The following is a 115343-nucleotide window of genomic DNA, read 5'->3' as shown; positions in this document are numbered from 1 at the left end:
ATTCATCTAATCATTTCTATCGACGTTTTGTTTACTAGGCGTTCCCGTACAAGAAGAATGTAATCAAACATAAGATCGCACCGACGATCCAACCAGTTGGGATGGATTTCTTCATGTACTCTCGAGACGTTACTTTTGTATACCCTAATCCCCAAGCGACCCAAGATTGTGTAATATCTAAATGCTGAGGGGCAATCGTTGTGATTGCAAACAATGGGAACAAAAAGGCTGGCGACATTGTTGGGTTTACAGCTAATACAACAGCTAAAATAGCTGATCCTGAACCGACTAGATTCATTGGACCGCGGAAAAATCCTAGTGGTGTCAATATAGCAAATACGATTGCCAAGACTAATGGTGATTGCGGTATCAAGTCTCCGAAAATAGCTGAAAAATAAGGAGAAGCGTACGCAGCTGAGTTATTGAACATCGCTAAGGTCATCAAGAAACCGACCATTGGTGCGACGTCGACTGCACCATCTGTAAATAATTTCGCAAATTGACGACAGATTTCTTTATAACCTCCGCGCAATTTTCCAGTAAACAACAATGCCCAAATACCTGCTAGAATAAAACCTAAGATGATTGGAAGATCTAACAAAACGACCCCTAAAACTGGTAATAATACGGCTAACCATGAGATCATTGGTGCGTCGCCACCTTCAGCCGGTACGTTTGCTGCCATTGCATAGCGTTTCTTTTTATTCATTGATATATTAGCCACCGTTAGTACAACAACTAAACTTACAACCATCCCAATCATACCGATTTGGAAATAGTCGTTATAAGTGTAACTTTCAGCTGCTGGGTTGAAACCAGCATAAATCGTTTGATACTGTTTGAAGTTGACGATATTAGCAAAGATTCCAGCCATGATCGAGCCCATAAATGAGAACAACGCAACTGGTACTGAGATTCCTAAAGACATCAAGATCGGCAAAACGATGACTGCGATAGAAATCACTGGTCCAATTCCTGTCATCGACATGAATATAACAGCGGTTACAACACACAGCAAACTCATCGTGATTCTTGGTTTGTCCCCTCCAAGTTCGACTACTTTACGAATCAATGTGGCTGCGATTCCGCTATCTACTAGAACACGACCGAAAAAGGCACCAAAGAAGACATTTACCAAGATCGATTTCGCGTACTCAGCAGGTCCAGTCGTATAGATATGCGTCAATACATCGATTACTCCTTGCCCTTCCATCGCCGGGTTCGGCGAAAACGTGTTTCCCACTAGTGCTAATCCCATCCATACAGTCGCCATGATGGCAAAACCGACCATCAAGTTGTAGCCCTTTACACAGTACCAGACCATGAAAAAGAATGAGATAACTAACAAAATACCAATAATAATATCACTCATGTTATTCCTCCGTCCATTTTATTTTTCTGATAAACAAACTAATATATCAGTTAAGTTCATTCTAGCTTATGTAGTTAGCGATTTCATTAGAGGATGACCATAAATGTTCGGATTTCAATTAAAAAACCTTAATTATGCTATTTTAGACTTATACGTTGTTATCCCGTTTTCTATGGTGAAGAATTGGAAACAAAAAAAGAGGAAAGAACATAACTTTTCGTTATCTTCTTTCCTCTTTATAATTGTTTAGCTTATTTAGCCAAAGCGTCTTTTGCTTGGTCAGCCAATGCAGTAAATGCTGCTGCATCGTTTACAGCCAAGTCAGCTAACATTTTACGGTTGATGTCGATTTCAGCAACTTTCAAACCGTGCATTAATTTTGAGTAGCTCAAGCCATTCATACGAGCTGCTGCGTTGATACGAGCAATCCACAATTTACGGAAGTCGCGTTTCTTTTGACGACGATCACGATATGCGTAGTTGTATGAATTCATTACTTGTTCTTTTGCTGTTTTAAATAAAGTGTGTTTTGAACCGTAGTAACCTTTTGCTAATTTTAGCACTCTTTTACGACGTTTACGAGTTACTGTTCCACCTTTAACACGTGCCATGTATAATTCCTCCTAATAAAAATAAATCTTCAGATTCTGTTATTTGTACTTCTTATTTCATTTTTGCTAGTTGTTGGCGAATACGCTTGAAGTCGCCACTAGAAACCATGCTTGCTTTACGCAATTGACGGCGTTGTTTTTTTGTTTTGCCGTGGAAACGGTGACTTGTAAACGCGCGGAAGCGTTTCAATCCGCCTTTACCAGTACGTTTGAAACGTTTTGCTGATCCGCGGTGTGTTTTTTGTTTTGGCATGACTATATTTCCTCCTCAAAATCTTTCGTTATCCGACTATCGGCTGTCCAACAGCCAGTTAGTCATTCAAATTACTTACTGTCGTTTTTCGGTGCCAGCGTCAAGAACATGCTGCGTCCGTCCATTTTCGCTTTTTGTTCCACTGTTGCAATATCAGCAGTTTCTTCAGCTAAGCGATTCAAGACTTTTTGACCAATTTCTTTATGGGTAATGGCACGGCCTTTGAAACGGATAGAAGCTTTCACTTTATCGCCCTTTTCCAAGAACTTACGTGCATTACGAAGTTTTGTATTGAAGTCATTCAAGTCGATCGTAGGACTTAAGCGAACTTCTTTTACATTGATCACTTTTTGTTTTTTACGCGCTTCGCGGTCTTTCTTTTGTTGTTCGAAACGGTATTTACCGTAGTCCATGATTCGCGCAACTGGTGGTTTCGCACCAGGGGCAACTAACACAAGATCCAAGTTTGCTTGTTCTGCAATATTCAATGCTTCTGCTTTTGTCTTAACTCCTAATTGCTCACCATCTGAACCGATCAATCGTAACTCTCGTGCACGAATGCCGTCGTTAACCATCATATCCTTTGCTATGGTCATTCACCTCCAAATATTATGAGAGAAAGAAAAGCTTACCGAATAAACGGCAATAAAAAAACGAGTTCTCTTACAGAACCCGCGCGTACTTCACCTAATAGAACCAGTGAAAACTATCTAGCCCAGTGACATTATCAACTAAGGCGAGAAGCGGGTGCTTCTGCTTTTATTTCTCAACCATCATAGTATAGCAAAAACCAATCCTTCTGTCAATGTTTTTCATACAGTTTTTCTTCCTTTTCTGAAAATAATTGGTCTAGCAGACTTTCTAGCAGTGACTCCCACTTCTTTGCTATACTAAAGAAAAACGAGGTGAACCCATATGAAAAAAATCGAACCTATCCCACCTTCTCTTCCTCCTCTGACAAAAGGAGATTTTTATTTAGAAGATGAAGAAATCCTCTCTGGTCTTCTGATCAATGGAGGTGATCAAAGCTATCTTGATGCTAAAAATATGGTATTAAGAGAGAGTCATGTCCAAAAACTGACCATGCAAAAAACAGTTTTACGTCATTTTGAATGCAGTAATGTCATTTTTGAAAAGTGTGATTTTTCTAATCTGGAGTGGATTGGTGGCAGTTTCCACCAAGTCGTGTTTCATCAATGTAAATTAACAGGTACGAATTTTGCCGAAAGTTATCTTAGAGACTGCACTTTCACTGACTGCATTGCTTCGATGTCTTCCTTTAGCAGCACAAACTTGAAAGCCGTATCCTTCGATCATTGCCAGTTAGAAGACAGCGAATTTTATGAGGTCACTTGGAAAAATCTTTTTTTGTCTGACAATCAGTTAACTGGTTCGAATTGGTTCCGAACTTCTCTGAAGGGATTAGACTTTACGACTAATTTCTTCACTACCATTGCTTTATCTCAAGATTATTTGGCAGGACTGATTGTCAACCAGGAGCAAGCACTTGTGATTGCTCAAGCTCTTGGTTTGCAGATCAAAGACTAGATCAACGAATCCGCCTCCATAGTGCAATGAGCATCCAAACAGATAAAACCAGACTGATGATCAAGGCGATTCCCCATCCGAAAACGGAATGGGTAAATGGTAGCTTAAGATTCATCCCGAAAAATCCTGTCACAATAGTCGGTACAGTCAAGATCAGCGACCAGACAGTCAAAAACTTCATCGTGTCATTCAAATTATTATTCAGCAAATTATTATAAGTGCCAGAAAGCTGATCTAAAATCTGCGAAGCTAAGTTCGTCATTTCAACTGCTTGTCGTGCTTCGATCAGTGCATCGTCCAACTCTTCCTTTTCCTTTTCTGACAACTTGCGATAAATGGCCAATGCCTTGATTTGTTCCAAAAGTACTACATTTTGTTTTGTTCCTGTAACTAAGTAAACCAAACCAATCTCTAAATCTGAAAGTTGCAGTAGATTCTTGTTTGTTGTTTTTTCCCTTAACTTTAGGTTGAGCCGTTGACGTTCGCTATTTACTTCCTCGATTAAAGGAAAAAAGGAATCAGAAATTAAAAATAATGTACGAAACAATAAACTGTATACACTCATGTCTGGCATTCGCTCCAAAAGTGATCGAATCAGTCGAATCACATACTCGGTATTCGGCGTGGTAAATGTAAACAAACCATCTTCTTTTAAAATAAAAGCGATAGGGCTAGTTTCGTAATGATTATCGACTTTTTGTTGGTGTGGGACATTTGATACAAGTAGTAACGCTTCATCAAAAGAGTCATATTCTACGCGCGCCCGCTCATTTTTATCTAGAGAATAAGTCAGCATCTCATCGCTGATGCCATATTCTTCTTTTAAATTTTTAACAGCTAGCACATCATCTTGCTGTATATTGATCCAAAAATTACGTTCTTGATTAAAATAGTGTTTTTCCCGCATACTCCATCCTCCTGATATTTGTTTCTAGTATAAAGAAAAAAGCTACTCAAATAAAGGAGCATCCTTTTTTTGAGTAGCTTTATATCAAATGGCTAATTCAGTTTGGCGGATTTCTGCTAATTTTTCTTCGATCATTTTCAAGACTTCTTCTTTTGCTTGAGAATCTTCCACAAAATTATAGCGATCTCCATCGATTTGGATTTTTGGACTTTCTTTGTATTCTTCATACCATTGATCATACCGTCTGTTCAATTCTTTGTAATAATCGTACAGACTTGGGTCAAAGGACAATTGTTCATATGAACGACCACGTTTCTCGATCCGTTCTAGCATCGTATCAAATGATACACGAATATGAACTAATAAATCCGGGTGTTTTTTATGGGCAGCATAGGGCAGCTCTTCCATCATGTTTTCCAGAAGTTCATCATACACACGAACTTCCGTTTCCGTCGCTCTTCCTAGATCTGCATTTAGATGGAAAAGCAGCGAATCTTCATAAATCGAACGGTCCAATACATTATTGTCATCTTTCATTGCTTGTTTGATGCTTGCAAAACGTTTATTCAAAAAATAAATTTGCAGCAAAAAAGCATACTGTTCAGGGTTTGCATAAAATAAGGGCAAGACTTCATTATCATCAATTGATTCATAAAATGCCTGACTATCAAAGTGTTCAGCCATCATTTCTGTCAAACTTGATTTTCCGGCACCAATTGTACCTGCTAAAACGATCACGCTCATTTACCTCCAGCTCACTTCATCACTAAATATTGTGTTTAACTCCAACCTTTTTAAATATACCCCCAATATCTAGTAGTGTCAATCGTATTTTTTTCTAGTCAAAAAAGTAAAAAGGTCAAAAAATTCTTAAGAAAAAAGGTTTTTTCCTTTAGAAAACGTATTCTTAGTTTTACTTCTGGGATGATTTTAGTAAAATAAAGAAGGAATGTTTTTTGAGACCCTTAGCGGACAAAAAATTTCGTGAAGCAGCGCAACTCGTTTTGGGCGCTTTATTTTTTGCTTAAAAATCACTTTTACGTGAGAAGGAGTTAGATTATGGCAAACTATGGCCAAGGAGAATCAAGCGGAAAGATTATCTTGATGGGCGAGCACGCGGTTGTTTATGGAGAACCGGCGATTGCCTTTCCTTTTTATGCAACAAAAGTCACCGCATTCCTTGAAGAGCTGGATGCAATGGACGATCAATTGGTTTCTTCCTACTATTCAGGAAATTTAGCCGAAGCTCCTCATACATTAAAAAATATCAAAAAATTATTCATCCATTTAAAAAAAGAGCATGATATCCATAAAAACTTGCAACTAACCATCGAAAGCACGATTCCTGCTGAACGTGGAATGGGATCAAGTGCTGCGGTCGCCACAGCAGTCACTCGTGCTTTTTATGATTACTTAGCACTCCCTTTGTCTCGTGAAATACTATTAGAGAATGTACAACTTTCGGAAAAAATCGCACATGGTAATCCTAGTGGGATCGATGCAGCCGCTACTAGCAGCTTGCAGCCAATTTATTTTACAAAAGGGCATCCTTTTGATTATTTTTCTTTGAATATTGATGCTTTTTTGATTGTCGCTGATACAGGAATCAAAGGACAAACAAGAGAAGCCGTCAAAGATGTCGCTCACCTGTTTGAAAGACAACCACATGAAACTGGACAAATGATTCAAAAATTAGGATACTTGACAAAGCAAGCGAAGCAAGCAATCATTGAAAATTCACCAGGAATGTTAGCTCAAACAATGGATGAATCACAATCACTTCTGGAAAAACTGACGATCAGCAACGATTTCCTTGATTTACTGATCCAAACAGCTAAAGATACCGGTGCATTAGGGGCTAAATTAACTGGCGGCGGACGCGGTGGCTGCATGATTGCATTAGCACAAACAAAAACAAAAGCCCAAGAAATCAGTCAAGCACTTGAAGATGTGGGTGCGGCTGAAACTTGGATACAAGGATTAGGAGTACATACCTATGTTTAAAGGCAAAGCACGCGCATATACCAACATTGCCCTAATCAAATATTGGGGTAAGAAAAATGAAGCACTCATCCTTCCGATGAACAACAGTCTTTCGTTGACATTGGATGCATTTTATACCGAAACAGAAGTTATCTTTTCTGATAGCTATATAGCAGATGAATTCTATCTAGATGACACCTTGCAAGACGAAAAAGCAACAAAAAAAGTTAGTCAGTTTCTTGACCTTTTTCGTAAAGAAGCCGGCATCTCACTAAAAGCTTCAGTAATCAGTCAGAATTTCGTTCCTACCGCAGCCGGATTAGCATCCTCTGCTAGCGGGCTAGCTGCTTTAGCAGGCGCTTGTAATACTGCCCTTAAGCTTGGATTAGACGATCTTTCTCTTTCAAGATTTGCTCGACGCGGGTCTGGTTCAGCTTGCCGAAGTATTTTTGGTGGTTTCGTCGAATGGGAAAAAGGTCATGATGACTTAAGCTCTTATGCCAAACCAGTCCCTTCTGATTCTTTCGAAGACGATCTAGCAATGGTTTTCATTTTGATCAACGATCAGAAAAAAGAAGTGTCTAGCAGAAATGGGATGCGTCGGACAGTCGAAACATCCAGTTTTTATCAAGGCTGGTTAGATTCCGTTGAAGGGGATCTATATCAATTGAAACAAGCAATCAAAACAAAAGATTTCCAACTTCTCGGAGAAACGATGGAAAGAAACGGACTAAAAATGCACGGAACGACTTTAGCTGCCCAACCACCTTTCACTTACTGGTCTCCTGACAGCTTAAAAGCGATGGATGCGGTGCGGCAATTGAGAAAGCAAGGCATTCCATGCTACTTTACGATGGATGCTGGCCCTAATGTCAAAGTTTTAGTGGAAAACAGCCATTTATCTGAGGTACAAGAAACATTTACTAAATTATTTAGCAAAGAACAAGTAATTACTGCCCACGCTGGTCCAGGAATTGCGATTATTGAATAAAGGGAGATTTTTATGATTGAAGTATCTGCACCAGGCAAACTCTATATTGCCGGAGAATATGCAGTTGTTGAAACAGGTCATCCGGCAGTTATCGCTGCAGTCGATCAATTCGTGACAGTCACTGTAGAGTCCGCACGAAAAGTCGGAAGTATCCAATCTGCACAATATAGCGGGATGCCTGTACGTTGGACAAGACGTAACGGGGAATTAGTTTTAGATATTCGGGAAAATCCTTTTCATTATATCCTTGCTGCTATTCGATTGACTGAAAAGTATGCACAAGAAAAAAACATTCTTTTATCCTTTTATGATCTGAAAGTAACAAGCGAGCTAGACAGTTCAAATGGTCGGAAATACGGATTAGGTTCTAGCGGCGCTGTTACTGTTGCAACGGTCAAAGCCTTGAATGTTTTTTACGCATTGAATTTATCTCAGCTAGAGATTTTCAAGATCGCAGCACTCGCTAATTTAGCAGTTCAAGATAATGGTTCTTGCGGCGATATCGCTGCTAGCTGTTATGGTGGCTGGATTGCCTTCTCGACCTTCGACCATCCTTGGCTCCAAGAACAAGAAACTCAGCATTCCATCAGTCAGTTACTTGCCATGGATTGGCCAGGTCTCTCAATTGAGCCATTGATTGCTCCTGAAGATCTACGTTTATTGATTGGTTGGACGGGTAGCCCTGCCTCTACCTCTGATTTGGTCGATCAAGTTCACCGTTCGAGAGAAGATAAAATGGTGGCTTATCAGCTTTTCTTAAAAAACAGTACAGAATGCGTCAACGAAATGATCAAAGGGTTTAAAGAAGATAATGTTACGTTGATCCAACAGATGATTCGAAAAAACCGACAATTACTGCATGATTTATCGGCTATCACCGGGGTTGTTATCGAAACGCCTGCTTTGAATAAATTATGTAATTTAGCTGAACAGTATGAAGGGGCTGCAAAGTCTTCCGGTGCAGGTGGTGGGGATTGCGGCATCGTGATCGTTGATCAGAAATCTGGCATCCTTCCTTTAATGAGTGCATGGGAAAAAGCAGAAATCACCCCCCTACCGTTACATGTCTATAGCGATCAAAGAAAGGAAAACCGATGAATCGAAAAGATGAACATGTTTCACTAGCTAAAGCCTTTCATGATAAGCAAAAAAATGAATTTGATTTCGTACGGGTCATTCATAACCCTTTGCCGCAAACAGCAGTTGCTGATGTCGATCTAAGTACACAAGCAGCTGGGTTTACACTAAGCAGCCCGTTTTATATCAATGCGATGACTGGCGGAAGCGAAAAAACAAAAAAAATCAATCAAGACCTTGCAATCATCGCAAGAGAAGCAGATTTGATGATTGCCACTGGTTCAGTCAGCGCTGCCTTGAAGGACCCTTCTTTAGCCGATACTTATACAATTATGCGACAAGAATATCCTCACGGGAAAATCATTGCCAACATCGGTGCAGGAACTTCTGTCGAAAGAGCCCAAGAAGCTATCCGATTGTTTCACGCAGATGCCTTACAGATTCATTTGAATGCACCTCAAGAGTTGGTCATGCCTGAGGGAGACCGTGATTTTACTAACTGGAAAGCACTTATCCAAGAGATTCAAACAGCCATTGACGTTCCCCTTATCGTAAAAGAAGTCGGGTTTGGCATGACAAGAGAAACAATCAATGATTTAGCTTCTTTAGGGGTTCATACAGTTGATATCAGCGGTCGAAGTGGGACAAGTTTCACCCAGATTGAAAACGCCCGTCGCTCCAAGCGAGAACTGAATTATCTAGCTGATTGGGGGCAATCGACAGTCGCCTCATTGCTTGAAGCAAATGAAGCAGACACTTCTATGGAAATCCTAGCCTCCGGAGGTATCCGCAATGCCTATGATATATTTAAAGCCCTTTGTCTCGGCGCAAAAGCAGTGGGCACTTCAGGAACTGTATTGACTCATCTGATGAATCATGGCGTGGAAGAAACCATTATGCTGATGAAACAATGGCAAGAGGAACTTCGTCTGCTTTATACCATGGTCGGCGCAACGAATACCGCGTCCCTCCACCAACAATCTCTCATCTTTTCCGGTCCAGTGAAGGATTGGTGTGAAGCAAGAGGGATCCACTTAGTGAAGTATGGAAGACGCACAGAAAAAGGAGTATGACTGATTTACGTCATACTCCTTTTTTTGGATAAATGATATTTAATCAGCTGTCCTTCGGTATTCGTTCAAGCTGCTGATTTCATAACCTCTCCACTAAATAGTGTACTAAACCTCGTTTAAGGTTGTTTTCCGATATAGGCAAGTATGCCGCCGTCTACATACAAGACATGACCGTTAACGAAATCCGATGCGCTAGAAGCCAAGAAGACAGATGGTCCAGCCAAATCGATTGGCTCGCCCCAACGTGCTGCTGGCGTACGTCCAACGATAAATTGATCGAATGGATGACGTTCACCGTTTTCTTGTGTTTCGCGTAATGGGGCAGTTTGTGGTGTAGCAATATAACCTGGTCCAATTCCATTACATTGGATATTGTATTGACCGTATTCAGAAGCGATGTTTTTCGTTAGCATTTTTAATCCGCCTTTTGCCGCAGCATAAGCACTGACCGTTTCGCGTCCTAATTCACTCATCATAGAACAGATATTGATGATTTTACCGCCGCCTTTTTCGATCATATCTGGAATAACTGCTTTTGAAACGATAAATGGAGCATTTAAATCCACGTCGATCACTTGACGGAAGTCAGCCGCATCCATTTCGATCATCGGTGTCCGTTTGATGATCCCTGCATTATTGACTAAAATATCAACTGAACCTACATCTTCTTTGATTTGCTGAACCATCGCTTGAACCGCTTCTTCATCAGTTACATCGCAGACATAACCTTTTGCATCGATGCCTGCTTCTTTATAATGCGCTATACCTTCATCAACTGATTCTTGATTCAAGTTATTAAATACGATTTTTGCCCCTGCTGTAGCTAAAGAGCGTGCAATCTCAAATCCAATACCATAGACGGCACCGGTGACTAATGCTACTTTTCCATCTAAACGAAACATATCCATATTAAATTCCATCATTTTCTCTCCCTTATGCTTATTTTAATTGATCCATTTGCACCATATCCATGTCTGTATAGGTGATGTTTTCTCCGCACATTGCCCAGATGAATGAGTAATTGCTTGTACCTACACCTGAATGGATCGACCAGCTTGGTGAAATAATAGCTTGTTCATTGTCTACGACTAAATGTTTTGTTTCATCTGGTTTGCCCATCATGTGGAACACACGTGTATCTTCATTGGCATAATCAAAGTAGACATAAGCTTCCATACGACGTTCATGTGTATGACAAGGCATCGTATTCCAAGCACTTCCTGGTTCTAAAATCGTATAACCCATTTGTAATTGACAGCTTTCGCATACATTTGGATGGATGTATTGATAGATTTTACGTTCATTCAATGTCAGACCTTCACCAGTTTCCATTGGTTTTACTTGGTCAATACTGATTTTTACATTTGGATATTTATGATGTGCTGGAACAGAACTAATATAGAATTTAGCTGGGTTTTCAGCATCTTGAGAAGAAAATACGACATGTCGTGTTTCTTTTCCGATATAATAGCCGTCTTGTTTTTTCATTTCTTCTTTTTGCCCATCGATTTCGATGAATCCTGGTCCACCGATATTGATCACACCTAGTTCGCGACGTTCTAAGAAGTAATCGACACCTAGTTCTTTGTCTAATGTGATTTCTAATTCTTTTTCAGTAGGTGTCACGCCACCAAAGATCATTCGATCGTTGTGTGTATAAGTCAAACTGATTTTTCCTGGTTCGAATACCTTTTCTACTAAAAACTCTTTTCTCAATTGTTCCGTTGAATAATGACGGATATCTTCTGGACTGTGTGTATAACGTGTTTCCATTTCTTGCATTTTCTTCTACTCCTTCTATCGAATGATTTTTCCAGAGCCGCATGCTAAAAATTGTGCGACTTCTTCTTGACTGAATTGGTTGCAGTCCCCATGGATCGTATGCTTCAAGGCAGAAGCTGCCGTAGCAAAATCAATGATTTCTTGCGGGGGCATATTGGATAAAATCCCATGGAGCACGCCACCTGCAAAAGCATCTCCGCCACCTACTCGATCCACGATTGGGGTGATTCTATGGACTTGGGATTCCACATATTCATGGTTCATCCACAATGTCCCCTTCAATTCATTTTCACTTGCTGAATGAACGGTACGTTTGGTCGAATAAAACACCTGAATATTCGGGAACTTTTCCTGCATTTTTTGATAATAATAAATCAGCGGTTGTTCTTCTGCTTCTGGTGCTTTCTCGATACCTAACAAATAAAGAGCATCCATTTTTCCAGCTGAACAGATATCTACTAAAGGTAAAAGCTGATGGATTACTTCTCTGGCTTCTTTCTGTGTCCATAATTTCCCGCGATAATTGATATCGAAGCTGATCAGGCAGCCAGCTTTTTTTGCAACTTCTATCACTTGTTTCGTCATTTTTTGCCATTTTTTAGACAAAGCTGGGGTGATCCCTGAAACATGAAATATATCTATTCCTTGGAATAACTCCTCTAGCGACCATTCCAAATGATCCATTTCAGCAAAGCTTGATCCGGCACGATCATAGATCACTGAGGCGGCGCGTTCGCCACTACCAGTTTCCATATAATAAGTACCTAGTCTTGGCCCGCCAGATAATACTTGTTTCGTATCTACTCCATAGCATTGCAAGTGCTTTTTGACTGCTTTTCCCAATGCGTTATCAGGTACTTTGGTAGCAAAAACCGCGTCATGTCCGTAATTAGCTAAAGAAATTGCTACGTTTGCTTCCCCTCCGCCATAATGGGCAGCGAATCGTTCACTTGAATCGATGCGGGTTCCCTGTTCTGTGGACAATCGCAACATGATTTCTCCGAGTGTCACTACTTTTCCCATAAGCAGCTACCTCTTGATTTCTTTCATTTTTGCTGCATACTGTTGCGCGACTTCCGTTACTTTGTCAAAATCTCCTGTAGCTGCAGGTGCTAAAAGGTTCCCACCTACTCCGACTGTTACGACACCCGCATCGAACCACTCTTTCATATTGTCCAGACTCACACCACCAGTTGGCATGATATTGACTTGAGGCATCGGTGCCTTGAAGGCAGAAATGATACTTGGTCCATAAGCGCTTCCAGGAAATAGTTTGACGATATCTACCCCGCTTTTCAGCGCTGTTTTGATTTCGGTAATCGTCATACATCCTGGTAAGTAAGGGATTTGATACAGATTGCACATCTCTGCTGTTTCTTGATCAAAGGAAGGGCTAACAATATACTCTGCGCCAGCTAAGATAGCCAAGCGAGCTGTGACAGCGTCTAATACTGTACCTGCGCCAATCACTATTTCTGGTTGATTTTTGTAGAATGACAAAAGTTCTTTGATTACTTGATCCGCTTGAGGGACTGTAAAAGTCAACTCAATACCAGTTAGACCACCTTTGATGATTGCGTGGCAAGCATTCAAAGCTTCTTCTTTACTTTTTCCGCGTACCACCGCAATCACTCCGGCGTTTTTCAATCGAGATAAAATATCAATTTTTTTCATCTTCTCCACCTATTTCCTATTTAGAAATTTTATTTTATAACTTGGAAATCTATACCCATATTATACGGCAGAAAAGAAAAAATGCAAACGCTTTTTTCGTTATTTTTGAATTCTTTGCTCGATTTCGCTTTTTGTTTGCTTGAGGGCACTGATTATTTGTTCTTTTGTCTCATCTGTTAAACGATATTTCGGCATACTTACACTAAATGCACCAATGATTTGTTCGTTTTTCACGATTGAAGCTCCTATACAAAAAATATCACGTTCGATTTCTTCATCGTCAAATGCGACGTGGGTTTCTTTTACCGTTTGGATTTCCTTTTTCAAACGCAAGGCATTGGTAATCGTGTACTCCGTGTAAGGAATCAACGGATGTTTTTCAAGATAATCAGTGTACTGCTCTTCACTGAATTCTGCTAATACGGCTTTACCCATCGCAGAATTGTATAATGGTCGGGTGATTCCGATTTTTGAAGACATACGGATCGTTTGATGTTTTGGATCTAGTTTGTTCACGTACAAAATCTCATTGTTGTCCAATACCCCTAAGTGGATAGTCTCATCGATCTTTTGCTGCAACTGTTCTAAAAATGGTAAAGTCAGTTCTACCAAATCGATTTGTTCAATGTTTTTATTCGCGTAGCGAATAAGCTTTGCACCTAAACGATAATTTTTCTCTGAATTTTTATTTACATAGCCGATCATCAGTAAAGTATCTAGTATTTTCAAGACTGTAGAAGAAGTCATTCCCACACCCTTTGCGATTGTCTGCAAAGAGATGTCTGGATTTTCTGCTAAATAGTCTAGTATTTTAGAAGCTTTGATCAATACAGTTCCATAAGGTTTTTTATTTTCCATATAATATTCTCCTATTTCTTTATAAGAAAAATTATAGCGGAAATATCATCAATTTAAAAGAGAGAACCGGATACAAACTGCTATTTCTCTTTATAGGCAACTCAAAGTTAAAGATCCGCTTCGTTTTTACATCAAGCTTTGATATAAGGCAATGATTTCTTCTACTGTCGTTTCTCTTGGATTTCCTGGTGTACATACATCTCGCAAAGCATCTTCTGCAATTGCTGGGATATCCGTTTCTTTTACACCTAACTCAGAAATGGTCGCTGGGATTCCAACCGCTTTGCTCAATCGATCGATCTCACCGCAAGCTGCATCTCTTACATCTTCTAAAGACATTTCAGCTGCTCCTTTGATCCCTAGCACAAGAGCGATTTCACGGTATTTTTCTCCAGTATATTCTTTGTTATATTTCATGACCGTTGGCAAGAGCGCTGCACACGCTACACCATGCGGGATGTTGTACCATGCACTTAACGGATGAGCCATCCCATGTACCAGTCCTAAACCTACATTTGAGAAGCCCATTCCTGCAATATATTGTCCTAATGCCATTTTTTCTCGTCCATTTTGATCACCCTCTACAGAAGCTTCCAAAGAATGACCAATGATTTCAATTGCTTTCAAATGCAGCATATCAGTCATTTCCCAAGCGCCTTTTGTGATCAACCCTTCGATAGCATGCGTCATAGCATCCATCCCTGTTGACGCAGCCAATTTTTTTGGCATTCCCATCATCATGTCACTGTCGATGAACGCAACGATTGGGATATCATGAGGATCGACACAGACGAATTTTCGGTGATTTGCTTCATCTGTGATGACGTAGTTGATCGTTACCTCTGCTGCTGTCCCAGAAGTCGTTGGTACAGCTAAGATAGGTAAACATGGATTTTTTGTATCAGCAACACCTTCTAAGCTGATAACATCTGAAAACTCTGGATTCGTCAAAATAATCCCAATGGCTTTTGCCGTATCGATTGGCGAACCTCCACCGATTGCGATCAAACAGTCTGCCTCTGCCTCTTTAACAAAAGCCACTCCGTCTTTTACATTTTGGATTGTTGGGTTAGGTACGATCCCGTCGTATAAAGCATAATCGATTGCTGCATTATCCAAAAGCTTTGTTACTTTTGTCGCTATGCCATGTTCGATCAATCCTTTATCAGTAATGACAGCTGCTTTGCTGAATCCTCGCTGCTGAAATTCGGGAACGATTGACTCAATCGCTCCTTTTCCAAAATACGATGTTTCATTTAAAATCATTCGATTACTCATTTTCTATTCCTCCTAATTTGTGTTATTTTTCACAATGAAAACGAAAGAATCTCAAGCAACCGGTTGCCCAGTTGCTTGTTTCTACAGTTCAAAGACTGGTGTCAATTCACGGCTGACTGGGGAGGCATCTGGATTTGTTTCCATGATATCTTCCATGTATTTCCACCATTTTTGATTGATCGGTGTATTTGCCATTTTTCCCCATAACTCTTCATCCTCGACCACTAAGTAACCAAATAATAAACTTGTACTCGGATCAAGATAGATCGAATAGTCGATGACCCCATGTTCACGAAGTGCTGTGCGCATCTCTGGCCAAAGTTCATCATGTCTTTTTTTGTATTCTTCTTGTTTTTCTGGGTAAACTTTCATGCAAAAGGCTTTTTTCACCATGTCAGACCCCTACTTTCGTATGAACTTCCTCCAAATAACCTGCTTTCGGAGTAACACCAAACGCATCTGCTAAACGCCACAAATTCTCATCTGTGATTGTTTGCAAGATTGGTCCTTGCGCTTTGACGTACGTATAAACTTCTGCTGCCTTTTCTGCTGTCTCGATCAAACCAAAGACTTCATCCATGTCTTTTCCTGACCCGTAGATTCCATGTTGCGGCCATAAAACCAATCGAGTTTCTTTCATTTTTTCAGCTGTTGCTTCTCCAATCTCATTTGTTCCCGGAACCATCCACGGAATGATGGAAATCCCTTCTGGAAAAACAACTAAACATTCCGTACACATTTGCCACAGCGTACGACTAAAGGAACGTTCGTCTAATTCATGCGTAAAGCTCATCGCTAATAAATGGCTAGCATGGCAATGCATAACGATCCGATTATCTGGGTCTACTTCTAAACGGGCGATATGACTCATAAAATGACTTGGCAACTCGCTTGTAGGAAGGCAGCCATTTTCTAACCCCCACAAAAGCTCTAATGTTTTGCCATCTTCGGCAACTCGAACGATTCCAAGGTTTTCGGCAGGTTCGCTCGCTACATTTTTAAAATATCTTCCTGAACCAGTTACAATAAAATAACATCCTGCTAAACGGCTGGCATCAAAAATCATCGAGATGCGACGGGTCACTTTTTCAGGATCCAAGAACGGTGTGATTTCTTCTTCTTTGAGTAAATAAGAAATATTCCCGCCATTTCGTTCATCCCAACCCAAGCGATAAAGATTCGATGTCGTTTCAATCATTTCTTTCACATAAGGCGCTTGTAAAATATCTATTTTTTTCAATATAGCCACACTCCTATTTTCTTAATCCCAACACGTCTTTTTGATATTCTTGGACTTCTTCCAGCCAATCCAAACCAACTGGAACTTGATTTTTGTAACAGAAATAATTCCATACATCGGCATACGGGAAATCTTTCAATTCTTCCGTGTAAGCCATTCTTGAAGTAAAGTCAAAAGCCAGCTCCATTTCTTTCAATCGCTCAACTGGTTCCAGCATAGCTTTCATCAATGCTTTTTGTGTATTTCTCGTACCAATGACCCAAGCAGCGATACGATTGATCGTTGCATCAAAGAAATCCAGACCGATATTCGTTTTTTCCAATAATTCGTTACGGACTAATTCTTTAGCAATTTCCTGCAATTCATCATCCATCAAAACGACATGATCTGAATCCCAACGAACTGGACGAGAAACGTGCAACATGATTCCTTTGCTAAATAAAGCTAAGGAAGACAATTTATTGGAAATCACTTCTGTTGGATGAAAATGTCCAGCATCTAGACAAACAAGTTTGTCACGAGTCAACCCATAACCCATATAAAATTCATGGGAACCGACTGTATAAGCTTCAGCGCCTAAACCAAATAGTTTGCTTTCTACTGCATCTTGTACATACCGTTCATCTAGCTCTTCTGTAAAAATTTCATCGAGCGATTCCATCAAACGTTTCCGTGGGGTAAAACGGTCGATTGGATTGTCTTTCATCCCATCAGGTACCCAAAAGTTATTGATACATGTTTGTCCAGTTTCTTTTCCAAAGTATTCTGCGATTTTACGGCTTCTTTTCCCGTGTTCGATCCAGTATTCACGAACTTCTTTATCTGGATGAGCCAATGTAAAGCCGTCTTTCATCATTGGATGCGAAAAGAAAGTCGGGTTGAAATCAAGACCGATTTCTTCTTTTTTTGCCCACTCTGCCCATTTTTCAAAATGTTTCGGCTCAATTTCATTGAGATCGACCGCTTCTTCTGTGTCCAAATAGATAGCATGAAGATTCAATTTATGTTTGCCCGGTATCAACGAATATGCCTTCTCCAAATCTTGTCTAAGCTCTTCGGGTGTCCGTGCAGCTCCTGGGAAATTTCCTGTTGCCATGATTCCACCAGTCAATTCGCCATCCGGTGTCAAGAAACCTTTGACATCGTCTCCTTGCCAACAATGCATAGAAATTTTGATGTTCTGCATCTTTTCTAGTACAGCATCTGTATCTACACCGATAGTTGCATATTTTTCTTTTGCTTGTTCGTAATTTCTTTCAATCGTGTTCATACGATTACTCCTTTGATTTTATTCACGTACCATTCCATCGTGTTTTGCTTATTTTCATCTGGGTAAAAAGTTTCACATGGAAACGACTGTTTGATTACATTTCTTGCTTGTTCTATATTCGAAAACTGACCTGTACTGAGCATTTGCATGGCAATATTCCCGATTGCTGTGGCTTCACTAGGACCTGCTTCTACAATGATTCCGGCATAATCTGCTGTCAATTGATTCAGTAAGCGATTATTCGATCCGCCCCCTACGATGTGCAGTTTTTCCAATTTCGTTCCAGTCAAGTGTTCTACTTTGATTAGCTCTTGTGCGTAACAAAGAGCAAGATTATCATACACACAACGAGCGATAGCTCCCGGTGAGACAGGGACTGGTTGCTCTGTTTCAAAACAGTATTGCTGAATCTCTTCTATCATATTTTTAGGATTCAAAAATCGAGGGTCATTGATTTCCATCACTTGTTGCAGCGGCTTTTCTTTTGCAGCAAGTTCTGCCAATTCCGCGTAACTGTATTCGTACTCCTGCATTCGAGCAACTTCCTGGATCAACCACATCCCCATGATGTTTTTCAAGAAACGCACCGTATTATGAGCGCCCCATTCATTCGTGTAATTCTCAGAAAAAGCGGCGCGAGAAACATTGGCGATCTTTGTTTCCATCCCTAAAAGCGACCATGTCCCGCTGCTGATATAGCCCCACTGTTCTCCTTGCCCTGGTGTGCCTAATACAGCTGACGCCGTATCATGACTTGCTACTGTGATAAAGGTCACATCTGGCAAATCATATTTTGAGAATTTTTCTTTTTGCAAATCTCCTAGTATCGTTCCCGGCTCTGTCAATGGAGGAAATAATTCTTTCGCGACACCAACTTTTTCAAGAAGTTCTGTTTCCCACTCTTTTGTTCCTGCATTCAGCAGCTGCATAGTAGACGCATTGGTTTTCTCCGTCACCATATTGCCAGTAAAGACGTAGCCTAAATAATCAGGAATCAATAATAATTTATGTGCTTTTGCCAAATGGTCTTTTTCTTCGACAAACAATTGAAATAAGGTATTGAAAGGCTGGATCTGAATCCCTGTTTGCTCATACAACTTATCTAGAGAATAGATTTCAGAAAACTGTTTTACTGCTTCATCGGTACGATCGTCCCGATAAGCGATCGGATCATTCATCCGTTCCCCTTGTTCGTCAATCAAACAGTAATCGACTGCCCATGTATCGATCCCTGCAAAACAACACTCGATTCCTGTTTTCTTTAATTTTTCAAATCCAATCAAAATCTCTTCGATAAGATAATCGATCTTCCAGCGGTCATGACCGTCTTTTTTCCGAAAGCCGTTCTTGAATCGGTGTACTTCTTCCAAGACTAAAGAACCTTCATCATTCCTCGTACTTTTCATTAGTCGTCCGCTTGACGCACCGATATCGATGGCAACAAATGTCGGATTCATTTCTCCACCTCTTTTACTTTATTGTTGATTAACACTCCATTAATAAAGCGTTATCATTTATTAACAATGCTATCATATTACATAAACTTATATTTTGCTTCACACTATTTTGGTATATAATTGCATTATCTTGACAAGTTGGGAGTGTTTACATGGATTACTGGGAAAAAGCCAATCACTCATGGTCGGAAGACTCAAAAAGAGTGATCTTGACACCTACGCAAAGAAGTAGGAATTTATTTTTTTATATCCAAGAAATCGGTTACTTTAAAGCGCCGGTCCCTTACTATACTGAACGAGCATATTTACCTTCTTATTTGATAAAATTTACTTTGTCTGGCGAAGGTTTGCTTACATATAAAGATAATCAGCACCAGCTAAAAGCTGGAGACCTCTTTTTTATTGACTGCCAAGAATATCAGCGTTATCAAACAATTAGCGAAGAACCATGGGAAATGGATTGGATTCATTTGAATGGTCAGAGCGTCCAATCATTTTATCAAGAGTTCACAAAAGACGGGCATAACACCTTCCATTCGACAGGCGATCCATCAGAAAACAAGATCCATCATCTGATCACAGAATTGATCCACATGCAGCAAGGTGCGAATGCCCGTACCGATTTCCAGTCCTCTGTAGCTATCCACGAGCTGTTGAATGAACTGATTTTGCAGAAGTATCAACTGGATTTCGAAGAAGAAGATATTCCCCCTTACGTTTATAAGCTTAAGCAATACTTGGACGAACACTTCAAAGAAACGATCACACTTGATCAATTAGAACAGCAATTTTTACTGAATAAATATCAGCTGAGCAAAGATTTTTCCAAATTCATCGGTTCTCCGCCAATTGATTATTTAATCAGCAAAAAACTCTCTTACGCTAAAGACCTTCTTCGGTATACAGAATTTACTATTCGAATGATTTCCGAAGAAATCGGAATCGAGAATTTTGCTTACTTTAGTCGCTTGTTCAAAGCAAAAACTGGATTATCACCGAGAGATTTTCGTAAATTTAGCTGATTCATATAATATGTACGCACTTTTTTAAAAGATATAGTAGAATAATAAAATAACCGCAGTTTCTGCTTCTATATAAACAACAGCAGCTACTTCGGTTATTCGGGAGTGGTTATTCTCATTTTTCATCTTCAAAATGTTCATAATGAATAAGCTGGTTTTGCGTATCGCGTTTCAAAAATTCTTTAGGCGTTATACCAAACTCTCTCTTGAATGCTTTCAGAAAATGTGGATAAGACGAAAAACCACTTTTACTATATACAGCACTAGAACTACGGTACTCTCGCAACAAGTGCTTGGCATAGATCAGCTTTTTCTTCATTACATACTGATGAAACGTAAATCCAGTGTACTTTTTGAATTCTCGGGTGATATGGTATTTGCTGACAAAAAATTGCTTCTCCATTTCCTCTAAAGAAAGCGGATGAGATAAATTTTTTGAGATATATTGTAACATTTGTTCCACACGCTCATTTGGAACTACAGCATTCTGTTCTTGCGCACTCTCTTCTTTTTGTACTACTTGATTGAGAAAAATCAAGTATTCTACTAGAGCTTGTTCATATTTTATGTCTTCACCGTAAATTTTTTTATCAGGAGGGTGGTCGATAAATGATAATTTTTGCTTCAATACTTCCTGTTCGACTTGCAATACACGACTCCTTTTCTCTCCCATTGGTTGAAAACAAGCCGATAGATTAGACCATGGCGTGGAACGACTTTCCAGAAAAGAAGGGGTAACAAAGATATAGACACGCTCGAATACATCTGAAGACTGGCGGACGATACGATGCAAATCGTTGGAATGGATGAGCAGCACACTTCCTGCTTTGATCGTAAATTGCCGTCCATTCAAATAAAAAGTCGCTTCACCCTTTAATGTAGCATGGATTTCATAAAAATCATGGTGATGGTAGATTGTTTTATTTTGGCTGACGACATCTTTGACATGATAGATTTCATACTGATCAGAAACCATCGTATTGACTTGCTCACCGCTTATTTTCTTTTGGAGCATGTGCTGCACCTCCTTTGTTCAGTTTTGCACAATTATATTATATCACGTTTTTTGTAATCAAAAAGAGCTGCTTTTATATACTCTTATAAAAAAGAAGAGACGTGGCATCTTCTAGCCCCGCCCCCTCCATTCTAAATATTAGTTAATCAATGTCTTCTTTACATTATTCAAGAAGACTTCTTCCATAACGAATCCCATCATTTTTTGTTTCTTCAAGAACCACATACAGATACGGACGGTTCTTCTTGATGATTTCTTTGATTTTTGTGTACTCGATCACACCGTCTCCCAAATTTACCGGCACGATTTTTTCCTGTTCGACACGAAAATCTTTCAAATGAACCGCACATATCTTTTCACCAAAACGCTCAAAAGCTTCTTCTACCAATTGGACTTGTTCTTGATAATTAGTGCTTGTAATCAAATTTGTCGGATCTAAAATGATTCCTAGATAGTCCGAATCCACTGCTTGGATCAGCTGCTCTACTCTTGCTAAAGAATACACCGGATGATTCAAACCTGGTTCTATCCCCACCATCATTTGGTATTTTTCTCCAGCTTTTACCAAGCGACGGATAACGGACACTGCTTCAGCAAATGCTTCATCTGTGAAATTTTCTTCCGTATATTGAATTTCCGGCAAGACACATCCCGTTTCCGAAGCAACCATCGACGCACCAAAGGAAGAAGCATAGTGAAGATACTGCTCGAACTTTGTCAGCAACTCTTCTCGTATCGTTAAATCTGGATGAATCATATTGATATAGCAGCTTAAAATTCCTACGGACACTTCTTGCTTTTCTAAGACTCGTTTGACATAATTTCCCATCCCAGAATTGATTTCGTTTGCGCCAGAAGACATTTCAGGAAACGAAAGACCTAAGGCGAGCTGCAGTGTATGGATTCCTTGTTCTTTTGTTTTTTCTGCAAGATCTTCTATCGTTTGGACTTGGGAAAGATCATGTCCTCTAATTGTAATGTTCAACATAATTATTCTCCTAACTCAGCATATTGGGTAGCCACATGACGATTTGCGGGAAATAGGTAATCAAAAACAAGACGACTAGGATAATCCCATAAAACGGAAGAAGTGGTTTCAGCATTGCCTCTGCTTTTACGCCTCCTACACTTGCACCGACATATAGCCCTGTACCCACAGGAGGTGTAATTGAGCCTACACACAGATTCATGATTGAAAACAACCCGTAATGTACAGGATCAACCCCTGCACTTGTGACGATTGGTAAAAATATTGGTGTAAAAATTAAGATAGCAGGCGCTACATCCATAAACATCCCCACAAGTAACAAAACGAGATTGACTAACAGCAGAATAACTAGTTTATTATCCGTTACCCCCATAATCAACGAACTGATTGCCTGAGGAATACCAGTAAATGCCATGGCAAAAGACATCATGGAAGAAGTAGCTAATAAGAACATGATTGTCCCTGACATCGCTACCGATTGAAACAACATATTAGGTATATCTTTGAGTTTTACCGTCTTATAGTAGAACATAGCAATCAACAGGGAGTAAATGACAGCTATCGCTGAAGCTTCTACTGCTGTAAATATCCCGGTCAAGATACCACCGATAATGATGACAATCAATAGAAGACTAGGAATCGCCTCTTTTATTATTTTTCCAGCATGAGCCATCTGCCCTTTTTCAACAACAGGGTATTTATTCTTTTTAGCAACGATGAATGCTACTAGCATGATCCCTAATGACCAAAAAATACCTACGAGATACCCTCCCATAAACAAAGCAGAAATCGAAGTACCACCAGCAACAAGTGAATACATGATAAAAGCAGTACTTGGAGGAATGACCATACCTGTCGGAGCTGACGCGATGTTGACTGCTGTCGCAAACTTCCGGTCATATCCTTCTTCCACTTGCTGAGGGATCAAGACTCCGCCAATCGCGGTAGAAGCGGCAATGGCTGAGCTAGAGATGGAACCAAATAAAGCATTCCCTAACACATTCGTATGAGCCAAAGCCCCCGGTACACGTCCGACGAACAACATCGCAAAATCCACTAGTTTCTTGGCTATCCCTCCATTATTCATGATAATACCTGAAAGAACGAAAAACGGAATAGCGATGAGCGAAAAACTGTTGATACTTCCCACCATTTTTTGAGCTGAACTAAAAGCAGAAACATCAAACGGTATAACTAACAATAAAGTCATCATTGATGAGAACGCAATACTTATAGCAATCGGCATCCCTAATACAAGCAACACGACAAATACAAAAAATAACACTAATCCGGCTTCTATTGCCATTTTATTCCTCCATTTTTATATTTTTTCTTGAATTGCTGGCTTGTTGCTTAATGTATCGATTAGATTGATCAGACTATAGATAATGATGAGTATCCCTGAGACAGGTACTGACAAATAGACGTACCCCATCGGAATGCTTAAAGAAGGCGAGATCTGCCCCATTGTCAACGTGACAGCATTCCATCCGCCATACACCATGATCATCGTAGCAAATACCAGAAATAAACTTTGAACAACGACTTCTAAAATTTTACTTTTTTTACCAGATAATTTTTCACTTAAAACCGTTACGGCTAGATGTGCTTTTTGTCCCACAACATACGCGGAAGACAACATAGCAAACCAGACAAGTCCGAATCGGACAAGCTCTTCTGTCACCGTATTCGGATTTCCTAAAACCGTTCTGGAAAATACTTGCCATAAAACGACAGCGACCATCCCAACAAGCAAAACAGCTCCTAGGATCTCTAACACCTTATTTAAAATCATTTTCATTACAGCTACGCTCCTTGCTCTTGGATCTTTTGATAAAGGTCTTTGTAGGCAGGATCGTTTTTGAATGTATCATGAAGCGGTGCGACTGCCTCTCGAAACGGTGTATTATCTACATCATTGAATTGAACTCCATGTTCTTCTTGTGCTAAAGCTTTCTCTTCTTCAATTGCTCTGGCAAAAGCTTCGATTTCAAAAACCGTCGATTCTTTTGCTGCTTCTTCAATCGCTTTTTCCTGTTCAGCAGTTAGCTGTTCTTTGATAGCATCATTCATGATGATGATATCGGGCACACGTGTATGCTCATCATAAGAATAGTATTTAGCTACCCCGCCATGTCCAGCTGTATACAAGACAAATTCATTGTTTTCTGATCCGTTGATCAAATTGGATTGAAGAGACGTGTACACTTCATCACTTCCCATAGGGACTGGCGAACCACCTAAAAGCTCGACCATTTTAATAGCTGTTTCACTTTGCATCACACGGATCTTCTTTCCCTTCAAATCTTCCGGCGTATGGATCGGACCGTCTACCATATAAAAGCTGCGCTGACCAGAATCATAATAGGTCAATCCGGTAAACCCTAAATTTTTGGTCGATTGGTAGATTGGTTCCATTATTTCTTCATTATCCATCACCTTAAAGAAATGTTCTTCATCATTGAATAGATAAGGAACTGAAAAAATCGAATAATCTTTAGAGAAACTTTCCAACGCTGAGGCACTTACTTTTGTGAAATCTACTGCTCCTGACTGTGTCAATTCGATTAGTTCACGTTCTCCACCCAGTTGTCCATCTGGGAAATACTGGATCTGTACGGAACCATCTGTTTTTTCTTTTACTAAACGCCCAAATTCATTCATTGCATCAATTACCGGCTGGCTGTTGCTTGCATAAGCAAAGCGCAAGGTAACTGTCTCATTTACGTCTGCATCTGCGACAGTTGCCACACTAGAATTATTTCCGCAGCCGCTTAGACCTAGCAGACCTAGGCTAAGCGAACTTGCTGCAAACAGCAGTGATGTTTTTTTCATATGGGTTTCCTTTCTTTTAACAATAAGAGACGAGCAATTCTGTCAAACAAAGCACCGTTAACGACTGTCCATAAGGCATTGCTGTGATTCCGATATTCCGATAAAAATCTAAACTATCCCCCATTCCTGTCCCGATTGAAACGTTTTGGACTTCTCCTTTTTCATCGATTTGTTCAAGCAATCCTTGGATAGCACGATAAGCGACTTCTTTATATTCTTGCGGCAAATAACGTTTATGTACCGCTTTCAAAATACCGTAAGCAAATCCTGCAGTTGCAGAAGATTCTACGTAAGAAGAAGGATCATCCAACAACGTATGCCATAAACCGCTTTCAGATTGATAAGTTTTTAATGCGCGCACTTGTGCTTCAAGTGTTTCAATCAACAACTTGCGCAATGCATCTTCTTTCGATAGTTCTAAGATTTCAATGATCTCTGGAATAGCAATCGTCAACCAGCAGTTTCCACGAGCCCAAAATGCTTCGGCATAGTTATGATTTCCTTCAAACGTCCAGCCGTGATACCACAACCCTGTTCGTTTATCCATCAAGTATTTGATATGGATCATAAACTGGTAACGAGCTTCTTCTAAATATTCTGGGCGATTCAACAGTTTCCCGATTTTTGCCAAAGGAAGCACTGTCATCATCAATGTATCGTCCCACAACTGATTCTTATTTTCCGGTCCATATGTGGCATGTTGCAACCCCTCTTCATTTGTCCGAGGCATGTCATTCATGACCCATTCTGCCCATTGTTCTAAATAAGGCAAATAGCGTGAATCTTTCGTGTCTTCATACAAGTAAGCCATCGTCAACAATGGGGCCATTGTATTGACGTTTTTTGGCGGAGCGCCTTCTTCCATCCGATCTTCAAACCATTCATTGACTACTTGATAAGCGCGAGGATTTTTTGTCATCTGGTAATTTTTATAAATACCGTATAATCCGACACCTTGTGGCCAATTCCATACTGTCCAGCTTTTGTCATCTACTTTCAATCCATCAAAGTCCAATAAAAATTCACCGTTATCGTCTTTGATCGTTGTCAGGTTTTCAACGAGCAGGTCAATTTTTTCTTTCACTAATTCTTTAGGTACAAAAATCTCTTCTTTAATAATCATCTTTATGCCACCTTTTTAAACGCTTTCATTTTATATCCTTAATATAGCAGTAATACCGTTCACTATAAATATCGCTTTTTGAACAAAAACTGTCTAAAATTGACCTAAACGTTAAATAACAAAAGTAACTTTCAAATACTTAGAAAACAAAAAAAGAACTTGGAGAAACAACGTTTTCCAAGTTCTTTTTCATCTATTTTTTTATCTCTTTTCTATGCTTTCTTTTGCTTATCCATTGTAAGCATCAATGATGATCTGTTTCAATTCAGAGATCAATGGTTCTTTCGGATTAGCTGTCGTACATTGGTCTTCGTAAGCTAATTCAGCCATACGGTCTACGGTTGTATCTAGTGTTTCTTGTGTGACTCCTTGAGCTTTTAGACTCATGTTGATGCCGACAGATTTTCCTAATTCATAAACAGCAGTTGCTAAAGCTTCGACTAATTCCTCTGTTGTTTCGCCTTTCAGACCTAAGAATTTTGCAATATCTGCGTAATCTGTATCTGCACGGAAATAGTCATATTTAGGGAACATCGCATGTTTTTGTGGATCTTTTGCATTGTAGCGGATAATATGCGGTAAAAGAATCGCATTTGTCCGTCCATGAGGGATCCCGTATTCCCCACCGATTTTATGTGCGACTGAGTGACAAATACCTAGGAATGCGTTAGCAAACGCCATACCAGCCATTGTAGAAGCGTTGTGCATTTTTTCACGTGATTCCATATCAGGTGTTTTCACTGATTTTTCTAAATAGTCAAAGACTAATTTGATTGCTTGCAGACTCAATCCGCGTGTATAGTCTGAAGCCATGACTGAAACATAAGATTCAATTGCATGTGTCAACACATCCATTCCTGTATCTGCTGTGACAGATGCTGGAACTGACATGACGAATTGAGGATCGACGATTGCGACATCCGGTGTCAATGCATAATCTGCCAACGGATATTTCACATGTGTTTCACTGTCAGTGATGACCGCAAATGGTGTTACTTCAGAACCAGTTCCTGATGTTGTCGGGATACACACGAATTGTGTCTTTTCTGGTTTATCGATCTTGTATGTCCGTTTACGGATATCCAAGAATTTTTGTTTTGCACCGAAGAAAGATGTGTCTGGGTGTTCATAGAACATCCACATTCCCTTAGCTGCGTCCATTGCAGAACCGCCTCCCAGAGCAATTACTGTATCCGGCTTGAAGTCTGCCATCAATTTCGTTCCTGCGTATACGGTATTTGTCGATGGATTCGGTTCAACCTCTGAGAAGACTTCGATTTTCACACCATTTTTGCGTCGTGACAATACTTCACGAACTGTATCGCAGTAACCAAATTGGACCATACCTGGGTCACAAACGATCATGACACGTTCAACATTTTCCATTTTCTCTAAGTACAATAGAGAATTCTTTTCAAAGAAGATTTTTGGCGGTAATTTGAACCATTGCATGTTATTTCTCCGTTTCGCTACAGTTTTGACATTGATTAAGTTTACAGCAGAGACGTTACGAGAAACAGAGTTCTTACCATAAGAACCGCATCCCAAAGTCAATGACGGAATCATTTCGTTATAGATATCACCGATACCGCCTTCTGCAGATGGTGTATTCACTAAAATACGACAAGCTTTCATTCGAAGACCGAATTTGACATGCAACTCTTCGTTTTCTGAATGGATAACTGCTGTATGTCCTAATCCTCCAAGATTCAACATACCTTCACACAAATCAAACGCATGGTCCGTGTTGTTAGCTTTGATCATGGCAAGAACTGGAGAAAGTTTTTCTCTTGATAGCGGATAATCTGGTCCTACGCCTTCCAATTCAGCAATCAGCATTTTCGTTCCTTTTGGTACACTGATTCCTGCTAATTTGGCGATTTCCATCGCAGAATGTCCAACGATCGATGGATTGACCGCATATTTTCCTTCGTTCATCACTGCATCTTCCAATTTTTGCAATTCATCTTGTTTTACGATATAAACTTGGTGTGCTTGGAATTCCGCTTTTACTGCTGCATAGATTTCTTTGTCCACGATCACAGCTTGTTCAGAAGCACAGATCATCCCATTATCAAATGTTTTCGAAACGATCAAATCGTTCACTGCACGTTTGATTTTTGCTGTTTTTTCAATATAAGCTGGTACGTTACCTGGACCTACACCTAAAGCTGGTTTTCCTGTAGAGTAAGCAGACTTGACCATTCCAGCTCCACCTGTCGCTAGGACGATCGCGATACCTGGATGGTTCATTAGCATAGAAGTCGCTTCGATCGAAGGATGTTCGATCCATTGGATACAATTTTCAGGAGCTCCGGCAGCGATAGCAGCATCACGTACCACTCGTGCTGCTTCTGCAGAAGATTTTTGGGCACTTGGATGGAAAGCAAAAACGATTGGATTTCTTGTTTTCAACGCGATCATTGATTTGAAAATCGTTGTGGAAGTCGGATTCGTTGTTGGAGTTACTCCGCAAACCACACCGACTGGTTCAGCAATTTCAATCAATCCTTTTTGGACATCTTCGTTGATTACACCAACTGTTTTATCATGTTTGATATTATGCCAAATATATTCGGACGCATACATATTTTTGATTGCTTTATCTTCGTAAACACCGCGACCTGTTTCTTCCACAGCCATCTTTGCTAATGGCATATGTTGATCTAAAGCTGCCATTGCCATTTCATGCACGATATGGTCTACTTTTTCTTGATCAAAGCTTTCCATTTCTTTCAATGCTACATTTGCTTTTTCTGCCAAACCATCAATCATTGCTTGTACGTCAATTGTCTTCGTTTTTTCTTTTTCCATTACTTTAGCCATCATTATCCTCCTAATGGGTCATGGTTATTTGTTAAATCATTCACATGTATATCATACAATATTTGTTTTTCTATGTAAACACTTTTTTGTGATTTTTTTCACAGTTATTTTTAAATACAAAATTGCTTTATTTACAAGTATTTGTACAGAAAAATATATAAAGTTATTTATTATTATTTATATGACACACCCGATTATTCAATATTGAGCAATGTATCCCATGCTCTTATCTCTTTCTTTTTGAACAAAAAACGAGGTAGGACATCTTTCTGCCCTACCTCGTCTTTAAATAAGCTTTGATACTTATTTTTCTTTCTTCTCTTCTGTCTCTTCCAGCGTTTCTGTTGTTTCAGTTTTTACTTCAACTGTATCAGCTGGTTCTTCTGTTGTTTCAACAGTCGTTGTTGCATCATTTGTTACGACAGTCCCTGGTTTGACCGTTTTGATTGCTGCACGATCGTACTCAAGGAAGATCCCTTCGCAGTCTAAAACGACTGTCCGTTTATCATTGTCGATTTCTGAAACAACTCCGTGTAATCCGCCAATCGTTACGACTGAATCACCTGGTTTCATGCTATCTAACAAGTTTTGACGTTCTTGCTGTTGTTTCTTTTGCGAACGTGACATAAAAAACCACATTGCTAATAGCGCGATAAACATCACAAGCATTGGTAATGATCCCATTTTTTTCACCTCACTAATTCTGTATCTACAAAAAACACTTTAGCAGAAAAATGCTGCTAACACTAGTTTTTTACTTAATTTTTAAAAGATTTTCCTTTAGAAACTTTTTGCGTTTTCTTTATTGAACCCGTATTCTTCAAAAAAGGCTTCTCTAAATTCAAGCAAATTATCATCCATGATCGCTTGACGTACTTGTTTCATTAAATTCAACAAGAAGTATAAATTATGGTAAGAAGTCAAACGAATACCAAATGTTTCATCACATTTGATCAAATGGCGGATATATGCACGTGTATAGTTTTTACATGTGTAACAATCACATTTCTCATCAATTGGACGGAAATCATGGGCATATTTCGCATTTTTCACTACTAGACGGCCTTGAGAAGTCATGCATGTGCCATTTCGAGCGATTCGAGTAGGCAAGACACAGTCAAACATGTCTACTCCACGGATAACACCATCAATCAATGAATCAGCAGCACCGACACCCATCAAGTAACGTGGTTTGTTTTCGGGAATCAACGGTGTAGTGAATTCTAATACACGATTCATTTCTGATTTAGGTTCCCCGACAGATAATCCGCCGATTGAGTAACCAGGGAAATCCATGCCGACTAGATCTTTCGCGCTTTGACGACGAAGATCTTCAAATCCTGCGCCTTGGATGATTCCAAATAATCCTTGACGGTCTGGGTTAGCATGAGCTTTCAATCCTCGTTCTGCCCATCGAGACGTACGTTCTACTGATTTTTTCACGTAGTCGTAACTTTCATCGAATGGTGGACATTCGTCAAAACTCATCATGATATCAGAGCCCAATTTATTTTGTATGTTGATTGCTTTTTCTGGTGATAAAAACATACGCGAACCGTTCAAGTGGTTTTTGAAATGCACGCCTTCTTCTTCGATATTCCGCATATCACTTAATGAAAAAACTTGAAAGCCGCCTGAATCTGTTAAAATCGGTTGATCCCAGTTCATAAATTTATGCAGTCCGCCAGCTTCTTCTACTAAGTCTTCACCAGGGCGTAGCCATAAATGATATGTATTACTTAAAATAACGCCAGCACCCATTTCTTTCAACTCTTCTGGGGACATTGTTTTTACTGTAGCTAATGTTCCTACTGGCATGAACATTGGTGTGGGAAAAGTTCCGTGTGGCGTGATCAATTCCCCTAAACGCGCGCCAGTGTGTTTTTCTTTCTTGATTAAACGATAGCGAATGGCAGGTTGCGTCATTCATTTCCCTACTTTCTATATAAAATATCTTGACAACTCCCACCATCATAATCGTTTCAAGTGCTTTTTGCAAGTTCCCTCGGCTTCCTTCTACTTTATTTAATATTCTTTTTTTTATCTTTTTTTCATGAATAACAAAAAAGAAAAAAACATTATGACAGAAATATTTTTTGATACATGGTATATTGGTTTTATGAAAGAAAGGAGGGGAAAATCATGCAATCTTCTGCAGAATTAAAACGCCAAGCAAAAGAGAGTTTAAAAGGTCGGTGGGGTCAAGCTGTTTTATTAAATCTAATCCCTACATTGATTGGTATTGTTGCTATTCTTCTTATTATGATTCCTATTATCTTGTTTGCTATTGCCACATATGATGGATCAGCGAACGTCTCAGATGCGATGGCATCAGGAAGCGGTAGTTCAGGAGGTGGTGGTGGAATTATTTCTAGCATTATCAGCGCTTTGTTCATGAGTGGTATTTCTTGGACTTATCTTGATGTTTTACGTGGTCAAAAAGATCAGATTGAACCATTCAAAGATGCATTTCGTGGATTCAAAGGTTTGTTTATCGGCGGAGTGATCGGTTTAGCTGTGTTGATTTCAATCTTTACAACATTATGGGGTTTGTTATTAGTTATTCCTGGAATCATTAAAAGCTATTCTTATTCTCAAAGCTATTTTATCTATTATGATATCGTCCAAGAAACAGGTCAAACGCCTAAAGTACTGGATACGATCACCGCAAGTCGAAAATTGATGGATGGTTACAAAGGAAAACTTTTCTGGTTAGATCTTTCATTTATTGGCTGGCATATCTTAGCATTAGCAACTGCTGGTATCGGTTATCTATGGCTCAGCCCTTATATTTCCGCAACAAAAGCAGCATTTTATGAACAATTGCCGAAAGATATTTAAAAGAGAGTGTGAGCCTGCCGTTTAATTCCGAGTCACAAAAAACAGTTTCTCATGTTTGATGAATATCGTGACTTGTGACCGAGGGGTTGGCAGGAAAACACCGTTTATCGAGAGGCAGTAAAAGAAACATTCAGCCCATTAGCAAAAAGGAGGTGTGACAACATTCATGTCACACCTCCTTTTTGTATAGTTCCAGTAAAAAGAAAATCAACTTAGAAACAGTTAATCATTCCTCTTCTTCTGCTTCCGGTAATCGATGGAACTTGATCAGTTCATTGACCGCGATTGGTACGATAGACAAAATCCCTACCAAGAACCAGTGATTCAAACTGATGTGTACTAGGCCGAATAGTTCTTGCGTAAACGGCAGCAAAGCAACAGCCGTTGTAATAGCTAATGCCAGTAACGCCATTTCTACCAAAGCTTTATTGGTTGCTAAATTGACTTTGAAGATCGATTGGCTGCTGCGTACATTGAACACATGCAAAATCGATGAATAAGCTAAGATCAAGAATGCAACAGTTTGACCGACATGCTGACTTGCATCTACCCATGGGCTAATAGTATCGACATAACTACCTAAATAGTAACCAAACAGCGTTACGATGGTGAAGACTCCTGCGTTTATGGCGATTTTTTGCAATAAACCTCGAGCAAAGATTCCTTCGTTTTTCGGAATAGGCGGCTGATCCATGATGCCGTGTTCTGCTGGTTCTCTTCCTAATGCAAATCCTGGAAGTCCATCGGCAACTACATTGACAAACAGTAGTTGTACAGCTGTGACTGGCGCTCCCCAGCCTAACAGCATCGCAATCAAAACAATAAAGATCTCCGAAATATTGCAACTTAGCAAAAAGTTGATTGCTTTACGAATATTCTGATAAACTGAGCGTCCTTGACTGACAGCATCGACGATCGTCGCAAAGTTGTCATCCGTCAGAATAATATCTGCGGCACTTTTCGCCACATCTGTACCTGTGATCCCCATGGCACATCCGACATTACTTGCTTTCAACGCTGGTGCATCATTCACGCCATCACCAGTCATCGCTACGACTGCACCCGTACGTTGCCAAGATTTGACGATCCGGATCTTGTCTTCTGGCGTTACCCGAGCATAGACAGAGAGAGATTTGACACGCGCATCTAATTCCTCGTCTGATAATTGATGCAGTTCTGATCCTGAGAGTGCTTCTGACGGATCATTCAAGATACCTAATTCTTTCGCTATGGCACTGGCAGTTACCACATGATCTCCAGTGATCATGACTGTTTTGATGCCGGCCTTTTTCGCTCGCTTGATTGCTCCTTTACTTTCTGGACGCGGCGGATCGATCATTCCGATCAGACCAATCAAATGTAAGTCTTTTTCCAACGCTTCAGAAGAAATATCTTGCGGTTCTTCGTCATAAGTAGCATAACCAACAGCAATCACTCTCAGTGCCCGTTTACCGAAACGATCATTAACGATTGCTGCTTGTTCTACATCGCCTGAACTAAAGCGCGGAGCAAGAACATCGAATGCTCCTTTGGTGATTGAGATGTATTTTTCACCCATTTGATGAACCGTTGTCATCATTTTTCGTTCAGAATCAAAAGGAAGCTCGTTTACTCGTGGATATTTTTCTTCTAATTCTGTTTTTGTATGATAATTCTCTTCAACAGCCCTAACGATGGCTACCTCTGTTGGATCACCTTTGATAACAAGATCATCGTCTTCTTGTTCGACCGTCACATCTGTACATAATGCAGCCATTTTCAATATTTCCATCGCGCTGTTCGTCATTGAGTCTTCGATATTCGTTACTTCATCGTCTTTGCTCCAGACTTGGCGGACGCGCATTTCATTTTGTGTCAGCGTTCCTGTTTTGTCTGAGCAGATAACATTAGCGGTTCCTAGCGTCTCTACTGCTGGTAGCTGCCGGATAATCGCATGTTTCCTCGCCATCTTCTGCACACCGTATGCAAGTGTCAACGTAACAATAACAGTCAAGGTTTCCGGTACAGCTGCAACAGCCAAGGAAATCGAAGTCATGAACATCTCAAGGAGTGGTTCTCCTTGCAGTTCGCCAATCACAAATACTAAAGCCGCAGCCGCTAAAGCAATCATACTGATTCGTTTGCCTAGCTGATTCAACCGGACCTGTAAAGGTGTCTTTTGCATGGTGTTTTCGTTCAAAAGATCCGCGATCTTACCCATTTCAGTAGCCATACCAATAGCCGTGACGATGGCTTTCCCACGACCTGCAACAACCGTACACCCTTTAAATACCATATTAAGTTGGTCACCTAATGACTCATCTTCTTTTGCGACGAATGCTGCATCTTTTTCGACTGCTTCACTTTCTCCAGTCAGCACCGATTCTTCTACACGTAATTGGGATGATTCGATCAAACGGGCATCGGCAGAAATAGCATCACCGGACTCTAAAACAAGAATATCACCCACTACCAGTTGCTCTGACTCAACAGTGGTCACTTTGCCGTCTCGTATGACAGTTGCCGTTTGTTTATTCATATCTTGCAAGGATTCCAGTGCTTTTTCTGCGTTTCCTTCTTGGACAATCGCCAATACCGAGTTGATCACAACGATAGCGATGATCAGCAGTCCTTCAAATAAATCCCCATGTTCTGTAGCAAATGCGGTATAAAAGGAAATCACCGCTGCTACAAGAAGGATGATCGTTGTAAAATCGGACAAGCTTCGAAAGAATTTTTTGATCATTGATTCTTTTGGTGCCTCATCGAATTTATTCAATCCCTGCTTTTTTCGTCGTTCATCCACTTCTTGTGAAGACAACCCAGTATCTGGATCTGCTTCCGTTACCTTCCTTACTTCTTCTATTGTCTGCTTGTATTCTTCCATCCTATTTCCTCCTTTAAAATCTTCGTACAAAAAAAGGTACTAATTTTACTATAACATTCTTTTATTAATTACTTCAAACAAAGGACCTATTGATTATTTGTTAAGAAAGCATAAAATCCAAAGCACTTACATCTGCAAGCGCTGTCAAAAGATGCTATTATATAGATGTAAGGAAGGAGGATACCATCAAATAAACAGAAGAATTTATCGATAGAACAGTGTAAGCAAACAAAGTTGTTAGAAGTACAGGTTTCACCCAGACATGCGTGTAGAGTACAAACCTATAAATAGTGAATGCGTATGGATGTTTGGATCACGAAGTATCCGAAACAAGAAGTAATGCGATACGTAACAATTGAATAACGTAAACGTCTGAAAATTGAATAGGAACAAGAGATGTTTCAAATGTTGAAGATGTAACGAAAACAAAATTTTTGTTTAACATGAAGAAATTCAACACCGTGCTTTGCATGTATGATGGAAAGTTACAATCATTTCTGTTTATTTGAATCCTTCCGAGATACAAGAAAGCCGAGCTTATCGAGAGCTCGGCTTTTTCTTATTTGTACGCATTTTTCTTATCTTTTAACTTGCATCTTACTACATTTTTCATACAAAAATTGATCGATTGTCGCTGAAAAGTTGGTGTATCATAAAGATAGTTCTTAACTTCTTCAATGTTATTACTCGTTAATGAAGTTTCTAGTAATAACACGTGTTTCAAAGCAGAAACGCAACTGTATAATTATCTGCGAATAGAAGCATCGAAAAAAGCTGCCAGTTAAAAAATCGGCAGCTTTTTTTTGTTTTTACGGAGATATTCTTGACTTTTTCATACTCAGAGTACGATCGTTCTAACCAGTCTTATTTCACGAACATCGCATCTCCGAAACTAAAGAAACGATAGCGCTCGTCAATCGCGTGCTGATAAGCAGATAATGTCAATTCTCTTCCGGCAAAAGCACTTACTAACATGACTAAAGTTGATTTTGGCAAATGAAAATTGGTTGAAAAAGCTTCCACCACTTTGAATTCATAGCCAGGTGTGATGAAAATATCGGTCCATCCACTGTCTGCTTTGATTTCTCCATTGAATTTCGTTCCAATCGTTTCTAATGTTCGAATCGAAGTCGTTCCGACAGCCACGATTTTCCCGCCGTTTTTACGTACTTGGTTCAATCGCTCAGCTGCTTCTTCCGTCAAACGGTAGAATTCACTATGCATATGGTGTTCTTCGATCTTATCTACGCTGACAGGACGGAATGTGCCTAACCCTACGTGTAGTGTCAGATAGACTAATTCAACACCCTTTGCTTCGATCTCATCAAGCAGTTCTTTCGTAAAATGCAAACCCGCTGTTGGTGCTGCAGCAGAACCATTTTCTTTCGCATAGACAGTTTGATAGCGATCTGGGTCTTCCAGACGTTCTTTGATATATGGAGGCAATGGCATTTCTCCCAACGATTCAAGAATCTCTAGAAAAATTCCTTCATACTCAAAGTCAATGATCCGTCCGCCGTGTTCCAATTCTTCTTTCACTACTGCTTGCAATCTGCCATCACCAAAAGAGATTCTTGTCCCAACTTTGGCACGTTTCGCAGGTTTGATCAATGTCTCCCACGTATCTCCTTCTGTATTCGTTAGAAGAAGGACTTCTAAATGAGCACCAGTATCTGGTTTTTCTCCATATAAACGAGCAGGCAGAACTCGTGTATTATTCATGACTAGCGCATCACCAGGATGTAATTCTTCAATGATTTCATGGAAATGCTTGTCTTTCATTTCTCCAGTTTTCCGATCCAAAACAAGTAAACGAGAATGATCGCGGTCTTTTAATGGTGTTTGTGCGATCAACTCTTCCGGCAAGTCAAAATCAAAATCTTCTGTTGTTAACATATCGTCACTCACTTTCTATCATGTGCTTCATCATTCTATCATGTTTTTCGTTCTGTTGGCAAAATCAGCACATTTTTATCCTAGCTTTTTATTTCCCTAAATAAAAAAACTACCCTATTTGTATTTTTTTATTGTTTTAGGCATACTAGTAATAGATAGTTCTTCATTGAAAATAGAAAAAGAGGTGGCACCATGATTGAATTTCAAAATGTGTCAAAGATTTATAAAGGTGGGAAAGTTGCTGTAGAGGACGTCAATCTTTCATTTGAAAAGGGTGAGTTCATTTGTTTTATCGGTACGAGCGGGAGCGGAAAAACGACGACAATGCGGATGATCAACCGAATGACTGATCCAACACAAGGGAAAATTTTGATTGATGGAAAATCCATCCAAGAAATTGATCCAGTGGAATTGCGACGTCAGATAGGCTATGTTATCCAAAGTATTGGATTGATGCCTCACATGACGATCCGTGAAAATATCACTCTTGTCCAAAAATTGTTGAAAGTCAGTCAAGAAGAACGAAATAAAACAGCTGAAAAAATGATTGATCTTGTGGAATTGCCCCGTGAGATGTTAGATCGCTACCCACATGAATTATCTGGTGGTCAGCAGCAGCGTATTGGAGTCGTTCGTGCCCTTGCAGCGAATCAAGATATCATCTTGATGGACGAACCATTCGGTGCGCTTGACCCCATCACTCGCGATTCTTTGCAAGACCTTGTCAAAGATTTACAAGAGCGCTTGGGAAAAACGATCGTATTTGTAACCCATGACATGGACGAAGCGATTAAACTAGCAAGCCGTATCGCCATCATGAGTGAAGGTCGTGTGATCCAATTCGATACACCAGAAAATATTTTACGTCATCCTGCAAACGATTTTGTAGAAGAGTTGATTGGAGAAGATCGCTTACTACAAGCAAAACCAAATGCGACAAGAGTCGGAGAAGTTATGCTAAATACAGCAATCACGATTACACCGGAAAAATCATTACAAGAAGCAATCAAACTGATGAGGGAAAAACACGTGTAGATACGTTGTTAATTACCGATAATTCGAATGTATTAAAAGGATTTATCGATGTAGAAACGTTGAATAAAAAACGAGGAAAAGTATCCAGTGTAGGCGACATTTTGAATAAACATGTTTTTTACGTAAAAAAATCCGCTTATCTTCGTGATACCTTGCAACGCATTTTAAAACGCGGGCTGAAATACGTGCCGGTCGTTGATGAACAGAACAAAGTCGTAGGTATCTTGACTCGCGCATCATTAGTGGATATCGTCTACGATGTGATTTGGGGAGAAGACCCCGCAACTACTGATGTTGCAGAGTCAGCTACTCCTGAAGAATCTAAGGAGGTCTGACCTATGCAGCAGTTTTTTCATCAGCACGGTTCAGAAATTCTCTCAAAAGGTTTTGAACATCTTTATATTTCAGGACTTGCTTTGATCATTGGTATCATCATTGCTGTACCGCTTGGTGTCTTACTGACACGTTTTCCGAAAGCTGCTACGATTGTGATTGGTTTAACCAGCGCCTTGCAAACAATCCCTTCTCTTGCTTTATTGGCATTGATGATCCCGCTATTTGGCGTAGGTAAATTACCTGCAATCATCGCTCTCTTTATTTATTCATTATTGCCAATTCTACGAAATACGTATATCGGGATGAAAAATGTCGATTGGAATTATCGGGATGTGGCAAAAGGGATGGGAATGACTGAGTTCCAATCCATTTTTTCCGTCGAACTGCCTATTGCTATGCCAACAATCATGGCCGGCATTCGTTTAGCTGCTGTTTACGTGATTGCATGGGCTACCCTTGCCTCTTATATCGGGGCTGGTGGTTTAGGTGATTTGATTTTTAGTGGACTGAATAATTACCAACCAGATCTCATTTTGGCAGGTACGATCCCTGTAACGATTTTAGCTCTGTTGGCTGATTGGCTTCTAGGTCTCTTGGAACACCGGCTAACACCGATCGCACTTAGAGAGGAGAATGACGAATGAAACGTATACTAAAAATGACTATGGTTCTTTTCTCTCTTCTTATACTTGCAAGTTGTTCCTTCCCTGGACTTGCCAGCAATACAGATGAAGACACCATCTCGATCACAGGTGGAATCACTTCTGAAGCTCAGATCTTAGCAAGCCTAGTTGCCGGGATGGTTGAACACTATACAGATAAAAACACAGCGATCATCAACAATCTCGCTACTACAACTATCAACCACCAAGCGATGATGAACGGAGATGCTTCGATTTCAGCAGCTCGCTACACAGGAACAGATTTAACCACTACATTGAATCTTCCTCCTGAAAAAGATCCGAAAAAAGCTTTTGAAATCGTGAAAGATGAATTTGAGAAAAGATATAACCAAACGTGGTTCCCATCCTATGGTTTTGAAAATACGTATGTCTTTCTTGTTCGAAAAGACACCGCACAAAAATACCATCTATCTAAAGTCAGCGATCTGAAAAATGTAGCGGATGAATTAGTAGCTGGTGTAGATACTTCTTGGATCAATCGTAAAGGAGACGGTTACGACGGCTTCCAGGAAACTTATGGTTTCTCTTTTAATTCGATCTTACCTATGCAGATTGGACTTGTTTACGATGCAGTCGAAGCAGGTAAAATGGATATTGTTCTTGGCTACTCTACGGATGGACGGATCGCCAGTTATGATCTAGTCATGTTGGAAGATGATCGTCAATTCTTCCCACCATATGATGCTGCTCCAGTTGTAGACAACAAGGTATTAGCTGATACGCCTCATTTAAAAGAAGCCTTAAATAAGTTAGGTCATACCATCAGTACGGAAAAAATGCAGGAATTGAACTACGAAGCAGATAATAATCTAGTGGAACCATCAGTAGTAGCACAACGTTTCTTACAAGAAAACCACTATTTTGAAGGGAAGTGAAGCAATTGGATAAAATGAATGTCTTTCAACAATTTTTCTATTATTTCCAGGAAAATGGCTCCTATATCTTTGCACAATTTATCCGTCACTTCCTGATTTCTATCTATGGTGTCCTCTTTGCAGCAGTTGTCGGGATTCCGGTCGGGATCATGATTTCTAGGAGACGTAAATTAGCAAACTGGGTGATTCGTTTGGCGAATATCATCCAGACGATTCCTTCCTTAGCCATGATCTCCATTCTGATTATTGGATTAGGTCTAGGAGTCAATGTCGTGATTGTTACTGTATTTTTATATTCCCTATTACCCATTATCAAGAATACGTACACCGGGATGATCCAAGTAGACAAAAATATCCTGGATGTCGGCAAAGGCATGGGGATGACTGCTAGACAACGGCTGTTCATGGTAGAGTTACCACTCTCTGTTTCTGTTATCATGGCAGGCATAAGAAACGCGCTAGTTGTTGCCATCGGGATAACCGCGATTGGTGCATTCGTCGGTGCTGGTGGTCTTGGAGATATCATTATCCGAGGAACCAATGCAACAGATGGCACATCGATTATTTTAGCCGGTGCATTGCCAACTGCATTAATGGCGATCATCACAGACTGGCTTTTAGGTATTTTGGAAAAACGGCTAGATCCTGCTTCAAAAAAATCGCAGACAGAATGAATCAAGACAAAAAAAGGTCGTAGCGCTTGAGCGCTACGACCTTTTTTATTTAAATGATATTCAATAAACTACTTTGTGTCCCAGATTCTTGATGGACTTATTTCTTCAAATGGTAACTATAGGTGCTGATAACGATATTTTCACGCCAAGACAACCGCAATCTTAACCGCAAACTTGTTTGGTTATGGAGAATATTCTGCCAACGTCTGTTTGGTACAAATTGAGGAATCAGCACAGTAGTTGTATAGTTTTGTTTCGCTGCATTTTTACTTACGATATCTACATACCGGATAATCGGATTTTCAATCGAGCGATAAGAAGAATGGACGATTGAGAAACGGACATCTGGGAAATGCTTTTTAAATTCTGCTTCGATTTCTTTTTCTTTTTCGACATCTTCGTCTAGCGAAACATGCATTGCAACGACATAATCACCGATCGAACGTGCGTAATTCAACGCACCGATATTCACCCGTGTCACATTCCCAACTAATACAAGAACGGTATTTCCGTCATAGTCATGTAGTTTTGCATCATTTTCTAAACGAAGCTGTTCTGCCACTTTTTTATAATGATCATGGATCTTATAAAAAATGAACATAACGATTGGCATGATGATGAAGAAAGGCCAAATGTCCCCTAACCGATAGACGAACAAAATCGCAATGATTGCATATGAGATGAACGCACCTGTAATATTGGCAATCGATTTGCTTAACCATCTTTTTCCTTCTTTTTTCCATTTGACGACCATCCCTGTTTGAGATAAAGCAAATGGAATGAACACGCCGATAGAGTATAACGGAATCAAGCGTTCTGTTGAGCCATGGAAAATAAACAGCAACACGATTGAACCTAGCGCTAGTGTGATAATCCCATTGGAATAGCCTAGTCGATCCCCACGATCTTGATACATGTGGGGCATGAATTTATCTTTTGCCAAATTGTATGCAAGAACTGGAAAAGCAGAAAAACCGGTATTGGCAGCAACGGCTAAAATCAGCGCTGTAGCAAATTGAAGGACGTAATACAAAATACCATGTCCAAAGACAGCTTTACCGATTTGAGACAAAACAGTGACTTCTTTTTCTGGAACGATTCCATACCAATAATTGATAAATGTGATTCCAACGAAGAAGAAACCTAAGATCAAGGCCATCATCGTCAATGTAGCAGCGGCATTTTTGGCTCTTGGCTTTTTGAAGAATGGTACGGCATTACTGATAGCCTCAACCCCAGTCAAAGAGGAGGAACCAGAAGAAAATGCTCGTAAAATCAAGGCGATAGAAACCCCTGGAACAACCGCCCCTGGCAACGCAGTAGCTTGCAATGGCACAGCACCTGTCACGATATTATATAACCCAACAACGATTAGCAACGAGATTACAAGGATAAATGTGTACACCGGAAATAACAGGAACGATGCAGATTCTCTCAGACCACGAAGATTCAGCATCATCAGTAGTAAAACGATTGTCACAGAAATAGCAACTTGATGCCCGTATAATGCTGGGACCGCTGATGTGATTGCTTCAGCACCTGCTGAGACAGATACTGCTACCGTCAACATGTAGTCGATCAATAAAGAGCCACCGGAAATCAAGCCCGCATTCTTCCCAAGATTCTCACTGCTGACGACATATGCTCCACCGCCATGAGGATAAGCATGGATGATTTGACGATATGATAGCGTTAAGGAAATCAATAAAATAATAACAAAAGCGGCAATGGGCAGCGAATACCAGATAGCTGCAGCAGACAAAGCGACTAAAACAACAACGATTTGTTCCGTACCATATGCAATAGATGATAACGCATCAGACGACAATAATGCCAAAGCAGCAAAACGAGTTAATTTGTGCTCATCATTTTCAGCAGATTTTAAAGGCTTACCTACTAACAACCTTTTTAAGTAATCCAATTTTTAAACTCCTTTACACGCAATTTTACTTCAAGTATGATAGTCGAAAATTTATAGTAAACAAGATGTTATAGTACGCTCACTGACCTTAAAAGTCAATAAACTTTAAGAAAATAATTGGAAAAAAACAGAAAAATATCAAGCACTTTTTCAAACGCTTTAATACAGCAAAAATCTAACATTTTTTTATGGGCTTTTTCTTTGAATTCTATAATAAAAGGATAGAACTTGACTTAGAAAATCAGGTTCTATCCTTTTTTATATCTTAACTTTTAAAAGAGAAATGTGAAGCTGTTTTTTTGTTTGGTCATTCTTATTACTGCAGAACAGCTTTTTCACAACCTCTTTTCTTTAATGAAAAATATGGCTCTCATGCGCCGCTTCTTTGAATTTCGTCATTTTTTCTTCGATGAACGGATAGACTGCCGTTCCTACGACTCCAAAGACAACAAACAAACCGATCATGATCCAGATTGCTTTCGTAGCATTTGGCCAATAAATTCCTCCTGCAGATTCCCGTAACAAGTTTACCGCATGAGTAAATGGCAAGAACGGATTGATCATTTGGAAGAATTTCCCTGAGACTTGGATCGGATAGTTCCCGCCTCCACCAGAGATTGACAGTACTAAAATGATGATAGCGATCCCTTTACCGACATTATCGAATAATGCAGCCAGGACGTAAACGATCATCATAAATGCTAAGGCAATCAAGACAGCAAATGACACGCTGTAGACTGGATTTTGGACATCTACTCCTAGTAAGAAAATATTCCCTAATGTAACAATCAAGCTTTGCGCGATTGCCATTGTCAAGAATGTCAGCATACGAGCAACGAATTGTTCTCGTTTCGTAAAATTGTTTCGGTCTTTCTTTCCTAAATAGTATTCTGTCGTAGCAACACTTGAAAGAAGAACAGCGCCGACCCACAGACATAGTGCAGTATAAAATGGAGTGCTAGCTGAACCGTTATTTGCGATTGGATAAAGCGCATTGGTTTGCAGCTCAACAGGTTGTGTAAAGAAGTCACTTTCTTTTGTTGCATCTAGTTTCAATAATTTGATGACTTCTCCTAGATCGACTTCCTGTTCGCCTTTTCGGATCGCATCTGCTGCTTTTTGGATACCAGCTTTGATATTTGGCCAGTCATTGTTGATCAAGTCCGCAGCAGCGTTCACAGCTGTTTCGACTTCTGGCATTTTTTCATTTACTGTTGTCAATGTACCGGTGATTTCATTTTTTAGTGTGGGCCAATCATTTTGGATAAAATCAGCGGCCAACCCTAATTTTTGCTGAAGGATCGGTAATTCATTGTTGTATAGGTCTGCCCCTTCATTGATGCCATTGACGATGGTCTCCATATTGCCATTCAACATTGTATTGGCATCGTGGATTTCTTGTCCAATTGCAGGCATTTCTTTTTGATATTTTTCTAAGATTGCCACTGCATTTGTTACAGTTGCTTTCGTTGAGCTGAGAAGCGAATCAAAGTCGATCTGGTCCGCTTTGCTCAGTGCGCCTTGTGCAGTCCCAATCGTATCGATGACTTGGTCTAGTAGAGAAGTGACGGTTGAGCTGATTTGACCTGTATTGATACCAGCAATGATGCCATTGATATTATTAGCAACGGCATCAATTTGATCTAGCAATTCATCAATAGCCTTCGTGTCTTCATTTTGAACAGCTGTGTTCAAAGCAGATAGGCGGTTTTGCAGATTGCTTAGCAAGGGTTTTAATTGATTTAGCTGATCAATGATTGGCTGCAATTTCGTATTTCCAGCACTTGTTTGCAATTTAGTCAGGAACTCGACCAGTTTATCGATTGCATTTTGTTGTTGAGATATTCCGTCAATAAAGCCGTTCAATACATTGCTGATGTTTTTCTTTTCATCATCAGTCAGCTTACCATCTTCAATAGCTATTCTTACAGTATCTATTAACGAACTAGTCGTTGTTGCCACTTGTCCAATTGACTTCAATGTAACATCTACACTGTTTGTGATGCTTGGTATCGCATCTTTCAGCTGAGAGGCACCTGATTTTGTTTGGTTTGCTAGATCACTTGCCTGGTTTTCTAAATTTTTCACATCTGGCAAGATATCTTGTACTTGTTGGATGATCGTCAAGCCTTGTTTTGCTTCATCGATTCCTTGATTCATTGTCTCTTGGATCGAAGCAAAATCGCCGTCGATCTCTGCTAGTTGTTTACCAGCATTTTGGATCTCTGGGATTTTTTCTTGCAAATCAAGGATGATTTTTGCTTGGTCTTTCAATTCAGGCATTTTGTCATTCAATGCAACGACTTTTTCGCCCATCTCATCTACTTTAGGGATGTAATCCACGAATTCATTTGCTTTATTCAATTTTTCCTTGATGTCAGGTAATTGACTTTGTAATTCGAGGACTTGCTTTGTGTAGCCGTCGATCGTGTCCAGATTTTCATCTGTTGATAAAATCATCTCTTTGACTTTATTGATACTTACTAGGTTCGTATCGATGTCGTAACCTATTTCATTGAATACTTTCAATAAAGTCGAACTGGCTGTTTTGATAAATTCATTTGTGATTTGCGATTGGATCGAACTTGCTCCTTTATCGGTGATTTTCGGTGCAATCGCATTGATTTTTTCATTTACCGTATATTCGATTTTCGGTTTCTTGATGTCACCACTAGTAAAACTCAGCAGATCTTCTGAGAAATCCTTTGGCAGGTAAATACCTGCGTAATACTTTCCGGAACGGACTCCGTCTTCTAATTGCTCTTTTGAATCAACGAATTGCCATCCTAATTGTTTATTTTTATGAAGCGATTCGATGACTTGCTTCCCAATGGCCACTTCTTTACCTTGAAACTCTGCTGGCTTGTCTGCACTGTAAACAGCAATTGGCAGCTCTCCAGTATTTCCATATGGATCCCATAGTGCTTTAATGTTAAACCACGCATATAGCGAAGGGATGATCATGATCGCAATGATCAAAAGTGTAGCAATCGGGTTTTTGAAAATCCGTTTCCAGTCAAGCAAATATAAACGAAGTGTATTTTTGATTGACTGCATAGTTCTCCCCCTTCTTCTTTTTTCAGCTGAATTACTTTACCATGTATTTCATACTTTTTTCAATCGGCTTTTTTCAAAAAAGTCGAATTTTTGGACATATCACGGCAATTGTCTCATTGTAATCTCTTATATATTGAGAAATAATTAAGGATTACAGCCTTTACTTTATCATGAAATAAAAGGGAAAGATAATTTTATGCCAAAGTTTTTATCTATTATACGTATACGCAAAAAAGCTAAAACACTTTTTTGGTCTTTGCCCCTACAAAAATGTTTCAGCTTTTTTCATTTTTTATTCCTATGTTTCTTACTTTTCGAATGACAAAATGATTTTCCCGGCAGGAGGATGCCCTTCAACTTGCTGATGTGCTTGGATAACATGTGCAAGTGAAGCAGACAGATTCATTGAAATAAAAATATGAAAGGCACCTTTTTGATAGGATTTGATTATGCCAGCAAAGGCTTCTGCATCTTGATATTCCTTTCTTGAAACAAATGATTCATAAAAGCCTTCCTTTTTTTGCCGCAAATTTAGGTCTGGGAGGTCATTTAATGCAACATATCTCCCACCTGGTTTCAGGATCTGGATGCCGGTTTCTCCTTTGATGCTTCCTTTCGTGGCATCAATCACAAGGTCTGCTTGATCAGCAAATTGCATACCTGGGTCTGTTTTATCATAAGCAGCAAATGCTGAAACTCCTAGTTTCCTTACTTTTTCTTCGTTTTTACTAGAGGCACTGGTTAAGACTCGGATACCCTTTTCGTGGAGAAGCTGGATCAGACTAGACCCGACCGCACCTGATGCACCTAGAATCATCACTGTATCTGTCGGCTGGATTTCCGTCAAATGATTGATTAGATTATACGCCGTAATCCCTGGTGTGACCATTCCGGCTGCTTCTTCCCAACTCATTTCATCTGGAATTTTTGCTGCTTTTGTTGATGGCAGTACGACTTCTTCTCCGTAAGTCCCGCCGACTGCATGGACAGCTACTCGATCACCTACATGAACAGTTGTGACATCTGAACCAATCTCTGTCACGATACCAGCGCCATCATTACCTAGTACATAAGGGAATTTCAATGTTCGTATCTCTTTCATCTCTCCTGAACGCAAGGCAACATCATACGGATTCACGCTGAATGTTTTTATTTCTACACGAATATGTCCAGAATCGACTTCTCTGGGATGAGCATTGATTTCTTCAAAAACATCTTGCGCTTTTCCGTAACCATTAATTGCAAATCTTCGCATAGTTACCATCTCCCTTTTTCTTTAAGTTTACGTTTATGCCTTTATTTTGACAAAAAAAATGTCTTTTCAATTTGGAACATAATCCAAAACAAAATAGTTGTTTTTTTTCGCGTATCGTGTTAAATTATTCATCTAAAAGCGTAAAGATTACGATTTACGCTAATAAAAAAATTGGAGGAATTTGTTGATGGCTAAAAAATCAAAGATTGCCAAAGCAAAAAAACAGCAAGAAACGATTGAACGCTATGCTGCTTTACGTCAGGAATTAAAAGCGCAAAAAGATTATGAAGGCTTGCGTAAACTTCCTTTAGATGCTCGTCCAGAACGGTTGAAAAATCGCGATCTAATCGATGGACGACCTCGCGGATACATGCGTAAATTCGGGATGTCCCGTATAAAATTCCGTGAGTTAGCACATAAAGGTTTGATTCCAGGAGTAAAAAAAGCCAGCTGGTAGTCCAAGTCTGGCTGTAAAGGAGGAGGGCGCATGGACCACTCCTTGGATCATCAAAAAAGATACGTTCGCTTCTTCTAGCAGAAATGCTGGTACTAGAAGCGGACGTATCTTTTTTTACGCACAGTTGGTCCTTTTTTTATATGTAAAGGCTGCATGGTTACTTCGCTATACTTATTTAGTAACAGGAGTCAGTGCCTCAATGCCCACACTAATTTTTAATGCTCGGTCAACTTCTGCCATAATTGGTCGATCCAAATGACAGACTTTTTCTTTCAATCTTGATTTATCGATCGTTCTGATCTGCTCCAACAGGATAACGGAGTCTCTTTCTATTCCTGTTCCAGTAGCTTTGATCCCAATGTGAGTCGGAAGCTTAGGCTTAGCCATTTTTGCCGTTATGGCCGCAACAATGATCGTCGGGCTGAAATGGTTACCTAGATTATTTTGAATAACCAAAACTGGGCGTGTTCCGCCTTGCTCCGATCCCACGACTGGAGAAAGATCAGCAAAATAAATATCTCCTCTTTTTACCATAGGATCCTCCTTATTCTTGATATTCTCTTGGTATCCGCTGTCCTAATCCGCATGCCACTTCATAGTGGATCGTACCTAATTGATCTGCTACGTCTTGCATAGTGATTTCTTTGTCTGCATTTTTGCCGATAAGCGTCACTTTTGTTCCGACCGGAAATTCTTGAGGCAATCGGATCATCAGTTGATCCATACATACACGTCCAATCGTTTCACAATAGTTTCCTTCTACCAATAAAGAAAAACCTTGCATCTTTCGTAACCAGCCATCTGCATAACCGATCGGTATCGTTCCGATCCATTCTGCTTCAGGAGTGATATATGTTTCCCCATAGCCGATTCCTTCACCTGCTGGGAGTTTTTTGACTTGGATCAATTCAGAAACCAGTTCAAGTGCTGGCTGTAACGGATAAACTTCCGGAAGTGCATGTCCAGATGGGTTCAGTCCATACATTGCTACACCATAACGAATCATATTGCCGATTGTTTCATCATGCCATAAAGCCGTTGCACTGTTACTGACATGTACATATCGAGGAAGTTCAGGAAGTTTTTTTAGCACTTCCATAAAGCGTTCTTTTTGCAGGTTCCAATACGTATCATCTGGTTGATCTGCTGTAGAAAAATGGGTAAATAATCCTTCCCATTCTAATACACGACTTTCTCTGATGAATGCAGCTGCCTCTTTTACTTCTTCAGGTGTACAAAAACCGATACGTCCCATCCCAGTATCTGCTTTTAAATGGATCGAAAGAGGCATTTCTAGCTTACCTTCCTCTAAAATAGCAGCTGCTACCTGCAACCATTCCCGTGTACCTGCAGTTACTGACAAATCATGAGCAACAGCTAAAGCCAGTGCGTCGTAAGGAACCATGTTCAAGATAAGGATAGGCTGAGTAAATCCAGCTTCTCTCAACTCGACTCCTTCATCTAAATTTGAAACACAAAAGCCCGAAGCTCCACCAGCAACTGCTGCTTCAGCTGTCTCTACAGCTCCATGACCGTATCCGTTTGCTTTTACTACTGCAAACAATTCTTTCCCTTGCGGAAGTCTTGCCACTTCATTTGCTACATTTTCAGTTATAGCTTTTTTATGTATCACTGCTTTCGTTGGGCGGTGCCAAGCGACAACCATCATTTTTCCTTCTTTCTAGTCTTCCAAAATAATTTGTGCAATAGCTGTTTCATTTGTGTGAGTAATACTGACCCATACATTGCCTTCATGGGGTGAGCGCGTAACAACGGGCTGACCGTTTTCATTTTTTAAAATCTCGATATCTTGAAAGGTAACTTTCCCGATTCCCGTTCCCCAAGCTTTAGAGAAAGCTTCTTTACAAGCGTAACGTCCGCCTAAAAATTCTACTTGGCGATGAAAAGGCAAGGATTGGAACAGTTTCGTTTCTTCAGAGGTCAAGATTCGTGCAATGAATTTTGGTTTTTCTTCGATCAGCCGAGTGATCCTAGACAATTCGACTGCATCGATCCCAATTCCTTTTATCATATGCTTTTCTCTTTTCAATAAATTTAGAACACTCTCATTCTACCAAATTATAACCATTTTGCCACAAATAAGTCCACAAATAACAAAAATGAAAGTTTCTCTTAAAACAGAGAAACTTTCATTTTAGGTTTAATCGTTATTTGAACGGATCACAAATCCGCGTTTTTTATCATTGTGACGTTTACCGCCATCTTTTTGGCTGTTATTGTTTTTGCTATAACCGCCTTTTGATTTGTTTCCACGATAATTCCCGCCGTCACGACGATTACGGTTGTTTCCGCCGCCACGTTTGCCATTTTTGTTGTATCCTTTTTTCTGCATTGGCAATGGGCGTTCTGGTGTGATCTTCACTGGTACTGCATCAGCTGGATCTTTTGCTGTCGTTTTCAGCAGTAATGCAACCAAATCTTGTGCAGAATATTCTTCTAATAATTTATCTGCTGTTTGCAGATATTTATCTAGACCGTTTTCTGCAAGTTTTGTTTCGATTTGTTCAACTGCAGCACCTAATTGACCTTTGAATGCTTCTTTTTCGGTTGGCGGACGTAAAGTCGTCATCCGTTTTTTCGTCAAGTTTTCGATCACATGCAAGTAGTCCATTTCATTTGGTGTAACGAAAGTCACAGACATACCGCCTTTTCCGGCACGGCCTGTACGTCCGATACGGTGAACGTAGCTTTCTGGATCTTGAGGGATATCATAGTTGTACACATGAGTGACACCTGAGATATCTAATCCACGTGCGGCAACGTCTGTCGCTACAAGGATATCTAAGTGACCGCTCTTGAATGAACGCAATACGCTCATCCGTTTTTGTTGAGACAAATCGCCATGGATTCCTTCTGCACGATAACCACGTGCTTCTAATCCGCGTGCTAATTCATCTACACGGCGTTTTGTACGTCCGAAGACGATTGTTAGTTCCGGTGTTTGAACATCAAACAAGCGAGTCATGATATCAAATTTTTCGTATTCTTTTGCGCGGACATAGTATTGATCGATCAAGTCAGCTGTCATTTCTTTCGCTTTGATCTTCACATGATGTGGACTTTTCATGAATTTAACGCCGATGTTCTTGATGGCTGGCGGCATTGTTGCTGAGAAAAGTAATGTTTGTCTTTGATCAGGAACTTGGGAAATAATTTTTTCGATATCTTCCAAGAAGCCCATATTCAACATTTCATCTGCTTCATCCAAGACTAATGTTTGAACAGTTCCAAGTTTCAATGTATGGCGGTTGATGTGGTCAAGCATACGTCCTGGTGTACCCACAACGATATGTGGACGATCTTTCAAGCCACGGATCTGACGGCCAATATCTGCTCCACCGTAGACAGCTTGTACACGCACTTTTTTGTCGCGCCCTAAACGATATAGTTCTTCTTGTGTTTGGATAGCTAATTCACGTGTTGGTGCGATAACCAGACCTTGTAATTCGTGACGATCTGGATCGATTTTTTCTAACATTGGTAATCCAAATGCAGCTGTTTTCCCTGTACCTGTCTGTGCTTGTCCAATAACGTCTTTTCCAACTAATGCTAGCGGAATCGTTTCTGCTTGGATAGGTGTTGCTTCTTCAAAACCAGCGCGTTCGACTGATTTCAACAATTCTGGTGATAATTCTAGTTCTTTAAATTTCAAATGAATCCTCCTATATGGTTGTTAACTGAGGATGTAGCTTTTTTGCTACCCCGTCGATTTGTTCGGTCAAAGTGTATTGTTTCTTTTTGACAGTGGCCACGCACGTTTTTACCCATTCTTAGCCCCTGTGGCACCACCGAAAAATCACTTTGCGAAGTTTAGGCATTAGAAAAGCCAAACGGGTCGCGTTCAGCTTTATCATGATTATGACATCTGGTTTCGACAAGTTGCTTCCATGGCAAAACCAGTCCAATTTCTCTTCATCTTTCGGCAATAGGTTATTCTAACATAGCTTTTCATTTTCTGCAAGTTTACAGATTTTCATTTCATTTGCTGAAGCTGTTCTACTACTTCGAATAAGCCCATGCTGTTGCTGCCTTTCAGCATAATACTATCTGTTGATTCAAGATTTTGTTTGACAGCCTCAATCAATTTATTCTTTTCTTTTTCAAAATAGAACACAGGTAGTTGCGGATATTTTTGATTCAAGTCTTCTTTTAATGCATGCATTTGTTCCCCGTACAAGAAAATCATGGCAAATTTCTCAGGATCGATATGTTCACTCATTTGCGCATGCATGTTTAAAGAATCTTTCCCTAATTCCAGCATATCTGCTAACACAGCGATTCTACGCCCTTTTGTTGGCAGATTTTTAAAAGTATCTAATACCAGTCCCATGGCTGTTGGATTTGCATTGTAGACATCGCTCAAAATAGCTGCACCATTTCCTGCCGTTAGCCATTCAGTTCTGTTTTGTGTGATAGAAACATGAGCGAGCCCTTGGCGTATCTCAGGTATAGACAGTCCAAAGAAGCGCCCAATCGTATACGCAATCAAAGCATTCGTTACATTATAACTTCCAGGCAGCGGGATCGTAAATGTTTCTCCTTCTACTACAAAATCGGTTTGTGCTTTTCCTTCTGCTGTCACTTCCGCATGAACATCGCCATTTCCAATACCGAATGTTGTGACTGTTTGTACTAATGTTGCCGTTAAAGGTGTCAACAACGGTTCATCTGCGGGCACAACGAGTAATCCGTCTGGTACAAGTCCGTCAGTGATTTCCATTTTGGCTTTAGCGATTCCTTCTCGCGACCCAAGATTTTCTATGTGTGCTTCACCGATCATTGTGATTGCTGCAGCTTTTGGTTGAGCCATAAGTGAAAGTTCCGTGATTTCATTGGCGTGATCCATGCCCATTTCCAAGACGATCTTTTCTGTATCTTGCGGCATGTGCAAAATCGTGTAAGGAAGACCAATATTATTGTTGTAATTTCCTTGCGTCTTATATGTTTTGTATTTTTCAGACAAGACAGACGCGGTTAGATCTTTCGTGGTGGTTTTACCATTGCTTCCTGTAATTGCAACGACTTCTGCACCTACTTTTTCCAAGTAATAGGTTGCCAATTGCTGCATGGCTTTCAAAGGATCTGCTACAGGGATAACTGGAAAATCTTTTGGTGCTTGTTCAACAGGCAAGCTCCAAAATGAAGCAGATGCGCCATTTGTGATTGCTTGCTGGATAAATTCATGTCCATCTCGCGTACCAGCAAGAGGAACGAATAAACTTCCTTCGGTTATCTTCCGGCTGTCAAATTCGACATTGGTAATCTTTGTCAGTTCAGAGCATTCGCTGCCCACGGCTTGTGCAATTTCTTGTATTGTTAGATTCATTGAGATCTCTCCTAAAAAAGGTTGTGAAAAAAGCGTTTGGCCTAAACGGCGGGTTCGCATGACTCTCACTTCCAAGTAAATTTCTCTATTCGTATTTAGAAGCTAGAATGAACGCGGTTACGCAATCACTCCAGCTTCTTCTTTATTTCTCTTTATTCATTTTTTCAAAAAAAGATTGACGCTGACGGTATCGATTCATTCCTAATTGAATCAGTTCTTCAATCAAATCACCGTATTTCAAGCCCATGTTTTCCCATAAGAGCGGGTACATACTGAACTCCGTAAATCCTGGCATAGAGTTTAATTCATTCAGGAATAATTCATTTTTATTTGTCAAAAAGAAATCACACCGGCTCAATCCGCTTCCGCCTAACATCGTGTAAGCTAACTTCGCGTACTCTTGCGCTTTTTGATAAACTTCTTCCGGCACTTCGGCTGGAATCTGCATTTCGATTTTATTATTGATATATTTGGCTTCATAGTCATAGAATGCTACGTCTTTTACGACTTCGCCAGGCAAAGTCGTCCGAACATCTTCATTTCCTAATACAGCAACTTCGATTTCGCGAGCTTCAATTCCTTGTTCAACGATTGCTCGAGAATCATACTGATAGGCTGTTGCTAAAGCATTTTGCAATTCTTCTCGGTTTTCTGCTTTTGTAATGCCGACACTAGAACCCATATTCGCCGGTTTGACAAACATCGGATAAAGCAAAGAACCTTCACATTGATCAAATACTTTTTTAGGATTTTCTTTCCATTGATTCTTAAGTACTGGTACATAAGGAACTTGTGGCACACCAGCAGCTTGTAAAATATATTTGGTCATGATTTTATCCATGGCACATGCACTGGTCAATACGCCTGCGCCGACATAAGGCATATTCAATGTCTCTAAGAAGCCTTGGATCGTTCCATCTTCCCCGTTTGGCCCATGTAAAACTGGAAAAACGATGGCTCCTTCTTCTTTGATTTCGCCCGGATTGATCACTTTTCCTGTAAAGCCTTCCTCTGTCTGTCCACTTGGGTCCCATGAAAGGTGCAAGACATCTTTGCTTGCAGGTTTTTCTGTTAGTAATGGACCTTTGACCCATTGTCCTTCTTTTGTAATAAATACGAGTTGAACTTGGTAATAATTATAATAAATGGCATTTAAAACTGAAAATGCGGAAAGAATGGACACTTCATGCTCTGCGCTGCGTCCGCCATATAGTAAAGTAATCTTCAAAAGATTGTCCTCCTGTATTCTAAATCGTTCAGTGATTTACTCTCATATTTTAGCACAAAACAAAAATAAACGAATAACTTATTTATAAAAAAACGAGTTGGTTTCTAAAAGAACAAACGTCATTTATTTTTTGCCAGCTAGATTATTTGTCCCATTTTTTATAAAAAGTTATGATAAAGAAAAAGTTATGATAAAGAAAAGGAGGGATGATGATGGCGCAAACAAATCCACGCAGCCGCTTGGCAGAAATCATTCGAGTGTTCATCAACTACAATGTAGTGCCAAACTTTGTACAGCAAAAAAATCCCGAACAGGTAAAAAAAGCCTTTGAAGAATTAGGCCCCACCTTCATCAAGATAGGACAGATGCTTTCTGTTCGAGAGGACTTGCTTTCCTCTGCCTTCACTCAGACATTTAAAACATTACAAGACAGTGTACCTAGCGACACATTTTCAACGGTCAAAAAGACGATCGAAACGGAACTTTCTCTTTCGGTATCAGATATATTCGATGATTTTTCCAAATCGCCTTTTGCCTCCGCTTCTATGGGACAGGCTCACCGTGCCAAGCTGAAAAGCGGTGACGCGGTAGTTGTTAAGATCCAACACCCTAACATTGCCGAAGAGATTCGCCTTGATCTTCAACTATTTGAACGTGCAATCCCTTTGATCAAATACATTCCTGAAACTAGCGTAGTTGATCTAAAAGGGGTACTCCAAGAAGTAAAACGTTCCTTGATCAATGAAATGAACTTCTTAAAAGAAAGTCAAAATGGCGAACAATTCTATCAAAAGAACAATGGCTGGAAAGAGATCCGCAGCCCCAAAATTTATGACGCTTTTTGTTCGAAAAAAGTGATCGTGATGGAAGAAATGTCTGGTAAAAACTTGAATCATTTGATGAATGCCGAAAACAGAACAGAAACTTTTATCACCGGTATTCAAAACAAGCAGCTGAAACAAGAAGTTGCAAAGCTTTTAGTTGAGAACTTTATGAAGCAGGTGTTTGATGATGGTTTTTTCCATGCTGATCCTCATCCGGGGAATTTGCTGTTCCATGTGCTAACAAAAGAAGAACAGACACGAGCTCGCCGAACAACTGAAACAGTTCATGAAAAAGAGTTCGGTCCCTTTGCTTTTCGAGCCTCTACTTCTATAGAAGACCCTGTTGCGCCATATACAGTCAACTACATTGATTTTGGCATGATGGGGCATCTTTCTGCAGGTCTTAGGCAAAAGCTCACACAAGCCGTTTTAGCGCTGTATACGAAAGATGCTTATCGAATCGAAAAAGCGGTCCTTCGACTTTGTCAGCAAGAAGGCTTATTTGATGAAAGTCGGTTTCACCAAGAACTGACAAGTTTTCTTGAACAATATTATGATTCCCCTATTGATGAAATCAACTTGCAAGAAGTATTCGCACAAGTCGTGATGATCTGTCATCAAAATAATCTGCAGTTCGACCGTGATATCACGCTTTTGCTGAAAGCATTCGGGACATTAGAAGGGGTGATCCGTGTCCTTGACCCTGAAGTTTCCCTCATGGAAATTGCTTCGCCTTTTGCCCAACATTACTTTCTCACCCATTTGGATGTAGAAGATACATTGAAACAAAGTGGATTAGACCTATTAGAAGGAATGAAGGCTGTGCCTAAGATTCCACAACAACTTCATCATCTATTAGAAATGTGGACTTCGGGACAAGGAAAAGTCAATTTGGAATTAAAAAAGCAAGACAAATTATTGAACAGGATCGAAAGTATGATCAATCGACTTGTTTTCGGTATGATTTTAGCTGCATTGATCGTAGGATCTTCCCTGCTTGTCCAAGCTGCACCTGTAGAAAACGCAGAGGTCGTTTCCTTATTAGGGATATTTACGTATGCTATTGCAGCATTTGTCATTATTTTTTTAGCAATCGATGCATTGATCCAAATGTATAAGAAGAGGAAAAAGTAGAAAAAAAGTTGGGAGAAAGCTGTTCTGTCTCAAGCAATAAGAATGACCAAATAAAAATAACTCCTCCTATTTTACCGTTTTTTGAGCTAGTACCGAACAACAAAAAAAGGAACAAGGAATCCATTTATCCTGTTTCCCTGTTCCTTTTTTGGTGTATTCGCGCACAAGTAAACTACCTTCGTTACCTACTATCTTCTGTACTTGGTAAACCTTGGTCAATTGCCTTTTTCAACGCTTGACGAAAAGCCGTATGATCTTTATCTGTAAAGGGTTTTGGACCCTTTGTCCTTATGCCAGCTTTTCTTAACTTCCCACTATGGTAACGTTGTTCGAGAAGCGTGCCGATATTCGCTTCATCAAATTCTTTTCCAGAGTGATGGAACACTCGCACACCCTTCGGCAATACAAGTGAAGCTAAACCATAATCTTGCGTGATCAAAAAGTCATTCTTCTTAACCATACCGACGATTTTATAATCTGCACTATCAGCTCCACGGTCTACGTAGACGATTTGGACATGATTAGCGTATTCTTTGGTCGTATAATGATCTACACTGGTTACGATAATCACGTCGAGACCATAGGATTCTCCTAACTTTATGACATCGTCTTTTACTGGAGAACCATCCCCATCAATGAATAGCCTCATTCTTTTTCGCCTTCTTCCATAAATGATATACAGTCACCAATCCGCTCATTAAGAGACCGACATTGATCCATTTGGCTAAAATAAGCAGTTGCGCACTTGCTATCGGCACTGCTCCATGGTTCAGCATGATCAGTAGTAGATGGATTGGCTCTCCCATTTCTTTTGATAAAATAAACAAAAGCGTCATCAATAAAAACTGGTGGATCACACTTCCTTTATTTTGAGTAGTGTACTTGGCAATAATCCGATGATCCATTGGAATAGCTACATCGGTTTGATAGTATTCCTTATTTAGCCAACTGCCTGTTACTACGTGCCAGAAACTAAGCAAAAAGACACCTATCGCAAAACCATTTGGAATCAAGAGGACCAACAAAGAAGAACTCAGTCCAAGCAATTGCGTAGCCAATGGAGACCATGATAAACGTTTCAAAATCAATGGTCCGACTATTTTTGCTGCAATCAAACCGGCAGCATAAGGAAAATACATATAAAACGGAAGTTTCTCTAATCCGTACAGTATGCCAACATAAAAACTGCTAAACAAAAAAAGAAAATTCCCTAACATTCCATTTAGAAAAGTAAACAGATTCAGCCAACTTGGCAACTTCCATTCCTTCTTCTGGTGGCCTAAGACGAACACGAACACAATGAACAACACCAAGAAACCATAAACAGCAAGATCAAAAAGCCTTTCATCGAATAACAATCGGGCATTTCTCAAAAGAAACAATAAGCCAAAGAACACCAAAAATAAAACAAGCTCCCGCGTAGCCACTAGATTTCTTTTCATATCTTTGAAATCCAGTTCGTAACGCGGATAATGACTGACCGTGTGGTAGGCCATGACGTAAAAAAGTGTATAAATCGTAAAGCTTGCTGCAATCTGAGTCGGTGCAGGCAGTCCGATTGCTTGATACAGGAGGAATAGCCAGATAGCTGCAAATAAGTACTTTTTCCCATCCATATTGATAAAGCCTTGCGTCTTCTCATGGAAATTGACCGTGATATTAGCAGGTACAAGCCATGCTGCACTTAGCCCTAGAAGAACACTTGAAAAATAAAACAAAGGAAAATAAAATACGCCTAGTATTCCAAGTAATGAACCAGTACCACCCATCAGCAGAGCGATCATCAGCAACGTGTAACTATCTAGACCAAATCGTAGACTATTGACTAAAAACAGCCCAGTCATCCGAAAGGCATAAAACAGCGTAAATGGCAAAATCGTCAGCCAATTATGCGAATCTGTTATTCCCAAAAATAAAAGATAAGGAATCAAAATAACCGTATTGCTTAAAATAAAGGGCGTTGTTTGCGTAAAATTGCGCCCAAATCGTTTGAGTTTTTCGAACATGACAATGGCTCCCTTAAACAGTCTTATAACTAATCTGCTCTTCGATTTTAGCATTAAAGGGGAAATAAACCAATTTTACAGAATATATTCTTGTAAAAAAAAAAAAATGCAGAAAGAAGCATAAGCTTCTTTCCGCATTTTTACGGTACTTGATTACTCAAGCAGACAAGCCCTTCTCCACAAAAGTCTTGCCCGACACCCCTGCATCCGGCAGGTGATAAAGATAGAAATCAATTATCCTGTGCCTCCAAAATCAATTAGGAGCTCTGTAAACCAGAGTCCTTCTCGACCCGTCGCATGAAGTTACTTTAACACAGTTCCTAAGATTATGCGAGAGCTTTTTTCATTTTATAATCGACCATTTGAAATCCTTGACCGATATCTGAAACAAGTTCTTCTGTAATCTCAAACCCTTCATGCTTATAAACCTCGATTGCTTGGTGATTTCCCTGGTTCACTCGTAAAAAAATCTCTTTTTCCTTTGTTTGCGCAGCAAGTTCTTCATACCAGCGAAAAACCGAAGAAGTCCATCCTTGGCCACGGGCTTTATTCAGCAAATATAATTTACTTAAATAGATTTTACCTTTTATCTCTTCATAAGCAGTGTAACCGACAGTCTTTCCTTCACTTTTTAATAAAAAATAAGAAACGCCTTCTGCCAGTTCTTTTTGGATCTGCTTTTTTGACTGATAAGTTTTCAGCATATAATCGACTTGTTTTTGACCAATAATTGGTACAAAAGCTTCCGGCCATACTTCTTGAATGACTGCCATCAGCTCATCCAGTTCATTTTCTGTTACTTTTATTTTTTCCATACACCCACGTCCTTTTTTACATTATAAATGACCTTGCGCTTGATGGAATAAAAAGAGCATGATCATACTGTATACACCTACCGACCACGGCTTCAAGAAAATCACGATCTGCATAAACTCTCTAAAAGATAATTTCGTCAAACCAGCTACTAGACAGATCAAGTCGTCTGGCGCAAAGGGAAGCAGCAAGGTAACGACTAATACTTTTTTGATATCTTTCGTTTTTCTTGTCAGCAATTCATCAAATTTTTGATACTTTTTTGGCGATAAAATAAGCTGGACAAAGGCTACACCATAGTAACGGACAAGCAAAAATCCGATTGCTTCCCCAATCACTAGACCAATACAACTATATAAAAGCCCAAATCCATTGCCAAACATCAGCATGCCAGCTACCGAAGAGATCCCTCCCGGCAAAATAGGAATGATCACTTGGATCACTTGCAGCAGAACAAATACTATCACTGCATACTTGCCGAATTCCTGGATAAACGCTTGCAAAGAGGTGCTTGAACGAAAAATCCCATGATGATAAGCATAGAGAATCAACACAAAGAAAAACAACAGACCGATGATTGGCATGATCTGAAGACATTTTTGTAAAACTGATGCTTTTTTAGACATCTTTCTTCCTCATATCTTTTTTCATTTGCTAAAACTGCCTCCTTAGGGGGTGATGCAAAAGTAGCTTCTTCGGAAAATTCCTTCTTATTTATTGAAGCTGACTACTTCTGTCACAACCTCTGATTCACGGTGCTCAATCAGCTGACCTTCGGTATTAGCTCAAAAAACGGTAAAATATAAGTAGCTATTTTTCCGTTTTTTCTCTCTAATACTCAAGTCAAGACGCTGATTTCACAACCTCTTGTTATAAATAAAAAAACAGTTGACTGGTGACTGTTCAAAAAGCAGGATCCTTGCTTTTCAAACGGTCGCAGTCCGTTCAACTGTTTCACTGCGCACTATTTATGGTTTAAGAAACTAGCCACTTTTGTTGTAATCAAATCAATAGCAACGTGGTTTTCTCCGCCTTCTGGAACAATGATATCCGCATAGCGCTTCGTTGGTTCGATAAATTGATGATACATCGGTTTAACAACTGTCAAATATTGCTCGATCACGGAGTCCAATGTGCGTCCCCGTTCTTCCATATCCCGTTTGATACGACGAATAATACGAATATCATCGTCTGTATCTACGTATACCTTGATATCCATCAAGTCACGCAGACGTTCATCTTCTAAGATCAGGATTCCTTCTAGAATGATCACTTCTTTTGGTTCCTGAATGATCGTTGCCTGACTTCTTGTATGCGCTACATAGTCATACACGGGTTTTTCAATGGCTTTATAGTTCAGTAAGTCGCCTACATGCTGAATCAGCAGATCATTATCAAAGGCAAAAGGGTGATCGTAATTTGTGTTCAATCGTTCTTCAAAACTCAAATGGCTCTGATCCTTATAATAAGAATCTTGTTCAAGCATCATGATGGAATGGTCCGGGAAGTTGTTGAAAATCGCACGGCTGACACTTGTCTTTCCGCTTCCTGACCCACCCGTCACACCAATGATAATTGGCTTGCTTTTTGTCATTGACTAAAACCTCTTTCGTATCCGTTTTTTCATTCTAATCTATTATAGCGAAAAAACACGAAAATGCTATATTTTTCTGAAAATTAATCCTTTTCAATTTCCAATAATGAGTAAAGTTCTTCTAAAGAATCGATTCGATAAGTGGGTTGGATCTCTTCGATTTCCGGCAATTTGTTTTTATTGAACCAAATCGTATCGATCCCTGCCATGTTCCCTCCTTTGATATCAGAAGTCAGTGAATCGCCAATGATCACCGTCTGCTTTTTATCAAGATCAGGAATGCGGGAAAATACATGATCAAAAAATTCTTTCATCGGCTTTTGCGCTCCGACAGCTTCTGAGACAAATATATCCTTAAAATAATCAAGCATTCCTGCATCTGTTAAACGCTGATATTGAGTATGCGACACACCGTTCGTTACAATATAAAGTTCGGCGTGAGGGTGGACCTTTTTCAGAAGTTCTAGACTCCCTGGAACAAGGTCATGTCCTTGGTTCAAGTAGTGACGATAGCGTTTCTCCATTTGGCGACTATCTACTGTTTTCCCAAATTGCTGGAAGAGTAATCCAAAACGACTGCCTGTTACTTCTTCTCGTGATAGTCTGCCCTTTTCAAATTCCTGCCATAAATGATGATTCAAAGCCTTATAGCTCGTTTTGATTTCTGGTGTCAACGTGATTCCTTGCTCTGCGAACAAAGTACTTAAAGCATTTGCTTCAGTTTGTTGAAAGTCTAGTAATGTATCATCAACATCAAACAATAAAGTGTTATATCTCATCTTTTTGATCTCCTATTTAAAATAAATACTTAACTTTTTCATCTCTGCTAGCGTCAACGATCGGTACTCGCCTACTGCCAACCGTTCATCTAATTCCAATGGTCCCATGCTTAACCGCTTCAATGCGATCACTTTCTTTCCTTGGGCTAAAAACATCTTTTTGACTTGATGGAATTTTCCTTCTTGGATCGTCAATAAAACAGTACTTTGGTGCTTGTCTGCTTTGAGTATTTTTAGATTAGCCGGCTGGCACTGGTACCCATCAGCGAATACGATTCCTTTTTCAAATGCTGCTACGTCTGCTGATGTCACCCTTTCGTTCACCACTGCTTGATAAGTCTTTGAGACCTTTTTTTCAGGAAGGAGCATTTCATATCCCAATTGGCCATTCGAAGTAATCAGCAATAGTCCTGTTGTATCTCTATCCAGTCTTCCCACCGGATAGAGCGGCTGAAAACGATCGGCACTTGCAATCAGATCGATTACCGTCGTCTTTTCTGGATCTGACACGGCAGTCACAGCTTTTTTAGGCTTGTTGAGAAGATAATAGGACTCATTTGTTTCTAAATGTTCACCTGCTACTTCAATCCGATGCAGCAAACTGTCTACATTTCGATTTTGTCGAAATTCGACTGTGCCATCGACCATCACTTGCTTCAAAGCAAACAGCCGCTTCATTTCCTTACGTGTCGTTTCTAATTTTTCTTCTATTAATTTATCTAAGCGCATACCGTTTCCTTTCTTATTACTAATAAGAATTATACCTTGAATATGTTTGCTTGCAAATAAATCAGCAGCGTTATTCCTTGACTTAACCAGTAGTTCGCGTTACGGTTAAAGAGTAAAGTGAATTGGATTTCTCATACACAGCGTAATGACCTGGTGGAGAAAAGTTGAATCCTGACTTTCTAAGGGGAGATGCGCACATCTCTCCTTTTGCGTTTTTTTAAGCGCCCTGCCTTCGATGATGTGCACGAGATTAGCCTTTAGAATTCACTTAAATAAAATCTGTCCGTTACCAAAGCAGACAGTCACATTTTAAGGAGGAATTTTGGTTATGTCAGTATCATTAGAAGTAAGTAAAAGAGAAGTACGTCCCCGTTCATTAAGAAATAAACTTCGTCACGAAGGGAAAGTTCCAGCTGTTGTTTATGGGTATAAAATAGAAAGTACCCCTATCTCATTCGATGGTTTGACACTAAGCAAATTGTTGCGTGAACATGGAGCAAACACAGTTATCACGATGGACATTGACGGACAAAAAGTCAATACATTGGTTCATAAGATTCAAACGAACACTTTTACTAATCATTTCGAACATGCAGAATTTCTATCTGTCAACATGTCGGAAGAAACAGAAGTCGAAACAGAAGTCGTTCTTGTTGGCGAATCAATTGGTGTTAAATCGGGCGGAGTGTTAGCTCAAAACTTGTATACAGTAGTCGTATCTGCTACACCAGACAAATTGCCTGAACGAATTGAAGTCGACGTGACAAACTTGGAATTAGGCGATTCTATTACAGTAGCCGATCTTCCAAAAAACGACGATTACAAGTTCGTGACCGACAGTGAAGAACAAATTGCTGCTGTAGTCGCTCAAAGTGAAGAAGAAGAAAGCACAGGTGAAGGCGGCGAACCAGAAGTAATCGGTTCAAAAGAAGAATAATACTGAAACAATCAGGTGGTGTTAGAAGTGGCGGGTCAGCAGCTTTTAACACGCCTTTTTTATTTCTAATCGTTTATTTTCATATGGGGCTTCCACTTTTGTAAATAGCTTTGCAAACGAAAAATCCTGATTTACCAAGCTTTCCCTCGCATATTTTTATCGTACCTTTATAAAAATTTATACTTTGAAAAAAAGTATTCAATTATTGTTGCATTTTTCCTGATTCTTTATTAGAATGAACCCTCGTTAAAGTAAGTATTTCTAGTTTATCCTATGATTGATTATAAAAATAAAAACATTCGTTGATTCGAAGGAGGTTAACCAGATGTTTGAAAGTTTTGATAGCAGCCGCAACCGTTACGCTTCAGTTGGTGTAGTATCAAGTTTGCCAGATGAATTGATTGACAGTATATGGTTTATTATTGACCTAGATCTTAAGGGAGTCATTCCATTAGAAAATATATTAACCTTTGATTTGATCGAAAATCGTGGAAAAGTGACGATGCATTTTTCTCAAGCAGGAAGCAATGTGGAAATGGATATTGATTTGCCGTTTGCCTATTCGAACCAATTTCCTGCTCAAGTATACGCCTATGATGACGGTACGAGAGAAACGATCCTTTTACCAAGTGAGATCAGACAATATTAAGGTGATAGATAAACGTGGATGTCCCTTATTTTACAGACCAGGCCAAGTTGTTGATTCTTTGACTCAATTCTTGGCTTCTTTTTATGGAATTTCATCAATTATCATTGATTTCTAATTGGTATTCTCAGGATAAACGCTATATACTACTAACTAAATTTTAAAGATATAAGGAGTTTAAAAGATGCGCGATTTAACAAAAGGAAGCCCCGCTAAACTGATTTTGCTGTTCACTGTTCCTTTACTGATCGGAAACGTTTTTCAGCAGTTTTATAATATGATTGATATGATCATCGTGGGTCAGACACTAGGTAAAAATGCGCTAGCAGCGGTTGGTGCAACTGGAAGCCTGACATTTTTGATCATTGGTTTTGCCCAAGGGTTAACAGCTGGTTTAGCCATTATTACTGCACAACGTTACGGTGCAAAAGATTATCGGGGTCTGAAGAAAAGTTTTGCTGCTAGTGTTGTTATTAGTCTTGTCGTCACTGTGATTTTAACCGTCCTGAGTCTCCTGTTTATTCGTCCGATGCTTCAGTTGATGCAAACTCCTCCTGAAATAATTGATCAAGCACAAACGTTTATTTCAATTATTTTGTTAGGAATCTTTGCATCCGTCAGTTTCAATTTGCTTTCTAATGTCATTCGCGCACTTGGTGACAGCCGCACACCATTATTCTTTCTGATCATTGCGGTTATCATCAATGTCGTACTTGATTTGATTTTTATTATCTATTTTGGTATGGGTGTGGAAGGTGCAGCTATTGCTACCGTAATCGCACAAGTTTCTTCTAGCGTACTGTGTCTTGTGTATATCAAGAAAAAAATGCCTTTGTTACAGTTACGCAAAAAAGATTTCAATTTTGATAAAGAAGAGTTTCGTGTACATCTAAATGCAGCTTTGCCAATGGCGTTCCAGTCTTCAATCATCGCTGTCGGTGCTATCGTATTACAAGCGGCACTAAATAGCTTAGGGACAGATGTTGTGGCTGCTCAAGCCGCTGCTGGTCGTATTGATCAATTTGCCAATCAACCGATGATGTCATTTGGTATCGCAATGGCGACTTTCACTGCACAAAACTATGGTGCAAAAGAATATGGTCGAATCTTGCAAGGTGTACGACAAACTTTATTGATGAGTGTCGGATTTAGTCTTTTAGCAGGTGCTATCGTCATTTTCTTTGGACATTTCTTTGTTCAACTGTTTGTTAGCCCATCAGAAACACATGTATTTGAATTAGCACAAACCTACTTCAATATCAATGGGTCTCTTTACTGGATCTTAGCAGTCCTGTTCATTTTACGCTACACGCTTCAAGGTCTTGGACAAAGCAAGATTCCTACGATCGCCGGTATGATGGAATTGCTTATGCGTTCTTTTGCAGCTATCGTTCTTACAGGAATGTGGGGGTATCCAGGAGCCGCAGCAGCTTCTCCTCTAGCTTGGATCGGCTCTGTTGCAGTGTTGCTTTACTCTTACATGCGTTCGATGAAACAATTGAAACATATGGGTGAAGAGGAACATTTCACGTTAGAACATGCCGAAGCAAGGTAACCTTGATTAAAAGAAATCGGTGCGGCTAAAAATGAAAACTTTTATTGAAAATATCTTCTTCGTTTACCGAAAACAGTTTTTTTAGATAACAAAATGCTGTGACATTTTTTGTCACAGCATTTTTTCTTTTATTCTGCATCTCTTTCCATGGTCTCTACTTTGAAATAATCGATATGCGCATGCTGGTATTCTAATACCGTGAAACGGAATGAGGCAATCTCAATGATCGTTCCTGCTTTTATTTCTTTATATCGGCTAGAAGCAAATCCCGCAAGTGTAGTAAAATTCGTTTCTTCAAACTCTGGAATCTCTACATGAAAATAACGTTGAAAATCATCTAATGTTAGTTTGCCGGAGATGATATAAGAGCCATCTGACTGTTCCGCTATCAACGCTTCGTCCAAATCTGTCTCATCCCGGATTTCCCCGACGATTTCTTCTAAAATATCTTCAATCGTTACTAAGCCGCTTGTCCCTCCATATTCATCTTTTAAGATAGCAATATGTTTTCCTTTTTTTCGCATGATCGTCAATAATTTTTTTATAGGGATTGTTTCAGTTGTTACGATTGGCTCTTCAATCAAATGTTCTACTGTCAGTTGGTCATCTTTATAAGATTGCTTGATCAAATCTGGTAAGGTAACATAACCTAGAACATTGTCTTTGGATTCTAAAATCACCGGATAGCGAGTATGTCCTTGCTCAATCGAAGCTTTTATCGCTTCTTTTACTGTTTCCGAAGCTTCGAATACTTGCATAGACGTACGATCTACTTGTATATCTTTTGCCAAGGTATCATCAAATTCAAACACGTTTTCCAAATAATGATATTCTTCTTTGGTTAACTCACCTTTTTCATAAGAATTCAATGCGACTAGTGTCAGCTCTTCTTGAGACAAGGTTTCTTCTCCTTCAGATACGAGGCGCACACCTAAAAGCTTTCCTAGACCCGCTGCTGAATGATTCAATACCCAAATAAAAGGAAACATTACTTTATAAAAATAATGAAGCGGTTTGACTACGAACAAGACGACCTTCTCCGTATTGACGATACTATAGCTCTTAGGAAGCAGTTCGCCAATAACCACATCGATATACGTCACTAAAATAAATCCTAGCGCCACAGAGATTGTACTGCTGATAGCCGAACTGAAAGGTAGTTTACCGATCACTGGTTCCAGTAGAGCCGCGACAGAGCCTTCACCGACCCACCCGATGATCAACCCGGTTAGCGTAATTCCTAATTGACTAGCTGATAAATAATTATCTAAATGGTGTGTAACATGAAGAGCTAGCTTGGCGTTCTTCACGTTTTCCTTTTCTAATTGTTCCAATTTTGATCGTCTGATTTTCACTAAAGCAAATTCACTTGCTACAAAAAATGAAGTAATTGCGATCATCAAAAATAAAATAATGAAATTGATAACCATATTCTCCCGCCTTTCTCTTTTTCTATTGTACCCTTTTTCTACAAAAAAATTGAAAATAATGCGTATTTATATTAGGAGTAAAAAAAGAGATGTGGCTGAAAAATGCCACATCTCCTTCCTATTAAAAGCATTGCGTTACTTGTTGCTAAACAGCTTTTTCATGATCTCTGATAAAAACGGTATTCAAAAGCTGAATTTAGATCAAAGCGCTACTTTCACAACCGCTCTTTCAACCATGTTTTCCGAGTATTTCCAATGATAAGCGGAACAGTTTCATGTTTTACTTCGCTGTACTCTAGCCCAAACCATGTTTCTGGCGAGGTAGCGATTTTTTTGATTGCCAGTTTTGCCTGCATGATTTGACGTTGCCATTTTCCTAGAGTTGTCACATTTGAGACTACTTCATCAATCAGAACAAATTGGAAATCGCCAACTTCCCGTCCTGGTGTCAAAGAGTATCTTTGTGGCTGTTTTGGCAAACGACCTTGTTTCATCAAATCATGGATGACTTGGCGAACATATACGTTAATTTCCTGTTGGACCCTGAAACCTAAGAACAGATTCACTTGGACAATAAAGTCGGTGCCCATCATATCTACTTGATATTCTTTCGTATATGGCTCATCCGTCACTTCCACATGAACAAACCAATAGACTCTTGCTCTTTTAGGTCGCTTATCTAAAATCGAATAGATGAACTGTCGTCCCACTTTATCTTCAGCCATATCAGGAACTAGGAAGACAACATTCGTCTGATAGATTGGTAAAGAAGCATCATCACGTAATTCTTTAAGCTGTGGGATATAATCCCTCAAAGACACATCCTCTGTTGACGATTCGCGGATAATGTTCCCTTGTTCCCAAATGAACATCACGACTAAGATGATCAAACCAATCAGAACGGCTACAAAACCGCCACGGAAGAATTTGACGACACTTGAGATAAAGAAAACGACTTCTATTGCACCAAAGAAAAAGGTAACTAAATATGCAAACCAACGAGAATGCCCATTTTGGATAAGATAAAAGTAAAGCAATGCCGTCGTCATCAACATGGTCACCGTGATCGACAGACCATAAGCAGCTTCCATATGATGGGAAGTTCGGAATGTGACGACCACTAGAGAACAGGCGATCCATAGAATCAGATTGACTGCTGGGATATACATTTGCCCGATACTGTTCCCAGGATACATGATCTTTAATCGAGGCAGCAGTTTCAACTTGATGGCTTCCGAAACCAGCGTAAACGAGCCTGTAATCAATGCTTGCGAAGCAATCACCGCAGCAACTGTTGCAAAAGCAACGCCAATCACGATCCAACTTTGAGGCATCATTTGGAAGAATGGATTCAAGTTCTTGATTTGCTGTGCTTCAGGGTTTTGATAAACATTCAATAACCATGCAGCCTGCCCAAAATAATTGATGACCAAACAAATTTTGACGTAAGGCCAGCTCAAACGAATATTTCGTTTGCCGACATGTCCAAGATCGGAATAAAGCGCCTCTGCACCTGTCGTAGCCAAGAAAATATTTCCAAGAATGAACAAGCCTAATTTGTTATCTGCACTAAAAAGCAGCTGGATTGCGTAATAAGGGTTCAATGCACGGATAACTGTCCAATCCTGGCTAAAATTCAGCAACCCCATTACTCCTAAAAAAGTAAACCAAGCGAACATGATTGGTCCGAATGCTTTTCCGACAATATCTGTACCAAAGCGTTGGACCATGAATAAGACAAAAATAATAACTAAAGTGATAATGACGATCACGTTCTGGTTATTACCGAACCGGTCAAAAAACTGCGGAATTCCCCGCAATCCTTCAATCGCAGTCGTTACCGTCACAGCAGGGGTCAATACCCCATCTGCTAGTAAGGCAGCTCCTCCGATCATTGCAGGAATAATCAAATATTTCCCACCTTTTCGGACAAGTGTGTAGAGTGAGAAAATTCCACCTTCCCCATGGTTATCTGCATTTAGTGCAATCACGACATATTTGATCGTTGTCAGTAGAGTCAATGTCCAAAAAATCAATGAGACTGATCCGATAACAAAATCAGGATTAATTCCTGTCAATCCGCCATTATCTTCAACAATCGATTTCATCACGTAAAGCGGACTTGTCCCGATGTCACCGTAGACGACTCCCATCGCTACAAGCAGGCCAGCCATTGATATTTTTTGGTATTGTGCGTTGTTGCCACGTTTTCCCCTCATTTCTTGTTATATGGATATCCTTTAGGTAAGCTTGAATGATAGACGATATTCTTATCCATGACACCCGCTTTCCTAAATTGCTTCTAATTATCCAAGTAACACACTGAAGTGTCAACTTATTTGAATAAAATTATTCTTTCTTTGGTCGTTCCCTGATACGTCTTGCCACAAATGAATAAAGCGCAAGGCAAAAAATTGCACCCAATAGTGCTGGGATCAAATAAAAACCGCCAAGTTCCGGTCCTAGCGGTCCTAGTAAAAATTCGCCAAGCCAGCTGCCTAAAAAGCCGATAATGATATTTCCAGATACACCACCTGGGACCTCCTTTCCCAAAATGGCACCAGCTATCAAACCTAACACACCGCCGATAAACAACGACCATAAAAAGTTCAGCATAGCCTTCCCCTCCTTCGTCCTTTTATCTCACTTTTATTTTACGCTTTATTTAGAAGGACTCCAAAAATATGCACCAAGAAACTTCAGTAAAAAAAGAGAGATGACAAAAATCGTCACCTCCCTTTTTTTCGAATAATTGTTGTTCTCCTGTCAACTTCTTGATCACAAAACACAATATTCATAAGAATTAAAATTATTTTGCTTCGTTTTTCGTTGAACCATCTTCATTCAACATTGCTTTTCTTGACAGATTTACGCGTCCTTGTTTATCGATTTCCGTTACTTTCACAAGGATCTCATCACCTAGTTTAACAACATCTTCGACTTTATTGACACGATCGTTTGCCAATTGAGAAATATGGACAAGTCCATCTTTTCCTTTGATCAAGTTGATGAATGCACCGAATTTTTCGATACGGACAACTTTCCCTAGATAAACTTCACCGACTTTGACTTCTTTTGTCAGATCTTCGATGATCTTGATGGCTTTTTTGATCATTTCTGCATCAGCAGAAGCAATACTTACTTTTCCATCTTGATCGATATCGATTTTTACACCCGTTTCATCGATGATTCCATTGATCGTGTCTCCGCCTTTACCGATGACATCTTTGATTTTAGCAGGTTCGATCTGGATCATTTCGATTTTTGGTGCATATTGGCTTAATTCTTCACGTGGAGCAGCAATCGTTGAAGTCAATTCTTCTAAGATTTCCATACGTGCTTGTTTTGCTTGAGTCAATGCTTCAGTTAGGATTTGTTCTGTGATTCCTTGGATCTTGATATCCATCTGCAAAGCAGTGATACCATCTTTTGTACCGGCAACCTTAAAGTCCATATCGCCAAGATGATCTTCCAGCCCTTGGATATCTGTTAAGATCGTATAGTTCTCACCATCAGAAACAAGTCCCATCGCAATACCGGCAACAGGTGCTTTGATTGGTACCCCTGCGTCCATCAATGCTAACGTGCCAGCACAGATACTTGCTTGGGAAGAAGAACCATTTGATTCCAATACTTCTGCTACCAAGCGGATCGTATAAGGAAATTCTTCTTCTGAAGGGATTACTTGTGCCAATGCTCGTTCTCCTAATGCGCCATGTCCGATTTCCCGACGTCCTGGAGATCCTGCACGTCCTGTAGAACCAACAGAAAACTGAGGGAAATTGTAGTGGTGGATGAATCGTTTGCTGACTTCAACCCCTAAACCGTCAATGATTTGGTGCTCTCCTAAAGGTGCGAGTGTACAAGCAGATAAAGCTTGTGTTTGTCCTCGTGTGAACAATCCTGATCCATGTACACGTGGCAATAAGCTGACTTCTGATGACAATGGACGGATTTCATCCAATTTACGCCCGTCAGGACGGATTTTATCGATGGTAATCAATTCACGTACGACATCTTTTTCTAAATCTTCCGTGATTTGTTTGACTTCTTTCAATAAGTGATCTTCATCTTCGTGACCTGCAAATTTCTCAGCGTAAGCTTCACGAATATCGAGTTTCACTTGCTCAATGTTCTCTTCGCGAGCAAGTTTTTCTTCGGTCATTACTGCTGCTTTCATTGTAGCGTAAGAAGCATCAAAAATTTCTTTTTTCAATACTTCATCAACTTGCAGTAAAGTGACTTCCATTTTTTCTTTTCCTACTGCTTGAACGATTTCTTCTTGGAAAGCAACTAATTCTTTGATAGCGTCAAAACCAAACAGCAATGCACCAAGCATGTCTTCTTCTGAAACTTCTTTCGCGCCACTTTCAACCATGTTGATCGCTTGTTTCGTACCAGCAACAGTTAATTCGATATCTGTTTGTTCTGCTTGCTCTACCGTTGGATTCAAGACATACTCACCATTTACACGACCAACTTCTACACCCGCGATTGGACCATCAAATGGGATATCTGAGATTGATAGTGCTAAAGAAGAACCTAACATCGCTGCCATAGCTGGTGAACAGTCAGTTTCTACACTCATCACGATGTTCGTTACTTGGACTTCATTACGGAAGCCTTCCGCAAACATCGGGCGGATCGGACGGTCGATCAAACGGGCAGTCAATGTTGCTTCTGTACTTGGACGACCCTCTCGTTTGATGAAACCTCCAGGGATTTTCCCTGCTGCATACATTTTTTCTTCATAATTGATCGTTAATGGGAAAAAGTCTGTATCTTTTGCTTCTTTAGAGGCCACAGCTGCACTTAAGACCACTGTATCTCCATAACGGACTAAAACGGCTCCGTTTGCTTGTTTTGCTAGCTGACCGACTTCGATTTGTAAGGGACGGCCGCCCCATGTCGTTTTGAATACTTGTTTTTCTGACATAACTTCTCCTTTTCCTTCTCGTGAAAGCAAGACGCTACTAAACAAATGAAAACTGCCGAAAGCCGTTTTTTGAGCAGCTTTCATTTGGTTAGTAGGAGTCCATCTAGCTTGATCACGGAATTTTGCTTAATTGATATACGAGTAAAAAAAGTGAGATTCATGTGAATCCCACTCTTTTTGACTAAAATTAACGACGCAAGCCTAAACGTTTGATCAATTCGCGGTAACGTTGAACGTCAGTTTTACGTAAGTAAGCTAACAAGTTACGACGGTGACCAACTTTTTTCATTAGGCCGCGGTATGAATGATGGTCTTTTTTGTGCACGCGTGCATGTTCATTCAAGTGGTTGATTTCTTCAGTTAATACAGCGATTTGTACTTCTGGAGAACCAGTATCCCCTTCATGGCGAGCATATTCGTTGATGATTTCATTCTTGCGTTCTTTTGAAATTGCCATTTCTTTCACCTCTTTCGATTATTCCCCTGCGACTGAGTAAAACGTTGGTGATTCGCTTAACCAAGTGGCAGGCCGTGCGCCTAGAGCACACAGCTATACTTTACCTGAAACCGGGCTGGAAATCAAGTGGTTAATCATTAAGAAAAAGTAGTTTTCAAACAATCTTACTACTACTTTTCCATTTTTGTGGTAAACTATAATGCGAAAATAGACTTGAATATAGTCTTCTAAGAAAGGGGTACATATTCCATGATTACAATGGATGATATCATTCGTGAAGGAAATCCGACCTTACGCGAAGTTGCAGAAGAAGTTTCTCTTCCATTAAGCGAAGAAGATCTCTCTTTAGGAAAAGAGATGCTTGAGTTCTTAAAAAACAGCCAAGATCCAATCAAAGCTGAAGAATTGCACTTACGAGGCGGTGTTGGCTTAGCTGCGCCTCAATTAGATATTTCTAAAAGAATCATTGCTGTTCACGTACCAAGTGCAGACCCAGAGGTAGATGAACCTTCTCTAAGTACTGTTATGTATAATCCTAAAATTTTGAGCCATTCTGTTCAAGATGCTTGTTTAGGGGAAGGCGAAGGCTGTTTATCTGTTGACCGAGAAGTACCAGGATATGTCGTTCGCCACGCCAAAATCACTGTGTCTTATTATGATATGAATGGTGAAAAACACAAGATTCGTTTGAAGAATTATGAATCGATCGTCGTTCAACATGAAATCGACCATATCAACGGTGTGATGTTCTATGACCACATCAACGATCAAAATCCATTTGCATTAAAAGAAGGCGTATTGGTGATCGAATAGAGATTTGGATTGATCCTTCGATTCTAATGGCATAAGAAAGCTTTATAAAGAGGTTGTGAAAAAGCTGTCCTGCATCAAGTAATAAGAACAGCCAAACAAAAATAGCTCTTCCTATTTTTCGTTTAGTTAGGCTTATTACCTCAGATGCAAGTTTTTGAACATATTCGGAATAAAGGGGCTGTGACACGTCGTTTGTCACAGCCCCTTTTTTATGTTTCGCTACTAAATTTAAAATGAAATTTCCTGAAATCAAAATTCAAGATGTGGCTGTGTCTTGGATAGAGATAAAGCTTTATTGGGAATTACCTGTTTTTTCTCTCCAGAAGGATAACTTTTACGTGTCGTTACGTCTTCTAGAAGTTGCCCTAACCCCTGTTTTCTTGAATCTAATGTGGTTGCACTCGTCGTTTGGGAGGGAGTTTCCCACGTCTTTATTAACTGTCCCACTCGCTTCGATTCATTGCTGTCTGCCCAAGATTCTGCTTTTATCAACGATATTTCTTTTTGTGTATTTGTACTTACATTTTGCTTTGTTGGACTATCTTGTTTCCAGTTGTTTGATTGATTATTTTCTTTATGCTGTATATCAGCTGCTTGCATGATATCTGATAAGGATTGATGGTTATGTCGAGAAGCTAAATCCTTTAGTTGTGACGGCTTGTCTTGATGTGTATTTTTTGGCTGAATCGTTTGATCTGTCTTTTGCTTTGATTCCTCTCTATTTTCCAAAGGATTTATTTCTACTAGCGTCTCTGTCCTCGTACTATTGTCTTGTTTTGCCGTACTTTTTGGCTGAGTCAACTGTTCATTTGGTCTTAGATCCATGCCAAAGTCTTTGACACATGCTTTCCATAATTCGGGATTTGCCTCCCATGGTGCCATTCTGTTTTGTGCTCCATTGTAGAAAACTACTTTCTCCCTAAGCTCTGGCGTATGATAAATATAACGGAGAGCTGCAGCACGTGAGTCTATCCGGCTTCCATTGACAATTCTCACATCTTTATCAATGCTGTAATCGTTACACATCACGATCGTTATATCAGATCGTTCTTTTGCGACTTCTAACATTATCTTTTCAAAACAGGCATCTATATTTTTTCTTATTGTAAGGTTTTCTGGTTGAAATTCCCTACGAGAATTTATAATTGAATTGATTTCGTTCCACAAAATAAGCTTTTTGTTTTTAGACTTAAATTCAGAAGCATAGGCGTAAGGAGTGAAAGGAATATTTTTTTCTCTCCTTCTCTAAGTTCTTTTTCAAACATCGGGTGCTTATCGAGAAATTTTTTTATATCTTTTTCTTCTCCATAAATCATATACATCCTTTGATTATCACTTTGCCTTACTGTACTGCTTGGGGCAATTCTGGCAATTCTTTTGTAATGTTCTTGTTCAGCTAGAGACTTAAGACCAAAACTATAAGAGTAAGAAATGAAAGGAATATTTTTTCCCTCTCCTTCTCTAAGTTCATTTTCAAACACTGGATTCTTATCGGCAAATTCTTTTATGTCTTTTTCTTCTCCACTGTTTTGCCTTACTGTACTGCTTGGGGTAGTACTCTCTAAATTTTTGGCTTGTTCGTTTACAATCTTAAGATCAGAAGCAGAAGCGTCAGGAGTGGAAGGAATATTCTTTTCCTCTCCTTCTCTAAGTTCATTTTCAAACACTGGATTTTTATCAGCAAATTCTTTTATATCTTTTTCTTCTCCACTGTTTTGCCTTACTGTACTGCTTTGCTGTAAATGATTGGCTGCATAGGCTGGATCCAACGTAAGATTCGTAATCCTACATTCTTCTTTCCATGTCACAGCAAGATCCTTATCTCTTTCCCAAGGCATTATATTAGTCAGCTTACCTTTTAAATCGTACATAACAATACTGTTATCATACCCTTCTCCATATAAATACACCCTCCCTGCCAGTTCTTCTTTGTTATGATAAACATAACGGAGCGTGTGACTGGGATAACTCTCTTCACCTCCATTAGCAACTTGTCTTTCTTCAAATGCTACTCCATCGCTCCATTCTGCTACTATAGTCATTAAGTGATTAACAAAAATAGAATCTGAAGTCCGCACATCAAATGCATGTGTATGTTCAGGATCATAGTAAAGGTATAAATTGATTCTTGGATTCGTTTTTGCTACTTCTACGGCTATCTGTCCTCTCAAGTCGTACAAATAATCGTCGACTCTTTCGACTCTTTCCTCCTCAGAAAGCTGTGATGTACCATCAACAGTTAGATTTAGATTATTATAGATATTCTCTAGTTTTAGTTCTTCAAACTTCCTGCTGACCTTCTGGAAATCGTCCCATAAAACCCATCCTTTGATCTCAGGGGAAAGATACTCCGTGAAGTTTTGAAAAAAGTGCTGCTGGAACTTCTTATCAGAAAGCTGTTTCGCATGGTCGAACATAGTATTTGTTATAGCAGTTAGATAATCAGTACAGTATACTCCTTCAAATCTCTTACGCCCAGATTCCTTATCAATACGTAAGCCAATTCTTTGTTCTTCTTGTTTTTCAGGATTCATTTCATATCCGCCCCCATTATTTTGTTATAAAAAAGTATACATTACTTTCATACAGACAAAGCGAACACCTTTTTCTTGAAAACAAAAAAACTGGCGTTTAAATTTCGCCAGTTCTTCGGTGTTTTTTTATGGTGCTTGTCATTCTTCGTACAAGATAACTGCTTCAGCTAGTTTTTACTTGATTGTTTTTAGCATTTTTTTCAAGTCTATCTCTTTTTAACGTTCATAGAATCTTATTATTTCTCGTACACATGGCTTTTTATTAGCCGAAGTTTCTCTCTCTTCTTGCTGTCTGATTTGTGCCATTCTTTGTTGTCCAACTTGGGATGTGGAAGCACTTATTAGTTGATCGGTGCTTGTTGATGGCTGTTCATTCCTTATACCCACTGTTTTTAAAAGACTCGATAACTGCTGTGGCTGTTTTTTTATCAACTGTTCTGGACTCTTTCGATGTTTTACCTGAGTGTCTATTGATTGGTGTAAACTTGTTTCGCTTTCCTTCTTTTCATGAAGTTTATTTTCATTATTAATGCTAGGTGTAAGAACGACACTTTTGCATGCATTTCTCCACGCTTCTGCAATCTCTTCTTTTTCCCATGGTAATCTATCGGCAATTTGTTTATGACGATCAAACAGAACAATTCTTCCTTCTAACTCTGATTTATTGTGAAATGCATATCTGAGTATCCTACCAAGACATTTTTCATTCTCACTTTCCGTTCCTTTTGCAAATTCTTCTTCAATATCTAATATACCAGCTCTATCAGTACCACGCCGTTCTATCTTATCAGCATATTGATCGATATCTATGCTACGCCTGCTACTATCACTAGAATTGCTAGTATCACTATCATAATAATCAGAATAATCAGAATTAGTCCAACCGACAACATCGTATGCTGCATAAATTTGTATCGGATCATAAAAAAGTGTCAATTCAGTCATGGGATTTCTTTTTACTATTTCTACCGCTATCTCCCCTTTAATCTTATACAAGTAGGATATGAGGGTTTCCTTAGACCACGTCATTGGTATTTCAAAATTGATATCTAATTTTTTATATATGTTTTCTAATTTGAATTCCTCAAAGCTTCTACTGACTTTTTGGAAATCGTCCCATAGCTCCCAATGTTTTTTATCTGATGGGATATATTTTGTAAAATTCTCATAAAAATGTTGTCTGAAATCTGGATCATAAAATTTCCTTTGGTTTTTGAAGATTGCACCTATCGTAGCAGAAATATAGCCATCAATAGACTCTATCGTATGCTCTGCTTTTGTAGGGTTTTTCTGTCGAAAATTATCCTCATCTGCATATTTTCCAGTTTCTGACACAAATAAACTGATTTTCCGGTGCTCTTGCGGTTTAATTGAAGCAGATAAATCACTTTGTCCATCCATCTGTGGAAGTAGAAATGTCAAAGTCTCTTCTCTACTACTTCTTGACCAGACTGTACCAAGCTCTTTTGACTTGGCCCAAGGAGCTACATTAGTCAACACATTTTTTCTGTCATAATAATAAATCCGACCACCTAATGAGCTCTCATTATGATATAAATGGTGTAACGTATCTGAAGTTTCAGCCAGATGCAATTTTTTAGCAATAGCATTCTCTGTCGATTCTACACGCTTTTTCCATTTTGTTTTTGAAATTGGCGTATAAAATTCTAAATTTTTTACGCTTTCCCAAGCTGGATCATAAAAAACACCGAGTTCTATTTTCGGGTTTTCTTTTGCTAGTTCTACTGACATTTTCCCAAACCATTGATTCAAGGAATGCTTAAACCCTTGTTCAGGATACGCTTTTTTCATGAACTCATCCCATCCTACTATATTCTCTAAATGGAATTCTTCAAACTTACGACTGACTCGTTGAAATTCTCCCCATAGTTGTCCTTGTCTTTTTGTAGAAGGGATATACTGGTCGAAATTTTCAAAAACATCTTGGTTTAGCTTTCCTTGTATCCCATTTTTCTCCTCTAACATTTCTGCAATTATTTCTATATACTTCTCACAGCTTTCCCATTTGTAATTCTTCTCTTCTAAATCATGAAAAGTAGCGTTGAATTCTTTTCCGTTTCCATAAGTCAATAAAATTTTTTCTTGTTCACTCTTATGGATCTGGCTTTCTTTTAATCCCACGAATTTTTCTTCATTTGGTGAAATCACACCGCTCCATAGATCAGTAAGTTCCTTGTTTTTAGCCCATGGTGCTAAAATTATGTGGTCGTTTTTATAAAAATTCACTCTATCTCTCACTGTTTTTTCAAGAGGATATATCAGCCGTATCATAGCCCCTATTTCCGTTTCATCTACTCCTTGAATGATATCCTTCTCAATATCTTTCGCTTTTTCATCTCGATGTTCATACCCATCTGCTAAAGCTTCTATCCGTTCTTCTTTTGTTTTATACTCGCCATTTTTCAGCTTCTTATTTAATAGCTTTCCTTGTTCAGCCTTAGGATCATAAGAGATATACAGTTCAACGTTTGGATTTCCCTTTAGTATCTCTACTATCAGCTCTTCTTTTTTTTCGTTTAAAAGCTCTTCTGCTTGCTTATATATTACTGATAAGTCTTGCGAACCGAAGGAAAGTTTGTTAAATCCTGCATCTCTAAAAATTGTTTCTAGATGGAGTGCTTCAGAAGAGCGAGTTGCTTTGTAAAGGTCATTCCATAATGGCCACTTTCGATTGTAAGTGTAAATATTCTCAGAAAAATTTTCAGAAAATTTTTTCAATCTTTCAGATACGTATTCAGAGTCCTCAAAGTTTCGGATGAATTTAATTAGGCTGTAAGCGAGCGTCTCTATGTATTGATCTAACTTTTCCTCACCAACCTCGTTATAATACAGCTTGATTTTTTGTGCTTCCAACGCTCCTTGATCTTGCTTATTTGGATCCATCTCATATCTGCCCCCATTATCTTGCTAGTTATGTTACAAAAAAAGCGTACAATACTTTGTGCAGACAAAGCGAACACCTTTTTCTTGAAAATAAAAAAACTGGCGTTTAAATTTCGCCAGTTCTTCGGTACTGTTTTTTATGGAGCTAGTCATCCTTCGTACAAGATACCTGCTTCAGCTAGTTTTTGCTTGATTGTTTTCAGCATATGCTTTTCTGGGTATCGGATCGTATGCAGATGGATTCCTCCTGTGAGTTCGGATAATAAAGAAGCATTGCTCTTTTGATAACGTCTCATAAATGAATCGATGTCTTGTGGCGTTTTAATGTGCAACGTACCTGTTAATTCACCGTAAAGCGGATGTTCTACGATTACATCAATGATTTCTCCGCCATTTTCAACGATGAGTCTCAACTCTTCGTCTGTTTGATCTTTTCCGTGCTGGACCGCGATTTTACTGATATGTCCAGTATTGGTTTCTTCTGTTTCAAGGATATAACCTCTTGCTGTTGCCACGATACTTTTACCTGCCGCTCGTAGTAAAGCAATATCACCGACAATAATCTGACGGCTGACTCCAAAAGTTTTCGCAAACTTGCTAGCACTCACTGGTTTTTCTGTATTTGCCAAGGTTTGCATGATTTGTTTTCGTCGTGCCTCTCCTTCGATCACACTTATTCCTCCTTCATTTTGTTTTGGTATTCGCGCGAGTGTTTCATCAAATCAACATATGTGTTTGTTATTGTTTCCTTGTATCCCTTATTTTTCAGCAGTTTAGCAACTTTATCCAATACTTGCTGCTCTCTTTTTTCATCATAAACTGCTTGGTTTCCTTCTTTTTTTACTTGTCCTATTTTAGTTACTGTATCCATTCTTTTTTCTAATAAAGCAACTAATTCTCGATCGATCGTATCAATCTTTTGACGTAATGTTTCAAGAGACTCTTCTAACGGTTCTTCCTCTACTGTCTTGATGATACGAGCAGGATTTCCTGCAATCACTACATTGTCGGGGAAAGATTTGGTCACAACCGAACCTGCGCCGACCACTACATTGTTTCCTAGCGTGACACCCGGCGTGACGATCACGCCTCCGCCTAACCAAACATTATCACCGATTTTTATGGGTTTTGCGTACTCCAAACCACTGTTACGTTTCACTGGATGTAATGGATGTGTTGCCGTATACAGCTGGACATTGGGAGCAAACATGCAGTTATCACCGATTTCGATCGTGCTGACATCTAAAAATGTACAGTTGAAATTTGCATAAAAATTCTCACCGACAAATATATTATATCCGTAATCAAAATTGATAACTGGCTCCATATAGATTTTTTTCCCTGTACGACCAAATGTTTCTTTCAACAATTGGGATCGCAATTCCGCTGATTCGGCTTGGTTGATAATTTGGCTTTGACTTCTTGCAAACATACGGTCGGAAACCAACTCAGGGTCATTGGCAAAATAAAGCTCGCCTGCAATCATCTTTTCTTTTTCTGTTTTGAATTCAGTCATAGTCTACTCCTAATTCTTGTATTTTTTTGAAAACAACCGCTCCGTCTTCCTGAATAAACGTATAAGGTTCCGCTAAATAAACAGGCGTTTGATTGATTACTAAAATTTTGGCTGACGGTTGGCGAAATTGTACCAGATCACAAAATGGATGAACTTGAAAACTCGTTCCAACAATGACGACCAGCTCTGCTTGGCTGACGGCGTAAGCCGCCTGCTCAATGACTTCATCTTGAAATCCTTCACCATATAACACAATGTTTGGGCGTATTTGTCCGCCGCATGCTTGATGTTTGTCGCTGTGAAGATATTCTTTCCAGTCTACTGTTTGTTTACATTTTCGACAATGACATTGATACAAACTTCCATGAAAATTGACGAGTTGCGGGCTCTTAGCTTTTGCGTGCAACCCGTCGATATTTTGCGAAACGACCCAGATATTTTTTTCTTTCGCTAGATGTGCCATTTCTAAATGAATAATATTTGGTTTTGCTTCAGGATGATAGATCTTTTTGACAAATTGATAGAATTTATCCGGTTCATTCACCATTGCTTGATGACTCAGCAAGTATTCCGGCTGTTCCATTCCGTGGTAGATTCCTGTCAGTGATCGATAATCTGGCACTCCAGAAGGTGTGGATACCCCAGCACCGGTCAAAAACGTGATTTTCTGATGAGTCAATATCTCTTTTGCTGCTTCGTCTACTGTTCCTTGTTTCATGTTTTGTCACCTCACTTTCCATTATAGCCCATACTCAAACAAATTTATTGTTGAAAAGTGTGAAAAATAGGAATAAAAAAGTGTGAGGGACATTTGAACAATTTATCACAATCCTCACTGACAAAAGAATGAAAACGTGTTACAATACTGCTGTATAAAAGTGAGGTGAATCGATATGTTACCATTCTTTATTTACTGGGGCGTTATTCTGGCTTGCATCGCCTGGTTAGCGTTAAGTGTTTATTTCTCTGTTTTTTACCTTGTACGCAAAGAAAACGGAAATCTTTGGGCTTTTGCTTTATTCAACGTGATTGCCGCAATTGTTTTAGCCATTACATTAGCCGTTTATCGAACATGGGGCTGGGGAATCACCCAATACTCAAGTTTGATTTATCTAATATTAGCCATTTACGGTGTCGTTGTTCTTTTGCAAGCGATCCTAGGACGTGAGCCAAAGAAAGCGGCTGCTTAAATAATCGAGGTGGAACTGGATGCAGGAAATTTTCTGTTTCAGTTCTTTTTTTATTGTGTTACATACATTTTTGTGTATAATTATACTATCGTTTGCAATGGATAGATGATACACATTTTGATTGTTTTTTCGGTAAAAGTAAAGATTTCTATATTTATCAGTATATTTTCAAAAAACAGCAGTTATAGATTGACAAAGCCTCTCGAGTATCGTAAACTTTTTTTGTATAAATAACTGAATACGAGATGCCTCAATCAATGAGGTAGAGGTCGCGAGAATCATTAACCCTGTGGAGTGAAGCAAACATGGAGAAGCAGGAATAGGGAGGATCGCCGAAATGTACACTTTTTTGCTTGAAGTGTATGTTGGGACGCAAGTTAAGAGCTTGCGGACTGTCTTAGCAGTGATGCTAAGTTGCGCTATGTTTTGTGAGAGGTTTATCACCTTATGGAATTTTAGCGGCCTTTTTATATCTATAAATCGGTCGCTTTTTATTTTTTCAGATAAAGCTTTACCGCATTTCATCTAGACCGCTCGTGTATCATATAATCAGAAAGGGAGAAAAAAATGAAAAAAAATATGGTTTCAGTTGCCGTACTATTTGCTTTTGTCTTCTCACTATTCAGTGTGGGATCTCTGGCAAATGCAGATGAAAAAACACCGAGCGATGAGTTTCGCGTAGGTATGGAGGCTGGGTATGCACCCTTCAACTGGTCTCAACAAACAGACGAGAATAACGCCTTGCCAATCCAAGGCCAAAATAGTTACGCCGGCGGTTATGATGTTCAAATCGCTAAAAAAGTAGCAGATGGTTTAGGGAAAAAATTAGTCATCGTCCAAACAAAATGGGATGGTCTGGCTCCTGCCCTTCAATCAGGCAAGATCGATGCGATCATCGCCGGAATGAGCCCTACTGCTGAACGACGAAAAGAAATTGATTTTACCGATCCATATTATGAATCACAATTAGTAGTAGTAGTCCAGAAAGATGGCAAATACGCAAAAGCAAAAAGTTTAGCAGATCTTTCTGGAGCAAAGATTACTGCTCAGTTAAATACCTTCCATTATACTGTGATCGATCAGATACCGGATGTGCAGAAACAACAAGCAATGGATAATTTCTCAGCCATGAGAACAGCGTTAGCTTCTGGAATGATCGATGGTTATGTCAGCGAACGTCCGGAAGGTGTAACGGCAACTAGTGTGAACAAAGACTTGGAAATGCTCGAATTCAGTGGTGCAGATGGCTTCCAGACAAACCCGGAAGATGTTCAGATTTCTGTTGGTATGCGTAAAGGCGACCCAGATATCCAAAAAGTAAACCAGATTCTTTCTGGCATCTCTAACGATGAACGAACAAAAATCATGGACCAAGCAGTCAAAGATCAGCCTGCTGCAACTGATAGTGAAGAAAAACCCGGCATCATTTCTGACTTCACTACGATTTGGAAACAATACGGCAATATGTTCTTACGAGGTGCTGGACTTACCTTGTTCATCGCATTGATCGGGACAGTTGTCGGTACCACACTTGGATTACTGATTGGTGTCTTCCGTTCGGTACCTGAATCAGGAAATGCACTGACTCGCTTCTTCCAAAAAATCGGAAATGCACTTCTATCTATCTATGTCGAAATATTCCGCGGAACACCGATGATGGTACAAGCAATGGTCATCTTCTACGGCCTGGCACTCGCTTTTGGTATTTCGTTGAATCGAACGATTGCCGCTTTGTTTATCGTCTCTCTCAATACTGGAGCTTACATGACAGAAATCGTCCGTGGGGGAATTTTTGCAGTAGATGAAGGACAGTTCGAAGCTGCGCAAGCCATTGGTATGACCCATGGCCAAACGATGAGAAAAGTTGTTATTCCACAAGTTTTACGGAATATTTTGCCGGCAACGGGGAATGAATTTGTTATCAATATCAAAGATACAGCCGTTTTAAGTGTAATCGGCGTAGCTGACTTGTTCTTCCAGGGGAACTCTGCTTCCGGTGCGAATTTCCAATTCTTCCAAACATTTACGATCGTCGGGATCATCTACTTAGTCATGACCTTTACGATCACCAGAATCCTGCGTGCGGTAGAAAAGAAAATCGATGGACCTTCTGCTTACACAAAGCTTGAAGAAATCGACAATTCAAATTTGCAGGAATAAGGAGGAAGAATCATGAGTGAAAAAATTATTGAAATCAACCATCTAAGAAAAAGCTTCGGTGAAAATGAAGTATTGAAAGATATCAGCGTGACAGTCAACAAAGGTGAAGTTGTGACGATCATCGGTTCTTCTGGTTCTGGTAAATCTACTTTCTTGCGCTGTATCAATTTGCTAGAAAAACCAACAGGCGGCGAGATCATTTATAATGGAGAAAATGTATTAGCTCCTAAATATAATTTACCTAAATATCGAACAAATCTAGGTATGGTTTTCCAATCCTTCAATCTCTTCAATAATATGAACGTCTTGGAAAACTGTATGTCTGGACAAACAACTGTCCTGAAACGAGATAAAGAAACTGCCAAAAAAGTAGCAATCGAAAATCTGGAAAAAGTTGGTATGGATCGTTATGTCGAAGCTAAACCAGCACAATTGTCTGGCGGGCAGAAGCAGCGTGTCGCAATTGCTCGGGCATTATCGATGAATCCAGATGTATTGTTATTCGATGAACCTACTTCGGCGTTAGACCCTGAAATGGTTGGTGAAGTGCTTAATACGATCAAAGACTTAGCACATACTGGCTTGACGATGCTTATCGTGACGCATGAGATGGAATTTGCAAAAGATGTATCTGACCGTGTCATTTTTATGGATAAAGGTGTGATTGCAGAAGAAGGTACACCAGAAGATATCTTTGTCCATCCGAAAGAAGAACGTACAAAAGAATTCCTTTCACGTATTTTAAATGCTTAGGATCAATCGCTGATTGGGACAGAGAGCTGCGGTGTTTACCGCAGTTCTTTTTTTGCGCCTACTCATAAATAGTAAATTTCTGAAAATTTTGGAATCTTAGTTGTGTTTTTCAGAAAACTCTCTTAATATGGAAGTAATATAAACTTTTTTAGTTAGGATGATTTAAAAATGAATGAAGAGCAAGAACTGCAGCGTGGACTGAAAAATAGACATGTCCAACTGATTTCTATTGGCGGAGCGATTGGAACGGGGCTGTTTTTAGGCTCCGGAAAGTCTATCCAGCTAGCTGGCCCTTCGATATTGCTCGCCTATCTCATCACTGGATGTATCTGTTTTTTCATTATGCGTGCGTTAGGCGAACTTCTGTTATCAAACACTAATAACCATTCTTTTCTGGATTTTGTTGCAGAATATCTTGGCAAAAAAGCGGCTTTCATCACTGGTTGGACGTATTGGTTCTGCTGGGTATCGATTGCAATGGCAGATTTAACAGCCATTGGGATGTATGTACGCTACTGGGCACCTGGTGTTCCTCAGTGGCTTCCTGAACTGATTGCATTAGGTCTTCTTCTTTGCTTGAATATGGTGGCTGTATCATTGTTTGGTGAGTTAGAGTTTTGGTTTGCCTTGATCAAGGTTGTAGCGATCATTGCCTTTATCCTCGTAGGTGCTTATATGATCCTCACCCACTATACGACAGATATTGGCACAGCCAGCATCACGAATCTATGGTCTCATGGCGGATTCTTTCCGACTGGTGCTAAAGGATTCATCTTGGCTTTCCAAATGGTGACCTTTGCTTTTGCTGGGATCGAATTAGTTGGATTAGTCGCTGGGGAAACAGAAAATCCTGAAAAAGTATTGCCGGAAGCTATCAATAATATTCCTATCCGGATCATCTTATTTTACTTAGGCTCTCTTTTTGTCATTATGGCCATCTATCCATGGAATAGCTTGAATCCAGATAATAGTCCATTTGTAGAGGTATTTTCGGAAATTGGGATCACGATTGCTGCATCCTTGATCAATCTAGTCGTATTAAGTGCAGCAGCTTCTGCCTGCAACAGCGCCATATACAGTACAGGACGTATGCTTCGTTCTTTAGCACAAGAAGGAAGTGCTCCTAAAAAATTCAAAAAGTTAACAACACATCATGTTCCAGGGAATGCTTTGACATTTTCTACGATCGTCATTTTCATTTCGGTTATCTTGAATTACGTGATGCCTAGTGAAGTATTCACACTCGTAAGCAGTATTGCCACTACTTGTTTCTTGTTTATTTGGAGTATGCTTGTCTACACGCATATGAAATATCGTAAAAGTATCATCGGCAAAAAAGCTCATTCATTTAAAATGCCGCTGTACCCATTGAGTAATTATTTGGTCTTTCTTTATATGGCCTTTGTGTGTGTCGTCTTGTTCCTAGGAAAAGATACGAGAATCGCTTTATTACTGACACCTGTGTGGTTCTTGCTTCTCTTACTGATCTATCATATGAAATATGAACGTAAGAAGTAAGAAAGAGGTTGTGAGCCTGCCGTTTCACTCTGAGTCACAAGGATCAATTTCAAAAAAACAGCTTCTCATGTTTGTTGAATATTGTGACTTGTGACCGAGGAGTTGGCAGGAGAACACCGTTTATTCGGAAAAAGGGCTGTGACAATATTTTTGTCACAGCTCTTTTTATTTCCCCGGAAACAACCGCTGATAATAGGCATCTGCTTTTTTATAGGAAAAAATCCAAATACCAGATACGAAAAAACGTCCGAATAACCCAATCATCGGTACAAAAAAGATACCGGCAATCAAACATAAGTTAATAAACATAGAGATAAAACTTCGATGGTCCTTTGACAAAACTCTCACGACATGGGAATCTGGTTTATTTGCTTTCATGATTTGCCTCATCAATATACCAAAAGAAAAACTCCACATCGTGTATACTAAGACATAAGCCATCTCAGGCCAAAAAGCTTCAGGGTTACGCCCGACCCAACTAGTAACGGAAGGACATAAAGTCAGCCAGAAGAGCCAAAAGATATTCGACCAGACCACTCGGTAATTGATGCGTTCTGCCATCTGGAATATACGATGATGGTTCACCCAGATTACCGCAACAAATATAAAACTGATTGCATAAGCTAATAATGTATTTCGGATGGCCCATAAAGAATGGATACCAGATGGATCAGGAATCTTGATGTCTAATACAAGAACTGTCAAAACGATGGCCACTACTCCATCAGTAAATGCTTCTAATCTCGACTTTGTCACGATGTTTCCTCCTCAGATGATTCAGCGCTTTTATTTTATCACTTGTGTTATTAAATAACCATCGTTTTATATAGGAAATTTTCTGAAAATTGTTGCATATTTTTCGAAATTTTGTTACTTTTAAAAAAACCGTAAAGGAGTTATGTATGACAAAAAAATTATCATTTAAAGACTATCTTTTTATAGGCTCCATGCTTTTCGGTCTATTTTTTGGTGCTGGAAATCTTATCTTTCCCGTTCATTTGGGTCAAGAAGCAGGTGCTGCTACCTTTTGGGCGAATCTAGGTTTCTTGGTTACCGGTATCGGTCTTCCCTTCTTAGGAGTGATTGCCATTGGTGTATCGAAAAGCTCAGGTGTATATGAATTAGCAAAACGGATAAATCAAACATATGCGATGGTTTTTACCATCTTGCTTTACTTAGTTATCGGACCGTTTTTTGCTTTACCTCGCCTTGCAACCACATCTTTCGAGATTGGTTTAGCACCATTTATCGATCCTAGCAGACAGACGCTATATCTAGCAATTTTCAGTATTGTATTTTTTGTGCTGGCTTGGTGGTTTTCAAGAAAACCGACAAAGATATTAGATTATGTTGGAAAATTCCTGAATCCTGCATTTTTGGCTTTATTAGGGGCATTGCTTCTCCTTGCTTTTTTGAATCCACTAGGCTCTGTCAATCAAGCGCCTATTCAGCCAAATTACCAAGACCATGCTTTTTTCACAGGATTTACTCAAGGATATAACACATTAGATGCGCTTGCTGCTTTAGCATTTGGAATCATCATCGTTACGACGATCCAAAACATGGGTGTAACAAAACCTGCTGAAATTGCTAAAGACACGATCAAATCTGGTGCGATCAGCATTATATTGATGGGAATCATTTATACTTTGCTCGCTTATTTAGGTGCTATGAGCTTAGGTAGCTTTGCTCTAAGTGAAAATGGCGGAATCACGCTGGCTCAGATTGCTGATCATTATTTAGGCACTTATGGTAGTATCTTATTAGCATTCATCGTTATATTAGCTTGTTTGAAGACTGGTATTGGTTTGATTACAGCTTTTGCAGAAACATTCACAGATTTGTTCCCACAAAGAAATTACGCCTTTTTTGTTGCACTTGCCAGTATCCTTCCCTGTTTAGCGGCAAATGTTGGCTTGACGAATATCATTCAATTTTCATTGCCTGTTTTGATGTTCATCTATCCATTAGCAATGACATTGATTCTGTTAGTGTTGGTTGGTCCTTTGTTTAAGCAGCGTACAGCTGTTTATCGGATGACTACCTATTTTACGTTGATTGCTTCGATTTTTGATGGGTTGAATGCCTGCCCCGAATCTATTAAGCAAACCCCTATCGTTCAAAATCTTTTACATGCTGCGGAAAGCTACTTGCCGTTTTTCAAATTGGGGATGGGGTGGATCGTACCAGCAGTTATCGGTTTTGTTATCGGACTGATTTGGAGTTTCGCTAAGAAAGAAGAAGTAGCGGATTGATAAAAGAGATTGTCTCTTGAACACTTTTTAAGAAAGAGTTTGCGAAAAAGCTCTCACAAAAATTGCGACGAGTAATCGCAGGATCAATAAAAAGCAAAAGGTCTGTGACAAAAGTCTTGTCACAGACCTTTTTTCCGAATAAACGGTGTTCCAGAAGTAGCTTCTTCGAAAAATAAGCCGATATTTTACAAAAATTTGAGAAGCAATTTTCGTCAATTCCTTCTTATTTCTTGAAGCTGACCACTTCAGTCACAACCTCTTTTTTACAAATAAAGTTATTTTTACATAATAAAAAAGCAAACATTAAATAACTTTAATTCCAAAACAAATAAATTTCTCCCTTCTTTTTCTTTATCAGTTACGTGAACGATTATGCGTCCAAAACAAATGATTATTTGACATAACTACTGTCTTCCATGAGAATACACGAAGGAAATACCAATAATATAAAAACATTTTTTTAAATTGATTTTTCTATTACGCCTTGTATTCTTTTGTTTTTTCAAGAATAATTAAATGTGTAAGCGAATACGAATGAACGGAGGTGCAAAAGACCCCCTTGTCGATCAGCCGCACGTGTTCTTGAAAGGAGAAAACATGAAAAAACTCACTCATTTGTTTTTTGTTGTGTTGACACTTCTGCCATTTGCTGCCACGCCTGTCCAAACGCACGCCCAAGAAACGTATACGATTAAAGCAGAACAACATGCGACGACCGAAGTTGTTCCTGAACTCCCGTCTATCTCTCGTATCCCTGTCACTACCCAAGAACCAGATCCGCACAATGCAGCATTGGTTCCTTTAACCGGTGGCGTCAGTTTCTCCTCTTTTCTCTCTCCTTTTTCTGCTGTTGGTGCTACATTAAGTTCTGCATTGGTTTCCCTCCCTGCTTCTGCTGCAGTAGTTTCTGCTATCCTAGGAGCAGGACTTGGTTATAGTTTTTACCAATTAGGTTCCTCCTTAGGCGTCGCCACTGCAGACTTACTCAAAACGAATGCGAGCTTGTATGAATTATCTTCCAATAATCCTGCCCTGCAACAAGAATTGGCCGCTTTTGCCACTTCGGGAATTGATTCTACTACTAGTACCTATAATTTCTCGCAAGGTCTGCAAAAAAGATACGCGCAAGACGTGACCAGTCATGCATTGATGCGGGAATATTTGACAGGAACAACGGATCATGGTGCTTATCGCTTTTCGATCAATGACCATCCGGCTTTTCGTAAACTGATCTCTTATGGTTCTCTTTTTACTGAAAGCGCTCGAACTGGCGTAATCGGACGTGATGCCTCGGTAGCTGATCGAATGTTCATCGAAGATCAATTCTTCTTACTGGAAATGGTTCGTGTCAAGGTTTGTCTACAGTCTGATGGCATGTTATGCATGCCTTTTTAGTCAGTTATAGAAGATATACTAAAAAAAGCAAGCGATAATGCGGTTTTATTTTTTAAGGTTCTGATCATATAATTTTTTAATGAAAAGACGGAGGATTAAATCAAATGAAAAATAAATGGACAGTGTTGATTTGTGCAACTATTTTATCAACTTGGACGATTCCTACACAAAATGCCCTCGCGGAAGAAGCAGGGAATAATGCAACTTATGACACTACGCAACAAACAGTAACTAGCAATAGTTCTAGCGAAGAGCAAACAGCAATTGTAAATGGAGAAGAAGTAAAATTAGAAGCGCCAGTGAAAGAAGGACAGTCTGAAGCTGAAGCGACTCAAGCACCAAAAGAAGAGTTACAACAAGATCAAATGAGTCGGTTTGCTCGTAGTGCAGTAAGAACAATACCTATGTATCGCATGTATAATCCAAATAGCGGAGAACACTTCTACACTCAAGATACTGGAGAACGAGATAATCTAAGAAGAATTGGTTGGAATTACGAAGGTATTGGTTGGCAAGCTCCAACAAGTGACGATCCAGTTTATCGTCTATACAATCGTTACAACGGCGAACATTTCTACACGCTGAATGCCGCTGAACGTGACAATATCACGAAATACGGATGGAAGTATGAAGGTATCGGTTGGTACTCTTATACAGGACCAAATGGTAAGCCTATTAGATAACAATATAATCCCTAAAAAAAACTACAGTGTATTTAATTTATGTCGCAATATAATTAAATATACTGTATTATTTGTAATGAAAACGAATATTTATAGAAAAAGTGAAGAAAAGAAATGCAATAGAGTTAAATAACATTATTATTTTTTGACTGTTTAAAGTGGTAGTAATAAATGGGTGCATATTTTATGTTAGGGAAGGTGGATCGTGTTGATAACTATTATCTTATTATCTGTCCAATATTTTTTGATGTGTAGTTTAAGTTTTAGAATACTTCGAGAAAAAAATAGAAAATTTATTGTTTTAAGTGTGATTAGTGCTGTAATTTTTTCACTTGTGTACTTACAGTTCGAATTATTTGCAACTGGTCTTTTGTGGGTCTATTTAATTGCAATGAACTTTTTTGTTGCCAAATCAACGGTACATAAATCTTTGATTTCAAGTAGTTCTGCAATTCTCATTGTTATATTTTCTGACTATCTAACTTTATTTATCAATCCTATGTTCAATGTAAATGTAGGAGAATATACCCGATTTTTTTATACGGTTATTGTAGCTTTATTACTTTCTTTTGCTTTTAGAAAGCTTGTAAATACGACTTCTTTGTTTGAGAATGATTTGTACATGCCGATGATTTCATTAATTGCAACAGGAACGTTTCTCATACACTTTATCGTAATTACGATGGAGCGCCATGTTACAAATCAACGAGAAATGGAAATGATCAATAGTTACTTCGTCATCGTGTATTCTCTTTTATCTCTTTTTTCTGCTTCAATTTTTGTTTTCAGTGCAAGAAAGTATTATAAAAATAAGGAAATTGAGAATTATTTACACTATCTTAAACAATATGCGACTGACATTGAAAAAAGTATAGTGACCTTCGAGCATTTAAACACAATTATAAGAATATGTTAATTTCAATGGGAAATTATATCGAGCGAGGTAATCTTGAAGAACTTACGAAATACTTTAAACAGAATATTTTGGAAACATCAAAAACAATTTTTGATAATTCATTAGAACTATCGGAGTTAGGAAATCTAAAGGTAGTTTCTTTAAAGAGCATTTTTTTATCTAAACTCAATTCAGTGGATACAAAAAGAACTAAGGTATCAATTTTTGTTTTTAATGAAGTCGATTCTGTTGCTGTTGATGAATTAGTTTTAGTTCGCTCTCTTGGCATTATTTTAGATAATGCTGTAGAAGCAACCCGAATGGCGAAATCTGAAGGGTTTATTGAATGTGCCATTTTAAAAGATATGGGAAGTGTAAGTTTTATTATCTCAAACTCGGTATCTGAAAATTTACCACCTCTTCACCAGTTGAAGGTTTCAGGGTATTCAACAAAAGGATCGAATAGAGGTTTGGGTTTATCTAACCTTGATTCTATTGTTGCACACGAAGCCCATTTATCCCTAGAAACATCTATTCAGGACAATAAGTTTTGTCAAATTTTAACTGTTAATTAAGAAGGAGAATACAAATGCTAAAGATATTTATTTGCGAGGATAATAAGGATCAACGGCAATCAATTGAACGTATTGTAAAGAATTATTTGATGATGGTAGATTTAGATGCTCGATTAGAACTTTCTACTGATCTTCCAAACGATATTCTAAAGTGGAGAACGCAGGAACAACATGATTATTTATTTTTACTAGATATTGAACTAAATCATGAAATGAATGGGATAATCTTAGCATCTCAGTTAAGAGAAAGTTATCCGCATGCAAAAATTGTTTTCATCACCAGCCATACTGAGATGGCGTTTCTTTCTTTTTTGCATAAAGTTGAAGCTTTAGACTTCATTCAGAAAAAGAGTGAAGAGGAACTTAAACCAAAGATAATCGAAGTAATAAATACTACCGTTGATCGGATTAGTAAGTTTTCTCCTGATAAACGAGAATTTATCCTGATACGCAGTAATTACACAGACATCAAGCTTGTAATAGATGACATTTTATTTTTTGAAACAACACCTGTAGCTCATAAATTGAGTGTTCATTTGCTTAATCGGCAATTAGAATTTTATGCAAATATCAAGGACATTTCTGCTTACAACAGTGCATTTTATCGTTGTCACCAGTCTACTGTGGTTAATATTAACAATATTGAAGTAGTCAATACTAAAACAAAATTAATTCAAATGATTGATGGACAAAAATGTAATGTATCAGTACGTTATCTAAAAGGGTTACTATTTAAATTAAAAGAGAAGCAAAAAACATTATCTTAACACTTATGAAATGAAAACCGTTTCTTTTGAAAGTTTCGTTGTCGATTCAATTTCTGTATTATCATTGTTTTTGTAAGAGAGGAGCAATCCAATGGGAAATAGTATCGAAGAGAGATTATCTGATTTGCTTTTAAAAAAAATGGTAAACTATTTTGAATTCTCTAGAGAAGATTCTCTCAAAATTAATTATGGATTGACAATTCTAATTGTTAATTTATCTAAAGCGCTCGCCATATATCTAAGTGCTATTATTTTCGGGGTGTTTTTGGAAACGCTTTTATCTAATGTTACTTTTTGCATTTTGAGACATAATAACTATGGATTTCATTTTGAAAACAGCTTGATATGTACTCTCTTTGGGATTTTTAGTTTCCCTATCTCAGCTGTTCTTTTAAACTGGATGAATTTTAGGTTCTCTTTATTGGGGTTGGTTATTGTGTCGATTACTTTCATCGCTGTGACATGGCGGTTTGCTCCTTCATATACTAAATACGTTGGTAAGGATGTAGGAAATCACAGTCGCATAAAACCTCTCTTAACAACTATCAATATTCTAATTCTTTGTGTTTTATCACCTTTTACAGACCTAACGGTATTCATGGTTTGGGGAGTTTTTATCAGTAACTTATTGGTATTACTTAATGAATTAAAGAGGAGGTATCGTGTTGGTAAAAGTTTTAAAGTTGAATAGAGTTCTTTTAGGATGTTTAGCAACTCTAGCACTAAGTATTTTCAGTCATTCAATTCAAAATTGCTGTTTTTTAGCGACTTATGAACCTGATATGCCTGACGAGTTAAAAGAGATAGTTAAATAGACATAGGTTAAACGACAATTTATCAGAAGCAAAGATAATCTGTTAAAAAACTAGGTTGTTTTCTGAGCTTGTGTTCTATTTTATTAAATATTTATTCTTTATCAAATACTATTTTTTAGGATAATACTGAGGTGAAAAGAGGAATGAAAAAGAAATTTCTAGTCCTGAGATTTAGTTAAAAATTATATAATGAAGAGGTGTACTTATGTTAAAAACTGTGTCGAAAATTGTTGTTGCTACACTGGGTGTTTCTATTATTGGATCGACAGTTGTTCCAACTGTAACTGCTTCAGCGGCAGAGGTTCCAACATCCACTGCTACGACTACAAATTCAACTACATTACCGGTAACATTGAACCAAACATTGGGAGCATCTTCTATTTTAGATCAAAATGATTTTCAAAATTTTGAAATTATAGGAATTGACGAGAATGGAAATGAACATATTCTTGATCCAAACAGTCCTAATCTTCGATATACTTCGTCAATTATCTATATTGGTGTTAAAATAAGATATACATCAACAGCAGATGGTAAAAATTTAATTGCAATGTTTAATAAAACTTATGGAATGGGAGCAATTGGAGATGCAATAGCAATCTTTTCAAGCGCTCTAGGTTGAATACCTGGTAGTATTGTTGGCGGTTTTGTAGGACTTGGCTTCAATGGCTTTAGAAGTCGTTGTAAAGAATCCATTACAGCTGTTCAGGCGCATCCTTCAGGTGGTGCAATTTATATGTATTTAGATCATGTAACTTGGAAAGCTTCCTAATTAATCGGTGCATTTAAAGAGAGGGTGTTTAGCGATGGCTAATAATAAGAAAAAGAGATATATAGGGTTGATTGGACTATATGTACTTTTGGTAATAGCATCTTCTCTAATACAGCAAATTAAGTATTATGGTTTGATTGCGTGGATTCTAATTGTCATAACTATCCTATTAGTGATTGTTTTGTGGACATATTTGCTACGCAAAAATATCGTAAATGTAACATGGAAAAGTATGACGTATGATCCGCAATCTCATAGGAGCGAACGAATATTTTTGTGCAGTCTTGTTACATTAGTTTCACCTATACTTAGATTTCATGATATAACTTCTTACGATGTTATACTTTCAATTATAGCGCTATTAGTTGCTGTTATTGGGTTCACATTAAATGAGCGACATCTAAGTAAAAAAAATGATTTTAGATAGTTTTAAGAAGTAAGTAAAAGAAATAAATCAAAAGGGTCAGAAACTTAAAAGTTTTTGCCCCCTTTTTTATTTCTCATTTCATAGCTCTTTTAGTAGCACAATTAATTAGGTCAGAAAGTTACTTTTTTAAAGGTCAACGGAGCATGCCTTGTTGGGCTTTTTGATTCTCTACAAATATAGACTGTATTAAAGGTCAACTAGACTGTGCAAGATAGAGTCGCTTGAAAAATTTATTGGGTCAAAAACTTTTAAGTTTTTGATCTCTATTTTTTATTCATTATATTACTTAGCTAGAAATAAATTATCTACAGAGAAAAATAAACAATACATTCCTTCAGGAAAAGTGTATCTGTCACCTATAATCGACTGTTTTGACGGTGCGGTTATCAGTTGGACTATAAGTACAAAACCGAATGCTGAAATGGTCAATTCTATGTTAGACAACGCCGTGGCTACTTTGAGTCCAGGGAACTCTCCTATTGTTCATTCTGATCGTGGGGCACATTATCGCTGGCCAGGATGGATTGAACGAATGAAACAAGGCAATTTAATTCGTTCAATGTCAAAGAAAGAATATTCTCCAGACAATTCAGCCTGTGAAGGATTTTTGGGTCGTCTTAAAAATGAATTTTTTTATGGTCATGATTGGAAATTGGTCTCTATTGATCAATTCATCGCTGAGTTAGACGAGTATATTCTTTGGTACAATCAGAAACAAATCAAATGCTCGCTGGTTGGACTTAGCTCGATAGATTATCGTAAACAGTTAGGTATTTTATAGAATAAAGGTGCAAGAAAACGTCCGCACCCCCTTTTCTACATTTTAACTTGGCCGTTTACAACATCTTCTCGTAGATAAGTTTAATTTATTTCTGTCTTTACGAAAAGATGTTTAAGATATGATACTAACATCACTAATATATTTCTATCAAGAAAATTTATCAGTATATTTGATGTAGTTTATTCTATTCCAATGGATATAGTTCCTCAAGTCGATTAGAAAGAATCATTGTATAATGAGGATTTAAGGGAGAAATCGGTTTGTAAGAAGCTTTTTTCTATCACTCTATTAACTAAATTTTATTAATAAATCAAATTAAACAGGGCACAATACTCGTAGTAAATTTAGAAAATGAGCTAACGATTGAACAGTTATTTGAAAATTACACTGACGAAAGAAATCACATGGTAATTCAAAAATTTAGGTGAAGCTATAGGTAATGAAAAATGGTGAGAAAACCTAGACAAGGTGATAATCTATTATTGAATACAGTTCCTCAATTTGGACATGAACAAACAGGAAAATTACTGTTAGATCAACTAACGACAATTGATTATGAAAGTCAGAGCGTATATTTTTTTGGAAAGAGTGCATGAGAGTTTGGTTGAGAAGTTATTTGTGAAAGTTATAACAGTATTTCAAAAAGTAAGCCAATAAAAAGAAGACAGCTGGATAAATAAAATCAAATGACAATGATTTATCAATTTTACGGACCAAATGATTTTTAGGAACAAGTGCATCTAGCGAAATTTTGGCTTCTTCCATCCGACTATCCATTGTTTGTTTGGACATCATTATACATTCCTCCTCTAAAAGCAAACGTTTTCTTTAATTGTAACAAAAAAACTGTAGAACAAAGAAATTTTTTTCTTTGTCTACAGTCTACAAAAAACCCGCAACGCGGGTTTTTTATTTTGATACATTTTATATTCAGTAATATTAGCTAACTCTTACAAATATAAACTAATCCGTCGTTGAAGTACCAATGGCAACCATCCTCTTTTCTAAAGAGTCATAAATCGTCCACATATGCGCTCCACGGCATCCTCTCCCAGGTGTGAAATAACTAGACCAACTGTCATTCCAGCTATAGGCTACTAAGTTCTTTTTATTAGGGAACAAATAATTATTCAGCTCTAAATATTCTTCTTTTGTTACATAAAGTCCATAAGGCGTTTCAAAAAAAACCTTTTCATAAAGACTTTCTGGCTGAAGCATTTCTTCAAAATCGATGGGCAATGGAATCATTCGCTCTTTATTCAAATAAATTGGGTAACCAGCCACATGATCAAAAGATATCCAGTCGGTATGTACTAATCTCATTTTTATCGGCTTCTCCGTTCGCCAATAGTTATCTACAGTTCTTTTTAAACTCCGACGCTCACGAAAATATTCACGAAAAGTCATACCCGATGGTTTACCTTTCATTTTTTGCTGTAACCATTTTTGGAATATGAACTCTACAAACGGCGTAGGTTTACGTATAGTTTTTGTCCCTCTAACACCTTTATACCATTCATTATTTACATATTTCAGTAATATGATTGCAGCTTCTTGATGGCTATCTAATCCTTGATAATCTGATACAGATAAAATAACATAATCTAAATCTAGAATATACTTCTTGTATAATTGATCTGTTACCTCCTTCAAAAGTTTCATTTTGTCCTCCTCCGATTTTTACTACCTCTCGTTTCATTACATGAGGATTTTAAAGATGTAGATTCTCGCTATCTCACTATTATGAAGTAATTCAATCCAATACCAATATAGCATCAAAAACAGTAAATCGCTTTCTTTTTTCGTCATACACTGACCACACATAAGCGCCATCCCAATAACGACCATTATTATAATAATTCGTAAATTCATTATTCCAAAGGTAAATATGCAGATGATCTTTATCTGGGAAAAGACGATCATTCAACTGGTTAAATTCTTCTTCCGTTCCTGCCGCTCCTTGAGGCGCATCAAGAAAAGAAGTCCGATAGATACTATCCTCAGCCCAGAATGATTCAGGCGTGATTCTTTCCGCCTTCATCATTTCTTTATTCACATAAATAGGATACTCTTTCATCTTGTTAAAAAATCGGATATCCGTATAGTTGATTTTTTCTTCTCTGAATTCGTAAAGTTTTTGTGCATATATTTTTTTAGAAACTACGAGAAGCCTTTCGCTAATCCGCCATGACCTGGCAACACACAATCTATTTGAGTAATTGAGAAATTCTAAAACTGCCTCCTGATGACTATTTAGCCCGTCATACTCTTCTTCTTTGAAAAAAGCATACCGTAACACGGTCCAATCACGCTCCAAATAAAAATCAATACTTTCTTTTTCTAATAATTCCATCTTTTCTCTCCTTTTGTTCTTCTAACGGCACTCCTGATACACTAACAAATCTGACCCTTTCATCTGCTACGTCAATACATGTTTCTCTCGAATTTTATCTATCCATTTTTATTTTATCGCAACTATCAAGGCTTCTATTCCTATTATTTCTTTTTGAAGAAAAGATAGTTCTTGACTCATGGGAATCGCTTGATTTGTAAAAAAAGGTTGTGAAATCAGCGCCTTGGCTTAAGTATTAGAAAAGCAAAACAGCAAAATATAAGGAGCTATTTTACCGTTTTTTGCACTAATACCAAAGGGTAGCTGATTGCACAACGTATCTTTTTATAGTATAAAATTTTAGACAAATACATGATATAAAAATAAATTTCGCAAAAAAACTTAACAACTTTCGAAAACTTTCGTCACAAAATATTCACAACTAATGACTATTATATAAGCATACCAACAAACAACCCTAACAACACTTTTTCATTTTTAACTCCTTATCCTGCTAGCTCCCCGGCTAGCAGGACCTTTTTTTATCAAAAAAACTTGTCCCATACAATCGATTCAACTAATCAACCGAATGCTGTCATGCTGTGATACTCATCGTAAAACGTTTCGTTTTATCGATATCCGCTTAAAGCATTCGGTTATTTTTGATTAGTAATGATTGATGGTACAAGCTCATACGTGCTTTTCTATCTGGTATAAATTATTTTGATAACCGTTCCTGTTCTCCTGCTGGCGAAAGAATTGTTATTTTTTCCATTTGTTCTACGGGAACCATGCGGATCTGCTGCTCTTCGTTTTGTAGGCGGATCATTACTCGGTTTTTTTCGACCGTTTTTGTCGCCACCCAACCTGAGATCGTTTCATACTTGCTACTCAAACGATTCGCTCTTACTTGTAAGATAACTAAACTATGTTCAGTCGCAGCTTTTTGCAGCTCAAGAATAAACTTTCCTTGCAATCGTACATTCTTAGCATGTTCTTCAGTGTCATTTACAAAAGAATCAAAAAGTTGATACGAGGTATGAGTAACTAACTTCGTAAGCTTCTTCATTGGTGATACTGTCTCTTCGTTCATCGAATGCACTCCTCCTTTAGCTAAGAAAGTGTTACTTAATTAATCTTATTTTACCTAACATTTTACAAAAAAACAAGGAAATGCTCTAACGTCTCTAAAAAAAGAAAGCGCTAATCTTATAAACTGTTTGTTATTTTATTTTCATCCATCCAAATGTTCCACCAATGATCTAACCCTTCTGTGATCAATTGATATGTCTCATCAAAGTTATTGGTATAGTATGGATCGGGAACATTTTCTTTTTCTTTTCCAGGGATGCTACTTAAAAACAAATGGATTTTTTCCTGTGCTGAGCGTGGTGCTCTTCTTTTCAGTTCTTCTACATTTTCTTGATCCATGCCAATGATCCAATCAAAAGTTTCAAAATCGTGGGGTGTGATTTGACGAGCAACCATATTCGTCATATCTACATTTTCTTGGTTTAATATTTTTTTCGTTCCAGGGTGCGGTGTCTTTCCAACTTCATACGTACTTGTAGCAGCAGAATCCACAAAAAACTCTGCTTCCTTTCCTTCTGATGCTACTCGTTTCTTCAACAAGCCTTCTGCCATTGGTGAACGGCAAATATTTCCCAAACAAACAAATAAAATTTTTGTCATTTTCCCATCTCCTTTTAACGATCATGGCTTTTTCAACGAAAGATTATTTCTATTACTGTTCTTCCAACTCTTCTTTTGCATAAAGACGATAAGAGTATAACTCCGTATCCTTAGCTAAACGGAAAAGCTGCATAGCGATTTCCATCGGTGTTTCTTCATATTCATTCGTGATCCAATTGACTAACACGCCGCTGCAACCGTAAGAAAAAAAACGAGCATAAAATAGTTTATCTTTTGCAGAAAGCTGTCTTTCTTCATCCATTTGCTCAAAAATCTTGATAAAAGATTTTTGGATTAGTTGAGAGAATTCTTTTTGTAAAATTTCTTGGTCAGAAAGCACAGTATTTGCGTAAAACTCTTTCTTTTCAGCAATTGCTTTCAGCATTTTCAATGCTTGCTCTTCCCAATTATCAAGAGTAAGACATTGCGGGTCTAAATAATGCAAGGCATCCTCACAATAGACCCAACGAAGCAAATCGTATTTATCTGTAAAATGATAATAAAATGTTTGACGATTGATTTTTGCTTCATTTGCGATTTTTTGGACGCTGATTTTTCGAAAAGATTGTGTTTGGCACAAATCAATCAATACGTTTTTGATCAATTGTTTCGTACGTGTTGTATCACTCATTCATTTTCCTCCAATCTAAAAGCAAAAATCACATATGATAGTCGTATCCGAAATGTTCATAAGCATAAGCCGTAGCCATTCGCCCTCTAGGTGTACGCTTTAAAAATCCTTTTTGGATCAAGTACGGTTCATACATATCTTCGACTGTTTCTCGTTCTTCTCCTATATTTACGGAAAGCGTGCTTAATCCTACGGGTCCGCCGCCATATAATTCGATCATCGTCCGTAACAATTTCTGGTCAACATAATCCAAACCAGCTTGATCGACTTGTAGCAAAGTAAGAGCCTGATCTGCTATAGGACGATCGATTTTCCCGTCTCCTTGAACTTGCGCAAAATCACGAACCCGTTTGAGTAAGCGATTCGCGATTCTAGGCGTTCCTCGCGATCGGCGAGCAATTTCCAATGCCCCTTCTTGAATGATCTCTGTTTGAAAAATATCCGAAGAACGTAAAACGATCTCCTGCAGATCCTGTTCGTCATAATATTCCATATGTGAAATGATGCCAAATCGATCGCGTAAAGGTGCAGAAAGCATACCTGCTCGCGTCGTCGCCCCAATCAAAGTAAAGGGAGGAAGAGGAAAATGGACCGGATGTGCGGTTGGTCCTTGTCCTACCATGATGTCTACATAAAAATCTTCCATGGCCGAATAAAGCATCTCTTCTACTACTCTAGGCAATCGATGGATCTCATCGATAAATAGGACATCCCCTGCTTCCAGTTCATTTAAGATCGCTACTAAATCACCCGGACGTTCGATAGCGGGGCCGCTTGTCGTACGAATGTTCACGTTCATCTCATTAGCAATGACCATAGCCATCGTCGTTTTCCCTAATCCAGGAGGCCCATACAACAGAACATGATCTAATGGTTCTTCCCGATTTCTGGCAGCTTCGATGTAGATCTGAAGCTCTTGTTTGACTTTTCTCTGCCCGATATACTGAGAAAGCAACTGCGGACGAAGAGATTTTTCCAAACTCAGTTCATTTTCGCCAGTTTCTGGTGATAACAAGTATTCATCTGTCATTTGGTCTCCTCCTTATTTTTTCATCATCAGCTTGAGTGCTTGGCGTAAATACTCATCCGTTGTCTGATTATCGACTTCTTTTAATTGTTTTTCTACACGTTTGATTTCTCTATCACTGTAACCAAGAGCTGAGAGAGCCTCCATTGCTTCAGATAGAGCGGTAGCGTCTTTTGTAGTTGCTTCATCGAATAGACTGAAGGGCGTATCGATACTCAGCTCACCAAATTTTCCTTTTAGATCCAAGATCATTTGTTGCGCCGTCTTCTTCCCTACCCCTGGAAATTTTGTCAAATAAGTGACATCACTGGATTCCACTGCTTGGATCAAACCGGAGTGGTCTTCACTTGCCATGATCGCAAGAGCACTTTTTGGACCGATTCCTGAAACACTGACTAATCGCAAAAACAGTTGTTTTTCTTCTAAAGAATCAAATCCATACAAAAGATGTGCATCTTCGCGGATCACCTGATGGACATAAATTTTTATTTTTTGATTTAGTTTGCTGCTGTAGCGGTAAGGATTTCCTAGTGCGATCTGGTAGCCGATACCATTGGTTTCTACTACTATGTAATAGGGGTTGATAAAGGTAACCACACCTGTCAGATATTCATACATATTCTAGTCCTCTTTCTTTTGCACACATACGTTCCCTTTATTGTAGCACATTTCACCTTGTGAAAAAAGGAGTCTGGGGAGCGTTTCTTTCAAATAGCAATCGCTTGAATAAAAAAGAGCGGACGATCGAGTGAATCCCCGTATTGTACCGCTCTTTTTGTATTTTCATTATTCTACCAGTGATTTGTATTCGCCATAACCGAGTTCATCCATCTTTTCATAGGGAATGAATTTTAGTGAGGCAGAATTGATGCAGTAACGCAGACCGCCTTTATCTACTGGGCCATCGGTAAATACATGTCCGAGATGAGAGTTTGCTTCTTTGCTTCGGACTTCTATTCGATGCATGCCATGAGAAAAATCGGCTTTTTCACGTACTTGTCTTTTCGCTATTGGTTTGCTGAATGATGGCCAGCCACAACCAGCGTCATATTTTTCCGCAGAGCTAAATAACGGTTCGCCGCTGACGATATCGACGTAGATCCCTTTTTCGTAAAAATCATCGTATTTTCCGGTAAATGGACGTTCTGTTGCATTTTCTTGTGTGACTGCATAAGCCATCGGTGATAATTTTTCTTTCAGTTCTTCTTTTTCTGGTCTTGTTGGTTTATCCATTAAAAATGCCCCCTTTGTGTTCCTATCATAGCGCCAAAGCAGACAGATGCCAACAATTTGCTTTCTTTCGAATCATTTACACTTTTCGGCGCCGGGCAAACTCAACAAAACGGAATTTATCTAATCGGTGTACCGACTCAGAATACTCAAAACAGCGGGTATCTTCCAAATGAACAAGACTTCTGACGACTACTGCGTAAGTGTCATCGTGAAGATCCATCGTTGTTTTCATGATATCTGTTACTTCTTCTACTGTGATTTCCTTTTGTGCGTAAGCAATCGTTAAAGAAAGCTCATTTTCAAAATATTCATAGATCGACCCTTGTGCTTGTACTGGGGTTAAATGAGGAACGATCTCCTTTAATAGATAATCAGTATCTAATATAACCACTTCACCATCGATTTTTCTTTCGCGTATCAAATGCCAGACAGGTGCACCAATCTCCCAGCCAGTAATCTCATTCAGTGATTTTGTTACTTCTGTTTCTTCTAACGTATGAACGATCGTTTCACTTGGAATACGTTGGGTTTCCTGTAGCTCTTTATAGCTTGTCAGCCCAGAAATAGGAAAATCAAAGCGGTTTCGATCTAGTACGATCGACCCTTTTCCTTGTTTTTTTTGAATATATCCTTCCGTCGTCAAAAGATTCAGTGCTTTTCTAATTGTTTCTCGTGAAACACCGTAGATTTTGATCAATTGGTTCTCACTAGGCAAAAGCGAATGCGGAGGATATTCTTTCGCTAAAATTTTCTGTTCCAAATCTAAAAAAATTTCATTGAACTTGTTCATGTTTTTTCCCTCACTCGTTCTTCCATCATTTCTTCACTATACTACAGCTCTTTTTGTATTTCAATGTTCCTCTTTTTAAGAAAAGCTTATTTTATGCTTTTTAAAACGATATCATTTTTCTGGACGTTTCTGAATAAAACGCTTGCAATTCTTCCCGAAAAAAAGTATAGTAAACAAAGAAGCAACTTGCATAGACAAGTTAAAAGAAAGGGGTTTATTGATATGGCAAAGTATCAAGCAGATGCCGAGAAACTGCTACATGATATCGGCGGAAAAGAAAATATTGCTGCAGTTAGTCATTGTGCAACTCGTATGCGTTTTGTCCTAAATGATCTTGGAAAAGCAGATCAAAAAGCAATCGAAGATATTCCTAGTGTGAAAGGGATGTTCACGAATGCTGGGCAGTTCCAAGTCATCATAGGAAATGATGTTTCTACTTTTTATAACGACTTCGTTGCAGTATCCGGAGTTGAAGGGGTTTCTAAAGAACAAGGAAAAGCAGCAGCAAAACAAAACCTTCATCCCGTACAACGCGCCATTGCCGTCTTGGCAGAAATCTTTACACCACTGATTCCTGCAATTATCGTCGGCGGATTGATCCTTGGTTTCAGAAATGTACTTGAAGGTATCCAGTTTGAAAGTCTTGGTGGAACGATCGTTGAACACTCGCAATTTTGGAATGGCGTCAATGCCTTTTTATGGCTGCCAGGTGAAGCAATTTTCCATTTTCTTCCAGTAGGTATCACTTGGAGTATTGCGAAAAAGATGGGTACTACACAAATATTAGGAATCGTTTTAGGAATTACATTAGTTTCTCCGCAATTATTAAATGCTTATAGTGTAGCTTCCACAGCTACAGCAGATATTCCATTTTGGGATTTTGGTTTTGCTCAAGTCCAAATGATCGGTTATCAAGCACAAGTTATTCCAGCTATGCTGGCAGGGTTTATGTTAGCGTATCTAGAGATCTTCTTCCGCAAATATATCCCTCAGTCGATTTCAATGATCTTTGTTCCATTGTTTTCATTGTTACCAACTGTTTTAGCTGCTCACGTTATTTTAGGTCCTATCGGTTGGACAGTCGGAAGCTGGATTTCAACTATCGTAAATACCGGGTTGACGTCTTCTATCAGCTGGTTGTTTAGTGCTGTATTCGGGTTCCTGTATGCACCTTTAGTAATTACTGGTCTCCACCATATGACCAATGCGATTGATATGCAGCTGATTGCAGATTTCGGATCAACGAATTTATGGCCGATGATTGCTTTATCAAATATCGCCCAAGGCTCTGCAGTCTTAGCCATCGTCTTCTTGCATCGTGGAAACAAAAAAGAAGAACAAATCTCGATTCCAGCAATGATTTCTTGTTACTTAGGCGTAACTGAACCTGCTATGTTCGGGATCAATTTGAAATACGTCTATCCTTTCGTCGCAGCAATGGTCGGTTCTGGATTAGCTGGCATGTTTGCCAACTTGATGGATGTTCGAGCAAACGCGATCGGAGTAGGTGGGTTACCAGGAATACTAGCTATCCAAGCAGAAACATGGGTACCTTTCATCATCGCAATGATTATCGCTATCATCATTCCATTTGGCTTGACGATCGTCTTTAGACGTCAGGGAATCTTGAATAAGATTGATCCTGCTGTTCCTGAAAATGCTGCTGATGTACAGCTTCAAACAGCGAATGGTGCAACAGCAATGCCACAGTCTTTCGAACCTGTTTCAGCAACTGGTACGGCAGTTGCAACAAAAGAAACATTATTCGCAGTGGCTGCTGGGAACATCAAGGAAATTACTGAAGTAAATGACCCAGTTTTCTCACAAAAAATGATGGGTGACGGTTATGCTGTCGAACCGTCAAACGGCAAAGTCTATGCACCAGTAAATGGTAAAGTGACGAGTGTTTTTGAAACAAAACATGCCATTGGTATTCTTTCTGATGAGGGGCTGGAAGTACTCGTTCACATGGGATTAGATACCGTTGAACTAAAAGGCGTTCCTTTCACTGTACTCGTGAAAGAAGGAGATCTTGTCACACCAGAAACTCTGATTGCTGAAATGGAATTGCCAGAAATAGAACAAGCTGGTAAGAAAACTGACATTATTGTTGCTTTAACTAATAACGAAAAAGTTGCTGGTCTATCCCTTGACCAATCAGGACTTGTTCGCCCAGGCGAAGCAGTCGGTAACGCTGAAGTAAAATCTTAGTCAGAGTAGATAAGTAATCTTTTCAATAAAAAAGACGGGCTATCATGGATTTCAATCGAAAATCAGATAGTCCGCTTTTTTTGTTTAATTGAATGTTTTCAGTGCCTGATTGACAGCACCAATCGGAAACCCTACGATACTGTAGTAATCTCCAGAAATTTCTTTGACGAATACACTTGCAGCATTTTGGATGCCGTATGCCCCTGCTTTATCCGCATAGTCTCCCGTCTCCAAGTAACGATTGATTTCTTCATCTGTCAGTGGATAAAAAGTGACATGTGCTTCTGCTAGTATTCGTTCTTCTCGCTCCTTTGTTTTTAAAACAACTGCTGTGTATACAGTATGTGTTTCCCCGCTTAATTTTTTCAACATGACTTCAGCCTCAGCCATATCTTCTGGTTTACCCATGATCTCCTGGTTGAGAACAACAGTCGTGTCGCTAGCAATCACTAAGCTGTCTTTCTTTTCTTTTTGTTCCCAAACAGTTCGTGCTTTTTCTTCAGCCATTCTGCGTACATAATCGACTGGCAGTTCGTCTGGAAATGGCGTTTCATCAATATCAGCAGGTTCGATCTCGAATTCTGAAACGATGTGAGCCAATAACTCTTTTCTTCTTGGTGATTGGGACGCTAGTATAATCTTCATGTTTCCCTCTTCTCTCTGACTTAATGCGGATCTTGGATCCGTTTGAACATTCTTTCCATATCCGAGTTGGTAAAGTGAATCAATACTGGGCGGCCATGGGGGCAATTGAATGGATTTTCGCATTGTGCTAAATCTTTCAGCAGCACACGTGCTTGTGCTTCATTCAAATAATGGTTGGCTTTGATCGATCGTTTACAGCTCATCATGATTGCTGTTGCTTCACGGAATTTTTTTACGCTCACACTTCCTGTCGTCAATAGCATGTCGATCATCTCGCGAATAATCGATTCTTCTTCACCATTGGGATACCAAGTAGGATGGGCCCGTACAATAAAGCTGTTTTGACCAAATTCTTCTAAATAAATCCCTGCATCTTCTAGCAAATGCTTTTGCTCTTTTAGTTTCAAAGCATCACTGTTTGGATAGTCCAACACAAATGGAACAAGTAATTCTTGTAGATCATCAGATACTTCCCCAATTTTTTCCCGGAAATATTCATATTTGATACGCTCTTGAGCAGCATGCTGATCGATGATGTACAATCCGTCGCTACTTTGGGCAAAAAGATACGTTCCGTGCATCTGTCCAAAATATTCCAATTGAGGAAAACGTTGAACTGGTGTTTCCGTTTCTAGTTTCTTGATCGCTTGTTCTAATGTTTTGTCGTTTCCGTGAGTGAAATCAAATTCAGGATGCAGTGTCAATTCTTCCTCGTAAATCTGTTCATTCTCTTCTAAGGATATATCTATCTGTTCTTTATTTGTTTCTTTCGTGTTATCCACAGTAGGAATTTCTTTCTTTTCAGATTTTTCCACTGTTTTTTCTACAAAGTTATCAACATTTTCACCAAACTTATCCACCGTTTTCGCTGTTTTTTCTGGATAACTAGTGTTTCCTTCAGAAAAGCCAGAAAAGTTTTCAACATTTTCCACAGACTTATCAACAGATCTGTCAACAAATGTGCTCTTTGGTTCTTCTACAAAAAAGGTTCCTGTCTCTCGGTCAAAATTCAAACTACTTGGCTTTTTAGGTTTTTCTTCTTCAAAAGCATAGGACAAATCGATTTCGATTTGTTCCGTTTTAGGCTGATCTGGTACTTTTTTCTTGAACCGTAGATTATCCGCGGCACTTGGAATCAGGTTTTCTTGTGACAATGCTTTTTGAATAGCGTTACTAATTAGCTCTGTTAGTTCTTTTTCCTTCGACAACCGGACTTCCTGCTTCGTCGGATGGACATTTACATCGACTAAAAGCGGGTCCATCTTGATTTCCAATATAGCAATAGGAAAACGGCCAACCATTAATTTTGATCCATAACCTGCAACGATTGCTTTATTTAAGGAAAAATTCTTGATAAAACGTCCATTGATGATCGTCGATAAGTAATTCCGACTGGCACGAGTCACCTCTGGCAATGAAACATAACCAAATAACTCAAAATCTAGATCTTTTCCTTCGATTTTCAACATTTTTTTAGCGGTAGATAATCCGTAGATTCCCGCAATCGTTTGTTTCAGATCGCCATTTCCAGCAGTTGCCAACATTTTGTTTCCATCATGTACTAAACGAAAAGCAATTGTTGGATGACTTAATGCCAGACGATTGACGATGTCCCCGATGTTCGCTAATTCTGTATGCAGTGTTTTCACGTATTTCAAGCGGGCTGGCGTATTGAAGAACAGGTTGCTGACGGTAATCTTCGTTCCTTGACGCAGAGGTGCTGGCCGATGCTCCATGACCTCGCCACCTTTGAGCAAAAGATAAGTACCTTGTTTTTCTTCCTGATTCGCCGTTTCCAGAATCATCTCAGAAACAGAGGCAATACTTGGCAAAGCTTCCCCTCGAAAGCCCAGCGTTCGTATGCGAAAAAGATCGTCACGATTATGGATCTTACTTGTCGCGTGCCGCTTGAAGGCATTCTCTACGTCGTCTGCCAAAATGCCTTCTCCGTTATCAATCACTTGGATCGTCCGCAGTCCCGCTTCTTCAACTAAGATATCAATCTGAGTACTACCGGCGTCAATTGCATTTTCCACTAATTCTTTCACGACAGAAGCTGGTCGTTCCACTACTTCTCCCGCAGCGATCTGATTAGCTAAACGTTCAGATAATTCTTGGATTTTGGCCATCGATATCCGCCTTCTTCCTACAGTTGTTTTTGTAATTCATATAATGTGTTTAGTGCATCCATTGGCGTCATTTCTAGTAAATTTATTTGCTTCAGTGATTCAATGACTTCTGTTTCATTTTCGGATAATTCACCGAATAAAGAAAGTTGTTGGGTTTCTTCTTTGACACTGTCTTGTATAGGGTCTTGGTTTACTTTTTCTGCAGGTGGTTTTATTTGCTCCTGTTTGGCTGTTTTAGTCTTCTCTCCTATTTCAGCTGGAACAGTATGGTGTCCGTTATCGCCATTTTCTAGCGTATGCAGGATATCTGCTGCTCGCTCAAGTAGATTGGCAGGCAATCCTGCGATTTTTGCCACATGTATACCATAGCTTCTATCCGCAGGTCCATCCATCATTTTATGCAAGAAGACAACTTCTCCGTCTTTTTCAACAGCTCCAACATGGACATTTTTAAGCTGCGGAAGTTCTTTTTCAAGTACCGTCAGTTCATGATAATGGGTAGAAAAGAGTGTTTTTGCTTGTACATGACGATGGATATATTCGATGATTGCTTGGGCCAACGCCATTCCGTCATAGGTTGCTGTTCCTCGCCCGAGTTCGTCAAACAAAATTAAACTGTTTGGCGTCGCATAACGTAGGGCTTGATTGGCTTCCATCATCTCTACCATAAAAGTACTTTGTCCAGCAATTAAGTCGTCACTTGCACCAATTCGGGTAAAAATCCGATCAAAAATAGGTAAAATTGCTTGTTTTGCCGGAACGAAACAGCCCATTTGCGCCATCAGAACAGTTAATGCCAACTGGCGCATATACGTACTTTTACCAGACATATTCGGTCCTGTGATCAGCAAAATCATTTCGTCTTCTGCCATTTCTACGCTGTTAGGGATATATTCCTGATGTCCTAATACTTTTTCTACTACAGGATGTCGTCCGTCTTTGATCAGAAGCTGATGCTTGTCACTGACAAGTTCTGGCCGAACATACTGATAGCGTTCGCTGATTGTTGCAAAACTTTGTAGCACATCTACTGCGCTGATTGCTTTTGCAAGTACTTGTAGCGGTTGGATAGCCTTTTTGACTTCTTCTCTCACAGCTAAAAACAACTGATATTCTAAATCAACAGATTTTTCTTCTGCTTCGAGGATTTGTGTCTCCAATTCTTTTAGTTCTGGTGTGATGAAACGCTCTGCATTTGCTAAGGTTTGTTTTCGTTCATACTTCTCCAGTTCTGCATTCCCAAGATTTGCTTTTGTGATTTCTATATAATAACCGAAAACGCGGTTAAATCCGATTTTTAAGTTCTTGATTCCTGTTTCTTGACGCTCTTTTGCTTCAAGTTCTGCTAGCCACTTCTTTCCGTTTCTCATAGCAGAACGGTACGTATCGAGCTGCTCATTGAATCCATCTTTGATGATGTTTCCTTCCGTTATTTGTAACGGCGGATCATCTTGGATAGCTTGGTCAATCAATTGGACGAGATGGTCCATCGGTTGCATTTCTGAAAGCAGACTTTGCCATTGACCTTGATCAATTCCTTCAATCAACCCTCTGATCATTGGCACTTGTTCTAAAGAAGTTTTCAACTGGATCAAGTCTCGCCCATTGACATTACCGAAAGCTACTCGACCTGCTAGGCGTTCCAGATCATAGACTTTCGTTAATGCTGACTGCAAATCGATACGTTCAAAATAACTGTCTAGCAAAGAAGCGACCATTTCTTGTCTTGCTTTAATTTGTTTTGCCTGGATAAGCGGACGGTCTAGCCATTGTTTTAGTAAGCGGCCACCCATTGCTGTTTTTGTTTCATCTAATAACCATAGAAGGGTGCCGTGCTTTTTCCCAGTCCGAATAGATTGGCTTAATTCTAGGTTGAATTTTGAATAATAATCCATTTTCAAAAAATGATCTGGTTGGTATTCTACTGCTTTTTGGATATGAGCTAAACTCCGCTTTTGTGTCACCGCTAAATAAGTCAATAGTTTACCAGTTGCTTCTTTTTCCAGCGGATCGACTAGTTCACTTGTCAAAAAGCTAAATTCGGCATTTTCTTCCATTTCATTTTGTTGAGAAAAGACTAGCCCTAAACGCCCGCTTAGCTGTTCACGAAGGGTATCAGTGATCTCACTACCTAATACGAGTTCTTTTGTCTGCAATGCAGAGGCTTCATTTAAAACAGCTTCTTCATCATGCAACCGAGCCGTCTTCAATTCTCCCGTACTTAGATCGGCATAAGCAAAGCCAAATTCATTTCCTTGACTAACTACAGCTGTTAAAAAATTGTTGTCTTTTGCCGACAATCCTTTGCTGTCCATGACTGTACCAGGAGTGACTAGCTGAATCACTTCGCGCTTGACCATCCCTTTAGTCGTCTTTGGATCTTCTACCTGCTCGCAAATTGCTACTTTATAGCCTTTTTCAATCAAGGTATCGATATATCCTTGTGCTGCATGGTGAGGTACACCGCACATAGGAATAGGTTCTTCTGCATTTCGATTTCTGCTCGTCAACGTTAATTCCAAAAGCTGTGATGCCTTGATCGCATCTTCATAAAATAATTCATAAAAGTCTCCTAAACGATAGAACAAAAAAGCATCTTGGTATTGTGCCTTGATGCTTAGATATTGTTCCATCATAGGAGTGTTTTTAGTTTTTTGAGGCATGTTTTTCCTCCTCTATTTGTCCATTGATGTCTTCTTGTATCATCGTTGTTAAATGATGAAGCAGATCATCTGCTTCCAACAGCTGTTTTCTATAAGCTATAACAAGCGGATGCTGATCAAATTCTTTCATGAATTGATCCGCTCGCTTGATTGCTTCTTGTTCTGCTGCTGGTTTGTCATAGTGGGCAAAATGAACAGCTTCTTTTTGCGCTTGTTTGATTTTCTCTCTCAACTCAGCTAAATACTGGTTTTGCTGGATCTTTTCTTCAAGTGCTTTGTAGCGAATGATCGTTTCATTTTCTCTTAAAAGTTTTGTCAGTTTCCTTACTTCTTTTTGAATTTCCGGCTCCTGCTGCAAAAAACTGCCTCTCTTTCTACTCCATGAACGGTCGATCCTCATTGATTTGAATCAGCTGGATTTCTTTTGCATGACCTGTCGTATCATCCAATTCTAAGATACAGCCGCTTAAAATCGATCGGCCTTGTTCGACAACTTCAAAACGTTTTGGTAATGCGGTCAGAAACTTTTCGATCACAGGTTCTCTGCGCATACCCAAAATACCATCGTAGGGTCCTGTCATCCCAACGTCTGTCAGATACGCTGTACCTTTTGGCAAAATTCGCGCATCATTTGTCTGGACATGTGTATGTGTACCGACCACTGCTGAAACTTTCCCATCTAAAAACCAGCCCATCGCTTGTTTTTCACTTGTTGTTTCTCCATGAAAATCTACAAAAATGATTGGCGTACGTTTCCTAGCTTCTTCTACTAGTTCCTTCATTTTACGAAAAGGATCATCCAAGTCCACCATGAAAGAACGAGCTTGCATGTTGATTACTGCCAATTCGATCTGATTCACTTTGACAAAGACCATCCCTTGTCCAGGCGTCCCTTCCGGAAAATTTGCCGGCCGAACCATCTTTTTGGCTTCATTTACAAACTCAAAAATCCCGCGGTTGTCCCACGTATGATTTCCCATCGTCACGACATCTACACCGTCTTGCAAAAATTTTTTATAGATTTTTTCTGTGATTCCACGTCCAGAAGCGGCATTCTCACCATTTACGATCGTTACTTGCGGACGATACTTCTTCTTCAACCTAGGAAGATATTCAGTAATCATCTCTCGTCCCATTGAACCTACTACATCACCAATAAACAATACCCGCACACTAAATTCCTCTTCTCTTTTAACATCACTCTATATTATAGTTGTTTTCAATAAGAAAGAAAAGGTCAAACAAAAGGAACACTTTCCTGATATTTCTTAGATTTGAAAAATAAAATAAATAAATGGGACTGTGGCAAAAATCTTGTCACAGTCCCATTTCCCGAATAAACGTTGTTCCATCTGCTGCTTCTTCAGAAATAAGCCGAAATTTTTCAAAAATTTGAGAAACAATTTTCATAAATCTGTTCTTATTACTTGATGCAGGACAGCTTTTTCACAACCTCTTTTAAATCACACTTAACTCTTTCAATGCCTTCCAGATGCCATCTTGATCATTTGTATCAGTGACCATCTTGGCTTCTGCTTGTACTTCTGGCACAGCATTCCCCATAGCTATTCCGATTCCTGACATACGCAACATTTCACGGTCATTTTGTCCGTCACCAAAGCTGATAATATCTTCATGCGGGATACCTACTTGTTCTGCTAAGTGTAGGATCGTCGCCGCTTTAGAACCGTTTTGGGGAACGACATCTACACTGTTCTCATGCCAACGGACAAATCGGATCTTATCATATGAAGAGAATTTTCCATCATAGGTTTGATCGAAAAATGCTAACGCTTGATAGATTTCTTGTTCCTCTGCAAAAAACTGATCTAGTTCAGGCAAGACAGCGCCGAAAGAATGCATCGCCTCTTCCATCACCGTTACATCATTGGAAGAAGAACGTTTGATATTGTCTAAGCTGACAAAAGCTGTGTCGATCTGTTCATGATGCGCTTCCTGGACGAATGCATCTAACTGTTCGCGATCTAGTAAATTCTTATATACTTGTTCATGGTCTAAAAAACCGGCCGCTCCATTACATAAAATGTAGTTCGTAAAATCCAGATCTCGAATGACTTCTTGCGCATGGAATCGACTCCGCCCTGTAGCAATCGTGACCAGATGACCGGCTTTGCGTAATTTTTCCAATGCTTCTCTCGTGCTATCTAAAGCTTGTTTATTTGAATCTAACAACGTTCCATCAATATCAAAAGCAAATAATTTGCGTCTCATCTCTTGTCGTCTCGCTTTCTTATAAATACTTGCTTGCCTCTCGAACAGCTAACTTGCTCAAATCTGTTGTCAGCTGACTTTTTACCCAAGCAGCATCGGTCTTACTATAATCACGCAATGCCCAACCGATTGCTTTTTGGATAAAGAATTCCTTTGTTTGACGGTCTTCGTCTATTGCTCGAATCAATAGTGCTGTGTCTGTTTGCTGTTTATAACCTAATTGCAACGTGATTGCTATTCGACGCAACCAGAAATCTTCCTTTTTTTCGAACAACTGAAAGACTTCTTTACGTTGCTCTGGATGGACTTTACACCATGTACTGTATACTTTTCTCCAAGAATCGATGCTGTCCCACCATTCTTTTTTCTGGACTAGTGGTAACAATGTAACTAGCTCTTCAAAGGTAAACCGTTTGATGTTTTTTTGGACTAAATCGATCGCCACATACTGATATTCTCTTTCGATTTGTTCATAATAGTAATGAACAAAAGCTAAAACTTCAGAAACAGATAAATGTTTGCTTTCATCCAATAACGGCTGTTGCAAAAGAGCGCGTTCCGGCTTAGGTACTCCAGCAAAAGGAAAGAGATTTTTCATGTACTTTTCCATTTGTAACGCTTTTTCTTCATTTTTTGGAAAAACTAACACTTCCATAGTATTTCCTCCCTTAATGAACGACTTTTTAGTCCACATAGGATGATTTTGATTGATTCAGCCAAGCATAACCCAGTCCCATCACTAAACCGCCACCAATATAATTCCCTGCCAAAGCAAAAAACAAATTATGTAACACATTACTGGCTGTCATTCCATCCATCTGACCATGAGAAGCAAAGTAAGCAAGCGTAAAGGCAGGAAAATTCGCTATCACGTGTTCATATCCTAAAAAAGCAAAAATGAAAATAATGAATACGACCGTGATTACTTTCCCAGCATCCTCTTTCATCCGCATGCTAATCAGTACAGCGGTATTGACAACGATATTCGCAAACATCCCTTCCACCAAAATCGTTGTTGCAGGTTTTGCTAGTTTTACTGCTATTGATTCTAACATAAAGTTGTCCAACGTTAAATCTTGAAATGGCGTAGTCATAGAAATAAGAAATCCACATAACATACCGCCAATCATATTGAAAAAAATACAGGCAAATAGAATCTTGGCTGCCTTACTTAAAGCAAGTCTCTGCCGAAAAACACCCACGGTCATATAAAGCATATTCGATGTTCCTAATTCGGCGTTCATGTATAGAATCATGACCAGCCCCCAGCTGAACATAAATGCGTATAAAATCTTTCCTAGACCGTGCGCGATATCTTCCCCCTTCATCGCAATCGCAAATGCCACAGCCGTTCCTAAAGTCAAAAACAAACAGGCAAGAACCGCTCGAACAGCGTAACGTGAAAAGCTGTTTTCAAAAAGGTTCGCCTTCTTTTCAATTGAAGCATCGATTTTCTCAAATAATGGTGATACCGGATTCATTGATTTTCTCCTTAAACTTCCTTCACTTTTTTCCATTTGCACATACCTTCTCATTTTATAAAGAGAGCCTAGGTTTGTAAAGCGTTTTTACATACTAATTATCTTGACATTCATGGATGATCTATCATATACTGTAGTTTGTGTAAAATAATGCAGCAGAAAAATAATAACTCATCCCTAGTTTGTTGCCCCGTCTCGGGTTCGATTGTGTAACCGCGGCTGCAAAGGTGAAGATTGAAGAACAAACTATATGATTATGAATTTTTCAACGGATTATTTTACTCCAAAAACTTATATTCATTGGAGGAAATTTTAATGTCTCGTTATACAGGACCATCATGGAAAATTTCTCGTCGCTTAGGCATCTCATTGTCAGGCACAGGAAAAGAATTAGCACGTCGCCCTTACGCACCAGGTCAACACGGACCTAACAGCCGTGGCAAACAATCAGAATACGGCATGCAATTAACTGAAAAACAAAAACTTCGTCACATGTACGGAATGAACGAACGTCAATTCCGTAACTTGTTCGTAAAAGCTAGCAAAATCAAAGAAGGTAAACACGGTGTTAACTTCATGATCTTACTAGAACAACGTTTAGACAATGTTGTTTACCGTTTAGGACTTGCAACGACTCGTCGTCAAGCACGTCAATTAGTTAACCATGGTCACATTTTAGTTGATGGCAAACGCGTTGATATCCCTTCATACCACGTAGAAGTGGGTCAAGTGATCTCAGTTCGTGAAAAATCACAAAACATCGTAACAGTAAAAGAAGCTGTAGAAGCAACTGTTGGACGTCCAGCATTCGTAAGCTTTGACGCTGAAAAATTGGAAGGTTCATTAACTCGTTTACCAGAACGTGACGAACTATATCCAGAAATCGACGAAGCTCTTGTCGTTGAATACTACAACCAAAGCTTATAATTTCAAAAGCTTTCTTGAAAAAGGCCGCTATCTATTGGATAGCTGGTCTTTTTTTTATTTTCTATTTACAAAGCAATCACTTTGTTTTACAATTTCGTTAACCAAGAAAAAATATTAAGTTAACGAAAAGAGGGCATTATGAACCGAACATTGAAAGAATTGATACTTGCTGCGGAATTTGCCGCGATTATTTCTGTCCTTTCTCAGATGACCATTCCTTTTGGTTTGGTTCCTTTGACAGGGCAAACATTTGCTATTGGACTGACAGCCACTTTTCTCGGAAGAAAACTGGGATTGATATCTGTTACGGTTTATCTTTTACTGGGTTTGATCGGTCTTCCTGTATTTTCAGGGATGACTGGCGGCATAGCTGTTTTATTTGGTCCAACTGGCGGATATTTGATTGGATTTCTCTTTCAAACATGGCTAACTGGCTGGATGATCGAAAAAACAGACGCTCATTACTTGTACGCAATCTTTGCCAATCTAATGGGTTCTCTTGCCGCATTAGTCTGTGGGATGATCTGGCTGAAGATAAGTGGCGACCTTACTTTTACAACTGCATTTGCCAGTGGGCTGCTGCCTTTTTTACTGCCGGAAGCAATCAAAGCAACTGGAGCAGCCTATATCGGTGTCTTGTTGAAGAAACGGCTAAATCGATTTCTTCGAACGAATTGAACAAAAAAGCAGCATGGAAGAAGACTCAACATCCGGTCTCTTCCACGCTGCCATATTTTAATTTAAACAGATCTTTATTTTGTCAAATCTACTTTTTTACTGATCCAATAAATAATTATCCCACCGACAATCATTGATGCCAATTCTCCTAAAGCAATCACCCACCAATTCAAGAAAAAAGGTAGTTGATATAAAATCGTTAGCTGACCAGCTACTGTAAACATGGAAAAAGCGAATACGCATGCTGTCACAGCCATTTTGATTTTCATGTTTTTGATGCGACTAGTGATTTTATAGTTGATAAGCAATACAATCAGCGTGCTGACGCTTCCTACTACAACATCTATCAGTCCAAGAGGAGAAGCAATATTAGCCAAAGCTACTCCTGCTGTTACCGCAACGATGTATCTTTTGTTATACAAGGA

The 115343-nt window shown here is 39.1% G+C and carries 106 protein-coding genes, 4 pseudogenes, 1 riboswitch and 1 other annotated feature (1 of these 112 cut by a window edge); of the genes and pseudogenes, 36 read left to right on the top strand and 74 right to left on the bottom strand.

The window, feature by feature from the left end; genetic code table 11:
• Positions 1-34: 34 nt before the first annotated feature.
• The 4 genes from FTX43_RS05845 to infC form a co-directional block, all read right to left on the bottom strand.
• Positions 35-1372 carry a hypothetical protein gene (locus tag FTX43_RS05845; RefSeq protein ID WP_002345455.1) on the bottom strand — a complete coding sequence of 446 codons (1338 nt, stop codon included), beginning with the start codon at positions 1370-1372 and terminating at the stop codon, positions 35-37.
• A gap of 251 nt (positions 1373-1623) precedes the next feature.
• Positions 1624-1983, bottom strand: a complete 360-nt coding sequence (rplT, locus tag FTX43_RS05840; RefSeq protein WP_002293355.1) for a 50S ribosomal protein L20 — start codon at positions 1981-1983, stop codon at positions 1624-1626.
• A gap of 52 nt (positions 1984-2035) precedes the next feature.
• Positions 2036-2236, bottom strand: a complete 201-nt coding sequence (rpmI, locus tag FTX43_RS05835) for a 50S ribosomal protein L35 (RefSeq protein ID WP_002289309.1) — start codon at positions 2234-2236, stop codon at positions 2036-2038.
• Between the two features lie 71 nt (positions 2237-2307).
• On the bottom strand, positions 2308-2832 hold the full coding sequence (gene infC / locus FTX43_RS05830; RefSeq protein ID WP_002293357.1) for a translation initiation factor IF-3: 525 nt from the start codon (positions 2830-2832) through the stop codon (positions 2308-2310).
• Positions 2833-2875: 43 nt separating this feature from the next.
• Positions 2876-3001 (bottom strand) — a sequence feature (ribosomal protein L20 leader region).
• A 150-nt stretch (positions 3002-3151) separates the two neighbouring features.
• Between infC and FTX43_RS05825 the strand changes: the two genes are divergently transcribed.
• Entirely contained in the window at positions 3152-3784 is a 633-nt protein-coding gene (locus tag FTX43_RS05825) for a pentapeptide repeat-containing protein (RefSeq protein ID WP_002344706.1), read from the top strand.
• A 1-nt stretch (position 3785) separates the two neighbouring features.
• Here FTX43_RS05825 and FTX43_RS05820 read toward each other — a convergent pair whose 3' ends face one another.
• Together FTX43_RS05820 and FTX43_RS05815 are read right to left on the bottom strand one after the other, a co-directional pair.
• The gene (locus tag FTX43_RS05820) at positions 3786-4691 is read right to left on the bottom strand and encodes a magnesium transporter CorA family protein (RefSeq protein ID WP_002313988.1); all 906 of its coding nucleotides are present in this window, start codon (positions 4689-4691) and stop codon (positions 3786-3788) included.
• 84 nt (positions 4692-4775) lie between these two features.
• Positions 4776-5435, bottom strand: a complete 660-nt coding sequence (locus FTX43_RS05815; RefSeq protein ID WP_002316609.1) for a deoxynucleoside kinase — start codon at positions 5433-5435, stop codon at positions 4776-4778.
• Positions 5436-5750: 315 nt separating this feature from the next.
• Here FTX43_RS05815 and mvk point away from each other — a divergent pair, with 315 nt between their 5' ends.
• Genes mvk through fni form a run of 4 tightly spaced genes read left to right on the top strand, consistent with a single transcriptional unit; the run spans position 5751 to position 9815 of the window.
• The gene (mvk, locus tag FTX43_RS05810) at positions 5751-6695 is read left to right on the top strand and encodes a mevalonate kinase (RefSeq protein ID WP_002309722.1); all 945 of its coding nucleotides are present in this window, start codon (positions 5751-5753) and stop codon (positions 6693-6695) included.
• Entirely contained in the window at positions 6688-7665 is a 978-nt protein-coding gene (gene mvaD, locus FTX43_RS05805; RefSeq protein ID WP_002293367.1) for a diphosphomevalonate decarboxylase, read from the top strand. The genes mvk and mvaD overlap by 8 nt, the downstream gene beginning before the upstream one ends.
• Positions 7666-7677: 12 nt before the next feature.
• Positions 7678-8763: a phosphomevalonate kinase gene (locus tag FTX43_RS05800; protein ID WP_002309723.1), complete on the top strand. Its 1086-nt coding sequence runs from the start codon at positions 7678-7680 to the stop codon at positions 8761-8763.
• Entirely contained in the window at positions 8760-9815 is a 1056-nt protein-coding gene (gene fni / locus FTX43_RS05795; protein ID WP_002313987.1) for a type 2 isopentenyl-diphosphate Delta-isomerase, read from the top strand. The genes FTX43_RS05800 and fni overlap by 4 nt, the downstream gene beginning before the upstream one ends.
• 116 nt (positions 9816-9931) lie before the next feature.
• Here the strand turns inward: fni and FTX43_RS05790 are convergent, their stop codons facing one another.
• The 10 genes from FTX43_RS05790 to rhaB all read right to left on the bottom strand — a co-directional run bounded on the left by FTX43_RS05790 (position 9932) and on the right by rhaB (position 19374).
• Positions 9932-10735, bottom strand: a complete 804-nt coding sequence (locus FTX43_RS05790; RefSeq protein WP_002320630.1) for a gluconate 5-dehydrogenase — start codon at positions 10733-10735, stop codon at positions 9932-9934.
• A gap of 19 nt (positions 10736-10754) precedes the next feature.
• A complete protein-coding gene (gene kduI / locus FTX43_RS05785; protein WP_002288239.1) occupies positions 10755-11597 on the bottom strand; it encodes a 5-dehydro-4-deoxy-D-glucuronate isomerase in 843 nt (280 codons plus the stop codon).
• Positions 11598-11612: 15 nt separating this feature from the next.
• Positions 11613-12620, bottom strand: a complete 1008-nt coding sequence (locus FTX43_RS05780; protein WP_147606847.1) for a sugar kinase — start codon at positions 12618-12620, stop codon at positions 11613-11615.
• A gap of 6 nt (positions 12621-12626) precedes the next feature.
• On the bottom strand, positions 12627-13271 hold the full coding sequence (locus tag FTX43_RS05775) for a bifunctional 4-hydroxy-2-oxoglutarate aldolase/2-dehydro-3-deoxy-phosphogluconate aldolase (protein WP_002320629.1): 645 nt from the start codon (positions 13269-13271) through the stop codon (positions 12627-12629).
• A gap of 99 nt (positions 13272-13370) precedes the next feature.
• On the bottom strand, positions 13371-14129 hold the full coding sequence (locus FTX43_RS05770) for an IclR family transcriptional regulator (RefSeq protein WP_002293373.1): 759 nt from the start codon (positions 14127-14129) through the stop codon (positions 13371-13373).
• A gap of 126 nt (positions 14130-14255) precedes the next feature.
• Positions 14256-15407 carry a lactaldehyde reductase gene (fucO, locus tag FTX43_RS05765; RefSeq protein ID WP_002312462.1) on the bottom strand — a complete coding sequence of 384 codons (1152 nt, stop codon included), beginning with the start codon at positions 15405-15407 and terminating at the stop codon, positions 14256-14258.
• An 81-nt stretch (positions 15408-15488) separates the two neighbouring features.
• A complete protein-coding gene (gene rhaM, locus FTX43_RS05760; protein ID WP_002293379.1) occupies positions 15489-15800 on the bottom strand; it encodes an L-rhamnose mutarotase in 312 nt (103 codons plus the stop codon).
• Position 15801: 1 nt separating this feature from the next.
• On the bottom strand, positions 15802-16647 hold the full coding sequence (gene rhaD, locus FTX43_RS05755; RefSeq protein WP_002309729.1) for a rhamnulose-1-phosphate aldolase: 846 nt from the start codon (positions 16645-16647) through the stop codon (positions 15802-15804).
• Positions 16648-16660: 13 nt separating this feature from the next.
• The gene (gene rhaA / locus FTX43_RS05750; protein ID WP_002313986.1) at positions 16661-17917 is read right to left on the bottom strand and encodes an L-rhamnose isomerase; all 1257 of its coding nucleotides are present in this window, start codon (positions 17915-17917) and stop codon (positions 16661-16663) included.
• Positions 17914-19374, bottom strand: coding sequence for a rhamnulokinase (gene rhaB / locus FTX43_RS05745; protein ID WP_047929684.1), 1461 nt, complete (start codon positions 19372-19374; stop codon positions 17914-17916). The genes rhaA and rhaB overlap by 4 nt, the downstream gene beginning before the upstream one ends.
• A 152-nt stretch (positions 19375-19526) precedes the next feature.
• Between rhaB and FTX43_RS05740 the strand changes: the two genes are divergently transcribed.
• Entirely contained in the window at positions 19527-20396 is an 870-nt protein-coding gene (locus FTX43_RS05740) for an AraC family transcriptional regulator (RefSeq protein ID WP_002309732.1), read from the top strand.
• A gap of 115 nt (positions 20397-20511) precedes the next feature.
• Here the strand turns inward: FTX43_RS05740 and FTX43_RS05735 are convergent, their stop codons facing one another.
• From FTX43_RS05735 to tgt, 9 genes are all read right to left on the bottom strand, one after another.
• Positions 20512-21411, bottom strand: a complete 900-nt coding sequence (locus tag FTX43_RS05735) for an AraC family transcriptional regulator (protein WP_002309733.1) — start codon at positions 21409-21411, stop codon at positions 20512-20514.
• A gap of 163 nt (positions 21412-21574) precedes the next feature.
• Positions 21575-22399 (bottom strand): sugar phosphate isomerase/epimerase, encoded by an 825-nt coding sequence (locus FTX43_RS05730; RefSeq protein ID WP_002309734.1) that lies wholly within the window; start codon positions 22397-22399, stop codon positions 21575-21577.
• A gap of 10 nt (positions 22400-22409) precedes the next feature.
• Positions 22410-23705, bottom strand: coding sequence for a TRAP transporter large permease (locus FTX43_RS05725; RefSeq protein WP_002313984.1), 1296 nt, complete (start codon positions 23703-23705; stop codon positions 22410-22412).
• A gap of 15 nt (positions 23706-23720) precedes the next feature.
• A complete protein-coding gene (locus tag FTX43_RS05720) occupies positions 23721-24200 on the bottom strand; it encodes a TRAP transporter small permease (protein ID WP_002309736.1) in 480 nt (159 codons plus the stop codon).
• Between the two features lie 5 nt (positions 24201-24205).
• A complete protein-coding gene (locus FTX43_RS05715) occupies positions 24206-25234 on the bottom strand; it encodes a TRAP transporter substrate-binding protein (RefSeq protein ID WP_002316606.1) in 1029 nt (342 codons plus the stop codon).
• A 16-nt stretch (positions 25235-25250) separates the two neighbouring features.
• Positions 25251-26357, bottom strand: a complete 1107-nt coding sequence (locus FTX43_RS05710; protein WP_002309738.1) for a glycoside hydrolase family 105 protein — start codon at positions 26355-26357, stop codon at positions 25251-25253.
• Between the two features lie 228 nt (positions 26358-26585).
• Positions 26586-29183, bottom strand: a complete 2598-nt coding sequence (adhE, locus tag FTX43_RS05705) for a bifunctional acetaldehyde-CoA/alcohol dehydrogenase (RefSeq protein ID WP_147606845.1) — start codon at positions 29181-29183, stop codon at positions 26586-26588.
• 303 nt (positions 29184-29486) lie between these two features.
• Positions 29487-29867, bottom strand: coding sequence for a preprotein translocase subunit YajC (gene yajC, locus FTX43_RS05695; protein ID WP_002320627.1), 381 nt, complete (start codon positions 29865-29867; stop codon positions 29487-29489).
• Positions 29868-29963: 96 nt separating this feature from the next.
• Positions 29964-31109, bottom strand: a complete 1146-nt coding sequence (gene tgt / locus FTX43_RS05690; RefSeq protein WP_002294183.1) for a tRNA guanosine(34) transglycosylase Tgt — start codon at positions 31107-31109, stop codon at positions 29964-29966.
• A 216-nt stretch (positions 31110-31325) separates the two neighbouring features.
• Between tgt and FTX43_RS05685 the strand changes: the two genes are divergently transcribed.
• The gene (locus FTX43_RS05685; protein ID WP_002293400.1) at positions 31326-32024 is read left to right on the top strand and encodes a DUF975 family protein; all 699 of its coding nucleotides are present in this window, start codon (positions 31326-31328) and stop codon (positions 32022-32024) included.
• A gap of 226 nt (positions 32025-32250) precedes the next feature.
• On the opposite strand, the gene FTX43_RS05680 is transcribed toward FTX43_RS05685, so the two are convergent.
• Together FTX43_RS05680 and queA are read right to left on the bottom strand one after the other, a co-directional pair.
• On the bottom strand, positions 32251-34890 hold the full coding sequence (locus FTX43_RS05680; protein WP_147606842.1) for a cation-translocating P-type ATPase: 2640 nt from the start codon (positions 34888-34890) through the stop codon (positions 32251-32253).
• Between the two features lie 864 nt (positions 34891-35754).
• Positions 35755-36786: a tRNA preQ1(34) S-adenosylmethionine ribosyltransferase-isomerase QueA gene (gene queA, locus FTX43_RS05675; RefSeq protein WP_002293403.1), complete on the bottom strand. Its 1032-nt coding sequence runs from the start codon at positions 36784-36786 to the stop codon at positions 35755-35757.
• A gap of 192 nt (positions 36787-36978) precedes the next feature.
• Between queA and FTX43_RS05670 the strand changes: the two are divergent.
• The 4 genes and pseudogenes from FTX43_RS05670 to FTX43_RS05655 all read left to right on the top strand — a co-directional run bounded on the left by FTX43_RS05670 (position 36979) and on the right by FTX43_RS05655 (position 40389).
• Positions 36979-38156, top strand: a pseudogene (locus tag FTX43_RS05670) (betaine/proline/choline family ABC transporter ATP-binding protein).
• A gap of 3 nt (positions 38157-38159) precedes the next feature.
• On the top strand, positions 38160-38801 hold the full coding sequence (locus FTX43_RS05665; RefSeq protein WP_002313982.1) for an ABC transporter permease: 642 nt from the start codon (positions 38160-38162) through the stop codon (positions 38799-38801).
• A complete protein-coding gene (locus FTX43_RS05660) occupies positions 38798-39715 on the top strand; it encodes an osmoprotectant ABC transporter substrate-binding protein (protein WP_002309746.1) in 918 nt (305 codons plus the stop codon). Before FTX43_RS05665 ends, FTX43_RS05660 begins: the two co-directional genes overlap by 4 nt.
• Positions 39712-40389 (top strand): ABC transporter permease, encoded by a 678-nt coding sequence (locus FTX43_RS05655; protein ID WP_002316601.1) that lies wholly within the window; start codon positions 39712-39714, stop codon positions 40387-40389. The genes FTX43_RS05660 and FTX43_RS05655 overlap by 4 nt, the downstream gene beginning before the upstream one ends.
• 97 nt (positions 40390-40486) lie before the next feature.
• On the opposite strand, the gene FTX43_RS05650 is transcribed toward FTX43_RS05655, so the two are convergent.
• The 3 genes from FTX43_RS05650 to FTX43_RS05640 form a co-directional block, all read right to left on the bottom strand.
• Positions 40487-42310 (bottom strand): APC family permease, encoded by a 1824-nt coding sequence (locus FTX43_RS05650; protein ID WP_002309748.1) that lies wholly within the window; start codon positions 42308-42310, stop codon positions 40487-40489.
• 351 nt (positions 42311-42661) lie between these two features.
• Positions 42662-45367: a YhgE/Pip domain-containing protein gene (locus FTX43_RS05645; RefSeq protein ID WP_104841458.1), complete on the bottom strand. Its 2706-nt coding sequence runs from the start codon at positions 45365-45367 to the stop codon at positions 42662-42664.
• A gap of 307 nt (positions 45368-45674) precedes the next feature.
• Positions 45675-46622: an NADP-dependent oxidoreductase gene (locus tag FTX43_RS05640; protein ID WP_147606840.1), complete on the bottom strand. Its 948-nt coding sequence runs from the start codon at positions 46620-46622 to the stop codon at positions 45675-45677.
• A gap of 187 nt (positions 46623-46809) precedes the next feature.
• On the opposite strand from FTX43_RS05640, the gene rpsN reads away from it, so the two are divergent.
• Positions 46810-47079 carry a 30S ribosomal protein S14 gene (rpsN, locus tag FTX43_RS05635; RefSeq protein WP_002293413.1) on the top strand — a complete coding sequence of 90 codons (270 nt, stop codon included), beginning with the start codon at positions 46810-46812 and terminating at the stop codon, positions 47077-47079.
• Between the two features lie 171 nt (positions 47080-47250).
• On the opposite strand, the gene FTX43_RS05630 is transcribed toward rpsN, so the two are convergent.
• The 6 genes from FTX43_RS05630 to FTX43_RS05605 all read right to left on the bottom strand — a co-directional run bounded on the left by FTX43_RS05630 (position 47251) and on the right by FTX43_RS05605 (position 53654).
• Complete coding sequence (locus FTX43_RS05630; protein WP_002289874.1) at positions 47251-47613, bottom strand: type II toxin-antitoxin system PemK/MazF family toxin; 363 nt, start codon at positions 47611-47613, stop codon at positions 47251-47253.
• 10 nt (positions 47614-47623) lie between these two features.
• Complete coding sequence (gene alr, locus FTX43_RS05625) at positions 47624-48745, bottom strand: alanine racemase (protein WP_002313979.1); 1122 nt, start codon at positions 48743-48745, stop codon at positions 47624-47626.
• Between the two features lie 15 nt (positions 48746-48760).
• Positions 48761-49111, bottom strand: a complete 351-nt coding sequence (acpS, locus tag FTX43_RS05620; RefSeq protein ID WP_147606838.1) for a holo-ACP synthase — start codon at positions 49109-49111, stop codon at positions 48761-48763.
• A gap of 129 nt (positions 49112-49240) precedes the next feature.
• On the bottom strand, positions 49241-50752 hold the full coding sequence (gene cshA / locus FTX43_RS05615) for a degradosome RNA helicase CshA (protein WP_002309752.1): 1512 nt from the start codon (positions 50750-50752) through the stop codon (positions 49241-49243).
• A 321-nt stretch (positions 50753-51073) separates the two neighbouring features.
• Positions 51074-52426: a UDP-N-acetylmuramoyl-tripeptide--D-alanyl-D-alanine ligase gene (gene murF / locus FTX43_RS05610; RefSeq protein ID WP_002312441.1), complete on the bottom strand. Its 1353-nt coding sequence runs from the start codon at positions 52424-52426 to the stop codon at positions 51074-51076.
• A 142-nt stretch (positions 52427-52568) separates the two neighbouring features.
• Positions 52569-53654 carry a D-alanine--D-alanine ligase gene (locus FTX43_RS05605; RefSeq protein ID WP_147606836.1) on the bottom strand — a complete coding sequence of 362 codons (1086 nt, stop codon included), beginning with the start codon at positions 53652-53654 and terminating at the stop codon, positions 52569-52571.
• Positions 53655-53866: 212 nt separating this feature from the next.
• Between FTX43_RS05605 and FTX43_RS05600 the strand changes: the two genes are divergently transcribed.
• Positions 53867-55612 (top strand): AarF/ABC1/UbiB kinase family protein, encoded by a 1746-nt coding sequence (locus tag FTX43_RS05600; RefSeq protein ID WP_002313977.1) that lies wholly within the window; start codon positions 53867-53869, stop codon positions 55610-55612.
• 181 nt (positions 55613-55793) lie between these two features.
• Here the strand turns inward: FTX43_RS05600 and FTX43_RS05595 are convergent, their stop codons facing one another.
• The 7 genes from FTX43_RS05595 to FTX43_RS05565 form a co-directional block, all read right to left on the bottom strand.
• On the bottom strand, positions 55794-56261 hold the full coding sequence (locus FTX43_RS05595; RefSeq protein WP_002312437.1) for a YaiI/YqxD family protein: 468 nt from the start codon (positions 56259-56261) through the stop codon (positions 55794-55796).
• A complete protein-coding gene (locus tag FTX43_RS05590; RefSeq protein WP_047927620.1) occupies positions 56245-57618 on the bottom strand; it encodes a hypothetical protein in 1374 nt (457 codons plus the stop codon). Before FTX43_RS05590 ends, FTX43_RS05595 begins: the two co-directional genes overlap by 17 nt.
• A 326-nt stretch (positions 57619-57944) precedes the next feature.
• Positions 57945-58433 (bottom strand): N-acetyltransferase, encoded by a 489-nt coding sequence (locus tag FTX43_RS05585; RefSeq protein ID WP_147606834.1) that lies wholly within the window; start codon positions 58431-58433, stop codon positions 57945-57947.
• 21 nt (positions 58434-58454) lie between these two features.
• Positions 58455-59057 carry a TVP38/TMEM64 family protein gene (locus tag FTX43_RS05580; protein ID WP_002293431.1) on the bottom strand — a complete coding sequence of 201 codons (603 nt, stop codon included), beginning with the start codon at positions 59055-59057 and terminating at the stop codon, positions 58455-58457.
• Between the two features lie 338 nt (positions 59058-59395).
• Complete coding sequence (gene udk, locus FTX43_RS05575; RefSeq protein WP_002289751.1) at positions 59396-60025, bottom strand: uridine kinase; 630 nt, start codon at positions 60023-60025, stop codon at positions 59396-59398.
• A gap of 83 nt (positions 60026-60108) precedes the next feature.
• On the bottom strand, positions 60109-60804 hold the full coding sequence (locus tag FTX43_RS05570) for a YjjG family noncanonical pyrimidine nucleotidase (RefSeq protein ID WP_002309760.1): 696 nt from the start codon (positions 60802-60804) through the stop codon (positions 60109-60111).
• 12 nt (positions 60805-60816) lie between these two features.
• Positions 60817-61533 (bottom strand): 16S rRNA pseudouridine(516) synthase, encoded by a 717-nt coding sequence (locus FTX43_RS05565; protein WP_002313974.1) that lies wholly within the window; start codon positions 61531-61533, stop codon positions 60817-60819.
• Between the two features lie 328 nt (positions 61534-61861).
• On the opposite strand from FTX43_RS05565, the gene FTX43_RS05560 reads away from it, so the two are divergent.
• The 3 genes from FTX43_RS05560 to FTX43_RS05550 all read left to right on the top strand — a co-directional run bounded on the left by FTX43_RS05560 (position 61862) and on the right by FTX43_RS05550 (position 64671).
• Positions 61862-62470 carry a 50S ribosomal protein L25/general stress protein Ctc gene (locus tag FTX43_RS05560; RefSeq protein WP_002309762.1) on the top strand — a complete coding sequence of 203 codons (609 nt, stop codon included), beginning with the start codon at positions 61862-61864 and terminating at the stop codon, positions 62468-62470.
• A gap of 325 nt (positions 62471-62795) precedes the next feature.
• Positions 62796-63119 carry a DUF960 domain-containing protein gene (locus FTX43_RS05555; protein WP_002289744.1) on the top strand — a complete coding sequence of 108 codons (324 nt, stop codon included), beginning with the start codon at positions 62796-62798 and terminating at the stop codon, positions 63117-63119.
• Positions 63120-63300: 181 nt separating this feature from the next.
• A complete protein-coding gene (locus FTX43_RS05550; protein WP_002293436.1) occupies positions 63301-64671 on the top strand; it encodes an MATE family efflux transporter in 1371 nt (456 codons plus the stop codon).
• A 128-nt stretch (positions 64672-64799) separates the two neighbouring features.
• Here the strand turns inward: FTX43_RS05550 and FTX43_RS05545 are convergent, their stop codons facing one another.
• The 5 genes from FTX43_RS05545 to rpsO all read right to left on the bottom strand — a co-directional run bounded on the left by FTX43_RS05545 (position 64800) and on the right by rpsO (position 71494).
• Entirely contained in the window at positions 64800-66101 is a 1302-nt protein-coding gene (locus tag FTX43_RS05545) for a hemolysin family protein (RefSeq protein WP_002309763.1), read from the bottom strand.
• Between the two features lie 215 nt (positions 66102-66316).
• Positions 66317-68320 carry a KUP/HAK/KT family potassium transporter gene (locus FTX43_RS05540; protein WP_315970210.1) on the bottom strand — a complete coding sequence of 668 codons (2004 nt, stop codon included), beginning with the start codon at positions 68318-68320 and terminating at the stop codon, positions 66317-66319.
• A 130-nt stretch (positions 68321-68450) separates the two neighbouring features.
• A complete protein-coding gene (locus FTX43_RS05535; protein ID WP_002293441.1) occupies positions 68451-68717 on the bottom strand; it encodes a GlsB/YeaQ/YmgE family stress response membrane protein in 267 nt (88 codons plus the stop codon).
• A gap of 193 nt (positions 68718-68910) precedes the next feature.
• Entirely contained in the window at positions 68911-71037 is a 2127-nt protein-coding gene (pnp, locus tag FTX43_RS05530; protein WP_002344721.1) for a polyribonucleotide nucleotidyltransferase, read from the bottom strand.
• A 187-nt stretch (positions 71038-71224) separates the two neighbouring features.
• On the bottom strand, positions 71225-71494 hold the full coding sequence (gene rpsO / locus FTX43_RS05525) for a 30S ribosomal protein S15 (protein ID WP_002289282.1): 270 nt from the start codon (positions 71492-71494) through the stop codon (positions 71225-71227).
• A 249-nt stretch (positions 71495-71743) separates the two neighbouring features.
• Between rpsO and def the strand changes: the two genes are divergently transcribed.
• Positions 71744-72307 carry a peptide deformylase gene (gene def, locus FTX43_RS05520; RefSeq protein ID WP_002309767.1) on the top strand — a complete coding sequence of 188 codons (564 nt, stop codon included), beginning with the start codon at positions 71744-71746 and terminating at the stop codon, positions 72305-72307.
• Positions 72308-72556: 249 nt separating this feature from the next.
• Here def and FTX43_RS15160 read toward each other — a convergent pair whose 3' ends face one another.
• The 6 genes from FTX43_RS15160 to FTX43_RS05495 all read right to left on the bottom strand — a co-directional run bounded on the left by FTX43_RS15160 (position 72557) and on the right by FTX43_RS05495 (position 79979).
• Positions 72557-73189, bottom strand: a complete 633-nt coding sequence (locus FTX43_RS15160; RefSeq protein WP_241763039.1) for a hypothetical protein — start codon at positions 73187-73189, stop codon at positions 72557-72559.
• A gap of 257 nt (positions 73190-73446) precedes the next feature.
• On the bottom strand, positions 73447-74841 hold the full coding sequence (locus FTX43_RS15155) for a hypothetical protein (RefSeq protein ID WP_261801558.1): 1395 nt from the start codon (positions 74839-74841) through the stop codon (positions 73447-73449).
• Positions 74842-75057: 216 nt separating this feature from the next.
• A complete protein-coding gene (locus FTX43_RS05510; RefSeq protein WP_261801557.1) occupies positions 75058-77715 on the bottom strand; it encodes a hypothetical protein in 2658 nt (885 codons plus the stop codon).
• A 179-nt stretch (positions 77716-77894) separates the two neighbouring features.
• Positions 77895-78416: a transcription repressor NadR gene (locus FTX43_RS05505; protein WP_002316587.1), complete on the bottom strand. Its 522-nt coding sequence runs from the start codon at positions 78414-78416 to the stop codon at positions 77895-77897.
• Between the two features lie 2 nt (positions 78417-78418).
• On the bottom strand, positions 78419-79261 hold the full coding sequence (locus FTX43_RS05500) for a chorismate mutase (protein WP_002316586.1): 843 nt from the start codon (positions 79259-79261) through the stop codon (positions 78419-78421).
• Positions 79254-79979: an NAD-dependent protein deacylase gene (locus FTX43_RS05495; RefSeq protein WP_002312419.1), complete on the bottom strand. Its 726-nt coding sequence runs from the start codon at positions 79977-79979 to the stop codon at positions 79254-79256. The genes FTX43_RS05500 and FTX43_RS05495 overlap by 8 nt, the downstream gene beginning before the upstream one ends.
• Positions 79980-80154: 175 nt before the next feature.
• Here FTX43_RS05495 and FTX43_RS05490 point away from each other — a divergent pair, with 175 nt between their 5' ends.
• The 4 genes from FTX43_RS05490 (at position 80155) to FTX43_RS05470 (ending at position 84882) form a co-directional block, all read left to right on the top strand.
• Complete coding sequence (locus FTX43_RS05490) at positions 80155-80451, top strand: hypothetical protein (RefSeq protein ID WP_002293448.1); 297 nt, start codon at positions 80155-80157, stop codon at positions 80449-80451.
• Between the two features lie 255 nt (positions 80452-80706).
• A riboswitch (Lysine riboswitch) is annotated at positions 80707-80881 on the top strand.
• A 137-nt stretch (positions 80882-81018) separates the two neighbouring features.
• Positions 81019-82611 carry an ABC transporter permease subunit gene (locus FTX43_RS05480; protein WP_002293447.1) on the top strand — a complete coding sequence of 531 codons (1593 nt, stop codon included), beginning with the start codon at positions 81019-81021 and terminating at the stop codon, positions 82609-82611.
• A gap of 12 nt (positions 82612-82623) precedes the next feature.
• Entirely contained in the window at positions 82624-83364 is a 741-nt protein-coding gene (locus FTX43_RS05475; protein ID WP_002293446.1) for an amino acid ABC transporter ATP-binding protein, read from the top strand.
• A gap of 168 nt (positions 83365-83532) precedes the next feature.
• Positions 83533-84882, top strand: a complete 1350-nt coding sequence (locus tag FTX43_RS05470) for an amino acid permease (RefSeq protein ID WP_002293445.1) — start codon at positions 83533-83535, stop codon at positions 84880-84882.
• A gap of 165 nt (positions 84883-85047) precedes the next feature.
• On the opposite strand, the gene FTX43_RS05465 is transcribed toward FTX43_RS05470, so the two are convergent.
• Complete coding sequence (locus FTX43_RS05465; RefSeq protein WP_002312417.1) at positions 85048-85638, bottom strand: TMEM175 family protein; 591 nt, start codon at positions 85636-85638, stop codon at positions 85048-85050.
• A 146-nt stretch (positions 85639-85784) separates the two neighbouring features.
• On the opposite strand from FTX43_RS05465, the gene brnQ reads away from it, so the two are divergent.
• The 12 genes and pseudogenes from brnQ (at position 85785) to FTX43_RS15135 (ending at position 94904) form a co-directional block, all read left to right on the top strand.
• The gene (gene brnQ / locus FTX43_RS05460; protein WP_002309777.1) at positions 85785-87137 is read left to right on the top strand and encodes a branched-chain amino acid transport system II carrier protein; all 1353 of its coding nucleotides are present in this window, start codon (positions 85785-85787) and stop codon (positions 87135-87137) included.
• 534 nt (positions 87138-87671) lie between these two features.
• Entirely contained in the window at positions 87672-88532 is an 861-nt protein-coding gene (locus FTX43_RS05455; RefSeq protein WP_147606830.1) for a hypothetical protein, read from the top strand.
• 104 nt (positions 88533-88636) lie between these two features.
• Positions 88637-89215 carry a hypothetical protein gene (locus tag FTX43_RS05450; protein ID WP_147606829.1) on the top strand — a complete coding sequence of 193 codons (579 nt, stop codon included), beginning with the start codon at positions 88637-88639 and terminating at the stop codon, positions 89213-89215.
• Between the two features lie 208 nt (positions 89216-89423).
• Entirely contained in the window at positions 89424-90131 is a 708-nt protein-coding gene (locus FTX43_RS15150) for a hypothetical protein (protein ID WP_261801556.1), read from the top strand.
• A 5-nt stretch (positions 90132-90136) separates the two neighbouring features.
• The gene (locus FTX43_RS15145; RefSeq protein ID WP_261801555.1) at positions 90137-90685 is read left to right on the top strand and encodes a GHKL domain-containing protein; all 549 of its coding nucleotides are present in this window, start codon (positions 90137-90139) and stop codon (positions 90683-90685) included.
• A gap of 14 nt (positions 90686-90699) precedes the next feature.
• Complete coding sequence (locus FTX43_RS05440) at positions 90700-91452, top strand: LytTR family DNA-binding domain-containing protein (protein WP_002309780.1); 753 nt, start codon at positions 90700-90702, stop codon at positions 91450-91452.
• Between the two features lie 91 nt (positions 91453-91543).
• Entirely contained in the window at positions 91544-92143 is a 600-nt protein-coding gene (locus FTX43_RS05435) for an accessory gene regulator B family protein (RefSeq protein ID WP_087063734.1), read from the top strand.
• Entirely contained in the window at positions 92115-92267 is a 153-nt protein-coding gene (locus tag FTX43_RS15500; protein WP_002335130.1) for a cyclic lactone autoinducer peptide, read from the top strand. Before FTX43_RS05435 ends, FTX43_RS15500 begins: the two co-directional genes overlap by 29 nt.
• Positions 92268-92472: 205 nt before the next feature.
• On the top strand, positions 92473-92889 hold the full coding sequence (locus FTX43_RS05425; RefSeq protein WP_261801554.1) for a hypothetical protein: 417 nt from the start codon (positions 92473-92475) through the stop codon (positions 92887-92889).
• Between the two features lie 875 nt (positions 92890-93764).
• Positions 93765-94247: pseudogene (locus FTX43_RS15140) on the top strand (transposase); the annotation flags it as partial.
• Positions 94248-94585: 338 nt separating this feature from the next.
• Positions 94586-94700: pseudogene (locus tag FTX43_RS05410) on the top strand (PbsX family transcriptional regulator); the annotation flags it as partial.
• Positions 94694-94904, top strand: a pseudogene (locus FTX43_RS15135) (hypothetical protein). The pseudogenes FTX43_RS05410 and FTX43_RS15135, both read left to right, overlap by 7 nt.
• Here FTX43_RS15135 and FTX43_RS05400 read toward each other — a convergent pair.
• The 10 genes from FTX43_RS05400 to treR all read right to left on the bottom strand — a co-directional run bounded on the left by FTX43_RS05400 (position 94860) and on the right by treR (position 101952).
• Entirely contained in the window at positions 94860-95042 is a 183-nt protein-coding gene (locus FTX43_RS05400; RefSeq protein WP_047929631.1) for a hypothetical protein, read from the bottom strand. The pseudogene FTX43_RS15135 and the gene FTX43_RS05400 sit on opposite strands and share 45 nt — an antisense overlap.
• A gap of 168 nt (positions 95043-95210) precedes the next feature.
• Positions 95211-95909: a hypothetical protein gene (locus FTX43_RS05395; RefSeq protein ID WP_147606825.1), complete on the bottom strand. Its 699-nt coding sequence runs from the start codon at positions 95907-95909 to the stop codon at positions 95211-95213.
• A gap of 91 nt (positions 95910-96000) precedes the next feature.
• Entirely contained in the window at positions 96001-96600 is a 600-nt protein-coding gene (locus FTX43_RS05390; RefSeq protein WP_147606823.1) for a hypothetical protein, read from the bottom strand.
• A gap of 697 nt (positions 96601-97297) precedes the next feature.
• Positions 97298-97672, bottom strand: coding sequence for a hypothetical protein (locus FTX43_RS05385; protein ID WP_002345475.1), 375 nt, complete (start codon positions 97670-97672; stop codon positions 97298-97300).
• Between the two features lie 116 nt (positions 97673-97788).
• A complete protein-coding gene (locus tag FTX43_RS05380) occupies positions 97789-98271 on the bottom strand; it encodes a low molecular weight protein-tyrosine-phosphatase (protein ID WP_002345476.1) in 483 nt (160 codons plus the stop codon).
• Between the two features lie 52 nt (positions 98272-98323).
• A complete protein-coding gene (locus FTX43_RS05375) occupies positions 98324-98902 on the bottom strand; it encodes a TetR/AcrR family transcriptional regulator (RefSeq protein WP_002290530.1) in 579 nt (192 codons plus the stop codon).
• 28 nt (positions 98903-98930) lie between these two features.
• On the bottom strand, positions 98931-99932 hold the full coding sequence (gene ruvB, locus FTX43_RS05370; protein ID WP_002345477.1) for a Holliday junction branch migration DNA helicase RuvB: 1002 nt from the start codon (positions 99930-99932) through the stop codon (positions 98931-98933).
• A gap of 12 nt (positions 99933-99944) precedes the next feature.
• A complete protein-coding gene (ruvA, locus tag FTX43_RS05365; protein ID WP_002309787.1) occupies positions 99945-100547 on the bottom strand; it encodes a Holliday junction branch migration protein RuvA in 603 nt (200 codons plus the stop codon).
• A gap of 168 nt (positions 100548-100715) precedes the next feature.
• Positions 100716-101162 (bottom strand): peptide-methionine (R)-S-oxide reductase MsrB, encoded by a 447-nt coding sequence (msrB, locus tag FTX43_RS05360; RefSeq protein ID WP_002309788.1) that lies wholly within the window; start codon positions 101160-101162, stop codon positions 100716-100718.
• 76 nt (positions 101163-101238) lie between these two features.
• Complete coding sequence (treR, locus tag FTX43_RS05355; RefSeq protein ID WP_002309789.1) at positions 101239-101952, bottom strand: trehalose operon repressor; 714 nt, start codon at positions 101950-101952, stop codon at positions 101239-101241.
• Positions 101953-102174: 222 nt separating this feature from the next.
• Here treR and treP point away from each other — a divergent pair, with 222 nt between their 5' ends.
• A complete protein-coding gene (gene treP, locus FTX43_RS05350; RefSeq protein ID WP_147606821.1) occupies positions 102175-104163 on the top strand; it encodes a PTS system trehalose-specific EIIBC component in 1989 nt (662 codons plus the stop codon).
• 84 nt (positions 104164-104247) lie between these two features.
• Here treP and FTX43_RS05345 read toward each other — a convergent pair whose 3' ends face one another.
• From FTX43_RS05345 to FTX43_RS05310, 8 genes are all read right to left on the bottom strand, one after another.
• A complete protein-coding gene (locus tag FTX43_RS05345) occupies positions 104248-104808 on the bottom strand; it encodes a nucleoside triphosphate pyrophosphatase (protein ID WP_002290524.1) in 561 nt (186 codons plus the stop codon).
• 20 nt (positions 104809-104828) lie between these two features.
• A complete protein-coding gene (gene mutL, locus FTX43_RS05340; protein ID WP_002309791.1) occupies positions 104829-106937 on the bottom strand; it encodes a DNA mismatch repair endonuclease MutL in 2109 nt (702 codons plus the stop codon).
• A gap of 17 nt (positions 106938-106954) precedes the next feature.
• Positions 106955-109600, bottom strand: a complete 2646-nt coding sequence (mutS, locus tag FTX43_RS05335) for a DNA mismatch repair protein MutS (protein ID WP_047929626.1) — start codon at positions 109598-109600, stop codon at positions 106955-106957.
• The gene (locus FTX43_RS05330; protein ID WP_002316579.1) at positions 109584-110000 is read right to left on the bottom strand and encodes a YlbF family regulator; all 417 of its coding nucleotides are present in this window, start codon (positions 109998-110000) and stop codon (positions 109584-109586) included. The genes mutS and FTX43_RS05330 overlap by 17 nt, the downstream gene beginning before the upstream one ends.
• Positions 109975-110772, bottom strand: a complete 798-nt coding sequence (locus FTX43_RS05325) for a TIGR00282 family metallophosphoesterase (protein WP_002290518.1) — start codon at positions 110770-110772, stop codon at positions 109975-109977. Before FTX43_RS05325 ends, FTX43_RS05330 begins: the two co-directional genes overlap by 26 nt.
• A gap of 286 nt (positions 110773-111058) precedes the next feature.
• Positions 111059-111832 (bottom strand): Cof-type HAD-IIB family hydrolase, encoded by a 774-nt coding sequence (locus tag FTX43_RS05320; protein ID WP_002309794.1) that lies wholly within the window; start codon positions 111830-111832, stop codon positions 111059-111061.
• A gap of 19 nt (positions 111833-111851) precedes the next feature.
• Positions 111852-112487, bottom strand: a complete 636-nt coding sequence (locus FTX43_RS05315; RefSeq protein ID WP_002312395.1) for a DNA alkylation repair protein — start codon at positions 112485-112487, stop codon at positions 111852-111854.
• A gap of 28 nt (positions 112488-112515) precedes the next feature.
• A complete protein-coding gene (locus FTX43_RS05310; protein WP_002316577.1) occupies positions 112516-113367 on the bottom strand; it encodes a formate/nitrite transporter family protein in 852 nt (283 codons plus the stop codon).
• Positions 113368-113628: 261 nt separating this feature from the next.
• Here FTX43_RS05310 and rpsD point away from each other — a divergent pair, with 261 nt between their 5' ends.
• Both rpsD and FTX43_RS05300 read left to right on the top strand, forming a co-directional pair.
• Entirely contained in the window at positions 113629-114240 is a 612-nt protein-coding gene (rpsD, locus tag FTX43_RS05305; RefSeq protein WP_002294265.1) for a 30S ribosomal protein S4, read from the top strand.
• A gap of 138 nt (positions 114241-114378) precedes the next feature.
• Positions 114379-114918 carry a biotin transporter BioY gene (locus FTX43_RS05300; RefSeq protein WP_002313956.1) on the top strand — a complete coding sequence of 180 codons (540 nt, stop codon included), beginning with the start codon at positions 114379-114381 and terminating at the stop codon, positions 114916-114918.
• A gap of 74 nt (positions 114919-114992) precedes the next feature.
• On the opposite strand, the gene FTX43_RS05295 is transcribed toward FTX43_RS05300, so the two are convergent.
• A protein-coding gene (locus tag FTX43_RS05295; protein WP_047929625.1) for a QueT transporter family protein crosses the window boundary here: on the bottom strand, positions 114993-115343 show its 3' portion. 159 nt of this gene lie beyond the right edge of the window; the window shows 351 of its 510 coding nt (coding positions 160-510); the start codon falls outside the window, past its right edge; it ends in the stop codon at positions 114993-114995.

This window comes from Enterococcus sp. DA9, assembly GCF_008000875.1.
GTDB lineage: Bacteria > Bacillota > Bacilli > Lactobacillales > Enterococcaceae > Enterococcus_B > Enterococcus_B lactis.
This window is presented reverse-complemented; position numbering and strand designations above follow the sequence as displayed.

Excerpts from the sequence above, each read along its gene's own strand:
- FTX43_RS05845 (WP_002345455.1), bottom strand. The coding sequence starts at position 1,372 with ATGAGTGATATTATTATTGGTATTTTGTTAGTTATCTCATTCTTTTTC.
- rplT (WP_002293355.1), bottom strand. The coding sequence starts at position 1,983 with ATGGCACGTGTTAAAGGTGGAACAGTAACTCGTAAACGTCGTAAAAGA.
- rpmI (WP_002289309.1), bottom strand. The coding sequence starts at position 2,236 with ATGCCAAAACAAAAAACACACCGCGGATCAGCAAAACGTTTCAAACGT.
- infC (WP_002293357.1), bottom strand. The coding sequence starts at position 2,832 with ATGACCATAGCAAAGGATATGATGGTTAACGACGGCATTCGTGCACGA.
- FTX43_RS05825 (WP_002344706.1), top strand. The coding sequence starts at position 3,152 with ATGAAAAAAATCGAACCTATCCCACCTTCTCTTCCTCCTCTGACAAAA.
- FTX43_RS05820 (WP_002313988.1), bottom strand. The coding sequence starts at position 4,691 with ATGCGGGAAAAACACTATTTTAATCAAGAACGTAATTTTTGGATCAAT.
- FTX43_RS05815 (WP_002316609.1), bottom strand. The coding sequence starts at position 5,435 with ATGAGCGTGATCGTTTTAGCAGGTACAATTGGTGCCGGAAAATCAAGT.
- mvk (WP_002309722.1), top strand. The coding sequence starts at position 5,751 with ATGGCAAACTATGGCCAAGGAGAATCAAGCGGAAAGATTATCTTGATG.
- mvaD (WP_002293367.1), top strand. The coding sequence starts at position 6,688 with ATGTTTAAAGGCAAAGCACGCGCATATACCAACATTGCCCTAATCAAA.
- FTX43_RS05800 (WP_002309723.1), top strand. The coding sequence starts at position 7,678 with ATGATTGAAGTATCTGCACCAGGCAAACTCTATATTGCCGGAGAATAT.
- fni (WP_002313987.1), top strand. The coding sequence starts at position 8,760 with ATGAATCGAAAAGATGAACATGTTTCACTAGCTAAAGCCTTTCATGAT.
- FTX43_RS05790 (WP_002320630.1), bottom strand. The coding sequence starts at position 10,735 with ATGGAATTTAATATGGATATGTTTCGTTTAGATGGAAAAGTAGCATTA.
- kduI (WP_002288239.1), bottom strand. The coding sequence starts at position 11,597 with ATGCAAGAAATGGAAACACGTTATACACACAGTCCAGAAGATATCCGT.
- FTX43_RS05780 (WP_147606847.1), bottom strand. The coding sequence starts at position 12,620 with ATGGGAAAAGTAGTGACACTCGGAGAAATCATGTTGCGATTGTCCACA.
- FTX43_RS05775 (WP_002320629.1), bottom strand. The coding sequence starts at position 13,271 with ATGAAAAAAATTGATATTTTATCTCGATTGAAAAACGCCGGAGTGATT.
- FTX43_RS05770 (WP_002293373.1), bottom strand. The coding sequence starts at position 14,129 with ATGGAAAATAAAAAACCTTATGGAACTGTATTGATCAAAGCTTCTAAA.
- fucO (WP_002312462.1), bottom strand. The coding sequence starts at position 15,407 with ATGAGTAATCGAATGATTTTAAATGAAACATCGTATTTTGGAAAAGGA.
- rhaM (WP_002293379.1), bottom strand. The coding sequence starts at position 15,800 with ATGGTGAAAAAAGCCTTTTGCATGAAAGTTTACCCAGAAAAACAAGAA.
- rhaA (WP_002313986.1), bottom strand. The coding sequence starts at position 17,917 with ATGAACACGATTGAAAGAAATTACGAACAAGCAAAAGAAAAATATGCA.
- rhaB (WP_047929684.1), bottom strand. The coding sequence starts at position 19,374 with ATGAATCCGACATTTGTTGCCATCGATATCGGTGCGTCAAGCGGACGA.
- FTX43_RS05740 (WP_002309732.1), top strand. The coding sequence starts at position 19,527 with ATGGATTACTGGGAAAAAGCCAATCACTCATGGTCGGAAGACTCAAAA.
- FTX43_RS05735 (WP_002309733.1), bottom strand. The coding sequence starts at position 21,411 with ATGCTCCAAAAGAAAATAAGCGGTGAGCAAGTCAATACGATGGTTTCT.
- FTX43_RS05730 (WP_002309734.1), bottom strand. The coding sequence starts at position 22,399 with ATGTTGAACATTACAATTAGAGGACATGATCTTTCCCAAGTCCAAACG.
- FTX43_RS05725 (WP_002313984.1), bottom strand. The coding sequence starts at position 23,705 with ATGGCAATAGAAGCCGGATTAGTGTTATTTTTTGTATTTGTCGTGTTG.
- FTX43_RS05720 (WP_002309736.1), bottom strand. The coding sequence starts at position 24,200 with ATGAAAATGATTTTAAATAAGGTGTTAGAGATCCTAGGAGCTGTTTTG.
- FTX43_RS05715 (WP_002316606.1), bottom strand. The coding sequence starts at position 25,234 with ATGAAAAAAACATCACTGCTGTTTGCAGCAAGTTCGCTTAGCCTAGGT.
- FTX43_RS05710 (WP_002309738.1), bottom strand. The coding sequence starts at position 26,357 with ATGATTATTAAAGAAGAGATTTTTGTACCTAAAGAATTAGTGAAAGAA.
- adhE (WP_147606845.1), bottom strand. The coding sequence starts at position 29,183 with ATGGCTAAAGTAATGGAAAAAGAAAAAACGAAGACAATTGACGTACAA.
- yajC (WP_002320627.1), bottom strand. The coding sequence starts at position 29,867 with ATGGGATCATTACCAATGCTTGTGATGTTTATCGCGCTATTAGCAATG.
- tgt (WP_002294183.1), bottom strand. The coding sequence starts at position 31,109 with ATGACGCAACCTGCCATTCGCTATCGTTTAATCAAGAAAGAAAAACAC.
- FTX43_RS05685 (WP_002293400.1), top strand. The coding sequence starts at position 31,326 with ATGCAATCTTCTGCAGAATTAAAACGCCAAGCAAAAGAGAGTTTAAAA.
- FTX43_RS05680 (WP_147606842.1), bottom strand. The coding sequence starts at position 34,890 with ATGGAAGAATACAAGCAGACAATAGAAGAAGTAAGGAAGGTAACGGAA.
- queA (WP_002293403.1), bottom strand. The coding sequence starts at position 36,786 with ATGTTAACAACAGAAGATTTTGATTTTGACTTGCCGGAAGAGTTGATC.
- FTX43_RS05665 (WP_002313982.1), top strand. The coding sequence starts at position 38,160 with ATGCAGCAGTTTTTTCATCAGCACGGTTCAGAAATTCTCTCAAAAGGT.
- FTX43_RS05660 (WP_002309746.1), top strand. The coding sequence starts at position 38,798 with ATGAAACGTATACTAAAAATGACTATGGTTCTTTTCTCTCTTCTTATA.
- FTX43_RS05645 (WP_104841458.1), bottom strand. The coding sequence starts at position 45,367 with ATGCAGTCAATCAAAAATACACTTCGTTTATATTTGCTTGACTGGAAA.
- FTX43_RS05640 (WP_147606840.1), bottom strand. The coding sequence starts at position 46,622 with ATGCGAAGATTTGCAATTAATGGTTACGGAAAAGCGCAAGATGTTTTT.
- rpsN (WP_002293413.1), top strand. The coding sequence starts at position 46,810 with ATGGCTAAAAAATCAAAGATTGCCAAAGCAAAAAAACAGCAAGAAACG.
- FTX43_RS05630 (WP_002289874.1), bottom strand. The coding sequence starts at position 47,613 with ATGGTAAAAAGAGGAGATATTTATTTTGCTGATCTTTCTCCAGTCGTG.
- alr (WP_002313979.1), bottom strand. The coding sequence starts at position 48,745 with ATGGTTGTCGCTTGGCACCGCCCAACGAAAGCAGTGATACATAAAAAA.
- acpS (WP_147606838.1), bottom strand. The coding sequence starts at position 49,111 with ATGATAAAAGGAATTGGGATCGATGCAGTCGAATTGTCTAGGATCACT.
- murF (WP_002312441.1), bottom strand. The coding sequence starts at position 52,426 with ATGAATCTAACAATACAAGAAATTGCACAAGCCGTGGGCAGCGAATGC.
- FTX43_RS05600 (WP_002313977.1), top strand. The coding sequence starts at position 53,867 with ATGGCGCAAACAAATCCACGCAGCCGCTTGGCAGAAATCATTCGAGTG.
- FTX43_RS05595 (WP_002312437.1), bottom strand. The coding sequence starts at position 56,261 with ATGAGGCTATTCATTGATGGGGATGGTTCTCCAGTAAAAGACGATGTC.
- FTX43_RS05590 (WP_047927620.1), bottom strand. The coding sequence starts at position 57,618 with ATGTTCGAAAAACTCAAACGATTTGGGCGCAATTTTACGCAAACAACG.
- FTX43_RS05585 (WP_147606834.1), bottom strand. The coding sequence starts at position 58,433 with ATGGAAAAAATAAAAGTAACAGAAAATGAACTGGATGAGCTGATGGCA.
- FTX43_RS05580 (WP_002293431.1), bottom strand. The coding sequence starts at position 59,057 with ATGTCTAAAAAAGCATCAGTTTTACAAAAATGTCTTCAGATCATGCCA.
- udk (WP_002289751.1), bottom strand. The coding sequence starts at position 60,025 with ATGACAAAAAGCAAGCCAATTATCATTGGTGTGACGGGTGGGTCAGGA.
- FTX43_RS05570 (WP_002309760.1), bottom strand. The coding sequence starts at position 60,804 with ATGAGATATAACACTTTATTGTTTGATGTTGATGATACATTACTAGAC.
- FTX43_RS05565 (WP_002313974.1), bottom strand. The coding sequence starts at position 61,533 with ATGCGCTTAGATAAATTAATAGAAGAAAAATTAGAAACGACACGTAAG.
- FTX43_RS05560 (WP_002309762.1), top strand. The coding sequence starts at position 61,862 with ATGTCAGTATCATTAGAAGTAAGTAAAAGAGAAGTACGTCCCCGTTCA.
- FTX43_RS05555 (WP_002289744.1), top strand. The coding sequence starts at position 62,796 with ATGTTTGAAAGTTTTGATAGCAGCCGCAACCGTTACGCTTCAGTTGGT.
- FTX43_RS05550 (WP_002293436.1), top strand. The coding sequence starts at position 63,301 with ATGCGCGATTTAACAAAAGGAAGCCCCGCTAAACTGATTTTGCTGTTC.
- FTX43_RS05545 (WP_002309763.1), bottom strand. The coding sequence starts at position 66,101 with ATGGTTATCAATTTCATTATTTTATTTTTGATGATCGCAATTACTTCA.
- FTX43_RS05540 (WP_315970210.1), bottom strand. The coding sequence starts at position 68,320 with ATGAGGGGAAAACGTGGCAACAACGCACAATACCAAAAAATATCAATG.
- FTX43_RS05535 (WP_002293441.1), bottom strand. The coding sequence starts at position 68,717 with ATGCTGAACTTTTTATGGTCGTTGTTTATCGGCGGTGTGTTAGGTTTG.
- pnp (WP_002344721.1), bottom strand. The coding sequence starts at position 71,037 with ATGTCAGAAAAACAAGTATTCAAAACGACATGGGGCGGCCGTCCCTTA.
- rpsO (WP_002289282.1), bottom strand. The coding sequence starts at position 71,494 with ATGGCAATTTCAAAAGAACGCAAGAATGAAATCATCAACGAATATGCT.
- def (WP_002309767.1), top strand. The coding sequence starts at position 71,744 with ATGATTACAATGGATGATATCATTCGTGAAGGAAATCCGACCTTACGC.
- FTX43_RS15160 (WP_241763039.1), bottom strand. The coding sequence starts at position 73,189 with ATGGCACCATGGGAGGCAAATCCCGAATTATGGAAAGCATGTGTCAAA.
- FTX43_RS15155 (WP_261801558.1), bottom strand. The coding sequence starts at position 74,841 with ATGAATCCTGAAAAACAAGAAGAACAAAGAATTGGCTTACGTATTGAT.
- FTX43_RS05500 (WP_002316586.1), bottom strand. The coding sequence starts at position 79,261 with ATGACTGAATTCAAAACAGAAAAAGAAAAGATGATTGCAGGCGAGCTT.
- FTX43_RS05495 (WP_002312419.1), bottom strand. The coding sequence starts at position 79,979 with ATGAAACAAGGAACAGTAGACGAAGCAGCAAAAGAGATATTGACTCAT.
- FTX43_RS05490 (WP_002293448.1), top strand. The coding sequence starts at position 80,155 with ATGTTACCATTCTTTATTTACTGGGGCGTTATTCTGGCTTGCATCGCC.
- FTX43_RS05480 (WP_002293447.1), top strand. The coding sequence starts at position 81,019 with ATGAAAAAAAATATGGTTTCAGTTGCCGTACTATTTGCTTTTGTCTTC.
- FTX43_RS05475 (WP_002293446.1), top strand. The coding sequence starts at position 82,624 with ATGAGTGAAAAAATTATTGAAATCAACCATCTAAGAAAAAGCTTCGGT.
- FTX43_RS05470 (WP_002293445.1), top strand. The coding sequence starts at position 83,533 with ATGAATGAAGAGCAAGAACTGCAGCGTGGACTGAAAAATAGACATGTC.
- brnQ (WP_002309777.1), top strand. The coding sequence starts at position 85,785 with ATGACAAAAAAATTATCATTTAAAGACTATCTTTTTATAGGCTCCATG.
- FTX43_RS05455 (WP_147606830.1), top strand. The coding sequence starts at position 87,672 with ATGAACGGAGGTGCAAAAGACCCCCTTGTCGATCAGCCGCACGTGTTC.
- FTX43_RS05450 (WP_147606829.1), top strand. The coding sequence starts at position 88,637 with ATGAAAAATAAATGGACAGTGTTGATTTGTGCAACTATTTTATCAACT.
- FTX43_RS15145 (WP_261801555.1), top strand. The coding sequence starts at position 90,137 with ATGGGAAATTATATCGAGCGAGGTAATCTTGAAGAACTTACGAAATAC.
- FTX43_RS05440 (WP_002309780.1), top strand. The coding sequence starts at position 90,700 with ATGCTAAAGATATTTATTTGCGAGGATAATAAGGATCAACGGCAATCA.
- FTX43_RS05435 (WP_087063734.1), top strand. The coding sequence starts at position 91,544 with ATGGGAAATAGTATCGAAGAGAGATTATCTGATTTGCTTTTAAAAAAA.
- FTX43_RS05425 (WP_261801554.1), top strand. The coding sequence starts at position 92,473 with ATGTTAAAAACTGTGTCGAAAATTGTTGTTGCTACACTGGGTGTTTCT.
- FTX43_RS05400 (WP_047929631.1), bottom strand. The coding sequence starts at position 95,042 with ATGATGTCCAAACAAACAATGGATAGTCGGATGGAAGAAGCCAAAATT.
- FTX43_RS05395 (WP_147606825.1), bottom strand. The coding sequence starts at position 95,909 with ATGAAACTTTTGAAGGAGGTAACAGATCAATTATACAAGAAGTATATT.
- FTX43_RS05390 (WP_147606823.1), bottom strand. The coding sequence starts at position 96,600 with ATGGAATTATTAGAAAAAGAAAGTATTGATTTTTATTTGGAGCGTGAT.
- FTX43_RS05385 (WP_002345475.1), bottom strand. The coding sequence starts at position 97,672 with ATGAACGAAGAGACAGTATCACCAATGAAGAAGCTTACGAAGTTAGTT.
- FTX43_RS05380 (WP_002345476.1), bottom strand. The coding sequence starts at position 98,271 with ATGACAAAAATTTTATTTGTTTGTTTGGGAAATATTTGCCGTTCACCA.
- FTX43_RS05375 (WP_002290530.1), bottom strand. The coding sequence starts at position 98,902 with ATGAGTGATACAACACGTACGAAACAATTGATCAAAAACGTATTGATT.
- ruvB (WP_002345477.1), bottom strand. The coding sequence starts at position 99,932 with ATGACAGATGAATACTTGTTATCACCAGAAACTGGCGAAAATGAACTG.
- ruvA (WP_002309787.1), bottom strand. The coding sequence starts at position 100,547 with ATGTATGAATATCTGACAGGTGTGGTTACCTTTATCAACCCCTATTAC.
- msrB (WP_002309788.1), bottom strand. The coding sequence starts at position 101,162 with ATGGATAAACCAACAAGACCAGAAAAAGAAGAACTGAAAGAAAAATTA.
- treR (WP_002309789.1), bottom strand. The coding sequence starts at position 101,952 with ATGAACAAGTTCAATGAAATTTTTTTAGATTTGGAACAGAAAATTTTA.
- treP (WP_147606821.1), top strand. The coding sequence starts at position 102,175 with ATGGCAAAGTATCAAGCAGATGCCGAGAAACTGCTACATGATATCGGC.
- FTX43_RS05345 (WP_002290524.1), bottom strand. The coding sequence starts at position 104,808 with ATGAAGATTATACTAGCGTCCCAATCACCAAGAAGAAAAGAGTTATTG.
- mutL (WP_002309791.1), bottom strand. The coding sequence starts at position 106,937 with ATGGCCAAAATCCAAGAATTATCTGAACGTTTAGCTAATCAGATCGCT.
- mutS (WP_047929626.1), bottom strand. The coding sequence starts at position 109,600 with ATGCCTCAAAAAACTAAAAACACTCCTATGATGGAACAATATCTAAGC.
- FTX43_RS05330 (WP_002316579.1), bottom strand. The coding sequence starts at position 110,000 with ATGAGGATCGACCGTTCATGGAGTAGAAAGAGAGGCAGTTTTTTGCAG.
- FTX43_RS05320 (WP_002309794.1), bottom strand. The coding sequence starts at position 111,832 with ATGAGACGCAAATTATTTGCTTTTGATATTGATGGAACGTTGTTAGAT.
- FTX43_RS05315 (WP_002312395.1), bottom strand. The coding sequence starts at position 112,487 with ATGGAAGTGTTAGTTTTTCCAAAAAATGAAGAAAAAGCGTTACAAATG.
- FTX43_RS05310 (WP_002316577.1), bottom strand. The coding sequence starts at position 113,367 with ATGAGAAGGTATGTGCAAATGGAAAAAAGTGAAGGAAGTTTAAGGAGA.
- rpsD (WP_002294265.1), top strand. The coding sequence starts at position 113,629 with ATGTCTCGTTATACAGGACCATCATGGAAAATTTCTCGTCGCTTAGGC.
- FTX43_RS05300 (WP_002313956.1), top strand. The coding sequence starts at position 114,379 with ATGAACCGAACATTGAAAGAATTGATACTTGCTGCGGAATTTGCCGCG.